Here is a 115343-nt window from a genome sequence, read left to right on the forward strand (position 1 = left end):
ACATCGCCAGGCTTTCTTTATGTTTTCAGTTTTCAAAAACTGAAAGTAAAACTAAAAGCAGCGTACAAGTAAGACTGATTTTAGTGACAATTTGTTGGAGGGATGGCTGAGTGGTCGAAAGCACCGGTCTTGAAAACCGGCAACCGTTAATAGCGGTTCTAGGGTTCAAATCCCTATCCCTCCACCACCATTGAAAAGCCCGCTGAGAAATCAGCGGGCTTTTTTCTTACCTGCTTCAAATCATTATGTATCAGCCAAATATTTACACATTCATTTAATTCACTTGCGGATACTGTCAGAGTTTCCTAAATCATCTCATTAGGCTGTTTGCTAACAAGGTTAATAGAAGCTCTTGGATAAGCAAAGTAGAGCTGATAATAGCCTACATAGCGCTAAATAAGAGGTAATTTGATGTGTGGAGAAGGTTACTTACTAAGTAACTTTATGGTGTTCAGAACCTTCTGTACCAGTTGTTCGCTTAGTCGATTTTTCTTACCTTAAACTCACTCGTTAACACTGAGTCATACTCCTTTCCTATGTACTTGGTATTGAAGATACTTTTGTGATGCTCTGTCTGTTCTGAATATATTCCTACCCATTGCGCAAATGTGTCTGAAAAGTCTCTCAGATTGTATTTGACCGAATGTATTTTCGTTTCTTGTGGGTCATTACTCATTGCTATGAAAGGTACTTCTACTGCCTGCCTTGAAAAATGTGAGCCAGTACCGTGAATTAGATACGGTGGAACATTTACAGACATTAGGCCATGGTCAGAAAAATAAATGATTCTATATGTTTTATCATGCATCGCGAGTAGGTCTCTAAGCTTTTCTATAAAAGCAACGCCATAAGCTACTGATTTTGAATGGCATTCTAGGTATTTGTTATCTGAGGTTTTTAGTTAAATCTCCTCATCAAATCTCTTACAAAAGTCATAGTGCGACCCCATAGTATGAATGAAAATGACTTTCGGCTTCAGCTTTATCATAAGACGTATTTTTATAATATTGGTAATGTGCCCTACTTGCGATTGTGGATACCTGTGTCTCGTATTGCCCGATCTTAGCTTGATTTGATATCCAATAAGTTTTCATCCCAGCATCATTAGCAAGATCTATCACATTTAAGCTTTTATCATGCCTGTTTACATCTAGGCTCTTTGATAATATTCGAGGGACTGAGAAGTATGTAACAACGGATGGGGAAATAACACCATTAAATATGGCTGCTCCTTTTATCTTTCCATTCTCTTCGTTATATGATGGGTAGTAATTTTTAATCACAGATTCACCAATATTTACGATGTAAATATCCTTTAATACCTTATTTGTATGAACATTCTCCCATTTTGAATAGATTACTGATTTTCCCCCTTCGAGAAGAGACAGTTAATAATATAAAGAATAGGTCTAATAACTGTAATTAACCCTAAAAAACTAAACCACACTTCATGATGGATTTTTTTGAGTATTATTCATTGAGGTATGTCGTCTTTTTATTATTATGTAAGCTATAAAACTTGGTGATCAATATACTGGAAAATAATATCAACATAATTAATGAAAATGACTTACCAACCTTTCCTAAGGTAATGTGAAATGATAAAAAAACCAGAATGAAAAATACAATTATCTTTACATATCTTATAGCGACAATGATTTTCATATGTTCAAGTGCTTCACCTCGATTAGACTCTAAAACCGATCCTAAGATACCTAAGTCTAAGCTTAGAGAGTTTAATCTTAAGTAGAAATCAAAAGTCATTATTACCGTGAGAAGAAGAAATAAAAATCTATTACCGACAAATTCTATTATAGTTGCTATAAATAACATGTTTAAACTTAATATTGATAAGGTAAACCACACATTATCATCAGCCCCAGTTCTCAACAGGTAAAATGTCATGATACTTAAAGGAATCAGAGTCTTAATATCAATATTTTGTCTAGTTCTCATATGTTTTTGGGTAGCTTTTGTTATCGGCCCTTCGATGAGTGTAGTCATTGATGTATGGAGAGGCAATGTAAAGGCATACCCAAATGAACATAATAACATCCCTGAAATTATCGTTAATTCTGGTGGTTTGATCGCACATGCCGGTGGGGGGAATTAATGGATTAAAATATACAAACTCGTTAGAAGCGATGGAGCAATCAATTGAACATGGTTTCAAGATGATAGAGTTAGATCTACTTATCTCATCGGATGGAAGGATTGTTGCTGTTCATGATTGGAAGTCTTTTCACGAAATGACAAATTCTAATAATACTGGGTCTATTAGCTATAAAGAATTTGAATCAAAGATAATTTATGATAAATGTAAAACATTAAATATATCGACAGCTATTGATATTATAGATGAAAATGGCGTGGTATTAGTTACGGATAAAATAAAAAATCTTGCTTTTCTTTCAAAGAATATAATAGATAAAGATAAAGATAAATCTATTATCGAAGTATTCAACACAGATAAATATAATGAAGCAATAGAGTTAGGTTTTAATAATGTCGCATTAAATATAGATCTAAATACACCATTTATTCTTGAGTGGATTGATTTAAATCAAATTAAGGCTGTGACGTATCGGGGTGACAATCTTGGCTCGCTTGGGAGCGAGTATCAGAAGGCGATAGAACTAAGCAACATGGGGGTTTCTGCCATGATTTATTCGACAAATGATTTAGACTTGGATGGTATTAAAGCTTCTGGAATCGGAAACTTTGCGTTATATGTCGACTTTGTTCTTCCATTAGATGAACTCTAAGATTGCAGGTTATCTAAAAAGCAGAGCGTAATCGCCCTGCTTTGATGTCGCATTAAATGTTCTTTGGAGATTGATTGCTTGGTTGATGAGCTCTCGAATTGCCTATTTGGCTAGCTTAGCTTCGACTTGCCCAAGTGCTCGTTGGTACATAAACCATGCACAGGTTCCCGCAAGCACATTACCTACCATTGCGCCCCAGAATAGGCCTTCAATACCCGCAAGCTGAGAGCCAACCCACAAGCAAGGTAAGAAGAAGGCGAACAGGCGCAGTGCTGATATCGTCAAGGCAGTATAAGACTTGCCAAGCGCATTCGAGATAGAAACCATCAGCATACAGATCCCCAAAGGCCCTAAGCTAATAGGAACGATAAGCAAGTGGTAGTTCAAGATGGTCGAGACTTCACTTTCACTGGTCATTAGGTTTGCAAGTCCGCCTGAAAACAACCAAGTCACCAGTGCAATCAGTAACTGGAAACCCAATACGAACATCACTGCAATCTTAACGAGCTTGCGTATATTTTCGAGGTTGTTCTCTCCCAACATGCGGCCAATCATTGGAGGCATCGACATCGTTAGTGCTAGCACGGCAACTATTGAGAAGAATTCAAAACGCGAACCCAGCGCCCAAGCTGCGACGGCAGCGGTACCATAGCCAGCAAGCAGCTTAGTGGCGAACATTGATGAAACAGGTGGCAGTAGTTGACTGATCATCGCAGGCCCCATGATGTTTCCAATAGAGCGAACACTTTTGCCGATGTTGAGATCGTGCCAGTCGAATGTCATCCAATGCTTCTTAGTCACCTTAGGAGCAACGATAAAGATACCCGCACCGAACGCCAAGATGGTCGCAATCGCGGCTCCATTGATGCCCATGTCGAGAGTAAAGATGAAAATCGGGTCCAATATCAAGTTGATGATACTGGTCGCGATCATCATTGAACCGGGCAGCATAGTATTACCGTTGGCACGACATACACTGTAGAAGAAGTAGAGAAGCGCCCCTGTCCAAGAGCTGACTAGCCAATAGATCCAGTAAGAATCAATGATTGGCAATACCGTCGGTGGCGCATCCAATAATTGTAAAATTGGCCCACGCAACAGATAGATGATGACGGAGAAAAGCGCGACACTCACACTGCCCATCGCAATCACTAATCCACCAAGCTGCTTAGCGTAGCGCGTTTCATTAGTGCCAATGGCTCTAGCGATTACGGCGGTCGTCGCGATACCTAGCCCGACTTGAATACCAATGATGATCATCTGTATAGGAAGTGTGAAGCCTTGAACCGCGAGCGGTAGCACGCCCAGTTGGCCAATAAAAGCACTGTCTACAAGCTGGAAGCTCATTAGGGAAAGTACCCCAAATAGCATTGGCCATGTCATTGTATAGAGTTGTCGGCCAAGAGAAGGCGAGGGAGTTGCGGTAGTAGAATTCATAACACTCTTATCGGTCTTGAAGTTAGGCTTGTTGTGATGACAAACCTCTCAATGAAGAATTGTGTAAAGGATAACGTAAGGTCAGCGCGATACCAATGTTTGTTATGATAGGCAGGTTATCTTTGTTGGCTTTCGGCGAACAAAAAAGCCAGTCGCAATGACTGGCTTTGTTGACTCTACTTTTCGGTGTTTCTATTTGAGTGGCTAAGCGTTACTTATTCGCAACGTTACCAAGCTTCAACCACGTATCGATAACCGTATCTGGGTTTAGTGAAACAGAGCTGATGCCTTGTTCCATTAACCACTCGGCTAGGTCGTCATGGTCAGATGGGCCTTGGCCACAAATACCTACGTACTTACCCGCTTTCGCCGCTGCATCGATAGCCATTTTCAGCATCGCTTTAACTGCAGGATTGCGCTCGTCGAAGAGGTGTGCCACATCGCCTGAATCTCGATCTAGGCCAAGTGTCAGCTGTGTCATGTCGTTTGAACCGATAGAGAAACCATCGAAGTACTTCAAGAACTCATCAGCCAATATCGCATTCGATGGTAGTTCACACATCATGATGACTTTCAGACCTTGGTCGCCACGACGCAGGTTAAATTTAGCCAGAATGTCGATAACCGATGCCGCTTCACTCGGGGTGCGCACGAATGGGATCATGATTTCGACGTTCTTCAGTCCCATCTCGTTACGAACACGTTTTAGCGCTTGAGTTTCAAGCTCGAAACAGTCTTCAAATACTGGAGAGATGTAACGAGATGCACCACGAAAACCCAGCATTGGGTTCTCTTCATGTGGTTCAAATGTTTTACCGCCAACAAGGTTGCTGTACTCGTTCGACTTAAAGTCAGACATACGCACGATCACACGCTTAGGCCAGAATGCAGAAGCGATAGTTGCGATGCCTTCCGTTAGTTTGCTTACGTAGAAATCGATTGGATCTTTGTAGCCACGAATGCGTTGGTTGATTTCAGCTTTGATCTCATCCGTTTGCTCATCGAAGTTCAACAGAGCTTTAGGGTGAATACCAATCATCTTGTTGATGATGAATTCAAGACGAGCAAGGCCAACACCTTCGTTCGGGATTTGAGCGAAGTCGAAGGCACGATCTGGGTTACCCACGTTCATCATTACTTTGGTTGGCAGCATTGGTAGCTCATCAACCTCAGAGCGTTTGATCTCAAAGTCGAGTTCGCCGTTGTAAACGTAGCCTGTTTCGCCTTCTGAACATGACACTGTTACGGTGTCGCCATCATTCAGGCTGCTTGTCGCGGTACCACAACCAACAATGGCAGGGATACCTAGCTCGCGAGCAATGATTGCTGCGTGACAAGTACGGCCACCACGGTTAGTCACAATCGCAGAGGCTTTCTTCATCACAGGTTCCCAGTCTGGGTCTGTCATGTCAGTTACCAGTACGTCGCCTTCTTGAACCAGTGACATTTGGTCTAGAGAATCAACCAAGCGAACAGGGCCAGAGCCGATACGTTGACCGATAGCGCGGCCTTCAACCAAGACATCAGCCTTGTTGTTTAGCTCGTAACGCTCGATAACGTTTTGGTCGCTTTGAGAACATACGGTTTCTGGGCGAGCCTGAACGATGTAAAGCTTGCCGTCGATGCCGTCTTTTGCCCACTCAATGTCCATCGGACGTTGGTAGTGCTTCTCGATGATCATCGCTTGCTTCGCTAGTTCTTTGATCTCTTCATCGTTCAGTGAGAACTCGTTACGCTCTTGAGTATCGGTATCGATGATATCAACTTGCTTGCCGATCTCTTGGTTAGTTGAGTAGATCATCTTGATCAACTTAGAACCAAATGTCTTTTTAACAACGGGGTAGTGACCCGCTTCTAGCATTGGCTTGTGAACGTAGAACTCGTCTGGGTTTACAGCGCCTTGTACAACCATTTCACCTAGACCCCAAGAAGAGGTGATGAATACCACTTGGTCGAAGCCTGACTCAGTATCAAGCGTGAACATAACACCTGAAGAAGCTTTGTCTGAGCGAACCATACGCTGGATGCCCGCAGACAATGAAATGCCACGGTGATCAAAGCCTTGGTGTACTCGGTAAGAGATAGCACGGTCGTTAAACAGAGAAGCGAACACGTGTTTAGTCGCTTCGATAACCGCATCGATCCCTTTCACGTTAAGGAAGGTTTCTTGTTGGCCTGCAAAAGAAGCATCTGGAAGGTCTTCAGCCGTTGCCGATGAACGAACCGCAACAGACAATTCTTCGTTGCCTTCAATCAGTTCGCGGTAGTTATCACGGATGTCTTGCTCTAGTGATTCTGGGAAGGGTGCGTCTAGAACCCATTGTCGAATCGTTGCACCTGTCTTACGCAGTGCGTCAACGTCTTCAACATCAAGTTCATCAAGGAGTTGGTGAATGCGCTCATCAAGACCTTTGTAGTCAAGAAAGTTGTTAAACGCATAAGATGTGGTAGCAAAACCATTAGGTACTGATACGCCAGCGTTGGCTAGGTTAGAAACCATCTCGCCAAGTGAAGCATTTTTACCGCCGACTTTGTCGACATCTTCCATGGAAAGGCCATTGAACCATAGGGTGTTATTTTGCATTTATTTCTCCAGAAACATAGCAAGCATTGTAGGGATTTAAAGGCAAACGATTACGTATCAGTTTAAAAAAATGTAAATTATTTTCTAAAGCTGTGGGGGACGTAATAGTCAGCAGGGTTTCGTTATATATATTATGGTTCCCATCCTACTCAAAATAATTTTAAACATTAAATAAAAAATGCAAATTGATATCCAAAGTCGTGATGTATTCTATGTTTCTGATGGAACGGCCATAACATGTGAGACTTTAGGGCATGTTGTTCTAGGTCAATTCCCATTCGAAGCTAATGAAAAAACCTTCCCGTTTGTCGAAAGTGAGGACAAACTTTCTGATTTATTAAAAGAGATCGAAATTTCGTATCGTGATACGGGCAACCACCCGTTAGTCTTTTTTTCGATTGTGATTCCAGACATCAAGCAGAAGCTCTTGGAGGCACCAGCGCATTGTTATGACGTGCTAGAGAGTATTGTGCAGAAAGTGCAAGACGATACCCAAATGGCCCCGGTGCCTAAGCTGCAGCGCTCTCGTAGTGTTAATAAAGATTCAGTGAAGTACTTCGACCGTATTGCTGCGATTGAATACACGTTGGCTCATGATGATGGCATCACGCTGAAAGGGCTTGAAGAGGCGGATATCATCCTATTGGGTGTGTCTCGAAGCGGTAAGACACCGACAAGTTTGTATATGGCGATGCAGTTTGGCTTGCGCGTAGCGAACTATCCGTTCATTCATGATGACTTGGCGCGCTTGAAGCTGTTACCCGAATTTGAGATCTACCGACACAAGCTGTTTGGTTTAACCATTGATGCGGAAAGGTTGACTGAAATCCGAGAGAACCGTTTAGCCGGCAGTGAATACGCGAGTGATTCGCAATGCTTGTATGAGTTGCAAACGGTAGAGTCGATGTTTCGCCGAGAAGCGATACCTTACATCAACACGTCTTCGTTATCGGTTGAAGAAATTTCAACGCGAATTTTGGAGCGAACAGGGTTGAGAAGGCGCTTGTTGTAGAAAAGACAATTGAGTCATAAAAATCGAAGCTCGTACGAATAATGGTTCGGGGAGCTTCGATTTTTCGTTTAGGCTCGTTGCTAACGACTTAGCAAATTAGGAAATTAGCGAAGAAGCTTGATGCCTAACGTTTTACTCTGTTTTTCTAACCAACGCTCAAGTGCTGGTGGCCATGTGATGCTTGGTTCAACACAGAAGCCACGAAGCATTGAGAAATAGAGTGCTTGATCAACTAAAGGTAGCGATGACTCACCATTCTCTAGATCCAATAGAAGCTCTGCATCTTTCAGTAATGGGTTAATCAGTTGAACGTATTGTGGGGTCTTTTCTAAGAGCTCTTCAAAGTTAAAACCTTCGGTCTCTTTACTTGCACGCCAAGCTTCTTTGGCTCCAGCAGAGCGATATTCAGCCAAGTCGAGGTTCCACCAACGTGGGCGTCCGATCTGTTGAGTAAGAGGGAAAGCGCGGCTTTGAAAAAGCGCAGCCTGCTCAGATGGCTCGCGTTGCTCGTCACTTGATTTCGAATCCATGAAGTAAACAATGATGTCTAGGCTTTCAGCCATAATCGAACCGTCGTTTTTCTGTAGGACTGGCACCATCTTCTTACCGATCAGATCGATAAGGGTTTGGGCATCATCATAATCCACAGAAACAAGTTCGATGTTCAAGCCTAAAGATTGAGCGATGTAGGCAACTCTTGCACAGAAAGGACAGTGGTCGTAAATGTAAAGCTTCATAGCTTCCCTTAGTTCAGGATATTATAAATATAAGTTAATGCTAATATATCAGAAAGTATTACGAACATTAAGCGTGAATAAACGCTAAGTACTAATAAACGCTAAGTATTGATAAACAGCAAGCATCAACAACACACAATAAGTGCTTGGTATAAATGCTCTTTCATTAATTCTATTGTCTGTTGGATTCGGCTTTACTGCAATGCGTAGACTAATGGGAAGGCTAGTGAGAAATAACGGGCACAAAAAAGGCTCTGGCGGCTCACTCTAATGCAGAAGAGTGAAGTCAGCCAAAGCCTCAATGTTGTTACCTTTAGCAGAGTGACTACTAAAAGAGCAGAGTGGTTAAACTATGCTTTTTTAAGGTCTTGTGCTGGGTAAGTAAGCGTCATTGCGCCTTCTACCGTTGTAACGTGAACGTAGCCACCACCAGCACTTAGGCCAGTCACTACCATTTCACCAAGCTCAACACCTTTTGTTGCTACAACGCGATCGTCAACTGAAAACACTTTACACACCTTCAATAAATTAAATAAATACGATAGATATCGAACGCGGATTTAAACAGATGGCACCCCAATCAACTAATCCGGTTATTTGTCGTAAAGATTAAATTTAGTTATGCATAAAACAGTATGTCTTAAAAATCAGTTTGTTAACTCATTCAGCGATGTTATTTGTCTGCCGGATAAACGACACCAACTTGTTGGCGCATCTCTGTAATTAACTTAGCAACCGTTAAAGCGCGCTGTTGGGCTTGCGCTTGTGTTGTGTTGTCTCCAGCAATGCAACTAGCAAAGGCTTGCGCCTCGTAACACATTGAATTTTCGCTTTGCGCTTGGGTTAGGCTCTCAACACTACCATCGCGGTAGCGGATCTTAACGTCAGTACATTCAGCGATGTGATCGATGATGATCGCTCCTAGTTCACCTTGGATCTCACTTGGCGTATATGAATCACTGACTTTGGAGTGCGCAAGGGTCACATCAAATTCAGGGTATTGGAAGATCGCACAGCCATGTGCGTCCACGCCAGAATCAAGCAGCTTTGCAGAAGCCTGTGCATTTTCAGGTTTGCCAAATAACGCGACTGTCGCGGCAACACAGTAGAAGCCAATATCGACCAATGAGCCGTTAGAAAAAGCTGGGTTGAAGGTGTTTGGGTTCTCGCCATTTAGGTATTTTTGGTAGCGCGATGAATACTGGCAGTAGTTGATGTGTGCCTTATGTACCTTGCCAATCTTTTCTAAACCAAGTTGAATTTGCTTAAAGTTCGGCAGAAACTGAGATTTGTACGCCTCAAACATCACCACACCGTTCTTCTGAGCGACCTCAAACATTCGGGTTGCTTCATCAATATTCGATGCGACAGGCTTTTCACAGATGACATGTTTGCCGTGCTCCATCATGAAGATGGACTGTTCGCAATGGAGTGAATTCGGTGAAGCGATGTATACGGCTTCAACCGTTTTGTCATTGGCCAATGCGTCGAGTGAGTTATACGTCGTTTCAACGTCAAACTCTTGGGCGAACTGTGCCGCACTGTCTAGATTTCGAGAGTAAACCGCTGCAAGTTGCATCGATTGAGATTCGTGAGCAGCTTGAACAAACTTTTGTGTAATCCAATTCGTTCCAATTACAGCAAACTTAATCATATAGGTGTCCAATAGTTAGTGTCTTGATTCTGCAGAGATAGTAGCACTCAACGGCTGGCAATGTGCCTGAGATTTACGGAACAATTTCCCTAAACATAGTGCCTAATATTAATAATCAGCCTTCACAAAACGTCTGGGTTGACCAGTACAACGGTGCACAACGAAGTCATTTTTGCTAAGGTATTAGTGAATTCAAATAAGGTAATGATATGCAAATCCGGACTGCCAAGGTCACTGATATAAGCTCGATCTTAGAGCTCTCAGAGCAGATAAATCGTCAACATCATCTTGGTGCCCCAATGGTATTTGCGCCACCTTCGTTGGGTTTTACTGACAGTGAAGAGTACTGGTTAGGGTTGATGATCGATCCTGTAGGGGCTTTCTTCGTTGCCGTTGATGAGCAACAAGTGCTCGGCTTCTTAGCCGGGAAGGTGACACAGAACAAAGGGGTGAGCTTTATTCAGCCGCATAAGGTGGCAAGAGTGAATACGATTGTGGTTAACGATCAAGTTCAAAGCCAAGGTGTCGGTCGAGCTTTAATGAAGTCATTCAATCAGTGGGCTCAAGCGAGCGGTGCTATCGAGCTTAGGTTAGAAGTGATGGAGTTCAACCAACAAGCTCAGGGTTTTTATGAGTCGTTAGGGATGGAAACTCAATCTCGAACCATGTCCATGCGTTTTGAGGAGATTTAAGGGTGCGTTTGATTTGGCCTTTATCGTTGTGCTTACTCTTTTTTACTTCGCTCGCTTATGCGGAGAAGCTCGTCGTCGAAAAAATTGTGTCTGATGCGACTGCTATCGAAACCATTGTATTCGAGTCAGCACCTTCCCATTCTAATCGCACACCTACGTCATCGGTCACCTCGAATTCGAAGCATGTCATTGTTATGGATGATGCTCTTGAAGGGGACTCTCAACAAAAGGTCGCCCAGCTTTCTCAACGCTCTTCACTAGATCCCTCTCAAAGCTCTTCATTAGGCCAACCTCAAAGTTCCTCTCAAGAGTTTTATACTCTACCTGACGCGCCTTCTGGCATAGACCCGTTATTGCAAGTGGTCACCTTAGTTAAAGTCGACAAATCTAAACGTAGAATGTATCTGCTCAAAGGGGAGGAAGTGGTTCAGGAATTTCGTATTGCGCTAGGTAAACAACCGAAAGGGCATAAGCGTTTTGAAGGGGACAACCGAACGCCAGAAGGGCAATACCAACTTGACTATGTTATGGAAGAATCAGACTTCTACCGCTCGGTGCATATCAACTACCCGCGATCATCAGATATGCAGTGGGCACAAAAAAATGATGTTGATCCTGGGGGCAATATCAAGATTCACGGAATCAAGAATGGTGAGCGTCGTTCACCTAGTTTTATACAAAGCTTCGATTGGACGGATGGTTGTATTGCGTTAACCAATCAAGATATGGATGAGTTCATTCAACTCGTAAAAATGGGTACCCCTATCCATATTGAATGGTAGCTATCGGTACCCAATTTCCCTGAACAATTCTCGAAAACAACTCTCAAAAACAATTGCCGAAATCAGCGCTAGAGCCAGTTACAATAAGACTCGACCTGCACTGAAGATAGCAATCACGATCAGCAGTGCAATCGTGACTGGCTTGAACTTCGCCCCACCAAACCTTTCAAACAATTTTGAACCAACATAGCCGCCAAACATGCTGCTTGGTAAGAGTGCTAGAGTAAGCCAGACCACATCACGATCGACTAACCCTGCGATAGAGGCCGTAACAAAGGCGCTGGAATCAGCTAGTACAAAGAACGCAATCAGGCCTGCTCTTGCAATGTGTGGTGCGACAGGACTTGCCAATGCATGCGTGCCAACCGGAGGGCCTGACATTGAAGCTGCGCCATTCATTACCCCCGCAAGGCTTCCTAGAATATAGGGAGCAAATCTAGGTTCGCTTTTGTATTGGAACCCTTTGTAGATCATGATTGCTGACGCAAGAATGAAGGCACTGATGATCAAGATGATCGTGTCTTGGCTAACGGATTTGAGCAACAGCAAGCCGACGGGCGTGAAGGCCAAACAAGGGATAAATACCTTTGAAACCCATCGCCAATTTACGTGATGTTTAACCTTCGGCAGCAATTGGATATTGCCTAACAGGTCGATCAGCATGAAAACAGGAACCAGTTCGATAACAGGCATGAATAACGCACTTAATGGCAATGCCACTAAGGTGAAACCAAAACCTGAGAAGCCACGAACAATAGCGGCGAAAATGAAGATTGCACCCAAAATTGGGAAGGTTGGACTAAAAATGAGATCCATAAATTAAGTAACCAATGAAGCTGTCTAATAAGGCGAGCTAGTGAAACCAAGTGAGTAGCGGAATGTACTCCTACTCACTTGTGTTTGCTACCTAATTTTCAGGTTTTTCAGGGTTAATTTTAAAGTCTCTCGGGGGGTACTTTTTCGGTATTTACGAGGTCAATTTATAGGGTTAAATTGATTCGGAAAATCAGTAAATACAGCATCTACTTTTGAGAGAAATTTGAAGCGAGACGGATCATTGACGGTGTAGCACCATGCTTGAATGTTCGCTTCGTTGAGAGTGTCAAGATCGCTCTGATCAACGTGTTCATAGTTCATGTGACAGCTGAACGCTTTGACCTCATTGATGAGCATAAGATCATTTTGAGTCAGTTGCTCTGTGATTACGCCCACTCGATATCTCGGTAAATGACGAGCCATTTCAGCAACCACCTTATGACTGAAGCTCGAAAGTAAGACCTTATCGGTGTCTAGATTTGAGCGAATCAACTCGTCGTGCAGCAAATCAACGACATAAGGGGCTTGATGTCGGCTGTCGACTTTGATTTCGAGGTTGACGCTAAGATCATGCTGCTCAACAAGTGTGAGTAACTCTTCCAACGTCAGTATTTTTTCTCCAGCGAACTGCTCAGACTTCCAACGGCCAAAATCGAGCTGACGCAGTTCAGCAAGGGTGTGTTCATCAACTCGACCCTTGCCATCGCTGCAGCGCTCAAGCGTGTGATCGTGACAAACGACCAGTTGGTCATCCTGAGTGGGCTGAATATCAACTTCAATCCATTTCAAGCCGAGTTTAGCCGCTTGTTCAATGCTTGCTTTGGTATTTTCTGGGTGAGTACCTGCGACACCCCGATGACCTACGATGATAGACGACATAATTAATCCTTCTTAAAGACGCACCGTAAAAACGCATTAAATATCAGTGTACTCGATTAAGCTAGAGCCGTCGTTAAGCTTGTCGCATCTTCGTGTGACTCCTGTGATGTGAAGTTATTTGGGTGAATGCGTTTGCCAAGATTGTCAAAAATATGCAGGTTGGATTTATCGATGCTTAGCCCGAGAGGGACGGCTTGGCACAGCGTCGTTTCGGGTGTCACTGCAATAAAGGGTTGTTCGTTCACAAGGCCATGAACCAATTGATTTGGCCCTAAAGGCTCAACCACGCTGATGCGTAATTCAAGCGGCAGCGCGTTCATGACTAAATCGGCACAAACCTCAGAGTGTTCTGGGCGAATACCAAGTGTGATGGCTGTATTTTTTACGTGGGCGTATTCGGGCAAGTACATTTGCTGGTCGCCAATCTCAAGGTAGCCGTCGTCGAGTGTTGCTGGTAAGAAATTCATCGCTGGGCTGCCAATGAAGCTTGCCACAAAGGTACTGGCTGGCTGGTGGTAGACCTCTCTTGGCGTCCCGACTTGCTCTATCTGGCCTTTGTTGAGTACCACGATTCTATCAGCCAGTGTCATGGCTTCGACTTGATCATGAGTGACGTAAACACTGGTCACGCCAAGTTCGCGTTGTAGCTTTTTGATTTCTAATCTCATGTGAGCGCGCAATGAGGCATCTAGGTTAGACAAAGGCTCATCAAACAAGAACAGTTGAGGGTCGCGAACGATCGCTCGCCCCATAGCAACACGCTGGCGCTGACCACCTGAAAGCTTGGCTGGCTTGCGGTCTAGGTATTCTTCGATTTTTAGTGTCTTGGCGACTTTCTCTATTTTATCTTCAATAAGGTGCTGACTGACACCTCGGTTCTTTAAGCCATAAGCGAGGTTCTTATACACCGTCATGTGAGGGTAGAGCGCGTAATTCTGGAAGACCATCGCGATATCACGCAGGGCAGGTTTTTCTGTATCAACCCGACGACCACCTAAGTGTATCTCACCGCCAGAGATGCTTTCTAAACCCGCAATGGAACGCAAAATAGAAGACTTGCCACAACCAGAAGGCCCCACCAAAACAAGGAACTCCCCCTCATTGATATCAAGAGAGACTCCTTTGACGGCTTGATGACCGTTTTCATACGTCTTGACCAAGTTTTTGATACCCAACATGGTGGGAGCTTTACGCGTACGATCGTGAGTGGCTTGGTTGTGCGCTAGCGTCTGCTTTAGGTTTGGCATCGGGGTGTCCTCTGTATTTTTGTGGATAGCTTGGTGAGAAGGCAGGTGAGATGTCTTGTACTCATCGAGTGATTGAATGCGGTTATTGTTCATTTGAGTTGTGTCGTTATTATTTTTCACTTTCTACTAGCCCTTTTACAAACCAACGCTGAAATACAACCACCACTAATACGGGTGGCAACATGGCTAAAATCACCATGGCGAAAGCATAGTCATAGCGCGGTAAACTGGTTTCATTGATATTATTGAGTACTTGTTTTATGCCCATCACGATGGTGTTGTAGCCTTCATCGGTCGTCATCATGATCGGCCACAGATATTGGTTCCAACCCACCACAAACATAATGATGAAAATCGCTGCGATCATGGTTTTAGATAGAGGCAGCAAGATATCGACAAAGAATCGAAATGGACCTGCGTTATCTAACTGTGCGGCTTCTAACAATTCATCGGGGATGGTTTTGAAGAATTGCCTAAAAAAGAACGTCGCGGTGGCTGATGCGATCAAAGGTAGAATCAATCCTGTGTAGCTATTAAGAAGCCCAAGCCCAGCGACAACTTCATAGGAAGGGATAATACGAACCTCTAATGGCAGTAGCAGCGTCACGAATATCAACCAGAACCAAGCTGTAGCATAAGGCAGTCGAAAGTAGACCAAAGCATACGCCGCCATCATCGAAATGATGATCTTACCGATCGCAAAACCTAGCCCCATGATCATTGAGTTGGCGATCATTTTACTGGCGGTGACTTCGCCACTGAAGCCCATACTTTTGTTCCAAGCTTCGCTATAAATAGCAGTAAAGTTATCGCCCGGTAGCCATTGCAGACCTTCGCTGACAATGGTGTTTGGATTGTGGGTTGAACTGGCAAAGATTAGCCAGATAGGGACCAACATAAATAGCATCCCAGCAATTAAAATTAGGTGGTCAGAGACCTTATTACTTTTCATAAATAACTCCTGTCGCGTTAAATCCTAGCGGGGATGGGCTAGTAATGGACACGCTTTTCTACAACGCGAAACTGGATAAATGTAAGAGAGAGGACCAGCAATAACAGCACAACAGATTGTGCGGAGCTGCCGCCTAAATCTGCGCCAACAAAACCATCTCGATACACTTTGTAGACTAACGAAGTTGTACCGCCACCCGGGCCGCCATTGGTCATGGTGTCGATTACGCCAAAGGTTTCAAAGAAGGAGTAGGTGAGGTTGATGACCAACAGAAAGAAGCCAGTAGGGGCGAGTAGTGGGAAAGTGATGGTCCAGAAACGTTTCGAGTCACTGATACAATCCAGCATCGCTGCTTCTTTTACGGCGTAAGAGATCGATTGAAGCCCAGCCAGAAAGTAGATGAAATTCACCGAAACCTGTTTCCACACGGAAACCAAAATCAGCGCAAACGTGGCATCAACAGGATCGGTTTGGAAGCTGAAGTCCCAACCCACAACGGCAAATAACTCGGTAAATACACCAATGTGCGGGTTAAACAAGAAAGCGCCGATAACGCCTGCTATCGCGGGTGCAACCGCATAAACCCAAGTGAGTGTGACTTTGTATACGCCTTGTCCGTGAATGATGTTGTCGGCTTTCACGGCAAGCAGCAGAGCCAAGGCAAGTGATAAGAAAGAGACCACAATCGCGAACATCAAAGTAAAGCCAATCGAGTTCAGGTACTCGCTCGATTCGAATAGCATTTGGTAATTCTCAAACCAGACGAATATAGATGAGGTGCCCCAAGGGTCTTCCAGCATAAATGAAAGGTAAACCGCCTTTGCTGCTGGGTAGATAAAGAAAACGGCAATGATGAGGATCTGAGGCGCCAAAAATAGGTAAGGCAGCGGAGAGTGAAAGAATTGCTGACGTCGTTCCACAGGGTAATCCCTAAAAATAGTTACAGTGGCCACTATTAGATTAGTGACCGTTATCACTAGCGCGATATCAAGGCATGCATCCAGTTGAGTTATCGTTGTTGGAGCAAGAAATGGCGCTAATGAAGAACCTCCTCACGCCTTGCCATTGCGCTCTTCGTTCGAGGCAATGACAAGTGGTGAGGAGCAATGAACGGCTTTTGGTGTGTTAAGCCTTCAGTTCAGTTATCTGCTTTAGCTAAAAAGCAGAATTAGTTCATCGTTCGAGCGAAGCGTTTCAGTAGTTTGCTGCTCTCATCTTCGACCTTGTTTAGGCTGTTCTCGACACTAGAGCGGCCTGCGAAGATGTTATCGAACTCACGGTGCATCACTTCACGGATTTGCGGGTAATAACCTAAGCGGTAGCCCTTAGTCCATTCGCCCGATTTGAGGCTTAGCTGCTTAACACCCACTTCTGCGTCTGGTTGTTCTTTGTAGTAACCAGACTCTTTCGCTAGTTCATAGGCAGCCGTTGTTACAGGTACATAGCCTGTTGTTTTGTGCCAGTACACTTGAGTTTCAGGCTTAGTCAGGTAGTCAAAGAATGCTGCAACCCCTTTGTCCTGTTTCTGGTCATGGCCATTGAGTGCAAACAGAGCGGCACCACCAATGAAGGTTAAACCAGCATCTGGGTTAACTGATTTCCAGTATGGAAGGTAAGTTGTGCCTAACTCGAAAGGTACACGGTTACGTAAACCACCGAATGAACCTGAAGAGCCCATCCACATTGCTACTTCTTGGCGCTCGAAAGGCGTTTGGTTCGCATCCCAATCGCTGCCGTAATACTTGTAGTAACCTAGATCTGACCACTCTTTCATCTTGCTAACGTGCATCATCATGTCTTTGGTGTTGAACATGATTTTAGTGGATAGGCCGTCGTAGCCGTTGTTCTGGTCAGACACTGGCAGGTTATGGCGAGACTTGAAGTTCTCGAACATGATCCATGGCGTTAGAGATTGAGAAAACGCGATGTGTCCGTCTGCTTTCAACTTCTTGGCCACCACTTCTAACTCTTCATAAGTCTTAGGCGCGTCGGCACCTACTTCCGCAAGAAGGTCTTTGTTGTAGTAAAGAACTGGGGTCGAACTGTTGAAAGGCATACCAATCATCTTGCCTTGGCTGTCTGCATAGAAGTTACGAACGCCCGCCAGGTAATCATTCGAATTAAAGTTGTAGCCAGACTCAACCAGAATATCTTGTACGGGTTTGGCGACGCCTTTAGCGTTCATGATGGTTGCAGCACCGGCATCGAATACTTGTAGAATGTTAGGAGCTTCGCCTGCTCGATATGCTGCGATACCCGCTGTTAAGGTCTCTGTGTATGAACCTTTATAGATTGGCGTGATCTTGTAATCATCTTGTGACGCATTAAAGTCAGTCGCAATTTTATTGACGGTTTCTCCAAGTTGGCCGCCCATTGCGTGCCACCAAGTGACTTGAGTCGTTGCGAACGCTGGCATTGCCGCTGTTGCGGAAAGAACACCTGCCAAAATTAGCTTATTCATCTTCTTTTCCTTTTGGATGAAATCGATGTAGAGGTATTGAATTAGAGTATTAACGAGACGGTAGGGGTGTCGTTTGAAGCTATCTTGAACAGGCCATATTTCACTTACGTGGCTAAACCGTTTCAGTGATATGAAAGATTCGTTTCGATTTTATTTAAGAGTAAAGTTATTGATGGTTTTGATGTTGAACATGTTCGGTTTTTAAGACGTTTTATTGAACAACTGTTGTTCAATAAAAAAGCCTCTCGATGGAGAGGCTTAGAAGAAGGTTCGATGTGGATAAAGTCTTAGTGTGCGATGTCCAATTGGTTGTCTTTCACGCCGTTAATTCGGAACCAACCAGCGATACTGAATCGCTCTGTGTTGGTTGGCAGAACCTCGTGTGGGAACTGTTCAGACAAGAATACCAACAGTCGACCACCCTTTGGTGGAATGGTCGCGATGTGATTGTCTTTTAAATCGTAAACCACAAGCTCCCCTGCGTCTTCCTCAGACCATTCGTCATTCATGTAGAACACTGTGGTCAGGCGGCGGTTTTCGTTGCCTTTGAAGCAGTCTAAGTGCTTCTGGTAAAAGTCACCTTTTTCATATTTTGCAAAGTGCGCTTCGTATTCGAACAGACCTAAAAAGAAAGCTTGGTTTGCCTCTAAACGAATTTGTTCCATTTTGTTTAGGAACAGAGATGCTGGTTCGCCCATATCACGGCGTACCCACTGAATTTTGTCACTACGAATCGCTGCTTCTCGTGCTACGTCATCGTTACGGCCGATCCTAGCCTTTTTCCAGTTCTCTGGAATGCAATCCCTCAATGCCACCACTTCTTTGTGAGTTAAGAAGTCATCCCAAACAAAGTAACCTTGGGTAGAAAGAGCATCGATCAATTGGTTCATGTATAGCACTCAGACAATAAATTAGAGGCGCATATATAGTCCGAATAACTGAGGTCACCAAATCACATGTTTTGTCGTTACGATAAATGTCTTTCGTTTACTCGTAGAAATAGGGAAGGGGCTCTTCAGAAAGGAAAGTGAGCCAGTATAAAAGGCTCACTTTCGTTTGATTATCGGCCGGTCGTTCCTGTCGCCAGTGCTTTGATTTTTACGACTTCGAATGGTCTGATGCCAGTATCTTTGCCGTTATTTAAAGCTGCGGTTCGGTTCAGCTGATTGACAGTTACATAAACATAGCCATCAGGACCAAATGACATGCCATCAGGCCAAGTTTGGTTCTCTGACAGCGTCGCAATAATTCGGTACCCTTTTGGTGTGGACACACCAATTGCATTGTTCTCAATATCCGTAACATAAACGTTCTGAGCACTGTCTACAGTAATACCATCTGAATAAGGTTTGTCTGCGTATCTTTTAATATTGTCTGCGACAGTCTTTCCATCGTTATCGAACTCACTCGCTTTCACTCGATAAATAGTGCGTCCGTTGACAGCTCCGAAATAGACCCATTCGTAAGATGGATCGATCGTGATTGGGTTTAACGCAAAACCAGTTTTACTGTCGGCCTTCATAGATGGGTGGTTTTCTGCCACTCGAACCGCTTCTCCCGTCTTTAGGTCAACCGTTACAAAGGCTGGAATGGCTTCACTTTTTAGATCGTTCTGGGTCATATCAGCAATGATAATACGTTGTCTTTTTTGGTCTAGAGCAAAGTCTTGTAGGAAGCTTGTCGGTTTTAGAACAGAGGCGGGTATTTTTATCGTTTTTACTAATGCTTCATTGCGAGTATCCCAGCCCGTTATGGTATGAGTTGCCAGATCGAGAATCCACGCGACTCCGCTATCATCGGTACGAATGGCAATGACAGCCTTAAATTGAGAGTTTTCACCTTGTGCATATTTCATCGTCGGATATGGCGTTTGATTTCCAGCCACGCTTAACTCGATGACTTTAGTCGTTGGATGATCGAGCGGGTGAACGCTTAATAATAAACGCCCATCTGGTGTAACCGAAGGGTTACCTGGGCGTTCAGTCATGGTCGCGACCACGGTAGCTTGTTTTGGAGTGATCTTTGTCTCTGCATGTGCATAAGTAGACAAAATTGCGCTCGCTAGTACGGTGTAGATTATTGTTTTTTTCATTTTCTTTCCCTTGATAATTTACGCAAATGTTACCAATGGGTTAACAATCATCAACAGCCTTGTATTTGTCACACTTTCAAAATAAATTTGATAATTAGCTTTAACCTATTCATATCAGTGCGTATTGATAATCAGTTAAATTGAATTTAGTTCTTAAAAATCATAATGATGAAGGGGTTGTAATATTGTGATTACCTTTTTCGAGTAACAGGTTCATCTTTTTGTTATCAGTGTCAGTAATTTTGAACTCACAAAACCACATTTCGTTGATCTTTGCTATATTCTGGTTAGACCACTTGTTGCTGAACTGTTAATTTGTTCTGAACGGCAGGAATAACGAATAGGAATACGGTTTTGCAACTCCATACCATCAAAGGCTATATCCAAGACATGTATCTCGTAGAGTACCCTGACAGGTTGTTGTTACTTGATGGTGCGTGCCGAGCTGATATTCCCCATCTTAAAGTTTTCATTGAAGATGATCTTGGCCGTGAATTTAGCGACCTACACACAGTGGTTGTGACGCACATGCATCCAGATCACGCAGGGGCAGCGCACAAACTCAGAAAGCTCACGAATTGTAATTTGGTTGCAGCAAATCGAGATAAGGATTGGTACCACGGCATCGATGGCATATTGATGCATTTGACCGATTTGGCATTAGCACGGTGGATGGCGAATCGATTGGGTAGGCCTAAAGCAAATCTATGGTATTCAAGAAAGTTAAAGCCTGATTACAAGCTTTCAGATGGGGATAGCATTCCGGGGTTCGATGATTGGTTGGTTCTAGAAACCCCGGGCCATACCGACCGTGATCTCTCTGTTTATTGCCCATCACACAGCGTTGCTTATGTGGCTGATTTAATGGTCGAGGTTAAGAAGAAACTGATTCCGCCGTTTCCTATCTTTCACCCTAATAAGTATCGAGCATCTGTATCGCGTATTTATGACATGCAGCTCGACACCTTGCTGGTGGCGCATGGGGGACAAGTGAATTTGAGTGAGCAAGCGTTTGAACACCTGTTGATGAGTGCACCAAGAAGGCCAGTGACACATTGGCGAGTAACTAAAATCAAACTCAAAGGTTTGGTTAAATCTGTTTGGTGGTTTGGGTTTAAAGATAAAAAAAATCGCCATAAATAATAAAGGCCAGTCTCAAAGACTGGCCTTTATTCATACGCGTTGTTGACTCACTATTTGAGCTGTGGAGCAGTTCAATTAGTGAGAAATTAGAAATTCGCCCGCCGGGTCAACAATCACTTTGTCACTCATGCCTTGACGACCAAGCAGCATCATATAAGTCATATCTTGACGGTTGCTTAGTGTGATATCGATAGGCCATTCCTGACCACCAATTTTTAGCATAGTTTCAATCACACAACGGTGTTCAACTTCGCCGTTCGATGACTTGATTCTTTTACTTGTTTTCAGCTTCGCCTTGCAGCGCACTGTTTCTTCTAAGTGGTAAACGTCTGGGTGAAGATCGAACTCAACGAAGTTTTCACCATCTGTTTTTACACATAGTAGATTGTCTACGTGTAGAGAAGAGGTTTGAGCCCCTGTATCAACACGCGTATGTAGTCCAGTTATCCCTAACTCTGGTAAGCAAAGTGCTTCTGTATTCCCTATGATCATTTTATTGTTCATGTTTTTTCCAATCATGAGTAAACGGCGTTTAATCAGCCTTTGCCACGAGTACGGTTAGCGTTTGGTTTTGCATTTTTCTCGATAAATCCGAAAATCATGTCTGCTACATCTTTACCTGTCGCTTTCTCTATACCTTCTAGGCCTGGAGAAGAGTTCACTTCCATTACAACAGGGCCATTCTTAGATTGTAGAATATCGACACCACATAGGTTTAACCCCATGATTTTAGCTGCATTGATCGCTGTAGCACGCTCTTCTTTGGTTAGTTTAACCAATTGAGCTGTACCGCCACGGTGCAGGTTAGAGCGGAATTCACCCTCACCAGCTTGGCGTTTCATTGCTGCAATAACCTTGTTACCCACAACAAAACAACGAATGTCTGCGCCATTAGCTTCTTCAATGAACTCTTGAACCAAGATGTTCGCTTTTAGGCCCATGAATGCTTCGATAACGCTTTCAGCTGCTTTGTTTGTTTCTGCTAGAACCACGCCGATACCTTGAGTACCTTCAAGAAGCTTGATAACCAGTGGCGCGCCACCTACGTTTTTGATCAAGTCTTGAATCTTGTCTGGGCGGCTAGCGAAACCAGTCTTTGGTAAGCCAATACCTTTACGAGACAACAGCTGTAGTGAGCGCAGTTTGTCGCGAGAACGACTGATTGCTACTGACTCATTGATACAAAAAGTGCCCATCATTTCGAATTGGCGAACAACCGCAGTGCCGTAAAAGGTAATGGAAGCGCCAATACGTGGAATAACAGCATCGTATTGAGGTAGCTCTTCACCCATGTAGCGAATCTTCGGATTGTTACTCGCGATATCTATATCACAGTGCAGCGTGTCGATAACATCGACCTGGTGACCACGAGCTTCTCCAGCCGCTTTTAAGCGAGAAGTAGAGTATAGGTTTTCGTTGCGAGAAAGAATTGCGATACGCATGGCGTTTCCTTAGTTAATACCTGATTGGTAACTGCAAATAAATGAGTTGTTAGCTGAGCTTTCAGTTTTTCTGAGGCTCTTTGCTTGCTTCGGGGCGAACCTTAAGGCTTTTCGTTTAACTAAGAAAACGAATTAAATTTGTCGAGTCGACAACGGAAATTTATCGAATGTGTGAGCGATTGGTACAACTAGGTTGAGAGGGAGTTTGGAATGGAAAAGCGAGTTGAGACCTAACTCATATTGGGGGTAGGAGCCTATTAGGTTGTACTCAACTCGCGTTAACTCGGTGCTTAAAAGTGTACTAATAACGCCAGTTACATAGCTCTATAAGTGTTCGTAGTGCTTCTCTTTCGAGCTTGCTACAGGTGCTTTTTAGCTTATTAAGATAGTATTTTCTCATGATGATTACTTCTCTTGTATTAGGCTTTGGTGGGAGCTCAAAGTTCCTTGTTGACCCATTAATTATGGTTACTTAATAGGAAGTAATAAACAGATGGGTTTTTACTAAGTTGTTCCTGTTTTTGTCTTTTATCGCTACTTTTTGACTGATGTGTTTTATAATGGGCTTAATCAGGAAGGGTTGTTTCTAAAAAGGTTCATTATTTGTCTGATCTAAACATGATGCGTTACTACACAAGGCTAGATTCGTTTGAGCCTAACCTCTCACATTCGGTTACCTTAACTGAGGTCGCAGATAAGCTGTTCACCAGTTTACGCCATGCACGAACGTTGTTAGGCAAGATGCATCAGGCTGAATGGGTAATTTGGGAGCCAAAAGTCGGTAGGAATCAGCGTTCAAATTTGACTTTGCTCTTTAGTAATCAACAGCTGACTCAACACGTTGCCGGTAAACTGATAGAGCAGGGTAAGTACGAAAAAGCGCTCTCACTTTTAGACAATGACCGCGCTGTATTTGGTTCTCTCCTTCAAGAAACCTCTGGCGCGACGATGCGTGAAGGATTGCTTCACGTTCAATTGACCTATAAGCGTAAGTTTGAAGACCTGTTCCCACATCATATTCACCGCAGTAGCGAACGCTTTTTGATCAGGCAAGTGTTCAGTTGCTTAGTCACTTGTAATGGTAAGGGCGAGTTGAAGCCTGAACTGGCACACCATTGGGAATATGATGCTGAAAAATTGGTTTGGACTTTCTATTTGCGCCCCGGCCTAACCTTTCACGATGAGCAACCCGTCGACGCCAAGCAACTCGTTTCATTGTTCTCAGCCTTACAAACCTTACCTTTCTATCAGACAGAGCTAGCCCATGTTGCTTCGGTTTACAGTGAACAGCCGTTAAGGATCAGCTTCCAATTGACCAAAGCAGACACTGGCTTCGCGGGCTTATTGGCTGGCGTTAAGTATTCGATTCAACCCGCAGCGCGAGTCACCCATGAACCGTCTCCATTAAACTCGGTGTCACATGCAGTTATTGGTACCGGTCCATTTAAAGTGGTTGAGACCAATAATGAACGGATCAAGCTCGCGGCATTTGAGCTCTATTATGGTTGTCGTTCTTTGACTGATGAAGTGACCATCTGGCAGTTTGAGGAGTCAATGACGGGCAGTGCTCGTTTCGATGACAGCCAAATGCAGGTGTCACCTTATGAAGATTCTTCTTGTTTCCATCAGCTAGGGAAAAGCGATACGGAGCTTGTTTCAGCAGACACAGACGGCCTTCGTAGCCGAGTCGAAGATGGGTGCTTGTTTATCCTGTTCAATCAGAATTCAGCGGCAACTCCGCTTAATAATGAGCAGCGAAAATACCTTTCAGAACTGACCAACCCACAAGCTATTTTATCTCAGCTGGAAAAAAACAAGGGTTTGTTCAGTGTCTCTTTAGCTCAAAACATACTGCCAAGTTGGAAGAAATTGTATCGAACGCCTTCGAAAGAAGCACAACTGCCGAAAAAGATGAGTATTGCAGTTTACGACTATTATGCGTTGTACCGATGTGCCATCTGCGTTTCAGACATATTGAAACGATATGGTGTGGAAGTTGAGGTGAACACCTACAGTTTTCGAGAATTGGCGCAGCTCTCTCAGAGTGGTGAGTTAAAGGAGGATCTGGTGTTGTGTAACCTGAATCTCGATGATAATGCCCCGTCTTCGCTGTTTTCGTGGATGATGAATGATCCTGTTTTGCACTCTGCTTTGGGAGAGGTGAACAGTGATTGGCTCAAGCAGCGCTTGGATAGTCATAAAGCATCCGTTGAACTGCCTAATTACTTGGCAGAGTTGGAGCCCGTTGCATCCACGTTGATTTCTGATTATTGGCTAGTGCCTATGTTCCATCACCTACAAACAGTTCGTTTCCAAGGCATTTTGAAAAACGTCGCCATCACAAACTGGGGATGGCCAGACTTCAAGAATGTATGGTCTGCTGATTAACCTTTCTTTCTTACTAACTAAATAACTGAGTTAGCTCGTTTTCAAAGTCGGTTTTTCCAAAATCGACTTTGGCATGCTCATGTCTAGATAAATGAAGAATTACACTGATTGGTTTACTTTTTGATTTTGGTATGTAAACTAACCAGTATAGTTTTTTCGTTGGGATAGACTCAATGATTAAAAAGATACCAATGAAAAAATATCTATTACCGATTTTAGGAGTACTTGCCGTGGTCGCTATCGTAAGCACAGGTTCACAATCAAACGACAATCTAGATAAGCTTCCAAAGAAGTTTGCTAACAGTGAGTTGGAATACAAATCGGGTATGTCTGATATTTTTTCAATCTTGAAAGCATACGTGACTGTGGAAAGAAACGAGCCCGTGCCGCGCGCTGCATTGCCTTTGATTCCAATGACAGCTGAGCAATTGATCGAAGAACAAGACGACGTTGCTTACCGTTTAGGTCACTCAAGCGTGATGATGAAACTGGATGGGAAACTAGTGATGACTGACCCTGTGTTCAGTGATCGTGCATCACCGGTGCAATGGATGGGACCAAAGCGTTTTCATCCGACACCAATCACACTGCAAGACTTACCCGATATTGATGTGGTGGTGATCAGCCACGATCACTACGACCATTTAGATAAAGGCGCCGTTAAGGTGCTCGCCGACAAAGTGGGTACGTTCCTAGTGCCACTAAGAGTGGGCGCACTGTTGGAAAAGTGGGGCGTGGATAAAGAGAAGATCATCGAATTGAACTGGTGGGAATCGGCAACGGCCTCAGACATTGAGTTCACGTTAACGCCGACACAGCATTTCTCTGGGCGTGGCTTACTTGATCGTGACCAAACACTGTGGGGTAGCTGGGTTATTAACGCTTCCGACAAAAAAGTCTTCTTTAGCGGTGACTCCGGTTACTTCAGCGGCTTTAAAGAGATTGGCGACCGCTTCGGGCCGTTTGATTTAACCATGGTTGAAACGGGCGCGTATAACTCTCTTTGGGCGGATATTCATATGTTCCCAGAGCAGAGCGTTCAGGCCCACATTGACCTGCAAGGTAAGGTGATGATGCCAATCCACAACAGTACCTTCGACCTTTCTATGCACGATTGGCAAGATCCAATGGAACAAGCTCTGGCGATTAGCAAAGAGCGAGATGTGCAAATGGTAAGCCCTGTGATGGGTGAACGTTTGGTGATCTCAGAGCCTGGACCTGTTCAAGCCTGGTGGAAACTGGCATTGAATTAGAGCTGTAACTAATTAGAACGGGCATCTAATTAACACTCTCTTCTAAGTGAGAAGTAGTCATGCTGCTAATCTATATAAAGCCAGTTGATACAAAAAACGCCACCGATCATTCGATTCGGTGGCGTTTTTTCGTTTTATTTTGAAGATCAGCTTTCTAAGTTCTGCGCCATTTTCTTCGCAATTTTTCTGAATTGTTCTAACTCGTCTTCGGCCATGCCTTTGGTCATTCTCTTCAGCATGTCTCGATCGATATCCGAGACCTTACTCATGATCTCTTGACCCTTATCAGTCAGAACCAATAACTGGCTGCGCTTGTCTTCCGGGTTCGGAGACTTCTTCACAAGTTCCTGATTGATCAAGGCATTAATGAGCCGAGTGACCTGTGCTTTATCACGATCTAGGAAGTGTGCGATATCGATAGCGGTACATGGAGACTTCTTGGTAATGATCTTCATGACACGAATGTTCATTGGTGCGATCTCTGAGTCCAAGCTCTCAATCTGCTCGCTCATTTGACGTTTCAAAGAGTGCACTAAACGAAAGATAGATTCTAGCGATGTGTTATCAGACATAAACGATCCTTAGAAATGTAGTTGACAATGTCAACTGCTTTATTTATAGTTGACATTATCAACTTAATTGTTCGTAAATTCAAGACAGGAAATAGATATGACGATTCAAGCAGCACTAACGCCAACTCTTCCTGAGCAAAAAGGCACACCGGTTTTATACAAAATTTTGGTCATGATGAGCTTAATGCTGACGATTGGCGGCAGTTTAACGGCCGTGATGACTTACATGAATGTCGGATTCGGTGAGGCATTCATCGGCAACTGGCTCTCTTCGTTAGCCCTAGTTGTCGTAATTATGATGCCAATGGGTGTGGCAATGATGACTTTGGTTACTAAGTTGGTCGCCAAGGTATTACCCAATTACGGCGAGAAAGCTCGCAACCTAATCGTGGGATTGATTATGGCTTTTATCATGGAGTCCATCATGGCATTTGTAACAGCGGTAAATAATATTGGATTTTCGGATACATCGGCGTTTACCAGTGGATGGTTTAATGGATTTATTGCCGCGCTTCCTGTTGGCCTTACGATCATGGTCGTAATGTCGATGACGGTTAAACCTAAGCTAGAACGATTCATGAAGAGCTAGCCAAAACATTTCACAGCATTGTAGGAGATCCACGTGAAAGCATTCACAGGCAAACACAATAACTACCGTATTACTATTGAAGAAGTGAACATCAAAGAAGATCGTGAACTGCAAACCATGCAGTTTGAAATTGAAGACAGAGAAAACATGTTCGCGATTGTTGAGAAGATCAAACAAGACAGCGGCTTAGACGAGCAATCTGCAGCGCGACTCGGGGTGAGCATCCGCTTACTTGGCCCAATGATGATGCAAGATAGAAAGCACCCTCTGTTTGTTGATTTCATGCCTCACTTCAGAAACTTCATGCAGAATCTGAAGAAGACGTTGAAAGGGCAGTAAAGCCTAATCATCAGTAATACATCGAAAAGCCAGCAACCAACTTACTGGCTTTTTTTACATTTAAATCAAAATAGTTTCAGTTGTTTGCGTCTAGAATATGCGAAAATTGAGGACTAAATTTTCGGTGTTGCACCGTTGTTTAATTGTCTATTCAAGCTTCAAGAAATCCGATATTATACTGGTCATAAAACTAAAGGTGGTATTATATGACAAATGTATTTAGGCAAGCAGCTGAAGAACTGCTAAGTCGCCGCGTTGCGGGAACCAAAGCACCAAGATTGGACGAACAGTACCGTCCGAATAACTTGGAAGATGCGCTAAAGATCCAATCATCAATGATCGATCTCAAGAGCGACAAGGTCGGTGGTTGGAAGTGTTTGCTTCCTTTGGCTGAAGACAAGTTCATTGTTGCGCCAATCTTCTCGGGCAGCGTTCAACAAGGCGAGGTTTGCGAACTGTTTGCTGACAACGAAGTAGTACGTGTTGAGCCTGAAATTGCATTTACGCTTGCTAAGAGCTTGCCTGCAAGCCAAGAAGGTTACAGCGAAGAGCAAATCAACGAAGCGATTGGCTCTTGCCATATGGCACTTGAGTTAATGCAATCTCGTTTTGCGGATGACAGCGGCGCTGAGTTCTACGAAAAGCTTGCTGATGGCCTAGTAAACCAAGGTCTGTTCATTGGCCCTGAGATTGACCGCGAAAAAGCGTTCACTTCTGCTGAGATCAACATTGAAGTGACCCAAGGCGAACAAGTTCAAGCATTCGCAGGTAAGCACCCAAATACATTACCGCCAAGCCCAATCTACTGGCTGATTAACTACATGACTCGTCGTGGCGTAGATTTCCAAGCAGGTGAAGCAATCATCACGGGCTCATACTGCGGTATCGTGGAGGTGGGCTTCGATAAGCCAACGACCTTCCACTACGAAGGCATTGGCGAATACCAAGTGACGTTCAAGCAGAAACGCTAACTTCTAGCGGCGCACTATCTGTTATCGAAGGCTGTTTACTGATGAGTAAATAGCCTTTTCTACTTTCTGGAGCAATAAGAGTCTAATACGACTCTTATTTTAGTGCTCGTTACCATTAAAACGAGTGAATGCGAAATTTAACTACTTCTAAAACCTAGTTACTACCAAAACACAGATACTTAATATCCATGTATTCATCGATGCCTTCTTTTGCGCCTTCACGGCCAATACCTGATTGCTTAACACCACCGAAAGGGGCGACTTCGGTAGAGATCAATCCATCATTGATGCCGACCATTCCGTACTCAAGCGCTTCTGCGATTTTCCATACACGGTGGATATTCTGGCTATAGAAGTATGATGCTAAACCGTAAATTGTATCGTTGGCCATCTCGATGAGCTCTTCGTCGGTATCGAATTGCATCACGGGTGCGACTGGGCCAAAAATCTCTTGTTGAACGATGTCCATGCTGTGTTTTACATCTTTAAGAACAACGGACTGAAGGAAGAGTCCATCAAGTTGTTGAAGTGGCGTCACAGGTTTAGCACCTTGTTCAATAGCTCGGTTTATCAATCCTTGGATGTTTTGCTTAGCACCTTCATTGATAACAGGGCCAACCGTTACGCCTTCGTCCAAACCGTTTCCAATTTTAAGCAGCTGTACTGCTTGGTCGAACTTAGCCACAAACTCATCGTGTACTTTACTGTGAACATAGAAACGGTTTGCACAGACACATGTTTGTCCCGCATTACGGAATTTCGATGCCATTGCGCCTTGAACGGCCGCGTCGATATCGGCATCGTCAAACACAATAAAAGGTGCGTTGCCACCGAGCTCCATTGAGGTGCGCTTGATGCCTTGTGCGGCTTGAGCCATCAAGATACTGCCCACTCGAGTCGAGCCTGTGAAAGAGATTTTTTTGATCAGTGGATGAGAAGTGAATAGGGTGCCAACTTGCTCAGGGCTTTCACCGAGTACGACTTGAAGTAGGTCCTTGGGGATGCCGGCTTGATAAGCGAGCTCAACCACGGCAAACGCAGAAAGCGGTGTTTCATCTGACGGCTTCACGACAAAGCTACAACCCGCGGCTAAGGCAGGTGCGGCTTTACGCGTGATCATCGCCGTTGGAAAGTTCCATGGGGTAATGGCACAAGCCACTCCAATAGGTTGCTTGATCGTAACTAAGCGTTTGCCCGCGACTGTACTCGGGATTGAATCGCCATAGGTTCGCTTCGCTTCTTCGGCGAACCACTCTATAAAACTCGCACCATAAACGATCTCGCCCTTTGCTTCGGCTAACGGTTTGCCTTGTTCAATCGTCATTAGCCGAGCAAGATCATCTTTGTTTTCGAGGATCAGCTGATGCCAGCGATGAAGTAATGCGGCGCGAGATTTAGCAGGTACTTGAGCCCACTCTTTTTGTGCTATGTGAGCGCGTTCGATAGCACTTGTTAATTCAGACTCAGATAAAATAGGTGCGTGCCCTACGAGTTCCCCAGTTGCCGGGTTTGTTACCGAAACAGCGTTTGTTGGTTCTGTCACCATAAAAGAGAGTAAGTGCTTGTTGTTAATGTTTAGCATCGTGTTTCCTTTGTCGTGATTACTTAAGTATGTTGCTGTTTATGATAAATGCGGGCGTTAAAATGATTTCGACCAAACATCGTTTGGCCGAATACCGTTTAGCCGAATACAGTGACAACGGGGCAACAGGCTTCAATATGTACTTAAAGCCAGATCCTACAGTTAAGCTGAAATTATCAAAACTAACCCCAATTATCAGATTCTATTTTTGCGAGCGCTTTTGCCGCTTTTTGAAGCGCTGGTAAGAATTTAATCGCTTCATCTGGTCTTAATCGAATGACAGGTGCTTGTATTGCGAGGCCGAGGTTTGATTGACCCGTAGATGACGGAATCAGCACGGCGATACAGACTAATCCCGGCAAAAACTCTTCGTCATCAATTGCAAAACCTTGGATTTTCGCTTCTTCGATGTCTTTCTCTAATGTCGAATAGTCGGTAATGGTATTTAAGGTGTATTGAGTTAATGGCACGTTTTCAATCAGTCTTCGACGCTGTGACTTAGACATGTGCGCTAAAAACAATTTCCCGCTTGCTGAACAATGCACTGGGACGCGAGAGCCTGGGTGTAGGTGAAAACGAAGGGGGGCTTCAGTTTCTGCACGATCAAGATAGATGATCTCGCCACTTGATAGCGCCGTTAGGTTACAGCTTTCGCCGACTTCTGCTCTCAGGTTTTCAAGGATAGTGCGTCGAGCGCTGTGCATGGTGCTATTCAACAGTAGGTTTTCGGCAAGCTTTCTGAGTCGAATACCTGAGCTGTAGTGCTTCTCATCGCCGTCTCTTTGAATGATGCCTGCTGCTTCTAACTGCTGAAGCATTCGGTGCAGCGTAGGTTTTGGCAGTCCAGTTTCTTCGACTAATCCTTGAAGAGAAATAAACTCGTCTTTTTGCGCTATCACCTCTAATAGTGCAAAAAGTCGGAGAGTCGGTGTATCCCCTTGAACTGGTGGTGTTTCTGTTTGCATATAATGATCCATCCTTGCGATATGTCTATGCCTAAGAGTGTACATACCAAATCATTATTCTTCAATTATCTGAATAAAATTTGACCTTTTTTATTATTCCAATAATATAAATATAAATTATGGAACAATTGATCTCAATAAATGGAATTTAAGATGAAGGCGATTGAACGGATTATTGATAAGGCTCACTTAGATCGTAAGCGAGTGGTTTTGAGTGAAGCTGAGGACCCGCGAGTACTAGCAGCCGCAAGAATGGCGATAGACAAACAGCTCGCTCACATCACCCTAGTAGGGGATGAACCAGCGATCATCGCTGCTGCAGAATTACATCACATTGATCTTGTAGGCATTCATATTGTTTCCCCACAGGCGTCATCACTCAAAGAAGTGCTCGCTGAGCGGTTGTATACGCTAAGAAAAGCGAAAGGTATGACTTACGATGACGCGTTAGAGTTGGTTCTAGACCCACTCGTTTTTGCCAATTTGATGGTCAGAGAGGGGCTGGTCGATGGCACAGTTAATGGCGCAGTTTACACAACGTCAGATGTTGTGCGGGCCGCGCTACAAATCATCGGGCCAGCACCAGACAGCGAACTGGTGTCCAGTTTCTTTTTGATGATGCTGTGTGAGCCTTTCCATAATCTAAAGGGTGGGTTGATTTTTAGCGATTGCGGTTTGGTGATTGATCCCAATGAAGCGGAATTAGCATCCATTGCGGTTGCCGCATCGAAAAGTGCCCAAACGTTACTGATGGAGCAACCTAAGGTGGCGATGCTTTCTTTTTCTACCAACGGCAGTGCTAAGCATGAATCGGTCGATAAGGTTCGTAACGCGGCTCAACTCGTGAAACAGCGTTGTCCCGGAATCGCCGTCGATCAGGATGTTCAACTCGATGCCGCGATTGTCACTGAGATTGCCGCGAAGAAGCTGCCAGATTCAGAGGTGAAAGGTCAATCGAACGTGTTGATATTCCCCAATTTAGAAGCCGGTAATATTGGTTATAAGCTTGCGGAAAGATTAGGCGGGGCAGTTGCGATTGGTCCACTGTTACAAGGGTTGAATCAACCTGCGAATGACTTATCAAGAGGGTGTAACGCACAAGACATCTTTAATGTGATCGCGGTGACCGCGGTACAAGCGCAGCAAGGAAAAACAGCAAATTCAAAGACTGACGTGGCGGCTGATTCTGAAAAAAGAGATGAATCGACATTTGATTTTAGATACTAAAATCTAGCTCCTGAAGCTGATACTCACATTTAAATCAACCCCCAAACAACCTAATTAGGATAGCTAATGGAGTTACCTGTTTTACTCGCCATTCTTACCACTATTGCGGTAGGTACCTATTTTCAAACTGTCACTGGATTTGGCCTCGGTATCATCGTGATTGGTTTAACGGTTAGCCTCAATCTGGTTTCCTTACCCGTTATAGCCGCTGTGGTCAGTATTGTGACCTTGTTCAATTGCTTGGTCGCATTGATGGGTAAGCCACTGCTTGGGGAACTCAAGATTCTGGTGGTGTTGGTCATCGGTATTATTCCCGGCGTTTCGATGGGGGTGTACTTGCTGGACGAGTTAAGCGATTCGGCAACGCATATTCTTCGAGGACTATTGGGTGCGATGGTGCTATTCGCAGGTTTGAGTTTTATGTTCAAACCCAAAACCAGAAAGGATCGCTCGACAACCGTATCTTTCCTTGTCTCAGGCTTTAGCTCTGGGTTAGCGGGTGGGTTGTTTGGGATGGCAGGTCCACCGATTGTTTATCATCTTTATCGGCAGCCTTTTACGCTCGATCTGGTGCGAAGCACACTGCTGATGGTTTTCGCTTGTACGTCGATGTCGCGTACTGTCAATGTCTACGCTGCAGGCGACATGGAACAGAGCATACTGTGGTTATCTGCTATTGCTGTTCCCTTGGTAGCGCTTGTCACGATGTTTGCTCGACGTTTCCCACCGCCGTTGTCTAATGATCAACTCAGAAAGTTAGTGTTTATTGTGTTGATGTTGATTGGTGGGTACTTGATGGGGGTCTCTGTATGGTCGTTGTTTTTGGCTTAGAACGTTTTCTTTATCAAAATTATCTTTGAAGGAGGAGGGCTTGATTCTCGTTTAATGCTTGATGACACCCTCCTCACTGACACGTCAGCGCTTTAGCATCTCAAAGATGTTCCTACATAGCCCGAACAAGCAGCTCTCTTGTACGTCCAAGGTAATGTTGTTGCGGTAATATGGGCTCAAATCTACTCCCATCCCCACGCCATGAATCTCAATTCCGTTTTTGATCGACTCACGTTCAATCACTTGTTTGAGGTGGTTATCCAAATAGAACTGATCGTTGGCGGTGCTGGTGGCGGTATCCATTGGACAGCCGTCTGAGAACACGATCAAAACCTTTCGTTGAGCAGTGTGCTGTTGCAACCGCTGGCTAGCGAACTGCACCGCTTCGCCATCAATCCCTTCTTTAAAGACGTCTGCTTTACGAAGACTCGCAATGCCAAGGCGAGATCGTCTCCAATGCGTATCAAAACCCTTAAACACGATGTGCCGAACTTCGTTCAAGCGGCCTGGGTGCTTTGGTTGGCCTTGTTTAAGCCACTGTCGATAGACCTTGCCACCGTTCCAGTTGTTGGTAGTGAAGCCAATGATCTCAAATGGGATATCAGCCAATCCAACGGATTTGAGAATCGTATCCATCAACAAACTTAACTTGTGACTGTGCTTTTGCATAGAACCTGAACAATCCATCAAAAACGTGATGGCACATTGATGAGATGCGCCGATGTCAGGTTGATAAAAGACAGTGCGATCTAATGGCGAAGTGATGAGCTTGGTTATGGTAGTGGCGTTAACAATGCCTTCTTCTAAATGGTCCTGACGTCGGTTCCTTTGTGGCGTGGCGACAAAGCTGGTGAGCATAGCGGCTAAACGGCGAGTGTTTACTTGTCTCGCCATGATGTCATCGGTGAGCTTTTGTCTCAGTTCGAGTAATAGGGCGCGCCTGACGAGTTTGTCTGCGGCGATGACTTGATCAAATTCTGAATTAAAGACCTGATAATTCGCGCCCGACAACTCGAAGACCTTGCTACTGCCCGTGATGTCAGTATCGACGTCTTGATCTTGAATGTCTCCATCAACGATAAGGGCAAGCTGCGCAAGGATTTTTATGTCTTCTTCAACGGTTGGCGTAGCCGAGCTATCGCTCTCTTGCTCTTGGTCGATGAGCTCTTGTGCAAGGGCTGCCAACTCGTTGGCGCAGTGTGCAAACTGTTGTTGGTCGGTTCTATGTTGTTTTAAGCGCTTCAGGCTATGCCCAAAAGTAGGCACGATGCCGGCGCGAGTCGACTCGATGGTTTCAGCAATGGGTTCAGACACCGGAACGCCAGTTAAGCGTGTGTGGATGACTTGCATCAGTGTAAACAGCAACATGCCTATTCGTGATTCGGTAAAGCCATTTTGATGATATTGGCCGCTCCAATACGCAAAGTTGAATTGGATGCTGGTGGTCACGCCTTTTAGATAAGGCGGGACTTGAGATTCAATTCGGACCTGTTCGCAGAAGTCGTAAAGTAGACGTTCTATTTCGTTTTGAGGGCGTAGTGAATAGTGGAGGTCAGCGTCTGAAAGCAATAATCGCAGTGCCGATGAATCGATCTTGCCCTGCATCGATAGCTTGCTGTTTTTTAGCTCGTGGCGAGACACAAAGGTGAGATCGTTAGTATGTGCGGACTGGTAATAACAGGGTCTATTACCTTTATAAAGACGTTCTCCTCGATAGTTCAGATTGAGTTCGCCACTGATTGCTCTGGCGACAGACACACCAATATCGAGGATCTTTTTCTGCTGAGAAGAAACATTGGCCATGGTTTACGACTCCGAGTGCGAATAGTTTTGAGTATGCGTTTCCAAGGCTTCACCAAAGCAACGGAAATAGTATTCGCTAACCAGTTCTTTCTCTTCGTCTTCACAGCGATTCAAGAATGACAACCTAAATGCCGTCGCTACATCGTCGAATATTTGGATGTTTTCAGCCCAAGTGAGCACTGTTCGCGGAGACATCACAGTCGAAAGGTCGCCAGCCCGAAACCCGTTACGCGTTAATCCTGCGGTTGCGATCATTTTCTCGACCAGTTGTCGGCCACTTTCATTATTCAGCTCTGGAAGCTTAGATAACACGATTTTGGTTTCATGTTGTGGGTCTAAATAGTTGAGCGTGGCGATGATGTTCCATCTATCTAACTGACTGTGGTTAAGCACTTGAGTACCCGAATACAAACCTGAAAAGTTACCCAAGCCAAGCGTGTTGCAGGTAGCAAACAGGCGGAAAGAAGGGTGAGGTGTGATCACTCGGTTTTGCTCTAAAGAGGTGTACTTTCCGTCTTGCTCTAATAACTGCTGAATCACAAACATCACGTCAGGGCGACCAGCGTCGTACTCATCTAATACCAGTGCGATGGGTTGTTGAATGCTTTGCGGAAGAATACCTTCTTGAAACTCAGTCACCTGCATTCCGTCTTTAATGACGATGCTGTCTTTACCAATGAAATCCAAGCGACTTAAGTGTCCGTCTAGGTTGATCCTCAAGCATGGCCAGTTCAATCTCGCGGCGATTTGTTCAATGTGAGATGACTTGCCCGTTCCGTGTGTGCCTTGAATCAGCGTGCGACGATTGGAGGTGAACCCTGCCAATATAGCCAGCGTCACTTCAGGATCAAAACAGTAATTTGGGTCGACTTTCGGCACATATTCACCTGGATGTTCAAATGCCATCACCGTTAGGTTGCTGTCTATGCCAAAGCGTTCTTTCACACTTACCGGTTGCGTTGGTACCAATTCCGCCTCTTTCATCATATTTCCCTTTATATAGCTCATCACTTGTCGCTGCTATCGCGATATGTCATCGATTATTAACAGCTCCGGTTAAGTTAACGGCACCTTTTGTACGAAAAACTACCAATAATGTGATCCAGTTTTATTAATTAGAATGAATTGTTCCAATTTAATATAAAAAGTTGACGCGCAAAAATTCTACTACTAAGGTGAAAATGAATTCGAAAAAGAGACAATTCATTCCGAAAAATGAAATTTTGGTTAACTCAAGGAGAATGGAAGAATGAGCGAGCAAGAAAAACGTACGGTTGTTTCCGGCACAGTAACAATGACACCATCAGAAGCGTTCGTTGAAACTATGGTTGCTAATGATGTTACCGATATGTTCGGCATCATGGGGTCGGCATTTATGGACGCAATGGATATCTTTGCTCCTGCTGGCATTCGATTGGTCCCAGTAGTACACGAGCAAGGCGCTGCCCACATGGCAGATGGTTACTCTCGTGTATCGGGTCGCCACGGTGTAGTCATCGGGCAAAATGGCCCGGGTATCAGTAACTGTGTAACAGCAATTGCAGCTGCGTTCTGGGCACATAGCCCGGTCGTAATTGTGACGCCAGAGACAGGCACTAAAACAATGGGCTTAGGTGGTTTCCAAGAATGTAACCAGCTTCCAATGTTCCAAGAGTTCACTAAGTATCAAGGACACGTAACGCACCCAGATCGTATGGCGGAATACACAGGCCGATGCTTCGACCGTGCGATGAGTGAAATGGGTCCAACTCAACTGAATATTCCACGTGACTATTTCTACGGTGAAACACAAACCGAGATCCCTAAACCCGCGCGCTTAGACCGTGGTCCAGGTGGTGAAAAATCTCTAAATGAAGCGGCAGACTTGATAGCTGAAGCGAAGTTCCCAGTCATCATTTCTGGTGGCGGCGTGGTCATGGCAGATGCAGTTCAAGAGTGTGCGGCATTAGCAGAAAGACTGGGTGCTCCTGTTGTGAACAGCTACCTACACAATGACTCTTTCCCTGCTAGTCACCCATTATGGTGTGGTCCTTTAGGCTACCAAGGTTCGAAAGCAGCAATGAAATTGATGGCTCAAGCGGATGTGGTTATCGCTTTGGGTACACGTCTTGGTCCATTTGGTACCTTGCCTCAACATGGCATGGACTACTGGCCGAAGAACGCGAAAATCATTCAGATTGATGCAGACAACAAGATGCTTGGTCTGGTTAAGAAGATTTCGGTTGGTATCTGTGGTGATGCAAAAGCAGCAGCGGTTGCTCTATCTGAAAGATTGGAAGGCCGCGCACTGTTGTGTGATGACAACAAAGGCGCTCGCCAAGATACCGTCGCTACAGAGAAAGCACTTTGGGAAAAAGAGCTTGATGAGTGGACACACGAACGTGACTCGTTCAGCTTAGATATGATTGAGGAAAACTCACACGAGACTCCGTTCTCTGGTGGCGAATATCTACACCCACGTCAAGTATTGCGTGAACTAGAAAAAGCGATGCCTGAAGACGTAATGGTCTCGACGGATATCGGTAACATCAACTCAGTGGCAAACAGCTATTTACGCTTTGAGAAACCACGTAGCTTCTTTGCTGCAATGAGTTTCGGTAACTGTGGTTACGCATTCCCGACCATCATTGGTGCGAAAGCAGCGGCACCTCATCGTCCCGCTATTTCATATGCAGGCGACGGTGCGTGGGGCATGAGCCTGATGGAAACCATGACATGTGTTCGCCATAACATTCCAGTGACAGCCGTGGTATTCCACAACCGTCAATGGGGTGCAGAGAAGAAGAACCAAGTCGACTTCTACAACCGACGCTTTGTTGCCGGTGAACTTGAAAACCAAAGCTTTGCAGAGATTGCACGAGCAATGGGTGCTGAAGGTATCACGGTTGATAAGCTTGAAGATGTAGGTCCAACCTTGCAAAAAGCCATCGACATGCAGATGAACGAAGGCAAAACAACCATCATTGAAATCATGTGTACTCAGGAGTTGGGCGACCCGTTCCGCCGAGATGCACTATCAACACCGGTTCGTTTCCTAGATAAATACAAAGATTACGTATAAGTCATAGGAAGTTTGTCCGGCCACAGAAATCTCGAGAGTGTTAGAGAAAGTGCTATCGAGAATGTGGTCGGGCAATACCAACGGGTATTGGCAAAGGACTTAGGTGAAGAACGTAAACGCTTAGTTCAATAATTTCCAGTTAAACATTAGAACACTAATTAAATGTTCATTAGGAAAATAAGTGGTTATAGCTATATAAACTTTGTTACTCGTTATTATTAATCGACCATTAACTCATAGCTACTTAGTGAATGGTTCTAATGCTGATACTTGTTTATGAATATATATACTTATTATCATTTTAGAAGAAAATAAAATAACGACACTCGTTGACTATTGGTCAATCGTTATTATTGGTTGATTTTTATCATCGATTGATAGGGTTGTTGATATTTGGATTTTACCGGATTTAAATTAAGTGAATCGTAGTATGCATGTTGTGAAAAATAAACATTATATAAGCTCACTCGAAGAGCTGTATAAAATAATCGATTCACTTATTACAGAGTGTAGTGGGCATCGTGGTTTGATTTATAACGTGTGTGACTATGAGAATAATAACCTGATGCCAAGCTTAGGTCGCTCAAATCGAAAGAATATTCGCCGTGTCGAACAAGAGCTTCTTTCGACCGTGAGAGTTTATGGCGGGCATTCGTTGAGTGCACACGAGATAAACGATTGGTTATTGATGTGTTTAGCCAAGAAACAGGGGTTTCCAACCCGTTTACTTGAGTGGACAGATAACCTGGTCAATGCGTTGTGGTCTGTGTGTCATAGCCAAAGCAAAGACTGTATCAATATTATTAAAGCCATTGATTATCATAAGGTTAGTGTTTTTAACTCACCATGTGACCTGAATAGAACTCAGATATTCAATGTGGCTGATTGTGATCAGCAAGAGCAACGAAAGGATAAGTGGTATTCCATTCACCCATTTAAGGAAGGTGGCAATGATGCCATTCAGCCTTTGTACGATGAGAAAGAATATTCAAACGGTCTAGTGTCCGTTCATATTCTTCCATCAGCGAAAGTAAACCTGATAAAGGAATTAACCTCCATGAATGTTTTAAATGAACCGACAGAATATATTGAAGAGAAACTGGCTGATTTGAAAAATGAAGCCCATGTAGATAACAATCAAGCAATTAATAAAGGTGAGGGTAATATCGAATTACAAGTTAATACTCATGATCGCCAGCTTGAGCAGTATGGCCGAAAGTACCATCAAGATTTTGACTTCGACTAAAGTCTAATATTTCTACTGATTTTATTTAGAGCTCATATAAATCTAGTGATTACGAGATAAATAAAATTAGAACACCAATTAATTTATAAAAAGATGAAATCTGTGAGCTTAAAGATTGTTTATAAAGTAACTCGAAGTTAGAGTGGCGAATCTTGTTATCAAATTGTTAAATTTTCACAGATCTAGTTTAAACACTCTAATAAAAAAGTGGCGCAAAGCTACTGAAATTTAAACCAATAACGAAAACATAAAGGATTCTGGAATATGAATATGCAAACCAATGCAACGACATTCGTGCTGGAAAACCAAGTCGACACCGCCTTTTTACAGTCTTTTAGTGATGCATGGAATAACCATGATATTGAAGCGCTAATGTCGTTTATGACCGAAGACTGTGTCTTCCACACCGTGGCAGGAGAAGGCGAACTTGGCAACACTATCGAAGGGTACGAAGCCGTTCGCAATAGCTTTGAATTGGTTTGGCAGAACTTTCCAGATGCAGCCTGGAGCGACCCTGTCCACTTTGTGTGTGGCGACCGCGCGGTAAGCGAATCAACGTTCTCTGCGACTAACCCTGATGGCACTGTCATCGAAGCTCGTATGGTTGATGTGTTTACCCTGAAAGATGGAAAAATCAGCGTAAAAAATGCCTTCCGTAAAACACGACCTCTTTTGACTCCCAGCAATACTCCCAAGAGCTAGACACGAAATCGCAACCCGTTCACGTGTTATGACTAGGAGAGTCGAATTATGAGTTTAGTAATGGAACAACCGGCAGCCGATGTGCCGCCAAAGGTGAAAAGCACCCAAGCAAAAGAAAGCACCCAAGCACAAGATAAATACGATCCAAAATACGATCCACTTAAAGACAAGAGCCCAGGTCACGGTAAGGAATACGCCCCGACTTATTGGGTAGATACCGCAGGTGCACCACCTGAAGATGATGGCCCAATTACATCGGATATGGATGTCGATGTGGCGATAATCGGTTCAGGCTACACAGGCCTAAGTACCGCGATACACCTTGCTGAAATGTACGGTATTAAAGCGATTGTGATTGAAGCTAACCGTATGAGTTGGGGCTGCAGTACCCGAAATGGTGGTCAGGCTCAGTGTGCGTCAGGACGTTTGAAGCGTTCTCAGTGGATTGAACGCTGGGGACTAGAAACCGCGCTAAAAATGCACCGCGAATGCATCGATGGCATGAACACGTTTAAGTCTCTAATCAAAGACATTGATTGTGACCCGCAGCCGGGCGGCCACTTATACGTTGCCCATCGTCCCAAAGTGATGGCAACACTTGAAAAAGAAGCCAAGTTGCTGCGTGACACCTTCGATTACGACGCGCAGATCTTAGATGCGGAAACCGTAAAGCGTGATTACGTTGGTGACCAAGAAGCGGCAGGCGCAATGCATGAGCCAGAAGGTATTGGCATCCATGCAGGGAAACTGGCGTTTGGTTATCTAAGAAAGGCGAGAGCACTCGGCGTAAAAGTTCACCCCGCAAGCCCTGTGATGGGTTGGGAAACACGTAATGGTGTGCATTACCTAAAAACACCAGGTGGTGTGGTTAAGGCTCGCTCTGTTGGTGTTTGTACCGGTGGTTACACAAGCCAAGGTTTGCATTCAGAGCTTAAGAATCGCCTATTACCTGTACTTTCTAACTCGATGGTGACACGTCCGTTAACTCAAGACGAAATTGCCGCGTGTAACTTCAAAACCAATCAGGTGATTACTGACACCAGAATTTTGCGTCATTACTACCGTTTGTTACCCGATAACCGAGTGCAGATCGGTACACGCAGTGCCATCAGTGGCAAGAATGCACCTGAAAAGAAATACGAAGACATGTTGAGAGCGGATTTAACCCGAAAATTCCCTTCTCTCGATCAGATCAAAATCGATTATTCATGGTGGGGGTGGGTAGATGTTAGCCACGACATGATGCCAAGAATCTATCAGCCGAATCCAAAGCAATCCATATTCTACGCACTAGGGTATGGCGGCAATGGTGTGATGTACTCCGCTCAAGCAGGCAAGCGCCTTGCCCAGTGGATCGCAGGTGAAGGTCATAAGCTTGACTTGCCAATATTTGAATCAAAACTTCCGTTCCCCAACGTGAGGGAAGTGGTGGAATCTGAGATGTTTGCACCATTTCGAAGAGTAGGGCAACAGTTCCTTTATCAGTGGTATTCGTTAAAGGATGAAGTGCTTTAACTACTCGAACATTGTTTCCAAAATAGGGAAATAGAACTACGACCAGGAAAGTTGTACCAGGTCACCTTGTGAGCAAAGTACAGGCAGGAAGTCTGTATGATATGAAAGGTTAAGACTATGAAATTTATTAAAAATAAAATTATTGCTGGCGTCACAATTGTAGCAACAGCGATGTTATCTCATACCGCGGCAGCAGCAAATTTTAAAATGGCTATCGGCGATGCTGCTGGTGGTACTCAATGGGAATTAGCGACATCATTTTCTGAATTGATGGAGCAAAAAACAGACGGTAAAGTCAAAATTGACCTGTTCCCGAATGGTCAATTGGGCAATGAGCAAGACACCGTCAACGACGCGGCAATCGGCCTTCTCGACTTCTCTGTATTGGCGATCAACAACGTGACGCCTTTCTCTCCAACGGTTGGTCTATTGACCATGCCTTACGTCATTCAAAGTGCAGAAGAAGCGGTGCTATTAACTCAAGGCCAAGTAGGTCAAGACCTTGTCGATAACACGATTCGTGATGCAGGTGTTCGCATCGTAGGTTGGGCTTATTCTGGTTTTAGGGTTCTGACTAACTCTAAAAAATCAGTCGCTTCGCCAGCAGACCTAAAAGGGTTAGTGATCCGCGTCCCTCGTAACGAAATTATGATTGCTTCGTACCAAGCATGGGGTGTAAACCCAACACCAATGGCATGGTCAGAGACATTTACTGGCCTGCAGCAAGGTGTGGTTGATGGTCAAGACAACCCATACATCACTGTTCATGCGATGAAGTTCAATGAAGTACAAAAGTACGTAACAAACCTGCGTTACATCTTCTCACTTGAGCCGTTAATCGTCAGTGAAACGGTCTTCCAACAACAGACACCTGAGATGCAAAAGATCATTCTTGAAGCGGGTCAGGAAGCAACAGAACACAGCTTTGCTTATCTAGAGAATACTGAAAACAAGATCCGTGAAGAGCTACAAGCAAAAGGCATGGTATTCACAGACCCAGCAGACAATGAGAAAGAGTGGATCAGCAAGGTAACGAAATCAGTTTGGCCTAAGTTCTATTCAAGCATTGGTGGCAAAGACAAGCTAGACGACGTTCTTGAGTTACTAGGTAGAAAGTAACGATTAGATACGCCCTATCTGCTGTTCTCCGCTACTTAATCACCTAGCGATAGAACAGTGAGATAGGGCATTTACATGGCTTTACTCGTTGATCTGTTTAGTACCTGATCTGCTCAGTACCGCGAGCGACTGGTTGTCATGTGGAAATCAACATTGGAGGTTATATGTCAGTCGCTAAAACTATAAAAAAGCATCTTAACAACATCGAGGAATATACCTGTTGTCTGTTGCTAGCAAGCTTTGTCTTATTACTGTTCACACAAATCCTTACTCGTCAGCTTTTTGATTACTCCATACCTTGGGGTGATGAAGTCGCGACTTACATGTTCGTTTGGTTTGCCTATCTAGGCGCCGTTGTGGCGGCCAAAATGTCGGCGCATAACCGAGTCAGTTTTCACTTCAAGTTCTTCCCTCCGATTGTTCAGACCATCTGTGAAACCATCGCTGACTTCTTATGGTTGCTGTTCAACGGTTACTTTGTCTATCTCAGTTACGATTTCGTGTTCAACAAAATGAACCTGTTCTGGAAATCTCAAACGACAGGCATCCCAATGAAGTACTTCTATATGATTTTGCCTATCGCGTTTTCGTTGATGATGATTCGAATTATTTGGAACAACTACGAGCGTTTGTTTAAAGGCGCTAAGAACGAAGATCCAGAAGTCAAAGAACTGCGAAAAATGACGGCACAAAAGTCATCACAGTAGTCGTCACAGAGAATAGCCGTAATAGAGAGATGTAATAATGGAATCCTATTTAACTCTAATTTTATTTGGTGGCTTCTTAACCCTGTTAATTCTGGGTGCACCAATCACAGTATCACTGGCCGGCGCTTCAATGGCGGCCTATATGTTGCTCGACAAAAATCCCATCGCTTTAGTACAAATCGCGTTTACTTCGGTAGGTAATTTCCCGTTAATGGCGCTGCCGGCTTTTGTTCTTGCTGGCGCATTAATGGAGGCGGCGGGTATCTCCAAACGTCTGGTGGATATTGCAGAGAGCTTAGCCGGACCCGTGACGGGTGGCCTTGGCGCTGCAACGGTAATGGCCTGCCTTTTCTTTGGAGCTATATCAGGTTCAGGCCCAGCCACCACCGCTGCGGTTGGTATGTTGATGGTACCAGCAATGGTTAAGCGAGATTACGATAAGAGCTACGCCTCCGCGGTGACTGCCGCTTCAGGGGGATTGGGTATCATTATTCCGCCATCCATCCCGCTAGTTATTTTCGGCATCTCCGCTATGGGATTAATGGCACCGCCAGAGGCCATTGCTCAACACGGACAGTTTGCCTCTTTATCTATTCCAAAACTGTTTGTTGCTGGGGTTGTGCCGGGTTTCATTATGGCGTCGACGCTAGTGGTCACTAACTACTTTATTGCTAAACGTGAAGGTTACAAAGGGCTGACTGAAAACTGGTCATTTGGCGAAGTAAGACACTCTTTACGTCGTGGTATTTGGTCGATACTGGCTCCGTTTTTGATTCTCGGGGGCATCTACAGTGGCATGTTCACACCAACAGAATCAGCGGTTGTGGCTATCTTCTATTCACTGTTTGTCGGGGTGTTTATTCACCGAGAGTTATCGTTCAAAAGCACGATTAAATCATTGTCGACAACGACATGGATCACCGGACGTGTGTTGCTGATTCTATTCGCGGCAACGGTATTTGGTCGCTTGTTAATCGAACAAAAAATTCCAGTAGTGGTGGCGGAGTCACTGTTAGGGTTCACTGACAATATGTACATGGTGTGGGCACTGACTATTGTGTTACTGCTTTTCGTTGGCATGTTTATGGAAACGTTAGCCGCGATCATGATTATCGTACCGGTCTTGCTGCCAATCATGTACATGCTAGGCGCAGATCCAACCCACGTAGGTATTGTGGTGGTGTGTACGTTATCGATAGGTTTTGCTACACCGCCGCTCGGTGAAAATATCTTTGTCGCCTCGGGAATAGGCGGGGCCACGGTTGAACAGATCACCGCGAAGATACATCCCTTTGTGCTTGCATCCGTCATTGGCGTGTTCGTTATCGCTTTCTTCCCACAAATTACGCTTTGGCTACCGTCCTTAGTAGGCTATTAGGAGAAGTCACTATGAATATATCAAGAATTATCCTTATTAGTTGTGCCGTATTTGCAGTGATCAGTGGCATTGGACTACGTGCCGAACATTCAGAAACAGCAAAAGAAAACGAGCCAGTTAATGTGCTCGATATTTCAGAGCCACATGTCGTCAGCGATGCTGAAAGAAGAGCCAAAACCCTGCTTGCTAAAGCGGTTGTCCATGTACAAAAGGATGGCGATGAGAGTGTCAAAGACTTCATGAGTGATGCCGAATATATAGACGGTGAGCTCTATGTGTTTGCTCTTGGTATTGATGGCCAATTCCTTGCCAGTGGCGGCTCTTCAATGGTGTTGGTGGGCGACAGTGTTTTGGATACTCAAGACGTTTACGGTAATCCCTTTTTCCGTGAAATGATCACTAAGGCTGTGCACAACGGGTTTGGCGAAGTTCAGTACCATTGGACTAATCCGACTGACCGCATGGGCGAGCCTAAAACCACTTTCTTTGAACGTGTGGGTGATGTGATTGTTGCCGTGGGGTATTACCCAGAACGCTCTAGTGCAACAGAAGCTAAGCGATTATTGGCGAGAGCGATGGCCGCGATAGTGGAATCAGAGCAGGACAGTCTCGCCGAGTTCAATGATACCGAAGGCAGCTTTGTTGAGGGAGACTTGTATGTGTTCGTGATGGATATGAGCTCTGGAAAGCTGCTCGCGCACGGTGTATCCCCTGAGCTTGTTGGGCGTTCACACAACGAAATCCTAAGCCCTGACGATAAGCCAATTCTCACTGAGATGTTAAACCTAGCGAAAGAAAATGGGCGAGGCGTTTATACCTATCAATGGTTAAACCCGCTGTCGAGCAAAGTGGAAACCAAGCACACTTACTATCGAGTGATCGACAATAAGCTGGTTGGTGTTGGTTATTACACAAATTCAAACAACACGTAAAAGTGTTTCTACTGAGCCCTCAACCCAGTTAGATAAAGGGCTGGGGGCTCAAAATACCGGTTTGTGTAAAAAAGCAATTTAGTAAAATTAACACTGTGAAATTTTTGTTGTGAAATTGTTTCTAAAATACAAGTAGTATGAAATACATGGAAGCAACACAGTAAAGAACAATTTTGAAAAGGGTCAATCAGGATTTTTGACCTACATGAAATTCAAAGCCGTAAGAGGGAAAGACTATGAATATGCTGACACTAGACAGAACAGAACTTCACAGAAACCATTCAACATTTATTGCTGAAGCTGTCTTTGCCGTAGAAATGGTGAAAGCAGACAAGCAGCTCGAAAAACAAAAAATGGCGAAACAGTTGCTTGATACTCTATTTCCTCTTGAGGCTGGTTCACACGAAGACGCAGTGAGCTATGAGATTGACTACCGACATGTTCAGGTTTACTTCAAAAATGGCGAACATACTGGCCTAAAACGAGCGAAGCACTTTGTTGCTTTCACCGGCGATAAGTCTAAACCTTCAGCAATCCTATTTCGTGATGAAAGCGGTACACACGTTGAAGTGACAATCGGTGCTCGTAAAGGCACTGGCTACTTAGAATTGGTTGATATTCAAGATATCCAGTTAGAGACATGCACCACGTTTGGCCAAACTGAGGCGAGCCGTTCTTCTGGCATCCGTCACTGGGTGAGCTTAGTGAAAGGCGATGAAAGCGGTCGACCGAACGCTTCAAGTGAAGATAAAGAGTTCACGGCAAAAAATGGCGAAGACTATAACCTAGGTTTTTGCTTCGCGATCTAATGTGCTGTCTTTGAAATGTACTGTCTTTGAAATGTACAGTGCTGCTCTGCTAGACGTAGCACTGACATTTGAATACTGATTTCTCTTTTACCTTTGGTAATTTCCCCGCCCCTATAGCGGGGCTTTTTTGTTAGAGCTATAAATAAATTAGGCTGTGGTTCATTTTATCTTTAGAAAGTTTGAATGAGATTTTACGGTGCGCTATTTTAATTTAAAGTGCTGTATTTAAAGATTTTTATTTGTTTATTTCATTCTGTTTTTATTGGTTTAACTATCACTATTGACGGTGGTTTGGGTGACTATTGAGCTAAAAATCAGTCAAAATGCTTTGAGCTGTGCTATAATCCGCGCCTTGGGATTGAGCCAATAAGTCCATTTGTCACCAATCATTGTGATTTTTATCGCCTTTTTATTTAGGTGGTTCGGCGAGCCAATCAAGTAGTAATTGGATATGGAGAGCGTCCTTATATTCGTTGATTCGGATATGCGAACATCATAATTTATGAGTTTTAAATCAAAAAAATACAGTATTGATTCTACTGACTATCAAGTTGGTCAAGACAACGTCAGTAAATGGGGCATGGATGTCCATAACACAGTTTTCGTAGCCTCAGTAGGCTTATCTCTTCTCTTCATCATCACTCTTCTTGCTCTTCCTCCTGCAGATGCTAAAGCTGCTATTGATTCTATTAAGGGTGCTGTTTTATCAAAGTTTGACTTCCTCTTTATGTGGGGAGCTAACATCATGCTAGCGTTTGCCGTTGTTCTCGCGTTTTCACCTTTGGGTAAAATTCGTCTAGGTGGTGAAGACGCGACGGCGGATTACTCCATGTCATCTTGGATAGCAATGCTATTCGCAGCGGGTATGGGTATAGGACTTATTTTTTGGGGTGTTGCAGAGCCAACCGCGTTCTTCACGAACTGGTTCGGAACGCCACTCGGTGCAGAACCATTTACAGAAGCAGGCCGTGAACTGGCACTCGGTGCGACACTGTTCCACTGGGGTTTTCATGCATGGGCTATCTATGGCATGACGGCGCTTTGTCTAGCGTACTTTGTTTACAACAAAGGCTTACCGCTATCAATGCGTTCTGTGTTTTACCCAATACTGGGTGAACGAGTTTGGGGTAAAACAGGTGATGTGATCGACGTACTAACGGTACTGGTTACTCTGTTTGGCCTTGCGACTTCATTAGGCCTAGGTGGTACGCAGGCAGCAAGTGGTATTAGCCACGTGTTTGGCTTGGAAAACAACATCTACCTTCAGCAATCTATTATCGTTTTGATTATGGGCTTGGCGATCATCTCTGTTATGCGTGGCATGGACGGTGGTGTTAAGTTCCTAAGTAACCTGAACATGGTTATTGCGTTCGTATTCCTTGGTCTTATCGCTGTTCTGAACTTCACAACCGTGCTTGATTCTGTGGCAACGGCGGTGACGGGTTATGCGAATAACATCGTAGCGTTGAGCCAAAGCTCTGGTCGTGAAGACACAACATGGCTGCATGGCTGGACTGTGTTCTACTGGGCATGGTGGGTTGCGTATGCACCTTTCTTCGGCATGTTTGTAGCGCGTATTTCTAAAGGCCGTACGGTTCGTGAGTTTTTACTTTGCGTACTGATTATCCCAACATTGGTAACGTCGGCTTGGATGGCTATCTTCGGCGGCGTGGCTATCGAGCAGGTGATTAATCATGTAGGGCAACTTGGTCTCGACCAAGGCATCACAGACGTGTCTCTAAGCTTGTTCTACATGCTAGATGCTTACTCGTTCGGTAGTATTCTGTCGGTTCTCGCAGTCGCGCTGATCATCGTGTTCTTCGTTACAACGCTAGACTCAGGCTCTATCGTTATCGATGGCATGACAGCGGGTGGTAAGCTTGAAGTTCCTGTTAAACAGAAAGTTGTTTGGGCGGTTATCTCAGGTGCTATTGCAATGGTGATGCTGTGGATTGGTGGTACTCAATCTATCCAAGCTCTGCAATCGATCACGATCATTGCTGCATTGCCGTTTACGATCATTCTTCTGATTGGTTGTTTCAGCTTGTTGAAAGGTCTACTGACTGAAGTAGATAAAGGACAAGAAAACGTTAGCGAAACCGCTAAATAAAGTAATCAAGTATGGGGAGTAGATAGTTCTCTAGTTACTCCTTATTAAGTATTATTTCAAAGCTCTCTTGTACTGTGTGCAAGGGAGCTTTTTTATGCCCAAGAAGAAATCAAAGACAAGCAGATAAGACAAAAAAGAGCCACAAGTGAATCGTCACTTGTGGCTCTTTTTAGTTTTAGGGAGCAGCTTTAGCTAATAGCTTACGCGTTCAATTCATGTTGAATTACGTAATCCAAAGCACCGACTACCGCAGCAACTTGAGCGTCATTACACTCTTCGTCTGTCACTTTGTCGCTGTCCGGGTAAACCTCAGTGGTTGTGCCGTACTTACAATCAGTCACACCACCACACAAGCCTAGCTTCTTCATAGGGTAGTTGATCACGCCATGTTGTGTAACTTCAGAACCAATGATCTTGCCGTCTGCATCTGCTGGTGCAATGTGGGTCACTTTTTCGACCGAAGCAATAACCGCTGCTTGGAATTCTGGTTGTGGATTTTCAGTATCACCAACTGTGTAGAAACCGTCTGGGATCATACCTTCGATGTACTCAATACCATCACGCGCTGCGAGTGCTGGTCGGAATTCAGTTTCATCAGAATCTGTCGTCTCATGCAGATCAACGTGAACCAATACTTCTGGCAAAGAGGCCACTAAAGCTCGTAGGTTTGCTGATTCTTCTGCTGGCGTACCGTCGTAGAAAGAGCGGTTTGGATCGACAGCATTTGGATTCCAGCGGTTGATCACTTCGTAACCCCAAGGGCTTACACAAGGTGCTACTACAATGTTGAAGTGCGCTGCGTATTGTTCTGCTTGAGTCGCGGCGAACTTGATCGCGCCGTGCACACCACTGGTTTCGTAACCGTGGACACCACCCGTTACAAGGATCGTCGGTTTTGATGCGTCCCAGTTTTTGCTCTTGATTGCAAAAAGCGGGAAGCGAGCTTCGTCGTAGCTCAGTGCACCGTATTGTTCGATGTCGAAGCGGTCTGCGAGTGCTTGGATTTTTGGCACAACTTCTTGTTGATATTCACGCTTAACCGTTCTTTGAGCGAACCATGCTTGACGTTCTGCTTGTTGCCATTTTTTTCCAGGCTCACCGATTGGGTAGGAGTATTCACTTTTCATCTATACTTCTTCTTTTATGTTCGCGAAAGATGAAGACAGACTAGTCCTGTCTAGCAGAGACGGCAATAGAAAACACAACTTGTCACTCTATTTTTTACAGACTCATAACTTTGATGAGTGGATTGATGGTGTTACATTTTATCAATTGTTTAATCCCTTAAAAGAGACCATAAAATGGCTGGAGCAAGTTTATTAACGCTACTGGATGACATTGCAACCGTGTTGGATGATGTCGCACTGATGTCTAAGGTGGCAGCGAAAAAAACCGCTGGTGTGTTGGGGGATGATTTAGCGCTGAACGCTCAGCAGGTATCCGGTGTTTCTGCTGAACGAGAGATTCCTGTGGTATGGGCGGTTGCCAAAGGCTCATTTAAAAACAAGTTGATTTTGGTGCCCGCGGCATTATTGATCAGTGCCTTTATTCCTTGGCTGATCATGCCTTTGCTTTTAATTGGTGGTCTGTTTCTTTGTTTTGAAGGCGCAGAGAAAATCTTAGAGAAGCTATTTCCTCATTCTCATCAAGATGATGAAAAGGGGGAGGACACAAATACTGGTGAATCCATAGAAGAATATGAGAAGAGAAAGGTCGCAGGCGCGATTCGTACTGATTTCATATTATCTGCGGAAATCATCGTGATAGCTCTGGGTACCGTGACGGGTACAAGTATCGTTACTCAGATTCTTGTCGTGAGTTTGATTGCAGTTGTGATGACGATTGGTGTTTATGGCTTAGTTGCTGGGATCGTGAAGTTGGACGATTTAGGTTTCTATCTCCAGCGAACATCGAATGGGAGTACCATTAAAACTCAATTGGGTAATGGGCTAGTCGCGTTTGCGCCCAAGTTAATGAAGACGCTTGCTGTGGTCGGTACTGCGGCGATGTTCTTGGTTGGCGGCGGTATTGTGGTTCACAACGTCCCTGCGATTCATCATTTAATTGAACCGATTATTATGGATTTTCGTGGACACACGATAGCGACAGCGGTTGTTCCAACTCTGTTGAATGGTGTTATTGGTGTCTTAGCTGGACTGAGCGTTGTTGCTGTTTGGACTGTGATTGGAAAAATTCGCGGTAAGTAATCCGCTCATTATTGGTCTTAATAAAACCCTCTCTCCACGAAACGAAAAAGGGGCACCATAATCATTATGGTGCCCCTTTTAGTCTAATAGGTCGTGTTTAATTAACACCACGCTCTTATTTTTCAATATGAGCGCTAATTTACCGACTAAGCGTTTATTTTACAGACCAAGTGTTTATTTCACAGACCAAGCAATCGTCTCGCCGCCACGGATTGGCACAACGATGTCTGAACCGAAAGGCATGGTTTCAGCAACGTTCCACTCTTCTTTAACAAGAGTGATGGTGTCCGTGTTACGTGGAATACCGTAGAAGTCAGGGCCGTTGTGGCTTGCAAACGCTTCTAGGTTCTCAATCTTACCTTCTAAGTCGAACACTTCTGCGTACAGTTCAACAGCAGCGTGCGCTGTGTAAGAACCTGCACAACCACATGCTGACTCTTTTGCGCCTTTTGCGTGTGGTGCAGAGTCTGTACCCAAGAAGAACTTCTTGCTGCCGCTTGTTGCAGCTTCGATAAGCGCTAATTGGTGAGTGTTACGCTTCAGGATAGGAAGGCAGTAGAAGTGTGGCTTAATGCCGCCAACCAACATGTGGTTGCGGTTGTAAAGCAGGTGGTGAGCGGTGATGGTTGCTGCCACGTTCTCGTTAGCGTTCTTAACGAAAGTCGCTGCGTCTGCAGTTGTGATGTGCTCAAGAACAATCTTCAGGTTAGGGAAGTCGTTCACAATCGGTGCTAGAACCGTGTCTAAGAACTCTTTTTCACGGTCAAAGATATCAACATCGTGAGCCGTTACTTCACCGTGTACCAGCAGCAACATACCCACTTCTTGCATCGCTTCTAGTACGTGGTAAATCTTTTGAGCTGACGTTACGCCTGAATCCGAGTTAGTCGTCGCGCCTGCTGGGTAAAGCTTTGCAGCCACTACGGCACCAGACTCTTTCGCTTTGCGAATTTCGTCAGGTGTTGTGTTGTCTGTTAGGTAAAGTGCCATTAGAGGCTGGAATTGCTCGCTTGGCTGCTCTGCCATGATGCGTTCACGGTAAGCTAAAGCCATTTCGGTATCGGTTACCGGTGGGATGGTGTTTGGCATGATTAACGCTCGACCATTGTAGCGGCTGATATCGCGCACTGTATCTTTTAATACTTCGCCATCGCGTAGATGAACGTGCCAGTCGTCAGGACGAGTAATCGTAAGTTGTGTCATTGAAGGCTCCCACCATTTGAAGTGTTATGTAGTTGGAGCCTAAACTCAGCGAAATCTGTGAAAGCAATCGCTTACGTTTAGGCGACAGGATGATAGTGGAAAAGCACTTTCATTTCATCCTATTTTTAACTCTTCAGGGCTAGGAGCTTGTTTTTATGGGTATTTTATTCGGTATTTATTTGTTAAGAAGGGTTAACGAGTCGCCACCCAGAGTCCGTGAATCATTCCTGGCACCCAGAAGAAGAAAGTCAGGATGATGTTAATCAATAGGTCTTTACCTGCACCACGAGCGAAGAACACGCCAACAGGCGGAAGTAGTACACATAAGATGATAATGACGAGTTTGTTCATGATAAATCCTTTTTATTCAATGAAAGTTCAAAGCAGCAATCGTGTTCAAAGTATAGAACGTATGGAGAGTGTTACTGCATTACTGCCTTAATGTATCAAAATAGAAAGCTAAACATCTCAAGATAATAGCTTAGTATCAAGTGTTTAATGCCTGCCAGTTTATCTATTTATAACCATTTGTTAGCATTGGGACAAATAACAAAACATTGGAATCGTTATGTCGCAGCTACCGTCAGATCAAAAGGCTTCACAGCAAGTGCCTTCTCTATCTCAAATCAATGTATTTCCGGTTAAGTCAGTGGGCGGGATTGCACTCTCTTCTGCTTGGGTCGAAAAACAAGGTCTTACTTTCGACAGACGTTTTATGTTGGCGTTGGCTGACGGTTCAATGGTGACGGCGCGTAAGTACCCTAAAATGGTCAAGGTATCTTCTAGCTTGCAACCAGATGGTTTGATCTTCACTTATGAAGGTAAAGAAGCGCTGCGCCTAAAGTATGCGAGCTTCAAGATGCAAGAAGCACCAGCAACGGTGTGGAAAGACAGCTTCACGGCATACACGACATGTGATGAAGCCGATGATTGGTTCAGTGATGTGTTGGGCGTGCGCGTTGAGCTACTGTTTTCTGGTGAGCAATCGAATCGTGTCCGAGAAAAGCTCGGTCATAATGTGAGCTTTGCCGACGGTTACCCAATGTTAGTGATCAGCCAAGCCTCTCTTGATGAACTCAATCGCCGCAGCCCTGAAACCCATTCAATGGATCAGTTCCGCACCAACTTTGTTGTTTCCAACACAGAACCTTTTGCCGAAGATAGCTGGAAGCGTATCCGAATTGGTGAGGTTGAATTTGAATCCGTTAAGCCTTGTGAACGATGTATCCTAACCACGGTTGATGTTGAGAGTGGCGAACTTAGAGCGACAAAAGAGCCGCTTAACACCTTTTCTTCATTCCGAGCCAACGAGCGCGGTGGCGTTTTCTTTGGCCAAAACCTTGTGGCTAAAAATGAAGGCTTAGTCAAAGCCGGTGATGTTGTTGAAGTATTAGAAACTAAAGAAAAAGAGCACTACGAAGATACATGGGTAGAATCGCTACACTTAACTTGCGTTGAACGTGAAGAGATCGCTCGAGACTTTACGACGTTCTGGCTAGAGCCAGCGAAAGAGAACCATTCATTACCAAGCTATCAGCCGGGGCAACATCTACCGATTGAGATGGTGATTAATGGCGAAAAAGTGTCTCGTCGTTACACGTTATCTTCGAGTCCATCACGCGCAGGTCGTTTGGCGATTTCTGTAAAGCGAGTGGACGATGGTCAAATCTCAAACTGGCTCAATGATCATTTCCAAGTCGGTGATACGCTTGTTGCTCAAAACCCAGATGGTGCTTTCTATTTAGAACAAAACCCTAAGCATCCACTACTTCTTTTGTCTGCGGGTAGCGGCATTACGCCAATGTTGTCGATGCTTCGTTATTTAGCCGACCATGGTCAGATTGGTGATGTGGTTTTCTATCACCAATGCAGCAGCGAAGAAGATATCCCTTATCAAGCTGAGATCGATCAAATTGCCAAGGAACATCCAGGCTTACAGGTAATTTATTCACTAAGCCAACCAACGAAAGAGTGGGATGGTTTATCAGGACGTTTGAGCGTGTCTCATGTCGCTAAAATCGAAGAGTTACATAAGCGTCAAGCCTTCGTGTGTGGCCCTGACGGTTTTATGGAGAATGCCAAGAAACTGTTGATTCAAATGGGGCTTAACCCTCAGCATTACCATCAAGAAGCGTTTGGTGTGGCTCAGTCTACCGAAGAGGCGGTGAAGCAACTGCAGTTAAGTGTCAATGGCTACCTGTTTGAAGGTAATAACCAATCAACCCTGCTAGAGCAAGCAGAGTCTGCGGGTGTGTCTATCGCTTCAAGCTGCCGTGCTGGTTTCTGTGGCGCTTGTAAAGTGACCCTTGAGTCTGGGCAAGTTCACCAACCGGATGTGCCTGCATTGCAAGAGCATGAACGTAATATGGGTCAGATACTAGCGTGTTGCAGTGTGCCTCAAACTGATATCGAAGTTGTTGATTAACTAGTTAAGTTATTCCGCACATAGAATAGAAAAGGCCGGAAGTTCGTGAATGAGCTTCCGGCCTTTTTGATTCTGAGACTAATTCAAAAACTAATTAATCGTAGATCGTTGGGATTGGTTGACGCTTGTGCTGTGTTGCTTTGTAGATACTCACTAAGCGATCGGATACGTCTTGAGAAACGGCTTTGCCTTCAAGGAAATCATCGATCTGATCGTAAGAAAGGTTCAATGCTGCTTCATCGGCTTTCTGTGGGTCAAGCTCTTCTAGATCAGCAGTTGGTACTTTCTTAACCAGTAGCTCTGGAGCGCCCAGTGTTGCTGCTAGTTCACGAACTTGACGTTTGTTCAGGCCGAACAGTGGTGCTAAATCACATGCGCCGTCACCGTGCTTAGTGTAGAAGCCAGTAATGTTTTCCGCTGAGTGGTCAGTACCGATGACAAGGCCGCCAACGTAACCTGCGATTTCGTATTGTGCGATCATGCGAGCGCGAGCTTTCACATTCCCTTTCACAAAATCGATTTTTGCTGAATCTGTTGGTAGTAGGCCAGTGCCTTCTAGAGCAACGTGAGATGCGGCGTGAAGCCCATCAACACCCGCTTTAATGTTTACAGAAACGGATTGAGAAGGCTGAATGAAAGACAGAGCAAGTTGTGCTTCGTCTTCATCTTTTTGCTCACCATAAGGCAGGCGAACGGCGATGAATTGGTAGTTGTCGCTACCAGCGCTTTCATTCAGGCTATCAACTGCCATTTGTGCTAAACGGCCACAGGTCGTTGAGTCTACACCGCCACTGATACCAAGGATCAGAGACTTGCAGCCTGACTGCTGAAGTTTAGTTTTGATAAAGTCCACACGGCGAGTCACTTCGAAGTGAGGGTCAATTGAAGGTAGTACGCGCATTTCGTCACGAATTAACTGTTCCATTCGTATTCCTTTCCTGCAAGCAAATTAAAAATCTAGTGTTATCATACCTAAATCATCCGATTTAAAAACCTCTTTGCACAAGCTTAGAAAGAGAAGGCAGTAATAAATAATGGAAAAAATAGCCATTTTCGGTAGTGCGTTTAATCCGCCGAGCTTAGGGCACAAAAGTGTGATTGATTCGTTGGCTCACTTTGACAAAATTCTACTTGTTCCAAGTATTGCCCATGCTTGGGGAAAAGAGATGCTAGACTTTGATACGAGATGTCAGTTAGTTAACGCATTTATTAGCGATCTTTCACTGGATCAAGTGGAGCTTTCTTTGATCGAAAAAAGTTTGTTTACTCCAGGTGAAAGCGTCACGACTTATGCAGTGCTCAGTGAACTCCAAAAGTTACATCGTGACGCTGAACTGACGTTTGTTATTGGCCCAGATAACTTCTTTAAATTCTCATCTTTCTATAAATCAGATGAGATTACCAAGCAGTGGTCTGTGATGGCTTGCCCTGAAAAAGTAAAGATTCGTAGTACCGATATCCGCCTTGCTTTGCAAAATGGGAGCAATGTTGCGAAATTGAGTACAAAGTCAGTTACAAAGATATTGCAAGATGGTGAACTGTATACAATAATGTAGATTCACTAATTTAAGAGGTCTGATGACTATGCTAAAGCGCGCGATACCAGCGACGATGATCATTGCAGCATGCAGTATGCCTGCTCACGCTGATTGTGATTTCTTTAGCTTAGATTCGATCATGCTGACTTCTGACGATGAAAATAACTGTTTAGACTTATCTACGAGCCTTGAATCCTTCGGTCAACGTATGATGGAGCTCAGTGGATTAAGCGAAGATGAACCTGAATCAACGGCAGACTATTGGTCTGATTGGGTTATTCAGAGCAAAGATGCGCCTCTATTAACTCAAAGCCTTGAATCTAACTACGTTGGATTAGGTATGTGGTTCCCAGAAGATCTCGAAGATGATCAGTATGATATGTCGACTGAAGAGTGGTTGATGAATCATGGTCTTCAACTCAGCATCGGTTTTGGCGAGAAAGTAGAAGGGCAGCCGCGTATGCGCTTTGATTACCGTTGGCATGACTCACGAGACGCTGACCTCATGATGCAGATTGAATTGCCGTTCTAGACCGTTAGGTTATTAATCGATGCTAAGAATTAAAAAAGCCGCAAAAACTGAGTTTTTGCGGCTTTTTAGTATCTGGTTTGCTGCTTTCATATTAGCTATAACTTATCGCTAAGCTATAAATCTTCGCCAAAAACAAGCATGCACAGCTGTTCAAATTCTTCTTCTTTGCCTGAGAACAAATCATCAATCACAAGTGCACGTTTCTGACCCGACTGCATACGTTTCTTTGCCTCGCGCATTACCATCACCAAGGTGTGTTCTTGCGGTAGGTTCGAGTCATCGATGTTCCACTGATTGAATCGCTGAGACAGAGCACTTTCGCAAAGCAGTGGCTTAAATGCCAACACTTCTTGCTTGAGAACAGAAAGCATATCTTTAAACGCTTGCTCCGTATTATTGGCATTTGAAGCGCGAGCTTTGGTTAGCTCCAACTTGTCCAGTAACGCAGAAGAGAGGTTGGTTTGCGTGATGTATCCTGCTTGTCTCGGGAATGAGTCGGCCAAACGAACTGAGAAGTCGACACGATTAACCTGGGTGTTTGGAAAATAGGTCAGTGATGTTAGGCAGTCATATGGAATCCATACATTCTGGTCTGGCTCGACGGCATACTCTTGTTTACCCAGCTTTATCAAAACCAAGCCACTTTGAACCGACACAAGGCTATGTTTAAGTACTTTCTTGCGAGGTGTGATCACCAAGTGTGAAAAGTAAGCCGATGTATATTCAATAGCGAAGTTCATAGATAGTACCTTAATTTTGGGGCGTCAAGATTACCGTTAATTTTAAAGAATGCCAACAATAACAGGGCATTTTCAATCTTTCTGGTCTGACCTTGTCAAAAGTATGGACTCTGTAGCTGCGAGAAGTCAAAACAACGCGTAGAATGAGCCAGATTTTTATTATTTGAATTAAAAAATGACCTCTCCGACCGATCCATATGTTGATATTCGTCCTTACGGCGATGATGAAATTCCAGCGGCACTAAACCGTCTTATTAATGATGAAGAATTTATCAGTGCGATTCTGCACTATCGTTTTTCAAACCATGCGTCTTGGTTTAAAGCATTAATGAGCCCGATCTTGCGCGTTTACTTGAAAATGAAATGGAGCAAGCTGACCAGCGTTGAATCCATTCAGATTGAAGTTAAGAAATACTTGCGAGATACATTAGCGAAAACCACGAATGGTGTGACATACACAGGTGTAGAGTCACTGGACGCTAGTCAAGCTTACCTGTTTATTTCAAATCACCGCGATATTGCTATGGATCCGGCGTTAGTTAACTACGCATTGCATCACAACAATCACCAAACTTGCCGAATTGCAATTGGTGACAACTTGTTGAAGAAACCATGTGCGACTGAACTGATGCGCCTTAATAAGAGCTTTATTGTAAAGCGTTCTTTGAAAGGGCCGCGTGAGATGATGAAAGCACTAGGGCAGTTGTCTTCGTACATCAAGCATTCTTTGGAAACGGGTAACTCTATCTGGATCGCTCAAAAGGAAGGCCGTGCAAAAGACGGCAATGATTTTACTGAGCCAGCAATCTTGAAGATGTTCCACGTTGAAGGTCGTAAGCAGAAAATTGCCTTCCCTGAGTACGTGAAGTCGTTGAAGATCGTTCCTGTGTCTATTTCTTACGAAAACGATCCATGTGACATCGCGAAAGCGATCGAGCTTTTTGAAAAAGACGTAAACGGCAGTTACGAAAAGGGTGAATTTGAAGATATCGAAAGTATCATTCAAGGTATCATCGGTAATAAAGGACGTGTTCATGTTGGTTTCGGTCAGGTTATCGACCAAGATTTTGATACGCCTGAAGCGCTTGCTCAAGAGATCGACCGTCAGATCCACGACAACTACAAACTGTTTCCAGTAAACTTACTGGCAGCGGAAAAAGAAGACGAGTCGATTACAGCAGCGGTTAAGCAGGAGTTTGAAGATAAACTATCTGGCTTGCCACAAGGTGCTCGTCAGTACTTGATCGACAGCTATGCGAACCCAGTGAAGAACATTGGTTAACGAGCGTTAGTTAGCTTGTGAGTTGAGTAGTAACTTGCTTGAATTGAAAAAGGAGCCTTGGGCTCCTTTTTTGTTTCTGAATTACTACTTGCTGCTGCATTAGAGTTTTAGATCATTAGATCATTAGATCATTAGATCATTAGAGCATTAGAGCATTAGGCTAAATTAGCGAGCGACAGCGCCACCAAGCTCTAGGCTGGTTGGCCACGTGGTAATCGTGTTACCACCGAGGTAGATATTACCTTTGACTGTCATGGTATCGGGAAATGTTGTAATCCCAGAACCGCCTATATATAAATCGCCATCAATCACTATCCCGTTTGGTAGCTCTGTCAAAGGCGTACGAATCACGCTCAGGTCGCCTTTCACTCTAAAGCCATTGGGCAGGCTCTTGAGGGGAGTATCCGTGAGGTTAATAAATCCGCCCACTCTCACACCTCTTGGCCAACTGGTAATCTGACTGCCAATCAAGTCGGCATAGCCTTTTATCTTCACTCCCGAGGGAACCCGCGAGAGTTGGCTGTTACCGCCTTTAAGACTTCCGTTTACTTCCAATCCTTTGGGTAGGCGGGTAATCGCAGTGTTCTCAATATTGAGGTTGCCATCAACGATTAACCCTGTTGGCAGTGATGTGTATGGCTTATTTCGTAAATATAAGTTTCCGTAATTATCCAGATGGTTCAATATTTGATACTGATCGAGTGGTTCAGCAGTCACATTTGTTATGGTTAAAGAACCAATAATAAGTGCAATTATTCGGAGCATAACAAGCTTCTTATTACGATAGACGTTAACACTATAAAGAAAAAATTATTCTCGCATAGTGTTTTACTCATTTGTTGGTAGGTAGAAAGGAATAAGAGACAATGAAAGGTAAATTTTCGGTTCGAATAAAGCATCAAATTCTAAAATGCTTTGTGATTCTGACCTCTGCGTTTTGTTCAATATCAGTAAGTGCTAATAAAATAATATCAACACCTGCAAAAGCGGCAGTGGTTGTCACTCAGAGTACTTCACAGCAACGAGTTTGTTATTACAATGATAAGGCATATAGTGTTGGTGCTATCGTTGAGGTCTCCGGTGTTGTGATTAAATGTGCGGCTGAAAATGACTTTGAGACCAATGGTGCTCTAGGTTGGGTTGAAATAATAAAAAAAGACGAGTAATAAACTCGTCTTTTAATTATATGAGTATAAGTGCTTATATTAACGCGCTAGAGAGCGAGTCTTAAGTTCGAAAATAATTTTCTCAGCGCTTACTTCAAATTTAAAGCGTGCGTGCAATTCTGTGCTGTCTTCAGTCATCTCTGATGCTTCAAATTCAACATTGCTAGACACTTGCTTTGCTAACTCAACGTACTTAGCTAATTCAGCTTCAATAAGGGCTTTGGAGTTGCCGTAAACCGTTACCTCAGCAACCTCGTCGCCTTCTTTAATGATGAAGCCAATTTCACCTGCGCAACCGCAAGCCTCACATACATCGTTGTTACCAATATCTTGGCTCATAAATAATCCTCTTACAAAGTCTGAGGTTATTCTAACGAGCAATTTGAACTGTATCTACAAAAATTAAAACCTTTGAACTAATTTATACTGGTATGCTATGTTGTTTGTTAAGGTGTTTAATGAATATCTACATTCGCGCCGATAAATATGTATGTGATTTACCTCACGTTTTGTTGAAAAGGAATGTTATTAATTTGTCAGAATATCATTCACTTAGTTGCGTCAGGAATGATTTTATAAGACTATCTATCGCTTGATAGGTATTTATACAATGAATTTTTCGTTGGGTATTTCATATTCGAAGTCGTTATTTAAAATTATCGACTTAGGATTGTAAGGTGATTTTCGAAGAATAATTAGACAAAGTGTCCAAAGAGACATCACTGTAAAATTGTTCGTACATAGTATTTGTGTGCATTTAGTTCTAAATACTTGCGAAAAAACATCTTGCTCACATAATGCTGATAACGATTTTCATTCTGACTTCATTTGATTGAGTTAGATGGATTTACAAAGAGAAGAGCCTGAATATGCCAAAGCGTAGTAAAGAAGATACAGAAATCACGATCCAGAAGATCATGGATGCCGTTGTGGACCAGCTATTGAGATTGGGTTACGACAAGATGTCATACACGACATTGAGTCAACAAACAGGCGTTTCTCGTACAGGTATTAGTCATCACTTTCCTAAGAAAACGGATTTTACTGCTGCTTTAGACGGTCGTATTTTCAAGATGTTTATGGAACACATTGACTTTGAAAATGGCCTTGACGCATTTTCAGCTAGCTGGGTTGCAGCACTTGAAGACGCTGAGTTCCTAGCAATTTTACGTTTACTTTTCCATCATATCGTTACTGCTGAGAGCGCTCATGAGTTCGCTGCAAACGGTATTGACCGTCTATACAAGCTGACTGAAACTCAGTTTGGTGATACTAGCGGTAAAGAACTAGAGTGGTTGATTGGTAAGTCATTGATTCGCATGAGTCAGTAATCAACACACGATAAAAGAAGCTCCTACGGGGGCTTTTTTTGTGTCTGCAATTTCTCTTTCTCTTTCTCTTTCTCTTTCTCTTTCTCTTTCGCTTTTTCTCTCGAACTCATATCGCTTCTGCTATCTTGCTTTGTGCCAAATGAAGTTATTTCTTTTCTTTTTATATGCTTACGCTCGAGTCTTACATTCCACCTCAATTGCGAAAAGCTTAGCAACACTAACTGATTATGTTTATTTCTAGAGCCTCAAACGCTCTGGATGAGCCGTTTTATAGCTTATTGCTATGGTTACTAACAAAATTGAGTTTAAGGCGAGAGAGAGGCTGTGAGCCAATAAAAAAGCCTCGACTAAATCGAGGCTTTGAATGGTGTCGGCGTTAGAAGGAACGAATACTCTAAATGCGCCAGTTTTTGATTGCGTTTATTGTGCGGGATGAACCTGAGGGAAGCTCATGGTTGGGTGTTTTTCGACGATACTTTTGTATCCGTATACGTCTTCAATCATTGACGGCTTTAGCGCCTCCCAAGGACTTCCATCGCAAACTAAGTGTCCATCCTTCAATACCACTAATCGGTCGGAATATTGAGCGGCTAGGTTTAAGTCATGCAAAACTACGATAACCGCGGCATTGTGGTTGTCGGCTAACTCTCTCGCGATCTTTAAGGTGTTGTGCTGGTGGGCAAGATCCAGTGCTGATGTGGGTTCATCAAGCATCAAGATACATTGGTCACCAGAATAGTGAAGCTGGGTTAGCACTCGAGCCAAGTGAACACGCTGTTTTTCACCGCCGGATAGCGAAGGGTAGAGCCTTTCACTTAAGTGAGTCACATCAGCAACATCCATTTTCTGGTTAGCGATGCTGGTGAGGTTCTTGTTGGACTCTTGCAGAGGAATACCACCAAGCTCGACAACTTCATGTGCCAAAAATGGGAAGGTCAACGTACTGTGCTGAGGTAGCATAGCCAGATGCTTTGCCAACTTTTGAGAAGGCCACTTGTCTTTGGTGTGTCCAAAATATTGAATATCACCCTTACTCGAAATCTCTTGGCATAAGGCTTTAAGTAACGTGCTTTTTCCTGCGCCATTTGGCCCAAGCAGTGTGGTTACCTTTCCTGCCTCAATCTCAATAGAAACGCCATCTAATATCACTTTGCTGCCGAACTTCACTTCGATATCGGTCGCTTTTAACGCTGAAGGAAACATTAAAGGATTCTCCCTTTCTGTTGAAATAGTAGATACAAGAAGAATGGAGCGCCGATGATCGCAGTGACAATACCCACAGGCAATTCTGCTGGTGCCAGTACCACTCGAGAGAACATGTCTGCGGCTGTTAGCAATAGTGCGCCTAGCACTGCTGACAATGGCAAAAGAACTCGGTGATCTGGGCCTGCCAACATACGACCTAAATGAGGGATAACGAGCCCGATGAAACCGATCATGCCAGACAGGCTCACTGTGATACCAACGCCTGCGGCTGTCAGTAGAATGAGCTTTCGTTTGAGTTTTTGTACTGGAATGCCAAGGTGTTGCGCTTCTGACTCACCTAAGAGCAGGGCATTCAGTGACATCGCTTGACGGTAAAAAACAATAAACAGTGCTACGAGCGTAACTGCAGCAAGCAAAATGCCTGACCACTTAGCGCCCGCTAGTGAACCCATCGACCATAGCGAAAGATCACGCAGCATTTGGTCATCAGCAATGAAATTCAAGAAGCCAATACCAGCGCCAGAGAGCGCACTGATCGCTACACCCGCCAACAACATGATGGTGACAGAGGTGCCGAATTTACCCGTGCCCAGTTTATAGACCAAGAGTGTGGTTAAAGCGCCACCTAAAAAGGCAAACACAGGAACGGCCGCAAAATTCATGAAGGCCGGGTATTGCAATGAGAGTTCAGAGAAAAGAACAATAGCCAACGCTGCACCTAATGCCGCACCAGCAGACACACCGATGATCCCTGGCTCAGCAAGCGGGTTGCGGAATAGCCCCTGCATAACCGCGCCACATAACGCGAGAATCGCGCCGATTAGCATGCACAAAATAGTTCTAGGTAAGCGAATCTCTTGAATCACTAAATTGATGTGTGGGGCTAAATCATTGTTTGGTTGGAGTAAGCTCGCTGCACTGTCAGCTAAGCTAATGTTCATTGGCCCAACGGTAATTGAGAACAGTGCGACGAAGACTAGGGTAGCCCCTAGGCCTAACATCGATGTTTTCAGTGGGACGGATCGTAGCAACATAAAGGGCCTCAATGTTCATCGCTAGCTTCAATATCCATCACCAACATTGCGGAAAAGCGGGTAGGTAATGGAAACTGAGCTAGCAACAGTAAGAATAGGGTGGTCGAGTTATAGCGGATAGATAAGTTATAACGGATAGATAAGAGCGTTTAATCGCTTGGCTTCTGAAAGGCTTTCGAGGCCAAGTCCGCCGACTAATGCACTGCCTTTTACGGTAATGATTTGTTTGTTCATGCCAGCAGGAGTCGCTGCTAACATAGGCAGCGATTTAAGAATGGCGTCAGTGCCGCCCATTTTCTGGTAGCTGCGGCCACTCACCAAGATGACATCAGGCTGCATTTCAACGAGTGATTCCATCGATAGTGGTTTGTAAGACGTCAGGCTCTTTGCCGCAGGGTTTACACCGCCAGCCAATTCAATGATCGCGTTTGGTGACGTTTCACCGCCAGCAACATTCGCCGGGCGACCTTCATGCAATAATAAGAACAGAACTTTCTTCGCTTCGTTGTTGGGTACTTGGTTTGATTTTAGTGCCGCAATCTTCTTATTTACTTCAGCTTTGACTTGCTGTGAGTGAGCTTCGGTGTGGGTAATTTTTGCGATTTGGTCGATACGCTTTAATAACCCCTCAACGTTTGCTTCGGTATTGACGATCTCGACATCGACACCGGCAGATTTCAATTGAGAAATCGCGTTGTCAGGTCCCATTTCATCTGAGCCAATTAGTGTCGTTGGCTCTAAAGCAATCAAGCCTTCTGCTGAAAGGTTTCGGTGGTAACCAATCTTCGGCAGGTTCTCTGCTTGAGGGAAATGGCTGGTCACATCAATCGCCACTAACTGCTCTTCAGCGCCTAATGCTAAGACCAATTCAGTCACAGCACTGCCTGCACTTATGATTCGAGGTTGTTCTACGTCATTAGCCATTGCCGTTGGCGCAGTCAGTGCCAAGCTCATTGCAGCTACTGAAAGGAGATGTCTCTTGGTCGTTAATTTATTGAGCACGTTTAAGTTGTTCATAATCATTTCTTTATATTATCTACTTGTTTCGCGAAGATTCTCAGTGAGCAGTCCGTTCGCATTGTGAGTTCGTATCGATAGAGAGGTTTAGCTCTGCTTCTTTGGTGTTAGTCATCAACAGCCAAACTTCATGAAAATAGAGAGTTGTTCTAGCCATCTTCAGTGAGCAATTGAGTCGCTGGTATTCCGTTCTCTTGAAGGAAAGACAGCAATTTCACTAGGTTCTCAACGTTGGCGGCTTTATCTGCACCAATGATGATCGGCTTCTTGTCTGATGTGCCAGTTTCTTCTAGCAATGCAATCTTGAAGTTTTCCCAGTCGATGTACTCTTGGCCGTTAATCGCCCAGTAGGGTTCGTGATCTAAGATATTGACGCTAATCGAATCTTTATGAACTTCAGAAACGTTCTTAATATCAGAGCTCGGCAGTTCGACTTCTAATGACTCCAACTTCACCGATGCTGTCAGCAGCAGGAAAACCATCACGATAAAAATGATGTCGAGCAGCGGTGTTAAGTCCGGAGCTAAACTTTGTGTTTGAGATGAGTGGGGCGTTTTAATCATGCTTGTCTCGCATCACCGACAGCGACTTTGTTTAATGATGAATCTTTAGTTTCGTCAGACTGATTAGTTTGAATCGACATGCCTTCTAACCACACATTCACATAATTCAAAGTATGTTCTAGCTGCGCCAAAACCCTATCGGCCCAAAGTCCAAGCAGTTGAGACCCTGAGATCGCAGGCAGTGCAATCATCAAACCTGCAGCTGTGGTTCTCATTGCTAAGCCAAGGCCGTCAGCTAGATCATTTGGTGTGATACTTCCGGTGGTAGCAGCTACACCTTTGAACATCTCGATAAGACCAAGCACCGTACCAAGCAAGCCAATTAGTGGACTGATCACGCCGATTAAACCAAGCAGCCTTAAACCTGCGTGCAGCTGGTGGCGTTTTTCTTGTAGCCAGATGCCTGCTGCATCTTCACGTAGTCCTTTCGAAAAAGAGTGGTGAGCAAGCAACATCGAGACGCCCTTGTACAGCAGTGGTCGTTTACCTGAAATAGCCTGAGCAAGCGCTTCAATCTCTTTGCTGTTGGTTGGTGATATTTGATTGAGCTCGCGACGAATGGCGCGTTTGCCAACACCAATGCTTAACATCACTTGGAAGACACGTTCAGCGATGATCATTGCGGTTAATGCTGAACAGATAAGAAGAGGCCAAGTCATTAAGCCAAGTTGATCTTGTAAGTAACTGATTTGTTGCATGATTATTCCAACCTAAAACGAACAGGTAGTTGTACTCGGTGAGCAATCGCTCGACCATTGACAGTGTGGGGTGAGAACTTCCATTTTTTAATGGCGTCTAAAGCGGCGTTGTCGAGTATTAGTACGCCTGATGAATTTACTAATGCTTGCTTAATTTGTTTGCCTTCCGCGTCTAACCAGACCTCATAAATTGCGACCCCTTCAATACCACGACGTATTGCCTGTCGAGGGTAAGTCGGGGGAGTAGGGGGAGCTGAAAACGAAGGCTTAGTGACTAGCACAGGCTCTTGGTTTGATACACCTTGGTTTACTTCCTGAGGTTGGTTGGCAGACTCGGCCAGGTTTCTATCGACTTTCTTGTCGGCCAGTTTTTCTGGTTGAGGCGTTGGTTTGGACTTTGGTTCTGGGCGTTCTTTCTTAACGACCTTTTTCTGAGTCACTGGTTTCCTTTGAATCGGCTTCTTCTCGACTCTCTTTTCAACAACCTTTTTCTCTACTTTCTTGGGTTGAGGCTTATTGGTGATCGCTTTTTTCTTTGGCGTCGGTTTGGCTTGCTTTGGCTCAACGGCCTTGGGTTCGACAGGTTTAGGTTCAGCTTGTGAGACCGTTTCTTTGATTGGTTCTGGTTCAACCTGCTCTGTGATGGTTTTTTGTTGAGCTGGAGAAGGCGTGTTCTTGGGAGTGAAGTTGATCGATACCGTGTTCGATTGGCTACCTGCAGGCATCGCGAATACTTTGGATTCTTGAGCAACAAATAATAGCGCTGCATGAATCACTAACGATGCACCGCCTGCAATAACATATCTAGGAACGTTCACACTCAATCCTTTACCAAATCCAAAATCTGTATCGGATTATTGCCTAGAATCTAAATAAGATCAATTATCAATTGCATTATCATTTGCGTCTATTTATGATTATTTCAGTTTTAGCGAATAGTCTTCCAGACTTTGCTATGTAAGTGTTTAGAGAGATTATATGAGTCTTAATATCTATAAGTATGACGAATCAGTCTTGGGTATTTCTAGCCCTGATCCGCTTCGTTTTGCGTTTGCTAAAAAGCATTCTGCCCATTCCGGAGGAAGTTCAATTCCGGTCGACCCGAGCAAGAAGTTGGAGCTCTTTGATGAACTGATGTTAAGTGAAGGGCAAAAACAGGATAAACGTTGCTTGTATATCCATATTCCTTTTTGTCGTGTGCGTTGTACGTTCTGCAATTTCTTCCAAAATGCCGCCAGCCGTAAATTAGTGGATGAGTATTTCGATGCACTGATGGTCGAGCTAAAGCAGAAAGCCAAAACACCTTGGGCTCAGTCTGGACTATTTCACGCTGTCTATATTGGTGGTGGAACACCCACCGATTTGTCACCTCAACAAGTTGAGCAGCTTGGTAAAGCCATTCGTCAATATTTCCCACTAGCAAACGATGTGGAAATGACCTTGGAAGGACGCATCAATCGCTTTGGCGACGAGATGTTTGATCGTGCGCTTGAAGGTGGCTTCAATCGTTTCTCATTCGGTATTCAAAGTTTCAATACTCAAGTTCGACGCAGTGCTAAGCGCTTGGATGACCGAGAAGTGGTGTTGGAACGTATCAGTTCACTGAGCCGCACTGAACAAGCTCCGATCGTTCTTGATTTGTTATACGGATTACCGCACCAGTCTATGGAAGTGTTCCAACAAGATTTAGAAGACTACATGTCTACTGGCGCACACGGCATTGACCTCTACCAACTTATTGTTTCGGGCAATGCTCCTATGCTGAATCTCGTTGAGAAAGGAAAAATACCACCACCGGCCAATACGCCAGATAAGGCGAGTATGTATTTGGCGGGTGTTGAGTTCATGGCAAAAAATAAGGTCAAGCAACTGAGCGTGAATCACTGGACTCGTGATAATCGAGAACGCAGCATTTACAACAGCTTAGCGAAAACTTATGCCGAAGTTCTACCCATTGGTTGTGGCGCTGGTGGCAACATCGGTGGTCATGGAGTAATGCAACATCGAACTTTAGACAGCTACATGGAGTCTATAAAGCAAGGTCAATTGCCTATTGCCATGATGACGAAGCAAAGCTCATTAGAGCCAAGCTTCTCTTCATTGAAGGCAGGTTTTGATTCTGGTGTTGTTAGAAGAAGCACATTACCGACCTTTATGGGACAAGACACGTTCGACTACCTTAAGCCTTTGTTCGCGCATTGGGAAAAGAACGGTTTAGTTGAGCTTTCGGAAGATTATCTGAGCCTGACTATTGCTGGCAGCTTTTGGGCGGTAAGCCTAGCGCAGAGTGTGATTCAAGTGCTTAACGCTGAATACCAAGCCATGCACCCAGCACCTAAAACGTCAGGTTTGGGCGTACACCCGCATGCAAGTTTGAAGCACGCTTAATATCGAATTTTTAGTTTACAACTTACGTAAATTACTCGTTTATACGGAACATATTCAATGACAGATACAACATTAGAAATGACAGAAACTCTAGAACAAAGCGTAGCTCGAATTTTAGAAGAAGAGCCAAAACTACTGCCGACAGCAATTGCTGAGAAGCTAGGTGTTTCAGAGGTTGAAGTAGTAGCAGCCTTTCCAAGCGACATGGCGGTGATGCTAGATGGCAGCCGAGCTCAAGAGATTCTAGAAGGTTTAGTGGGCTGGGGCCCGGTGACCACAATTATGCATTCATTTGGCTCAATCTTCGAAGTAAAGGCGCCGTTCCCGAAAGGCAAAGTAGCACGTGGTTACTATAACCTAATGGGCAAAGAGGGCGAGCTTCATGGCCACCTGAAACTTGATAACGTTAAACATATCGGTTTGGTGAGCAAGGCGTTCATGGGGCGTGAAAGTCATTACTTCGGTTTCTTCAGTGAAACGGGCGAGAACATTTTTAAGATCTACCTAGGCCGCAATGAAAAGCGAGAGCTTATTGTCGACCAAGTAGAACGCTTCAAAGCACTAAAAGAACAAGCTTAAGCACGATTAACGGCAAGCTTAACTAAGGTTGCCAACTCGTTTAAACAGTACATCAATGCTCGAGGATCGCTTAGTTCGCTCATGATCGCTCAACCTCGGGCAAAAATAGTAAATCAGAGAAAGTGAAGAAAGGAATTACCCATGGAACAGCAAGTAAAACAAGAACGTCTACAAGGTCGCCTAGGTCCAGAAATTAAAGAGTTTCGCCAAGAGCGCCGCACCCTTCAACTTGCAACGGTTGATGAAGAAGGTCGCCCGAACGTAAGTTACGCGCCATTCGTTCAGAACCAAGAAGGTTACTTTGTTCTCATTTCTGATATTGCTCGTCACGCTCGTAACTTGAAGGCTAATCCTCAAGTGTCTTTGATGATGATTGAAGACGAAGAGAGCTCGAAGCAGCTTTACGCACGCAAGCGTTTAACGTTTGATGCACAAGCAAGTGTTGTTGAGCGTGAAACCGAACTTTGGACTCAAGTGATTGGCCAGATGCAAGAGCGTTTTGGTGAAATCATTGATGGTTTGAGCCAACTTCAAGACTTCTCTCTGTTCAACCTTAAAGCAGAGAATGGCCTGTTCGTTAAAGGCTTTGGTCAAGCATACCAAGTGTCAGGCGACGATCTGGTGGATTTCGTTCACCTACAAGAAGGCCACAAAAAAGTGTCTAACGAGTAATCTCGTTTAACTGATTTCTTCAGGAGCCCTCCAATGTGAGGGCTTTTTTATGTCTAAATCAAAGAGTTTGGTATATTGGCGTTTGATGACTATTTATGTGTAAGGATCGGTACGTGAAACCAGTAAGTCGAGATTGGGACGAGTTTTGTTATCCGTTTATCTATGAAGACAGTCCTATCTGTGATTTTGAGATTTTGTCGGATGAACTTTGTTGCCGAGTTGGATTGGTGTTGTCTTTAGAGCTAGAGCCTCAGGTTCGTGAGATCCTGCAACGCTTGCAGCCAAACATCTATCACTTGAATGGCTCTGTGCGCGGTAAGCTCGCCATCACCGAATCTGAATTGGTCGAGCTCAAGCAAGACTATCATCGTATCCGTGAGCAGCTAGAAGGTGGTTTTAAAGGTTTTGTCTTACCTGGCGGGCATCGAGTATCCAGCGAGCTTCACTTATGTCGCTGTCAGGCTAAAAAAGTCGTGCGAGCGCTGGTGAGTATTGAGCATCATGAAAGTAAAAAATCGCCAGATCCGATTCTTTTTAAATACGCTAACTTAGTCGCGAACACACTCTATGCATTGGCGTCTTTTACCAATCATGTCAATGAAGTTGAGGAAGTGGAATTTGTGAGTAAGAGCTATTCTATGCCAAAGAAATCTTAAGGAAGATCTCTACATTGATTCATATCTAATATCTAATCCTTAAGAAGCTAAGAAGCTAAGAAGCTAAGAAGCTAAGAAGCTAAACCATTAAGCATGATGCTGGGTTTAGCTTCCAAAATAGCGTCTAAGCAGCCGTAGAGGCTTCGTTTAAGACTTTTGCGCCGCGTAGCATGGCTTCGATTAATTCGCCCGCATTGAACTTCTCAAGCGCTTCATGTGCACCCACCTGATTGGCTCGGTCGACACAGATTTCACTGGACAGTGAGGTATGCAAAATACAGTAGGCATGACTCAGTGCGCTGTCATTTTGTACTTCAAACGCAAGCTCATAGCCATCGAGTCCAGGCATCTCAATATCACTCACGAGAAGATCAATTGCATTGCCAGCGCTGGCTTGGCGTCGCATTAGATCGATCGCATCTAAACCATTATTACAAATGCTATAAGGGATGTTGATGCTGTCCAAGGCATCAGATAGCTGTTTCCTCGCGATTAAAGAGTCATCAACCAATAATATATTCAGCGCTTTTAGACGCTCCCTTTCTACATCGGTCAGCATTGGAATATGCGCGTTTTCATAAGCCGGATAGATCTTAGAAAGTAATAACTCCACGTCGAGCATTTGCACGATACGATCTTCAAAACGCGTAATACCTGTCACAAACACATTACGACCGACACTGGCGGGTGGCGATTCAATGCTTTTCCAATCACATTCAATGATTTTATCAATCGAACGAACCAGAAATGCCACTACTGTTCTTAAACAATCGGTGACGATGAGCACACAATCTTGGTATTCAGCAGGTGTTATCGGTCGAAAGCCAATCGCTGCAGACATATCAATGACTGGAACGGTAAGATCGCGGATGGTCACCGTACCAATCACGTGATGATGGGAGTATGGGATTTGAGTCATCGGCTGAAAAGGCACTATTTCTCTTACCTTAAGCGTGCCAATCGCAAAACTTTGAGTAAGGGATAATTTGAACATCAACATTCCCTGTGACTGACTCGCTTTACTGATCGGTTTGGCCATAGTGGCTCCTACTTAATACGCGCTTAATTTATAAGGATTAATTTAAAGGGAAACAGGGGTGTCGGCAAGTCACTATACGGTTTTTAGGGGCTTTAAGGCAGTTGTTTTCGGTTATAGAGTGAAGATTGACAGTTCTTGGGTTAAAATCACGCTAAACGCGCGCTGTCGATGGTTTTATGTCGACAAGTCGTTAGCGATAAACAGAATTACAACAGTCAGTTCATTAACGATGTTCTAAACCGTCGTAAGTAAACTGACCGCAACACACTGAGAATTATCATGGCAAGAACAGCAGCAGCGCTTCATATTTTGGTGAAGCACAAAGAAGTAGCAGAAGACATCATCAAGCAGCTTAAAAAAGGCGCTAAGTTTCAAACGCTAGCGAAGAAGCATTCAACGTGTCCATCTGGTAAAAAGGGCGGCGACCTAGGCGAGTTCAAAAAAGGTCAAATGGTGCCTCAGTTTGATAAGGTTTGTTTCTCTGGCGAGACGCTTGTACCCCACCTTGTGAAAACAAAATTTGGCTGGCACGTCGTGAAGGTTCTTTACAGAACTTAGCTATAAATATGTGTTAGATTGAATAAAAGGAGCGTATATACGCTCCTTTTTTGTATCCATTTTCCGCACTTTAAACGCTTATGTAACTTGGTTGTTCTAAGGCAACCAAAGTTATGTAGCGGCAGTTTAGTGAATCAATGTTGTTTCGAGATGATCTCTTCGAATAAAACTTGGATTAGCTTGCTACCATGGTCAGTGCTCCAGTCTTGCGCCAGTTCTGCAATCAACTGATTGGTTGAAGTTAGGGTAACACCGTGTTTTTCCATTCTTCTTAGTGCTGTTTCATCAGCTAATGTTGTTGGAGACCCAGACCCGTCAACCACGACCTGTACATTGTAACCTTCAGCTATGGCTGTGATCGCTGGGTAAACAACACATACATCCGTGGTGATCCCTGCAATGATGATATTTTTGCGTCCAGTTGCTTTAACCGCAGCCGCAAAGTTTTCATCTTTCATGCTATCGACAACTCCTCCACGAAGAATACGATTCTCGTAAGCTTCTGGTACTGCGTTAATCAGCTCATCAAAAAGAGGGCCTTGTGCTTGATCTTCCATACTCGATGTTAGGATCAGCGGCATCTTGGTCACATGTGCAGCGTGAGCTAATGCGACCGTGTTGTTTCTGATCTCTTCTAGGTTAGCCGAGCCAACCCAACCCATGGTGCCAACCTGATGGTCGATCAGTAGCATGACAGAGTTTTCTGGAGTGAATGTTGTAGTATTCATAATGGACTTCCTTTTTTAGTTATTGGTTTACTTGCTGGGATTGCAGTTGTTTTATTCGTCTAACACCTGCGATTAAGTTGCTAGTGCTGCTGTGTAATGATGCTCCGTTACTAATGAAGTCTTGTTTTAATGGGGTTCCCGAGACGATCACAAACTCAGCATTACTCTCTAATGCAGAGACAGCGATTAGCGATGTATTCTTATCAAACACACCTAATTCACCCGCTGATACGTCTTTACTTCCGACTCTGACAGAGCCATGGCGTACAAAAATAAAGGCTGTTGTCTGTGATGGTTCTCCTGCGTATTGCCATGTGTATTCGGCATCTAAGTTGATGTGTAAATACGTCATATCAACAGGAGTGAGAGCCTTGCTTTGTTTGCCGTTAAATCGTCCCACAAGTACTTTGGTGGTTGAATGAGCCTCTTCAACGACAGGGAGTTGCTCTTGTTGTTGGGTTGAATAAGTGACAGGCCCCAATTCATGTTCGTCTTCGGGTAAGGCAACCCAGAGCTGAAATGCATCCGCAACTTTGTTGTCCGGATGAACGGTCTCTTTGTGCAGCACTCCCGAACCTGCAGACATGATTTGTATGCCTCCGGCTTCTAATAAGCCTGAATGTCCGCCGGTGTTTTTGTGAGCAATAGCACCAATCTGTGGATAGCTTATGGTCGCTACGCCTGAATGTCCGTGAAAGTCAAAACCGGCGGTTCCCTTCACATTCGACATTTTAAAGTGGTCCCACAGCACAAAAGGGTTGAGATCTTTCAGGTTCGATGAGCTTACATAGCTCGTTACGGGGCCGTGATTTCGACCATTTCTGATTTCATGTATTTGTCTAATCATTTTGTTAGTCCTTAAATTTGATTGCTGAAAATAATATTAATAAAAGAATCATTACTTGATTAGATGGTATATTTGGTTTTGTTAATCCCGTTATTAAAGGTAATAAGGATGAATCTGAATGACATCAAGGTGTTCATTGACGTTGTAGAGGCTGGGAGTTTTGCTGGTGCAGGTAAAGTTTTGGATATGCCTTCTACGACGGTAAGTAGGAAGGTGCAGATGCTCGAAGCTGACTTAGGCGTTAAGCTCCTTCATAGAAGTACTCGTAAGCTTTCTATGACAGAAGCAGGGCACCAATACTTCCAATCGTGCCAACAACATCTTGCTGCTCTAGAAGAGGCTAATGAACAGATCAAGCAAACTCAGCTAGAGCCAAAAGGCAAAATTCGTATTACGTCGCCATTAGAATTTGCGATTCAATACGTACAACCTTGGATCGTCGAGTTCTTAAATCAATACCCGGATATCAGTATCGAACTCGATACTTCAGATGACTATATCAACATGGTGGAAGAGCGAATGGATATCGCGTTTCGCTCTGGGACGCTGCAAGACTCTTCGCTCATTGCGAGAAGGATTGGTCCCAAGAAGAATATCTGTTGTGCTAGCCCAGTGTTCCTGACAAAGGCTAAGAAGATCAAAGTGCCAGAGGACCTTCAGAAGGTTAATTGTTTGGTTATGGGCCACTCAATAGCCCATAACCGATGGCATTTTACAAAAGCTGAACAGGCTCATCATGTCGAAGTGACTGGTTTCTACGCGGCGAATGGCGCCAGGTTAATTATCGACTCGGCATTGCAAGGGCTCGGCGTCGCTTATATTCCAATTGCATTAGCGACCCCATACCTTAAAAATGGCCAATTAGTGCCAGTGCTAACTGACTATGACACACCAACCTCAGACATGTTTGTGGTCTATCAATTTCATCGATACATGGCGAAACCGACCCGACTCTTTGTCGATTTTGTGATGGAGAAAGTGACGCCAAATGCGCCTTGGGAAGGTTGATGCGCTTTATTCTGCATTTTGTTTGGATTGTTCGATGTTTGTTTCAGGGCGTTTATCAAGAATATCTCGCCTCAAGGCACTGCCTTTGCAAAAGTATGTAACTGAAGTTCTGTCGTAAAACTGTTGTATCATATGCATCGAATGGAATTTAAATGAGAGCTTATACGCTCCTTTTTTGTCACTTTTTTGCGCATTTAAAAGCACTATGGCTGAGTGTTCATCCCAGACGTTATGCGATAATTGGCACTACGCCCTTGACTATCCGCCGTGACTAATCGGTGGGAGGAGGAGGGTTTTTAATGAGTAACTCATATAATAAATACCATTCTTAAGGAAATTTATGCAGCTTTGCCTTTTAGCCTTTGTATTTATCTAGAAAGCTGTAAACAAGTTTGGTAGGAGAACAACATGGATAGTTCAGCTATGTTAAGCAACCCAGCGACAGATGTGATTTTGCATGCCTTTGACTGGTGCTACGCTGACGTAATGAAGAACGCCCCACTGATCCAAGAATTGGGTTATAAATCTGTTTTAGTATCACCGGCAATGAAGTCGTTACGCGGACCAAAAGGTTGTGACCGTGATTCTGGCACCCAATGGTGGCAGCGCTATCAACCACAAGATTATCGTGTGATTGATAATCAGCTTGGTGACACGCAAGATTTCACTGCGATGGTGAACACGTTAAAGCAACACGGGCTTCGTACCTATGTTGACGTCGTGTTTAACCACATGGCCAATGAGTCGGGTATCCGTGGCGATTTAACGTATCCAAATCAGCAAGACATGGCGTCTTATCAAGAAGATGCTGACTATTACGAATCCATACGTTTGTTTGGCGATCTTTCTAAGCCTTTATTTGATGAAAACGATTTTGTTGAAGCGTTTGGTATCAAAAACTGGAAAGACACTTGGGAAGTACAGAACGGGCGTATTACCGGTGGAGTTAGTGACCCTGGCTTGCCAACGCTGTTAGACAACGACAATGTGGTCGCGCAGCAGAGAGCTTACCTAAAAGCCTTAAAAGAGATTGGCGTGAAAGGGTTTCGCATCGACGCAGCGAAACACATGACACTGTCACACCTACGCAAGGTGTGGACTGATGATATCTGCGAAGAAATGCACATCTTTGGCGAGATCATTACTGATGGTGGTGCGACCAAAGAAGAGTATGAGTTGTTCCTTGAGCCTTACCTCAAACACACTCGCTTAGGCGCTTACGATTTCCCTCTGTTCAATACTATCTTCAAATCCTTTGAAGAGCAGGGCAGCTTTAAATCTCTGATCAACCCTTACTGTTTTGGTCAGGCGTTATCGAATATGCGAGCAATCACTTTTGCCGTCACTCATGATATTCCAAATAATGAAGTATTTTTGGATCACGTAATGGGTGAAGTTGACGAGCGATTAGCTCATGCCTTTATTCTTGGTCGAGACGGCGGTGTGCCGCTTGTTTACAGTGAGCTAAGTACCAGCGGCATTCTGGATCAGAACGGTCAGCCTCGTTGGCTTAACGATTGGCAAGCGCCTTACATGAAAAACATGATTCAGTTTCATAACCATGTTCATGGCGAAGCGATGCGTGTGGTTGAGGCAAATGATGATTTGCTGGTGTTTGTCCGTGGAGACAAAGGCATTGTGGTGATCAACAAGTCGAAGCGAAGTAAAACGGCATCACTGACTTGGACTGGTACAGTAACGGATTTGTTGTCTGGTGCAGTGTTTGATTGTGTCGATAAGACGCTAACCATTCAGGTTGAATCTAATCAGTGCATGATGCTGACAACCAATGAGTCGAACCTGTGATGAGTTACGTCTAATCGGTTAGAAAGATAAGACTGAAAAGAAAGACCCGTTTACTAGCATCTAGTAAACGGGTCTTTTGTTTTTTAGGTTCTTGGCTGAACGTTCGTTAAGCTATGTGTTGGTTAAGCTAAGCGCTGATTAACACAAACTTCTGTTAAACCGTGAACTTGTTCAATAGTTCATCCTGTGCACGAACATTGTCAGTTTGTACCTGCATTGCCGTGTTTGCTTCTTGAGCCGCGTTGGATACTTGTGTTGAAAGGTCTTTGATCTTAACTGTGTTGTTGTTGATCTCTTCCGCTACTAAGCTCTGCTCTTCTGCTGCTGAAGCAATTTGAATATTCATATCAGAGATACGCTGAATCGCGTCACGGATGCGGTCAAGTGAAGAGTTTGCTTGCTGAGCACGTTCAACGGCGTCAGTGGCTGTGTCTTTACTTTGGTTCATCGCGTTCGATACTGAGCTTGCACCCGCTTGGAGTTGCTCGATCATGTTGCGGATTTCAGTGGTCGATTCTTGAGTACGTTGTGCCAGAGTTCGAACTTCGTCGGCTACGACTGCGAAACCACGGCCTGATTCACCAGCACGCGCCGCTTCAATCGCTGCGTTCAATGCGAGTAGGTTAGTTTGGTCTGCAATATCGTTGATTACTTTAAGAATCGTTTCGATGTTGGCTGTTGCTGATTCCAGTACTTGTACTTCTGCAACCGCTTGGTCGATACGAGCTGAAAGGTTATCAATCGCTTGAGTGGTGTCACTGACTACAGATGTACCGTCTAGCGTTGCTTCGTCAGCTTCACGGGCTGCTGCTGCTGCGCCTTGAGCGTTATTCGCTACTTCTGTTGCAGTCACCGCCATTTCGTTCATTGCGGTTGCTAACTGCTCTAGTTCCTGCAGTTGCGTATTCATCGCGTTTGCTGATTCGCCTGCGCCTTTAACCGTGATTTCAGTACCACGCTTAATCTCAACACCAATCGCTTTTGATTGAATGATTTGGTTTTGCAGGTTTTCAGTAAAGGTATTGAAACCTTTTGCTAGGTCAGAGAACTCTTGGTCTGTGTTGGTATCTAGGCGCTTAGTTAAGTCACCTTGACCGCTCGCCACATCTTGAATTGCTTGGTTAAGTACATCAAGTGGACGCATTAATACACGAATCAAAACAGTCAGTGCAATGATGCTGAGAATAACCGCAATCAACGAGTAGATCATTGAGCTGTTTTTCAAATCTTCAACGGTTTGGTAAGCGATCTCTTCATCAAGGATTGCACCTATGTACCAATCTTCACTTGGGATGTGAGTGAAGTTCACTAGGAACATCTTGCCGTCGACTTCAATTTCTTGAGAGCCTTCACGAATGCTTGCTTGTGGCATGTAGCTTGAAAGCATTTCGCCATTGTTTTTCGCATTCGGGTGAGCAATCGTTGTGCCGTCGGCAGTGACTAGGAATAGGTAGCCCGCATCAAACAAGTTCACTTGGTTTACCAATGTCGCAAGGTTAGTCAATTCTAGGTCGTAGAACATACCTGCCGTGAAGCGGCCGTTGTCTTTGACTGGCGTACCTACAGAGATGATGACTTTCTTACTTGATGCATCCACATAAGGAGCGGTAACAACTAAACTGTTTTTGGATTTAGCATCAATGTACCAAGGGCGAATTCGTGGATCGTAATCAGGGCCAGCTTCCCAACCGTCATCATTTTCAATAACGAAACCGTTTGCTTCGTAACCAAAGCCAACCGCTAGGAAGCTGCTTTTAAGCTTTGGCTTTTCTAATATTTCTTTTACGTAAGTACGATCTTCAGGGTTGATCTCGATGACTTCAGTCGTCGATTGAGCCAACGCTTTCTTGGCGTTCATCTCTGATTCGACGGTATTTTTAACGCCAGAGACCATTTCTTTCAGGCTTGCATTGACGTGGTTTTCTACAGCACTTCTTACAGTGTAAAGTTGTTGTATTGAAAGCAATGATACTGTCACTAGCAGCAAGGCTGATGATGCAGCAACCACCTTATGGCTAAATTTCATTGAGTTTTCCCCTTCTCACAGACTTTGCGAAGACTAAAGTTAATCGTATTTTTGTAATTATATATATCGACTAGATTGAAATTTACTTGAGTTTAATTTCACAAAATAGACTACAAAAATACAACAACCTAAACAATACAAAATTCACTAAATCACATATTTGTTACTTTTAGTATTTGGTTCAATGAGTTGAAGAATTGATTTATCTGGAGGAGGAAGAATTTAATAATGTATTAATTTTGTGTTTATGTGCGTAGTTCTCGACTTAAAAGAGGTGGGGGTTAAAACTTATATGAAATCAAGTGATGTACCATCTTTATATATTGCTGGGCTTTGAGGTTGGCGTGTGAATATATTCAGTGCAATAAAAAGCCCCACAAAAGTGAGGCTTTATAAAGTAGTTCTTAATTACGCTATATCAGTAGGGTCTAATTTAGAATATTAGATGTGCTACACCAGCGATAACCGGAAGTGTAATTAACGTACGCAGAATAAAGATAATAAACAGCTCGAGGATGTTCACTGGAATCTTACTGCCTAGAAGCAGAGCACCTACTTCAGACATGTAGATCAGCTGAGTTACCGACATTGCAGCAATAACAAAGCGAGTCATCTCGTTGTCGATAGAAGCTGCAAGGATTGCTGGGATGAACATGTCTGCAAAGCCAACCACGATGGTTTCAGATGCCGCAACCGCTTCAGGAACACCAAGTAGCTCTAGGAACGGAATAAAAGGTTGACCTAGGAATGAGAATACCGATGTGTATTCCGCAATAACCAGTGCCATCGTACCAAGGCCCATAACAACAGGCAGTACGCCAAATACCATATCCACGGCGTTACGGATGCCTTCAGCAAATACTGACTTAGCAGACTTAACTTGTGATGCTTTGTTTACTGCTAGCTCAAGACCCCAAGAAAATGTTGAGTGACCTGCAGGGATCGCGTCAGCGTCTTTGTGAGGCTTGCTGCCATCAATGAAGGTGTCTTTCTTCATGCTTAGTGGCGGAAGACGAGGGATGATTACCGCAGCCACAATACCCGCTAGACAGATTGCTGCGTAGAAAGGTAGGAATAGGTGCTCTAGCTCTACTTGAGCAATAACCACAAGACTGAACGTGATAGATACTGCAGAGAAAGTGGTACCAACTACAGCGGCTTCACGCTGCGTGTAGAATTTCTTCTCGTACTGTTTGCTTGTAAGCAGGATACCGACACTGCCGTCACCTAACCAAGAAGCCATACAATCGATAGCACTACGACCTGGCAGGTTGAAGATTGGGCGCATCACTTTACTTAGTAAGGTGCCAAACAATTCTAGCAAACCAAAGTTAAGTAGTAGTGGCAGTAACAAACCAGCAAAGATAAACACTGAAAATAGAGTCGGCAGCAGCCCTTCAAGAACTAAGCCACCGGTGTTCTCTTCCCAAATAAATTCAGGGCCTACTTGGAAGAAAGCCATGAATGCTGCAGCACCACCGATCAGACGAACCAACAACCACAGTGGAGATGGGTTGAAAAGGCCGTTTAAAAATGAGTTCGATGTAATGAATGCAGGCTTGAAAATGGTGCTTAAAACGGAAGCTACAGACATGAAGGCAACGATTGCAGTGATAATAGCAACTAGAGACTCACCGAAAACCGCTTGAATTGATTTGGCTAGAATAGCGACAGGGATCGTTAGATCACCTTGGTAGCTGATTGGTGCCATGAAAAGGAATAAACCAATCAGAGATGGGATTAAGAAAACCCAGAAACTGCCTTTAGATTTCTCTGGTTGAGCAGTATTCGTGTTGTTAGACATGTTAATTGTTCTCGTATTTCTACATGTAAAAAAGCCACATCCTTGGCGTTTTTATTCTCTAAACATCCGTATTTTCTCACTGGCTGCAAGATTACCCAGTATTGATAGTGCTTGCAATACTATTCATCAAATATCGCTAACTATTCACACTGGTTATTCTGCAACTCGTTAAGAGTTTAGAATAAAGTGTTGCGGATGTTACGTAATTTGAGGATATATTGCCAGATATTTATAAATTGACTGGCGTTTCAGTTCGATAGGTCAGGTAGAGCCAGTAGCTAAATGCGATAATGAAGGCGAAAGAGGCAGGGAAAGCCAGCGCCAAAATTTCAAAGCGCTGGAACAGACAAGCACCGCTTAAACCACCAAACAGAAAGCCAACCACAATGAACATCAGCAGTTTGGCTTTACGACGGTCAAAAGGCATCCCCTTTAAGCGAGCACCAATCATGATCCCAAGATCCGTGATGATCCCGCTCATGTGCGTTGTTCGAATGATCGCACCGCTGTAAGTCGTTATCATCGCGTTCTGCAAACCACAGGCTGCTGAAGCGAAGTATTGACCTGAAGTGTAGCCCTGTAACAGTGCCCAAAGTGCTAAAAATAGCAGCCCACCTTCAATACACAGAGCAACGCCGTAACGACGCCCTAACTTCAGTGCTTGGTTCTCAATAAAGAACCCGCTGAAGGCTGCACCTAACATAAAGCTCATGATAATCAGTAAAAGATGTAAAGAAGCCGAAGTTGGTGTGAGCAGGCTACTGCCTAATAAAGACATGGTGCCTGAAATGTGGGAGATCGCTTGATGCTGAAAGCCGAGTAAGCCAATCGCATTAACACTGCCAGCAAGGCCTGCGAGTAGCAAAGCGCCGTATTCAACCCAGCGAGGTAACTTAGAAATCATGTGGTTCACCCTGGGTTAAAAAGAGGAGCAGATTATAACGCTAGCGAAAAGATACGCTAGCGCTGTGGTGCGTTGATATTTGATCTTAGGCAACAGTATTGCAGTTTGTTCTAATGCAGTTGCTTTATCGAGATAAAGCTCAGTAACAGACTAGTTGTAGTGACTCATTTGATGGTCAAATTTGACCCAGCCGTGTTTGCGTTCTTCGTAGACTGAAAAGCTCGGTAGCGGAAAGTCTTGCTCTTTAAATAATCCGAGCGGGACGATATAAAAATCGGCAGCAGCAACAGATTGTAAGAGCATGGTGGTGCCACACTTAGGGCAAAACTGATAGGTCACTTCACTGCCCGTATCACTGATGCGTGAGAAAGACGTGACTTCTCCGTTTAATGTGACTTGTTCTATTGGGAATAGAGCCTGAACACCAAACACACTTCCGGTGCGTTTCTGACATTCATAGCAATGGCATACAGAGGTTCGTTGAGGCTCGCCTCTGCATACTAGGTTGACTGCTCCACAGCGGCATTCGCAACTTCTGATATTTCTATCTTTAATATGATTGATATCCATCCATGCTCCACTTCTGGTTAACCCTGTATTGATAATTATACTAAAGCCCTTTATGGTCTGCACAACTGGATGAAAACAAAAGAATATAATTGCTCATGAAAAAGAAAATCTTACCTATACCTCTGATTTTACTGATTCCAATTGTCATGCTGGTTGTGGTGATACTGGCGGGTATTTATCGTTTTAGCTTAAGTGACGAAGAGATCTTGGCGAAGTTTCCTTCTTCTCAAGTCAGTTATGATCCTGTTGTTGAAACCGTTTTTGATTTGAAGACGACCAACCCATGGACAATTAAAGTACCCGAAACCAACGCGTACGCTTTTATTAATGAAGTCGATGAACCTAGAACTATAGCCTTTGGGCGCTATGACTCGGGTGTTGAGCGTGGTGTGGTAACGGTAGACACCAACAACCTTTCAGCCGTCACGTTGGGCAAGGCGAGTTTCTTTGTCGCGCCGATGTGGGTATCTAACCAAGGCAGTGGTGTGTTCTATTATCTTGGCTTGTTTAAACATGACCAGCAGCGAAGCCGTGTCGTGCTAGTCGACCAGCTTTTTCTAGGCGATAGAGTGCAAATTCAGACTTTAGAGGTCGCTCAGCAACAAGATTTACAATCCGCTAGCAAACAAACAGGGGAAGGTTTTATCGGCTTTACTCAGCATTCTGCGGAACAATCATTTGCAGAATCCCCTTCTGAAAAGGTGTTAATGAGCTTTTCTTTTGATACGCAATCAATTGGTAAGCAATAACGTTTTCGTTAATGCAAGGATCTGTTGTTTATGTGAGCTAAATTACATATTATCTTAATTAGATGAATGAAATTTAGACACTCCTTATGCTTGGTGTCTGCCTATTTTTACAAATGGAGCTTGCGAATGATTAATAAACGTTTTTTTAAGACGAAAGATGAAGTTGAAGTGACCTTCGAGCTAGAAGCTCAAGAAGCGAACTCTGTATCCATCGTTGCTGACTTTCTTGATTGGAAAGCCACCCCAATGAAAAAACTGGCCAAAGGGAAGGTTTACAAGTTTAAAACTCGCCTACCTAAAGATGGCGAGTTTCAATTTCGCTATCTAGTTGATGACCAACAATGGGTGAACGATGCGAATGCTGATCGTTATATCCCGAATGAGTTTGGTGAAGACAATTGCTTGGTATCGACGGTTAACGCTTAATCGAGATGACGTAGCGTGAATCAATAGAAAGCAGAAACTAGCCGTTTCTGCTTTTTTATTTTTTTATTTGGCGGTTAATATTATTAATCGTGAAGCGGGTTTCCACTTACGGTAACTCAATGACTTAGTCTAAATTGGGCAGATTCACATCATATTATGACAATGCAATGATGATTTATGCGTTTGAAAAGCATATCCTATGCCTTTATATCGTAGAAAGACCTGTTTACCGTGTATTCAAAAATATTTTCCTCTCCGTTTGCTGAGCTTTCACCTGTAAAAAAAGTAGCTATTTTAGGACTGCCACTTATTGCAGCGTTTGGTATTGCTTTGCAATCTTCAGAATCGGATCTGACGAAAACGATCGATCTTGATTTACCTGACTCAACCGTTATTGAGTCAATCCTATCACCTTCTTCTGTCGCTATTATCGAACCGCCGACGTTTGAGTATCAAATTCAAACGGGCGATAACTTGAGTAGCATCTTCACTCAACTTGGATTTTCTTATAAATCGATGATGAGTGTGATGGAAACCGATTTAAACTTCCTTGCCCTAGACACACTTCGTCCTGGTAACACATTACGTTTTTGGCGTGATGAGGTGACGGGCAATCTTTCCAAAATGGAAATTCAATTTAGTGTTGCGGATAAAGCGGTTTACCGACGACTTGAAGATGGCAGCTATGAATTTGAAGACATTTCTATTCCTGGTGAATGGAAGCAAAAGCCTTTAGTGGGTGATATTCACGGCAGTTTCTCTATGTCGGCGAACAAGGTTGGCCTGAATAGTCTTGAGATTGACCATATTGTGACGCTTCTTAAAGATAAGTTGAACTTTAGCCGCGACCTGCGCGCTGGCGATCAGTTTGAAGTGCTTCAGAAAGCGCAATTTGTTGATGGTGTCGCAACCGGAAAGCGTGAAATCGAAGCGATTAAGATCATGAATCGTAATCGTGTTGTTTCTGCGTACTTACACACTGATGGGCAATATTACGATGCCAATGGCGATAGCTTACAACGTGCTTTCCAACGTTACCCTGTGAGCAGTGGATGGCGTCAGAGTTCTCAGTTTAATCCTAAGCGCTTACACCCTGTGACAGGCCGAGTCTCACCTCACAACGGTACAGATTTCGCGACGCCAATTGGTACGCCAGTTCAAGCGACGGGTGATGGTAAAGTGATCATGACCCGTAAGCACCCATACGCCGGTAACTACGTGGTTATTCAGCACGGTAGCACTTACAAAACGCGTTATCTCCATTTGAGTAAGATCTTAGTTCGTAAAGGACAAACGGTATCTCGTGGTCAGCGTATTGGCTTGTCAGGTAAAACTGGCCGAGTGACGGGGGCACACTTGCATTATGAGTTAATCGAACGTGGTCGTCCTGTGAATGCGATGACAGCGAATATTCCGATGGCTGACTCAGTGCCTAAAAAGGAAAAAGCGACGTTCGTCGCGTCAAGAGATGAAGCTGATAAGCTGTTAAAGGTAGCTTTAGAAGCACAATCTAATAACAGTTAATAGATTTCTCTAAATTAGGCCGATTAATCAAGCCGCGAGAGCTTTTCTAAATATTTAAGTATTTAGTCATGCTTCGCGGCTTTTTAGATTTTGGTCTGGCTACTGCTTTATATTTTTAATTTTTATGGGCTTTGAATGAGTGCTTCTGAATGAGTCACTAAACTCACGATAGCTTCAGGTCGCATAGGAGGCGAGTATAGGTATCCTTGGATCTTGTCGCACCCCATATCGTGAAGTTTCTCTAGCTGTTCACGCTTTTCCACACCCTCTGCGACAAGTGATACGTTGAGTCGATGAGCAAGCTGGATGATCAACCAAACAACGCTCTCTGATGTCGAATTGGTGAGTAAATTTTGAATGAAAATGGCATCAATTTTAATGCAATCAATCGGGTAGCTGTGAATGTAATTCAAGCTAGAGTAACCGGTGCCGAAATCGTCTAGCGCAATCGTAAAGCCTTGTTCTCGCAAAAAGTTGAGTGCGTCTTTGGTGTCTTGAGTTGGAGATAGCAATACTGTTTCGGTCAGCTCAATAACAAACTCATCAGCCTTAAAGTGATGCTGTTCAATGGTTCGAGTGAGGTAGGAAATGTAACGCTTAGAGTCGGTAAGCTCATGGGCTGAACAGTTTATTCCGAGCTTAACCTTGTATCCTAAGCCTTGTTCTAATGTCGTTTTGGCTCTGCATACCAAGTCGATAATGCGTTCACCCAGCTCGACAATTAGTCCGGATTCTTCTGCTACCTGTATAAACTCAACTGGGGATATGTCGCCGTGTTTTTCTGTTTTCCAACGAGTGAGTACTTCGAAATACTTCCAACGTTTGTCTTGTTGACCAACAATCGGCTGAGCCACAACATACATTCCGCTGTTCAGCGAGATAGAGTTTTCAAGTTCATTTCTCAAGGCAGCAATTAACTCGGTCTTTCTCTGATATCGAGATCTTAAGTGGGTGTCATAGCACTTGATATGGGTACCCGAGTATTGCTTACATTCTTTCAACGCTAGGCTGGTGTTGAAGATGATTTGCTCTACGTCTTTGCTATCTCCGGCTGATCCTGCGATGCCTATGCTGATATCAAAATCGATCCTAAGATCAATACTGTTATACCCCTGTTTTACTTTGGCGACGATTTGTTCACAAATTGCGGTTGGGTCGGCGTAATAGGTGATGAAGGCGAACTCATTTCCTGCCGTTCTAAAGGTGAGGTTATTTTCTGGGAGTGTTCGTCTCAAAATCTCAGCCAGATGTTGTAGTACCTTGTCTCCAACATAGTTGCCGTGAAGATCGTTAATCGCTTTAAAACTATTAATGTCCAGTATTGCTAACGTAAACGGTGTTGAGTTTTGCTGAGTGATTGATTCTAGCGTATCAGATAAGCAACTGCGGTTAAGTAGACCTGTTAAGCTATCGTGTGAGACTTCATAGCTGAGTTGATTGACCAGTTGCTCAGAACGATCGTTGAACCACATCTCACGTAGGGTGTGGATGATGATATCCGAAAAAAGTTGATGATGTTTAATCGCTTCTTGTTGCTGAGCATTACTCAGTGGGGAAGTAAACGTAGAAAAAAGTACCCCCATGACTTCACCGCTTTGAGTCCGTGTAGGAATCGCAATGGAATTCTGTGAGGTAATCTCTTGCCGAAAGGCAGATGTAGGTAGTGATTTGACAACGTATTGAGCAAATGAGCAATCAGGGTGGTTTTGATTAAAGGCTTGCTGATAGATTTGCCCGTGACGAGGGTTGATTTTGTCATGCAAGACGTGATCAGAATGAGCAATAACTAAAGGAACAATTTGGTCTGGAAAGTACTTTTTCTCAATGATAGTGGTGTACTTAGTATCGAACATTTGGTGCAGAGTAAGCACTGCTGATTCCAAAAGGTCGATACCTTCCAACTTGAGCAAGCGCCCTATACGCTCAGTGTCTATCATATTGTTGTACGTTTGTTGAGTCATAGCTACCATCCCTAGTTAACCAGATCCAGCGTGTAAGCCTGTGTGTTTAGTTTGTACGCACCTATTTTTATATGCGCTTAGTTTATTATTGGCCGCGTTGTATCATTTTTCAAATTAAGTTGAGACTTATTTCACAAAATCGGGTTATTTCTCTCTTTATCTAGCCTATCTTTCAAATGGTCCAAAAATAACTTGGTTCGCGTATGTGAGTAATCAAGCTTAGGGTAGTACGCGTAAACCATCACTTCGTCGGCGGTAATATTTGGCAATACTGGAACTAATGTCCCTTGTTTAAGATCCTCTTTGATCATTGCTTTGATGGTTAACAGCACACCCATTCCTCGTTTCGCCGCGTGAAACAAAGCCTCAGGGTTGGTGGTCGCAAAGTTGCCGTTCAAAGTGATGCGCTGCCCTTTGGTGAGTGTGACTTCACGGGTAGGGCGCTCTCCCCATATTAAGGAGTTGTGTTGTTCTAAGTCTTGCTCGTTGGTGGGATAACCATGTTTGGCAAGATAACTCGGCGCAGCATAGAAACTGGCCTTGTGTTCAAACAGCGGTGTTTTCTTGAAGCTTAATGAGTTGAGCTGTTCCAGTTCACGACTGATCACCAGATCCAAGCCCAGTTCTGGTAATTGCCCTGGCGTGGTCGTGATCAGCTGCACCTTAATATCTGGATACTTTTCTAAGAAGTCGTCCATGTATTGCACTAGAAACTTAGAGCCAACAGCAATCGTCGCGCCAATCTTTAAGAGGCCTGCCGGGGTTTGGTTAACCGAGCGAGTCTCATCAATAATTGATTGCCAATTGTCGAGTTGATCCTTGGCCCGCAAGTAAAAGAGTGCTCCCGCTTCGGTTTGGTTAATCGAGCGAGTGGTGCGTTTTAAAAGTTGTGTGCCGATACGCTCTTCGAGCCAGTTTACTCTTTTGCTGATCGCCGAACTGGTGGTGTTAAGTTTGCGAGCGGCGCCATTGAAACTGCCTTCTTCTACCACTCTAACGTAGCTTTTTACGTTGAGAATCCAATCCATATTATTTCCTGTTAGGACTTAATTAAATTCCAATTTGGTTAATTATCAATTACTGGTTTTGAATATAAACTTATATCATGAACAAATATCAAACGAATAGGGAATTTTTTGAGCCAATCGACCTTTAAAAAAACGCCGTTACTTTTAGCCATGATGATTATTGCTACGGGACAGGTGGGTGTGAGCATCTACTTGCCATCATTGCCGTTAATTGCTTCTGACTTAAGTGTGACTCAGGTAGATGTACAGCTGCTCGTCACGCTGTTTCTTGTGGGTTTTGGCTTGTCTCAGCTATTTTACGGGCCGATGTCTGATGCAGTGGGAAGAAGACCTATCTTCTTGTTAGGTCAGGGTGTTTATTTGATTGGTACTGTCGTTTGTGTTGTATTTTCTGACAACATGACGGCGCTAGAGGTTGGTCGCTTGTTGCAAGGTTTAGGGGCAGGTAGTGCCTCGGTTCTCGGACGAAGTGTGCTTCGCGACAGCTATGATGGTCCTCAACTGACCAAAGCGTTGTCTTATATTTCGATCACCGCTTCGATCATGCCGATCATTGCGCCCGTATTTGGTGGTTGGATTTCATTCCACCTAGGTTGGCAGGCGGTGTTCCTGTTCGTTTTATTGTACCTATTAGCGATATTTACGCTGGGTTACTTTGTTCTGCATGAAACTTTGCCATACGGAAAGAGCCGCTTTGATGCATGCCAAGTAGTAAAGAACTACGGGTGCTTGTTGACCAATCGCCAAGTGTTGACCAGTGCCAGTTACAACTGGATGAGCTATATGGCGAGTTTGGTTTCGTTGTCGTTGTTTCCATTCTTAATGCAAGAGCAATTGGGGCTGACAGCGGCTGAATATGGGTCTTTGATGATAGTCCCTTCGGCTGGCTTATTGATAGGTAGCGTGGCTTTGAACTTGCTCAATCGTAGGTTTAGCACTCCGCAATTGATGAGCATAGCTATCTTGATTATCTTGGCGTCGGGAACTTGGCTTCTTACTCATGAGTTATCCATCTTTAACTTAGTTTGGGCGTTTACTTGGTTGGCGATAGCGCAAGGTATCTCGTTCCCTCTATCGATCAGTATGTTGTTAGAACCACATAAGAAGCAAGCGGGCGCAGTGTCGGCATTGTCAGGCTCAATTCAGATGTGCTTGGCGGGCTTGTTAGGAGGATATTTGGTGGAAAGCTGGGTGACAACTCACCTACAACTCGGCGTGTTTTATCTGATTATTGGTGCTTGCATGGGCACAGTACTTTGGTCTTCAACCAAAATGAATAAGAAAGCCGCAGCTACCGAAGTAGAATACAGTTAAACAGCTGAAGTAGAGTACAGTTAAGCAACTGAAGTAGAGTACAGTTAAACAGCTAACTCGCTATAGTTCTGCGTACAGTCGTTAATACGTTGTATTTGTATGGATGGTTTTCTACAATACCTGCGTCCATTTAATAGGTAATAAACATGCAGCAAAATGAATTTGAAGTACTGGTAAAAGCTATCTGCGCACTAGATGGCCTGCCTCAAGCGCTTGAGCTATTGAAATCCAATGAGGATACAGAAGTCGCTGAGGCTGCTGGATCACTAACAGGTCAATTTGCGTTAGCTGAAGTAGAAGGCGAAAAGCGTATTTACCACGTGACGCTTCAAGAAAATGAACAAGGCGAAGAGCAAGAGTACATCGAACATGTCATGAATGAAGGCGATGACTTAATCAAATTTGCAGCTTGGTTCTTTGAAACTATGTTTGAATTAAAGCAAAAAGACACATACCAAATTGCGGGTAAAACTTACAGACAGCCAAAGCGTAGCTAGTGTTTTAGTTACTAACTATTAGGCATTAGCAAATAGTGTCCTTTTTAAGGTCAGTGTTTCTAAGCTAAGTATTTAAAAAGCAGCTCTCTTGAGCTGCTTTTTTTATGAATGTCTAAACCAATGTCTTGGATTGCAAATGGGTATGGTGAATCAAGGTTAGACGAACTTAACATTAACTAATTGATATAACGATACAATGCTGATTTACGCAGAGACAAGAGTACGGTTTTTGCAATAGGATGAGTTACTTGCATTAAAGTGTGATTTAGATCTTGTTTTTGACCGCTTTAAGTGTAGAATCCGCGCATAAGAAAATCGATTATGTGCGGAGATAAGCATGAATTACGAACTAGGCCACGCATACCTTGGTCAAATGGTAGCAAAAAACATGATGCACGAAGCATTGTATGGCAAGCCAAAGCCAAAAAAAGCATCACTCTTTAAGCGAATGATGAAGAAAATGGCGAAATAAGCATTTTCAAAAACGGAATTTAAAAAGGCCTTAAACTCGATGAAGTTTAAGGCCTTTTTCGTTTTAGCGATTAATGAAGGTCATCGCTCGTTTTGTTGTGGATGGACACAAAAAAACACTGATTAATTCATGATCGGATTTGTAACTCTGTGTGAGTTTAGCCTGCCGATTGGTTGGACAGGTCGACAACGTTATTTGGAATGGTATCTAAACCATTTTCTTTCATCCATGCTTCTAAGTTGTCTGCTCCACCGATGTATTTACCATCGAGCCAGATCTGAGGGACGGTTACTGGTGTTTTCTCACCAATGTGCGCTTTGACCTCAGGAATCATGCGATACAAAGCTGCGCTGTCTTTTACGACATCGTGGTATTGGTATTCAACACCCGCTTCATCAAGCATTTTCTTTGCCTTAACACAGAATGGGCAGGTCGCTTTACCATAAACGATGTTGCCTTTTAGGCTGTCGCGTTTGGTCCACTCTTTGATCACGGATTGAACTAACACACCGCGGTTAAGCGCTTCGCCTTGGCTTACAACCTTGCCTTCAACAACAAGGATTGGAGCATGCCAAGAGCCCAGTTTTAGAGGCTCCCACCAGTGAGACAACCAATCTTTCACTTCCAGTTCGACATCGACATCTGATAACTCATTCTCAAAAGTATCCTTAAGAATGTCTTTGGTAAGGGTACATTCCCCACATGGGATATTAACTTTAAATGGACCCCAGCTGCCTGCCCAACGGTATAGTGTAATCTTGACTGGTTTCTTCATGGTTACGGCCTCGTTTGAATTCTCTTATCCATATAGAACGGACAGTTGAACTATTTATTTCACTAACCCTAAACTTTCTTCAGTTTTGACGGCTTTTTCGTTTCCCAGTGCGTTATAAATGCGACTGACGCAATAATAATAGCAGCCCCGAGCCATAAACGACCCGGTGGAACCCAGCTAAATACAATCCAACCTGCTAGGACATTTAGCGGTAATTTTGCGTGGTCAAAAGGTTGTACGAATGAAGCATCAGCGACTGAGTAGGCTTTTACAATTGCCCATTGAGCAAGTGCCGTCATAACACCGATGACAATTAAGATAGCCCAAATCGTACCGCCGCTTGGAGTCTGCCAATCTGGCGCAGCAAGTAGGATGTTAAATGGCGTAATCAATAGTAAAAGGTAGACCACCATGGTAGAAGGACTGTCTTGTGAAGAGAGCTTTTTCACCATTAGTGAGTAGCATGCCCAAAAGAAAGCGGCGCCAATCGGTAGTAGCGTTGCCCAGTTAAAGTCTTCAGCCCACGGCTCTAGAATCACCATCGCACCCACGAAACCTGCTAAGGTCGCGCCCCAGCGAGCAGCTCCAACTTTCTCCTTGAGGAAAAGCCCTGAACCTATGGTTGCAAACAGTGGCGACGTCATGAGAAGGGCAATGCCTTGCCAAATAGGAACTGGGTAAGCCAGCGCCCATATCCAAAGTTGAATACCAATCACCGATAAAAACACACGGAATACATGCAGCTTGAGGTTGTCGGTTTTTAGCGCGCGGCGAATGCCCAGCGTTTTCAGATAAGGAAGAATAGCGAACAACGCGATGGCGTATTGAATGACGGCAACGGTAGTAGAAGTAAGTCCGAAATGAATGCTAGCGATTTGAGTTAGGCTGTTAATGACGGCAAAGGCTAGGCCTGCGGTTAGCATCCAGCTAGCGCCTTGGATCGGATGGTGTTGTGACATGATGCTTCTAATTATTTGATGTGGTTCACCTATGATACGGATTTAGCACCACTTAACCAGAAAAAGCATTGATGAAGTTAGTCAGAATATTTGAATATGAAAAAGGTTGAGCCATTGCCCAACCTTTTAGTCTGTATCTAAAGCCGATTTAGATTAGAAGTCGTAGCGTAGACCTAGACGAAGAGAATCTTCGCTTTGTGTCTCTAGCCCCGCAATTTTTACATCGTCTAGGTTGTTTAATTGGTACGCAACGTAAGTACGGATAGACTTGTTGAACTTGTATGTACCCGTTAGCTCGAAGAAATCAGCTGTATCTACAGTGATGTTCTGTGTCGCGTCTTTTTCTTGTTTTTGGTACAAAGCAGCCAATTCAAATTGATCGGTTAGTTTGTACTTAGCCGCAACTTCTACACCAGAGAACTCAGTCTTAGCTTTGTCGTCTAGGTCACCCATTGTGTAGGTTGCACCTAGGTATAGAGCATCCATTTTGTAGTTGATACCAGCAATTACAGCGTTTGCAGAGCCATTACCCGCACCATTGTCATTACCTGAGTAACCAAGACCAAAACCTAAGCCCATAGGCAATGTGTAGATACCAGAGATACCGTAACCGTCTGTATCTTTATCTTCGCCAGCGATTAAACTTGCCTTCAACGAAAGAGCATCAGCATCGTAAGCGTACACGAATGTGTTGTTAATCTGCTCGTTGCCCGCGTTAATGAAGGCTTTTTGATCACCTGAGTAGATAGTAACATCCGACATTTCTGAGATTTGAGCAGCGGCTGTATCTTGACGACCTACCGAAACAGCACCAAAGTTACCTTCAAGGCCAGCGTACATATAGCGTTGTTTAAAGTTATCAGTTTCATCGTTATCCGCTGAAGAATTTACGCCTTGTTCTGCTTCGTAGAAACCGAAACCAGATAAATCGCTAGTGATTTCAGTAGTACCGCCAACATTTAAACGCACACGGCTTTTATTTTTCATGGTTCCGTCGATTTCTTTACCGCCTGACCCGATGAAATCACCACGGAATTCCGCACGGCCGCCAATTTTAAGTTCTGTACCATCAGAGCTGTAAACTGTTGCTGCTAGAGATGAACCTGAAACTAGTGCCGCTACCACTGCAGAAGCTAGAACTGCCTTTCTCATAATCACTTACCTTGTATTTTAAAATCCGTGAGCAATGTGCTCTCCGTTTCGATATGAAGCTAATTTAGAGCAGCTAAATTAAGCTTTCATTTCTATAAAATTACATTTTCGTGAATAGGGAACTTTTTAAGTGTTGATTTTATTGCACTTTTATTTCAATAGACTGAGTGGTTTGTGAATGGTTATACAACTTATCTGTTCTTGAGTGCTGACTTTCACAAGCTTTTATTTAGGGGAAGTGATGATGATATGCGTGAGTATTATGGGAAAGTCAGAGCTTGTTCATCTTATTAACTGTTTGTACTGATTAAGATATCCTCTATGATGCAAAAACTTAGAAGAGAATAGATTTTGCTCAACAAGATGGAGACGTTGGATGAAAACAGAGTACTTAGGCGATGTTTTACAAGGTAGGCAGGTTATTGGCTCCTTGAATGTTGAAGACCTACCCGTTGGAGAGCACCAGTTTTGGTTTCAAGTAACCAGTGATGGGCTAGGGCAACCCAAGAACATGCCGGTTTCTGTTTTCAAAGGCAGTCAAGCAGGTCCTAAGTTGATGATCACCGCTGGTATTCACGGTGATGAGCTCAACGGTGTGTTGGCTGCTCAGCAAATTATCAGAGACTTAGTCGGTAAAACTCTCAAAGGCACGGTCACGATAGTGCCTACTGTGAATTTGTCGGGTTTGCTTAACCACAGCCGCGATTTTATCTCTTCGGATCCGGGCTCTTGCCCTGCCAACCTTAATCGACTCTTTCCGGGTGATGCGAATGGCTTAGCGGCAGAGCGCTTTGTTGCGTCTTTGTGGGATCGCTTACTCAAACACAATGCGACATTCGCCGTTGACCTACATACCCAAACTCGTGGCGCGGTCTACCCACTTTATGTTTTTGCTGACTACCGAATTGAACAATGCCTTGAAATGGCAAGGTTGATGACGCCAGATTGTGTTCTCAATGATCCCGGCGACCCAGGTATTCTCGAAACGGTTTGGAATCGAAGTGGAATTCCGAGTATTACGGTGGAAGTGGGGATGGGTAAGTTTACTCAGCCTGACATGATTCAACGAGCCGTGGACGGTGTTTTTAATATGCTGTCTTACTACGAGATGCTTGACGGTGAAAGCCCGTTTGAGGCAAATCAGCTGCCAAGTATGGACTGGATAGAAGGCAACAACGTCGTGTCTATCCGCGCCGACATAGGTGGCTTTGTGCTGCCTCGGGTCGAGCTTTTGCAAAGTGTCGAACAAGATGATCTGCTCGCTATCCAATATGATGCGTTCGGTAATGAATGTCGCCGCTACCACGCACCATCTTCTGGGCGTGTACTCAGCTATAACGTGGATGCATTAAGGGAGCCGGGCGCGCTTGTTTGTCGCTTGCTGAGTTAAGCAAAAAAAAGACCGAGCAAGGCTCGGTCAAAGGACAGTTGTCTTGAGTTAACACGTCTTTGACTCATCGACAGAACTGCTTTTAGCGTAGCGAGGGTTAATTAAGAATCTATTGCGAGATGGTGACACTTCGACTTTTTTTGTTTCAAAACCATGACTTCAAAACCATGACTTCAAAACCATGACTTCAGAACTGTCGTTTCAAAGTGTTCTATTGTTTCGAAGCAATGAAAAAGCCGACTGCGGGTTGCGCGAGTCGGCTTTTATTCACTTCTCTTTCGAGTCTTTATCTCTATCTACGCACGATTAAAAAGCGTCATCCACGATATCTTTAAGTCGGTCGTAAGGCACATACCCTGGTAAAACATTTCCGTTCATCATCATGGTTGGAGTGCCCGTTAAGCCGAGTGCACTGAACGTTTGATGGTTAGTGGTTAGAACCTGGTTTTGTTCTTGAGTTGTTTTTAATTCCGCCTCTGTTCCCGTCTTCTTGGCAACGGCTTCTAGTGAGCTTTTCGAGTGAATACCGCTTTTCGCCATCAGCAATCTATCAACTTCAGGGAATGCTTCTGGGTTATCTTTCCATACTTTCATCGCGTATAGCGCCGCGTTGGTGTCTAGCCCTGCAACTTGTTGTTGTTTAAACGATAAGTACACGTTGATCACTTTAATGTCGCTATTTTCAGAGGCTAATTGAACCAAGCCTTTTTCCAATCGCTTACAGTAAGGGCAGTTATAGTCGGTAAAGTTAATGATGACCGATTTGCCATCCGGATTGCCCGTGATTGGGTGAGCGTCATTGTTGTACAACCAATCATGGCTTCCTGCTTGAGCTTTCTTCGACTGCTCTTGCCCTGCTACGTACTGCTCTAGGCTGGTATGCAAGCCAGAGATCGTAGAAGGGTTCTCTTTCAGAAATTGGTTAATCTCTTCAAGTTGCTGGGTTTGTTCTGTGCTTAACTCAGCGAAGGCACTTGTGCTCATTAGTGAGCCTAAAATCAGTGTACTAATCAGATGCTTTTTCATGCTATTTATTCTCTAATTCTTGATAATCGTGAGCGCTCATTGGGTCGCGCTCACGGAAATTCTGTTCGTTAAACGGGCTAAATCGAGTTATTCACCTTGCTTTGCTCTGTTTTTCTTTGTAAGCGAGTTAAGCAAAGTAGGTTCTCAACCAAAGCCCTATCGGGGAAGTAATGCCTGTTGCGATACTGCTAATCTTTCCATCTTTGATGATGACGATGCTTGGAGTGACATTAACGCCCCAACTTCTGCTGATAGATCCAGAAAGATCATTGATCACAGGGAAGTCATACTCTTTCGCCTCTAAGTAGCGCTGAACACGCTCGTCTGGACCAGACGATAGAGCGACCGAAACCACCTGATGGGAATCACTGAAGCTATTGACGGTTGGGCTTACAAATTTGCAGGCACCACACCAAGTCGCCCAAAAATAGACAATGACTGGCTTACCATTTTTGCTTAGCTCGACAACATCAATATCTTCGCCTTGGAGCGATTGACCCACAATTGGAATCGCGTCGCCCTGAGGCATGCTTCTGCTGTGATAAAAGTCCATCGCAAATGAAACCACGCCAACGATCAATATCATTGAAACCAGTTCCTTTCCCCACTTCTTAAGACGACTTGGCTTTTTGGTTTCAGCCTTTACAGCGCTGTCTTCAGTCGTGCTAGATTTATCTTCATTGTTGGGAGTCTTCATCCATTATCTCGCAGCGTCGATGGCTTGAACGACAGTGTCACTGTCGAGAATGACAGGCACTGGAATACCGCTTTTATAGCTTGGGCCGTAGACGATATTAAATGGCACACCAAATCGACCATTACTTTGTAGGTATTGAGTGACACTTTCACTTGGTGTTGTCCAATCGCCTTTCATCAAAACAATGTCTTCTTGCTGTAGGTGGCTGTAGACAGGGTCTTGGAGAATGACGCCGATCTTGTTGGCCTTACAGGTAATACACCACTCAGCGGTCACATCGACAAATACCGTTTTGCCTTGCTCAACCAATTGAGGGATTTGTTTTGCATCTAGCTTTTGCCAATCGAGATCGTCAACAATCGGTGTCGCCCAGTTATCAGCGGTGACACTACCGACGATCAATGCAGCACCAAACACCAAGGTTGTGGTTGCGACAATAGGAATAAGTACCTTGCGGCCCAACTTACGGCCAATCCAAATCAATACTGTAATCACGATAAACAGTGACAACAGGATCGTCGAGAATTTACCAATGAATGGGCTCATTAGGCTTGTTAACCATAGACTGGTAATGAACATCATTAAGCCAAATACCAGCTTAACTCTGAACATCCATGCCCCAGGTTTTGGAAGCAGTTTTGTAAGACTCGGGAACAGCGCGAAAATCAACCAAGGTGCACTCATACCGATGCCGAGTGCGATAAAGATAGCCCACAACTCTTGGTAGCTTGCCCCAAGTGCATAAGCAACTGCGGTTCCTAAGAACGGAGCACTACACGGCGTTGCCAACAGCGTCGCAAACATGCCTTGAATAAAGTGGCCTGAATGTGAGTCATCGCCTTTGGTTGCCATCCAAGTGTTCAAGCTGGAAGGCAGTCTGAATTCGAATAATCCAAGTAGATTAATCGAGAACAGCAAAGTGATGATCAGCATGAACCCGATGAACCAAACATTTTGGAACTGGATTCCCCAACCAATCGCATTGCCACCCATTTTTAGAACGGTCATGCCAAGGGCTAGGAGTGCAAATGATGTAATGACACCTGACGCAGAAGCTAAGAATGAGAGTCGGATATGACGATTAGATGCGCCTTGGTTTTGGATGATGCTGTTTAGCTTCATTCCTAATACAGGCAGCACACACGGCATAATATTGAGGATTAAACCACCAATCAAAGCAAAGCCGATCATTGCAAGAAAACCGTTGTTACTTGCTTGATAAGCAATAGGTTCTGAGCCGACTTGAGCGGTCATCTCTTCGGCAAAATTAGTGTCTGAAACGGTGACACTAACGGTGCGATCCGTTAAGTCGACTTCGCCTATCCAGTTGCTGACGTCAAATACAGCGGTCATCGTATTGCCGGTGATGTGGACGCTTGGTTGAGCAAAGAAATCATCGATGACTTCTTTGCCATCGATCAACACCATCGGCTTATCCCAGCCTTCGTTACTGGTTAGTTGAGTGACCAGTTGTTGCTTGCTTTTGTCCCAAAATAGACTGTTCACTGAAGTCCGGTTCGCTTCTCTTGGAGATTGGCTCATGCCTTGGTTGAACAAGAACATCGCTTCTTCATCGAACTGCAATTGCTGCGTGTCGATAGGGAGTTCGATGTCATAGTCAGTCAAAACACAAATATTGGTGCACGACGGGAACGAGAGAGAAGCCCTAAATACAGCAGGTTGCGTTTTGTCTTTCAACGTTAGGGTGACAGGAAAGCTTACGTGCTTTTTGTAGCCTAACGTCATCACGTCAAGTTGTTCATAGTATTTAGGGATCGGCCAATGCCAATCTACAGACTCTATATTAGTTGAATCAGACCAATCCCAGCTTGGCGGAATGCCACCTTCACCTGGGCTGCGCCAATAGGTTTTCCAGTCACCGTCGAGTGTAACGTCCAATACAGTTTGAACGGTACCGCCGTTATCCGACTGTTCACCTGTCGACATCATTCGCATCTTAACTGGCGGATGCTCAGGCACGCTTATCCAGCCCGTGGTTTGAGCCAGGGCGGTAAATGACGTCATGACTAAGATTGCAGTGACGAAAGCTTTTGCGCATGTGCGCATGCAGAATGCCAACGAATCGACAAACTTAGTTAGTAGTGTGTTGTACACAAATGTATCTCCAAAAAATAAATAAAAGGGTGGAATAGCCCGGTTATTTACTCTCTAAATATACAGTGCTTTAGGTGTAAGCGGTGTTTTGTAGGTCGAGAAGAGCGGTGATTCTCTCCGGATAATCTCGAGATGTGCGGAGATAAGTTGAATGCAACAGCAATAATCAGAACGAAAGGGATCAGCCAGCCCGTTTTAGGTGCGGCAAAGGTCAGCATTTTTGAACTTAGACTACACGAGCTTGAATTGGGTGACGTTAACATTTTAGACGCTTCTAAACCGAAAATACTCGCGTATAGAGCGGCCATTTTTTCTGAAGAAGCGATGTCGGTTTGAGGATTACTGGTTTTTGTATGAGTTTGCGCGTCAACTAGGATGGATTGACCATTAGCGGATGTAGATAACGATACTTTCTTTACGGCCAGAGTGCTCGCCAGGCAAGTTATGATAACCAGTCCGGTAAGGAGAAGTGCCCAAAGCGATTGCTTTTGTTGGCGATTCTGTGTGGGTAAGAAAAGTAGCGATGTGTTCAGCAAATTAGTCGGTAATCAAATCAGTTAGTTGTTAAAGCGAGCTCATTGAATTGTGGCTAGCTTAGATAAGTTCTCTTCGCGCCACAAGTCATAAAATGGTTAAAGTGAAACTATATATAAACGAGAGAAAATGTATATACACGAGAGACGATGATTAAACATGGACTCACGCGAATACGACATAGGGCTCTGGTTAAAGTTCACAATAACCGGCAGTTATAACTAATTTATTCTGTATCGATTTGTTTATTCACGATGGGGCTATGCAAAAAGCCCAACAGATCTTAGAGGAACTTATTGGGCTTAATCGTTGGTTTTATTGGAAAGGCTTAGTGAGTACGGCGAGGGCCATTACGTACTAAGTCTTTACCATTTTCGAAAACTTCTTTGGTGATCCAGCGAGCGAGCAGAACTTTGTGGCTGCTGTTGAATACAGCAACGAAGTGACGACCATCTGAATTATTGGTTGCCATGCCTACACCTTCAACGCCTTCAAGACCCAAACCGCCAGCTTCTACTGAGATTAGGAACTTTTCTAGTTCTTCTAAGGATTCGATAATATCAAGTTCGTTGTTCATTTCTATGCTCTCTTGCTGTTAGCTAACATCGGATTTAAGGCGTTTTTGTGCATGTGCTTAAGTGACGATATTGGCTGTTGTTCTTTGTTGGTTGCGTACTCTACAGATCATAAGAGGGGATTGGAACTCTCAAATATTAGATACGTACTGATATTTTGCGAATTTTTAACACAACATACGTTTAAATGCTTGTTATCCATATTCTTTTTACTACTATTTAAGGGGTCAATTTAGACATTCATAGGAATTAACATGATAAAGGTTTGGCGTTGTCTATTTTTAATGTTGTCGTTTGTGGCATCAGGGAGTTTTGCACAAAGTGTCGATAAAATAGCAGAAGTACAAGACCAGCTAATGCTGGACCTAACAACATTAGAAACAGCGCATGATGCTGAGAAGCCGTTTCTAGAAGATATATTAAGACGAAAGAACCAAGCACTACGTGAAGAGATTTTTTCACAGCTATCGTCCGATAAAAAGGAAGGGCTTGATGTCACTCTTGCTCAGCAGGTTGAACTCTTACAAAAATTGCTGTCATTGAATGAAGTTAAAATCGTTTCAATGAGCAAAGAAAACCGTTCCGCTGAAGGTGATGCTAAAAAACGCCTTGAATTACGCATTCAAAAACGAATCGGAATGATGGATGTCTATTATCAGCAGCTTGCTAAGACATTAGATTGGTCGAAAGAGCGTGAAGTTGATGTTGCGGTTCCTGAAGGTGAGCTCAAAACGGCACTTGTTTCTCGTTCTCAATATCTTACTAATGCAATTCTATACACGGATACACAACGTCAAGATTTAGAACGTCGGTTATCTTATGTAAGTGAAGAAGAGAAAGCGACGATTAAAACTGAGCTTGAACGCTTCAGTGAGCGAACCAGTGTCATGGTGGCGAGCTTAGAAGAAACCATCACGCTAATGGAACCGTTTGGCGTTGATGTGACTTCTTACAAGCGTGTGTTACTAGCAACGACAGGCGATATTAACGCTGATGTGTTGGATGTTGATGTTGCGTTGGATCTGTTGGATGGTTGGCTTCGTTCATTCAGTTCATGGGCGTTTGAAAACACCCCTTCATTTATCGTTAAACTCGCTCTGTTTCTCGGTATTTTATACGTAACTCGCCTTATTGCTAACGTGGCTCGTAAGACCGTTCGTAAGAGTGTTTCGCACTCTAAAATGGACTTTAGCGTATTGATGCAGGAGTTCTTCGTATCCATCGCATCTAAAGCGGTCGTGTTTATTGGTTTACTTATCGCTCTGTCTCAAATTGGGATTGAGCTAGCGCCACTATTAACCGGTTTCGGTGTGGCGGGTGTCATTATTGGTTTCGCATTGCAAGACACACTATCTAACTTTGCGTCAGGTTTGATGATCTTGATCTATCGTCCTTATGATGTGGGCGACATGGTTAAAGTGGCCGGCGTTCAAGGCACAGTAAAAGACATGAGCTTAGTGTCGACGACCATTCAAACCATCGATAACCAACGCTTGGTGATCCCGAACAACAAGATTTGGGGTGACGTGATCAACAACATCACTGCAGAACGTGTGAGACGTGTTGATATGGTCTTCGGCATTGGTTACTCAGATGATATCGATAAAGCGAAAGCGGTATTGAACGACATCATTCTTGCGCACCCTCTAGTACTGAAAAAACCGGAGCATATGATCAAGCTTCATACCTTGAATACGTCTTCTGTTGATTTTGTCGTCAGACCTTGGGTTAAGACCGATGACTATTGGGATGTGTATTGGGATGTGACGGAAACCGTGAAGAAACGCTTCGATGAAGAAGGTATCACGATCCCATTCCCTCAACGAGATGTGCATATTTACAATCACGAAGAGAGCTAAGCATGGCTTAGAGCCATCATTCTTAATGTGATATCAAATGGACGCTGAATAAGCGTCCATTTTTATTGGCTTCCGTTTATATTGAGCTTCATTCTTTTATGTCACTCAACCGCCTTAGAATTACGTTATGATGGGGTAGGCTTAGTTTGGACAGTTGAAAGCGAATGGATGATTCACAGCAAAAAACGAATAGTAGAAATACAACGGTAAGAAAAGCAACACGAATTGAAAGCGTCATGAACTCTGCGATGTGGCACCTAACCCAGAGAGATATGACGGAAAGTGAGTTGGTTGCGAAGCTCAAAGTGAAAACCGACAATCAAGAATGGATCGATGAAACTCTAGGGACACTGAAAGGCTTTGGGTATCTCAAGTCTGACCAAGTGTTTGCAGAACAATTCGTGGAACAAGCTTTTTCTGGTGAATTCGGTTCTCGATATATTGTCGAAAAATTGAAGAAGAAAGGCCTGACCGATTCAGTGATTTCTGATGCAATCCATAAAGTGTCCTTCGAAAAGTCTATTGATGAGCAAACCATCTTGATAGACCGTATCAACCATTACTATACAAGTTTTACCATGAGCCGTGAAAAGCTTGTCGCGACCCTGCAAAAGCGTGGTTTTAGCTACCAGCAGGTGAAGGTAGCGATTGACCAGCACACGCAGTCGCATGAACTGAAAAGTAATATTCAAATTAAGGCAGAGAAAGCTGATTTGGAAAAAGAGGTGCTTAAGTATGCTCGTAAAGGCAAAGGCTTGACTGCTATTCAGCAAGAGCTCAGACAGCGACAAATCGACACCAGCGAGTTGTCATCGTTGGTCGACCGATTAATTAATGAGGAGCAACTGGATTTCTATTCATCTTGTTTGGAACAGCTGCAGAAGAAATCATATGACCTCAACGATCACAAAGAACGCTCAAAGGCTTACGCAATGTTAAGTCGAAAAGGCTTTTCGTCGGATGAAATCAAATTTGCTCTGAGTGAAGGCAACGAATAACAACCAATATTATGCGTAAAGAGTGCACATAGCCTTGCTTTAACGTGTCGTGTGTAGGTTTTCTGTAAGACCTAGGCCATTGCGTAAGGCGAATTGAATCAGGTCATTGTGGCTGTTTAAATCGAGTAATCCAAGCATTCTGTATTTATGCGATTCTATCGTTCGAGAGCTAAGGTGGAGCTGTTCTGCACACTCTTTTGCACTAAACCCTTGAGCAATGAGAGCCAAAACCTTGGTTTGTTTTTTTGTGAGTAATAATAGCTTATCACTATCATCTGCAAGCCGATTCTCATTTTGTTTTAGTGTCCTCGCTAGCGTTGAGTGCTGCCAATAACAGAGCCAAAGTTCACAGACTAACTTTAAGCGCTGGATGTCTTCGAGGTCGAAGGTGGTTTCGTTGTCGTGAAAGTTAGTAAAAGACAATGCTCCCCAGCGTTGGTTAAACAGCTGCAAAGGAATGATGCAGTGCCATCTTCCCCCTTCTTTATAGATCTTCTTTAACACATAGTTTTTGGTTGAAACGAGCTCGTCACTGGTAAAGGTGAGATATGTTTCATTGGTTTTCAATAGCTTTAGGTAATCAAGGTAGTTACCGCCAACCAAACTTTTCTTATCGACAGGAGGTATGTTTGCTTTGGATACTGAACAAGTTTTCCCGTCTTCAAGTAAGACCATTGAATTCGGGTATAGCGTTAAACGATCAATCCCGAACCAATCGAGAACGTCAAAGCTTGCTTCTGACCACGTTGTTTGAAAGTTTTTAGGATCGCTATTAATAAGAGAGGTTGATTGTTTCATTAATAGCTGTTCAAAACTTAGGCTTAAAGCAGACACGTTTTTCCTTTCTCGATACATTCATTAGGTCAATACTCAGAAGATATTCGTTCGAGTGGCTCAGTGCAAGATAAGATTCTTATATATATCATAGGTTCTATTTTTAAGTTTTTTATAACTCTTAGTTCTAGATTGTCGAATGATAAGCAGTACATTTACTGCATTAATTGAACGGTGTTTTTTAATAAGATCGGGCATTTCTATAACCGAGTAAACACTGTGATAAGTTTAAGGGCGTTACTGTCTATTTCAGTCTCGATGTTGACCTTTTTTCATTCCGTTACACACGCGAATACCTCTCCAATGTTTGTTTACGCGCAATCTCAAATTCATTCAAATGTGCTTTCAACACAACTTCGTTCTGCTCAGCCTAAAAGAGTAGGGACCATTGAGTTCAAGTCCTCCTATACCCAAGCCAGTATATGGGCACACACGAGTGCGTATGCTCTCGACTATTATCAAAATCAATCCAATATTGCGATTGAGTGGCAAGCTTCACCTGTCTGGAAAACGGAGCTGGATTACCGAGTTGTGACTGCAAAAGATAATGGTTAGACAGTTTTGTGATGGGGTTTCATGACCTGTTCCGCATTGGCCAGAATGGTCGCGATCAGGTGGCGGAAGATCAGTTCACCATGGGTTTTCATAATGCAGGTGTGCACGTGTCTGATTTTGAAGGTGATGATTTAACCAACGCGCTGACGTTCTACAATGAACTTCTACTGTATTCTAGAGGGCCAATGTCGCTCTCGGCTGGTGGCTCTTTGTTTTACAACAATGTAAGAAGTGGGCAGTTTGCGAGAACCAGTTTTGAGCAAGGTGTTCAGCTTAACTACAGCTATATCACCCCTAGGCACAGCGTTTTTTCAACCATTGGTCTTGTACATCGAGATAGCGATGTGTATGTCGTTAGTCTTGAAAATTTCAGCGCAAGTTGGGCAATTGGGTATGAGTATCGGTTGAATCAACGCCATAGCTTATTGATTGAATCTCTCAATTTCCAAGGCTGGGCGACCAATGATCCGGATTTTTCTGAACCTTCTAACGAGGTCGTTTTGGGTTATCGCTACCGCTTAAATCAACTCGTAGTCGAAGCGCTGATGATTGAGAACATCCGTAATATGGATAACAGCACCGATATCGGCTTTACACTCGGATTACGTTTTTCAATATAAACGATACATTAATATATTCTTATTTCATGAAATTCACCAAGGCTATAAAATTTTCAGTAAATTTACGGTATATCAATAACGTGTTTTTTTGAACAATAGCGCCACTCCAAAAGGCCGGATTAACAAGGCCGAATCAATATATAGGTAGTGGTTATCATGAAAAAGACATTAGTAGCACTTGCGATTGCGAGCATTTCAAGTTCAGCTTTCGCTGTAAGCACAAGCAGCCAAAACAGCCAAAACGAAGATATGTTTGCATTCGATTCAATGCACAAAGATCAATTCTCAGTATCAGGCTCTTTTGGTGTTGGTGGTTACTACGACACAGGCTCTAAAGCTTTTTACGATGACTGGGCTACAGGTCTAACATTGGCTCTTAACTACCGTAACAACCGCGTAGTGGCTTACGTAGAAACAGACTTAATGCTTCAGTACACGACAGACAACAACGTAGCGGATGCTGACGCTGCAACTTCTGCTTGGGTCAACGGCATCGATACAGGTCCAGCAACTCACGTAGACAAAGCTTGGATTGGTTTTGACACTGGCTACGGTATTGCTTCATTTGGTTGGGAAAACGATACGGCTCTAGATAAAGTCGATGGCGCTGGCGACACTACTTACGAGTTTGGTGCTTCAGCTGGTGATGCTTCTGACGGCTTCAATGTTGTTAAATTCCAAGGCGCAACAGACGGTATTGCTTACGGTATTTCTTACTTTGAAACAGGTGACGATCATAATGATGCGGATAAAGGCATTAACGGTTACATCGGTTTAGAGCAAGAGGTATTCAACCTATACGCAGGTTATGAAGCTCGTGATGACGATGCTGATTACGAAGTTTATACAGTGACAGGTAACGTTAAGGTTGGTGCTCTTAAACTGGGTATGAACTCTTGGATTGAAGAGAGTGATTCTGCTAAGAACACAGGCTACTACGTTTCAGGCGGTTACACAGTTTCTGAAGACCTAACAATCGCAGCGGGTTATGCATCTAGCAACAATGAACTTGATGGCCAAGCAGATGTAGATGCTTCTTACATCAACATCGCGGCAATGTACCGTATCGCTGACAACGCTGACATGGGTATTGATATCAAGCAAGATATTGAAGGCGCTCGCTCAACTGGTAACACACAATACGACGAAGAAACACACGTATTCGCAGCAGCTTACTACTACTTCTAAGAACTTGAACTCTTCAGAGTTTAAGAGCTTCTAAGACATTTGATGGTAATGGTGTAATAGCTTGCCCGGTCGTTACACCATGTTCTCTTCTTTTTGCAGTGTAAGCATCCACAGATTGATATGTGGTTTGTCACTCAAGTGCTACGAGTGGAATTATTATCTGGAGAAATGTAATGATTAAAAGCATTACAGCCCAGGGTGTTATTTATGGAAATGATACCCTGTTTACGTGTAAACCGAATCGTAATGGACTATTTGAATTGGCGCGTAAACATGGAAGAGTCGCAGGTACCCGCCCACAAGATCTCAAGAACAAGGTTTATGCTGAATCTCTTGATGAAGCTTGGAATCTACTCAAAACAGAGAAGTTTTATATTGTTTTGACGGGGCAAGTATTTGGCATTCATCGAAAATCATTGCGAAGTGCTGATTCTGTTGATGTTGAGTTTGATACTGAAACTCGCTCGACATGTGTCACGGCATAGATCCAACGCTGAATATAAAAAGGACGATAAATTATCGTCCTTTTTTCGTTTGAGTTTTTTGGTTCAACCTTGGTTACAGATGCTCAGCACCCGCTATCGGCCGTATTGCCCAACGATAAAGTGTTCAAACTCATCACACATCTGATGGTTTGACTTATCATTATTCGCCAACTCGGTGGCCCCATCAACGATCGATATCTTCGCATTCAAATCAGCGACTGGTGATCGTTCTCTTGTCGACAGCTGTTTGATTTTTTGCTCCTCAATCGCCCAAGCTTCTTCTGGCGATAAGTTGCACTCGTCAGCGAGGTATTTGGCATTAAAACCTTCCCCAGTCAGGCTTTCGATTGTCCCATTATGATTCACGCTATTTCCTTGATGCCAATAGTGCTTAGCTAACAAAGGGCCTATTTCTGGGTTATCCGTTAGGTAGCCAAACTTATCGGTGAAATACGCACGAGTTTGATACACCGCCATATGAGCCAGCAGGTAACCTTGATATGCGCAAGAGGCTTCATCCGACAATAGATGCGGGATCGCCATTAATGGGCGAGGGCTACAAGCCAATCCAAGAATCGTTTTCTCACTGCTACGAGCAAGAGCGGTGATCTTTTCAGGTGTCAGATCTTCATCCGCCAATTCGTAAAGTGCTCGCTCGAAATACGGAACCACTAAAATGCTGCGTTCTTGATAAGCTCTGAAGGGTTGTTTGTTATCGATGATTGCTTTGATTAACTCGTCAGGTACTGCTTGGCCATCTGCATTAAGCGCGTATTGTTTGAGCCAATCGGCGTCATTCAATAAGCTGTCACAGAACATGGATTGCGTTTCGGCATAAGCCATCGAGGTTGGTGCAAATTCCTGAGAGAAACAAGGCGCGTTCATCTTAACGTTGGCGAAATGCGCTGCGTGGCCGCCCTCGTGAAATAGCGTGTTGATACCATCATAACCGCTGCCGATTTGGTCGGGCTTGGCGTTGCTCGTGAAGTTAACTTGAGCCGCTACCCAAGTGTCTTGATCGTAGAAAGATGGGATAGGGCCATGGCAGAAACCATTAGGGTACTTACCTTTACGATCCAGCAGATCCAATTTTAATGTCGCTTGAGAGTATTCGATGTTTAGGCGACCAAAAGATTCAATCCAGCGTCGAAGTGACTTTGAGAACGGAACATAAGGATCAAGATCATTCATAACGTCACCTGCAAAAGAGTAGGTAAAGTTGTGGGCTTGAAGTGCACTCTCGCCTTTCTGTTCTGCCAAATTGGCTAGGCTTTGCTGATGGTTATCGCGCGTACGTGCTTCGAAGTCGTCAAGAATCGTAAACAGCTGCTTTGTCGTCATCTGTTCGGTTTTAACCACCGAGTAATCAAAGAAGGTTTTAAAACCCAGTGATTGAGCAAATTGGTTACGTTTTTTGAGCAGTTCAATGAAGCCGTTAGCCAGCAGCCACTGTTCTAAATCTAATAGTGCTTGATGTGCAGAAAGCCTAACTTGTTCATTACCATTACTTCTAACGGCTGAACCTAAAACGGGCAGCGACCCTTCTGTTTCGTCGCCTGTTTCATTTACGTAAGTCATCACATGGTTTTGTTTTTTCTCAAACAGTTCAGCCTCAAACTTTATGAGTTCGGCTTTAAGCTTCTGTGACTGTTCAGACTCAATAGCGTGAGATCTAAAGGTCGCTAACCAACCATTCAAGCCTGTCAGGGTACTCTCTTTTTCTAGGGGATCTTGAATTTTATCGATAGCAGCTAGTTGAGTTTCGATAGCAGCAATCTGTTCGGCAGAGCTTAGAAATTCAGTCCACTGAGTCTGCGCGAGTGTCGAGCCATCGTGGTCGTCACTGATCCCCATATATGTATCCCAAAAGAAGTCTTCTTTCGCTTTATGAGTCGCAAGATACTTTTGATTCAATTGGTTGAGATAGTTCGTTGCAGTCATGACATTCCTTGAAAATTAACCAGTAATTTCAACATTATGACACATTCATTGAATGTATTTTGTGATGTTGCATATAACGGAATGTAAGTCACAGCCTATTAGTTTACTTTACAGCGTATTAGTGATAATTAATTAACTGTTAATGATTTGTTGTTTGCTAGTATTAACTAAAGAGAGTGTGCTGATTTCTCCGGCTTTTTATTGAGTAAATTGATGTTCTCAGGTCAGCGTTTTTGTAAGGAAGAGGTTTAGGATGGATCCTATTTTATATATCGAAGTTGGTGGTGTTGTGTGGCAAGTATTCCCTGATGGGACTTGGCTTCAATTACCTGCTACGCAGCCAAAAGTTGAAGGCGTGCAAGTCGTCAGCATTGAACCTCAGAATTTACAAGAGGCTCAGCCCTTAACTGAACCACAAATCGCCGCTGTTGAACAACAGTTGGAAAAGGTGGTCACCGAACTCGTTAACAACATTGAAAGCGCACCTCAACAGCCTAACTCAGCGAATGACCAACCTAGTTCCAGTGCCTCTTTTATTGCTTATGTTCGTTCCACCTTAGATGAAACGCTTGCAGAGGCGGGTTTTGATACGCGTCCTACAGAATATGTCGACGAAGATACAACCACGAATGAGGGTAACCTTGATATTCTGTTACCTAGTGCACTATTAACCGTTGATATTTTGGATGGTGGAGACGGTTACGAAAATCAGTTTGAAGTACCAGGTGTCACGATTACGGGCACGGCTGTGGATGTTCGAGACGGGCGTACTGTTGTTCTGACCATCACTGATGTTAACGGAACCACAGTAACCACCACAGCCATCACAAGCGATGAAACGTATGTCGTCAATGGGGTCGACCTCTCTTCATTGGAAGAGGGTGATCTCCAAGTCGATGCGGTTGTTGCCGATGATTTTGGCAATAGCATTACAGCTAACGATTCCACAATCAAAGACACATTAGCCAACATTGAGGTTGATTTCGATGGCTTTGGTGATGAGTTTTATAACAAATTTGAAGTCGAGAATGGTGCATTGGTTGGCACAGTGACCAATGTAGAAGATGGTCAAGTTATCTTAATTACGATTACAGATAGTGAGGGCTTATCTGTAGATTATTCCACGAACGTGTCTGGTAACAGCTGGACACTCGAAAACCAAGACTATTCCAATTTCGCGGAAGGCGAACTCACGGTTGTTGCAAGCACCATCGATATTGCCGGAAACCCTACGTCAGCTACCGATACCATTGTTAAGGATACGCTTGATCGAATCCTCGTTAGATTCGATGGGTTTGGCGATAACTATTATAACGAAAATGAAGTTAGCAAAGGTGCATTGATTGGTGCGATCTTCAATGTCGAGGATGGCCAAGTTATTGATATCACGATCACGGACAGCAATGGTTTATCTGTTGACTACACCACAGTTGTGTCTGGTAATTTTTGGAGTCTGAAAGACCAAGATTACTCTGGTTTTTCAGAAGGTGAGTTGACGGTTGTCGCTAGTACGACGGACGTAGCTGGTAATACGATTTCGTCTACCGATACAATTATGAAAGATACCTTAGTCAACATTGGTGTTGATTTCTCTGCATCTGATGATGAGTTTTATAACCAAGCTGAAGTCTCAAATGGGGCGTTGGTTGGTACTGTGGCAAATGTAGAAGAGGGTCAAACTATTTCAATTACTATTACGGATAGCCAAGGAAAATTCGTTGATTATTCAACGACGGTATCCGATGGTAATTGGACTCTAACCGGACAAGACTACTCTGCTTTTGCTGAAGGTCAGTTAATAGTTGAAGCTAGCGTTATTGATATCGCGGGAAATACTGCAACCTCCACGGATTCGATAGTTAAAGATACGCTAGCTTCTATCAGTGTCAATTTCTCTGCGTCGGATGATGAATATTACAACTCAGCAGAGGTGAGCAACGGCGCATTGGTTGGAACGGTGGTCAATGTTGAAGATGGCCAGACAGTATCAATCACTATCACCGATGTAGATGGTAAGTCAGAAAATTATACCGCGATAGTTTCTGGTGGCGGATGGAGTCTCACTGGTCAAGATTATTCCGCCTTTGTGGAAGGTATTCTGACAGTAGAAGCAAGCGTTACGGACGTTGCAGGCAATACCGCCACTTCTAGCGATACCATCGTCAAAGATACGTTGGCGGACATCAGTGTCAATTTCGATGGTTTTGGTGATGAGTATTACAACTCTGCCGAGGTGAGTAATGGCGCATTAGTTGGCACGGTGACCAATGTTGAAGATGGCCAAGAAGTTTCAATCACTATCACCGATGTTAATGGCAAGTCAGAAAATTATACCGCGACAGTCACCGGTGGTGAATGGACATTAGTCGGCCAAGACTATTCGGGTTTTGCAGAAGGTATCATGACTGTAGAGGCTACAATTACTGACGTTGCAGGCAATACTGCAACTTCTAGCGATACTATCGTCAAAGATACGTTAGCGGACATCAGTGTCGATTTTGATGGCTTTGGTGATGAGTATTACAACTCCGCCGAAGTGAGTAATGGCACTTTGGTCGGAACGGTGATCAATGTTGAAGATGGCCAAACAGTGTCAATCACCATCACCGATGTCGATGGCAAGTCAGAAAATTATACCGCGGTAGTTTCCGGTGGCGAATGGACTCTAATTGGTCAAGATTATTCAGCTTTCGCTGAAGGTACGTTAACAGTTGAAGCTACGGTTTCAGACGTTGCAGGCAACACTGCTACTTCTAGCGATACGATCGTCAAAGATACGCTGGCGGATATTAGTGTCGATTTTGATGGTTTTGGTGATGAGTATTACAACTCTGCTGAGGTCAGTAATGGCGCATTGGTCGGCACGGTGACCAATGTTGAAGATGGCCAGACAGTATCAATCACTATCACCGATGCCGATGGTAAGTCAGAAAATTATACCGCGATAGTTTCTGGTGGCGAATGGAGTCTCATTGGTCAAGATTATTCAGCCTTCGCTGAAGGCACGCTAACAGTAGAAGCTACGGTTACGGACATTGCGGGTAATACGGCAACTTCTAGCGATACGATCGTCAAAGATACGTTAGCGAACATCAGTGTCGATTTTGATGGTTTTGGTGATGAGTATTACAACTTAGCCGAAATTACTAATGGCGCATTGGTCGGCACGGTGACCAATGTTGAGGATGGCCAAACAGTATCAATCACCATTACCGATGTTGATGGTAAGTCAGAAAATTATACCGCGATAGTTTCTAGTGGCGAATGGACGCTAACTGGTCAAGATTATTCAGCCTTTGCTGAAGGCGAGTTAACGGTTGAAGCAAGCGTTACGGACGTTGCGGGCAATACAGCAACTTCTAGCGATACCATCGTCAAAGATACGCTGGCAGACATCGATGTCGATTTTGATGGTTTTGATGATGAGTATTACAACTCAGTTGAGGTAAGCAACGGTGCACTAGTGGGTACGGTTGCTAATGTTGAAGATGGCCAGACAGTATCAATCACTATCACCGATGTAGATGGTAAGTCAGAAAATTATACCGCGATAGTTTCTGGTGGCGGATGGAGTCTCACTGGTCAAGATTATTCCGCCTTTGTGGAAGGTATTCTGACAGTAGAAGCAAGCGTTACGGACATTGCGGGTAACACGGCAACTTCTAGCGACACCATAGTTAAAGATACACTGGCGGACATCAGTGTCAATTTCGATGGTTTTGGTGATGAGTATTACAACTCTGCCGAGGTGAGTAATGGCGCATTAGTTGGCACGGTGACCAATGTTGAAGATGGCCAAGAAGTTTCAATCACTATCACCGATGTTAATGGCAAGTCAGAAAATTATACCGCGACAGTCACCGGTGGTGAATGGACATTAGTCGGCCAAGACTATTCGGGTTTTGCAGAAGGTATCATGACTGTAGAGGCTACAGTTACTGACGTTGCAGGCAATACTGCAACTTCTAGCGATACTATCGTCAAAGATACGTTAGCGAGTATTGGTGTCGATTTTTCTGCATCTGATGATGAGTTTTACAACTCTGCAGAGGTAAGCAACGGCGCGTTGGTCGGAATGGTGGCTGATGTTGAAGACGGACAAGCTATTTTCATCACCATAACAGATAGCGCTGGTACTTCGGCTGATTATTCGACGGTGGTGTCTGGTGGTACGTGGACACTGACAGGTCAAGATTACTCTTCTTTTTCTGAAGGTATTTTAACAGTTCAGGCAACGGTTACGGACGTTGCAGGGAATGTCGCGATCTCCAGCGACACTATAGTCAAAGATACTTTAGCGGACATCAATGTTGATTTTGATGGTTTTGGAGATGAGTATTATAACCAATCTGAAGTGGTTGATGGTGTCTTAGTCGGTACGGTTGCCAATGTGGAAGATGGCCAAACGATTTCAATTACCATCACAGATAGTGCTGGTACGTCAGTAGAATATTCAACCACGGTTTCGGGGAGGAATTGGACTCTAACAGATCAGGACTATTCTGATTTTGCGGAAGGCACTTTGACGGTTGAAGCCACAGTTACGGACGTTGCGGGCAATACTGCAACCTCAAGTGACACCATAGTCAAAGATACGCTTATCAGTATCGATGTCGATTTCTCTGCATCAGATGATGAATACTACAACTTAGCCGAAATTACTAATGGTGCCTTGGTCGGAACGGTCGCAGACGTTGAAGATGGTCAAACGATCACTATTACTATCACCGATAGCCTTAATGTCTCCCAAGTTTATACGACCACAGTAGCTGGCGGAAACTGGACACTGACAGGCCAAGACTATTCGGATTTTGCAGAAGGTATTTTGACCGTTGAAGCTAGTGTTACGGATGTTGCGGGAAATAAGGTCACTTCTAGCGATACGATCGTTAAGGATACGCTGGCTAGCATCACCGCAGAATTTGATGATGCCGATAACATACTCAATACTGAAGAAGTGAAATCTGTTCGTCTTCAGGGTGTGGTTCAAAACGTTGAAGATGGTCAAACCGTAGATGTCACTGTCACTGATAGTAATAATCAATCTATAACGTTACAAACCGTGGTTGTTGCGGGTGCTTGGAGTATCGATGATGTTGACCTGTCTGCATTTGCGGATGGCAACATTACCGTAGAGGCGGTTACCGTTGATATTGCGGGTAATGAAGCTTCGGGGACTGACAGCACTGCGCAAATTAATACCGTACCGCCTGTTATTGATATTGATACCTTGTCTGGTTTCAGCATCTTGGATTTCCGAAGTGGTGACTTAACCGTCATGCAGGGGACAACCGATGTCTCCGAAGGCTTACCTGTTTACATCGAGATCAATGATGGTACTCAAACGCTGACTTTTGTTGGAGTCGTGGATGCGTCAGGTGGCTGGCTAGTCGAGAATATTGATGTTTCTAGTCTAGATCCGTCTTCAGAATGGATCATTGATGCAAGAGTTGCCAATTCAATTGGTAATGAAGCCAGTGATGATATGCCAAGTATTATACTGCCTGGTTCCGTCTCATTTTCTGAAAGCACGGTCGGGATCTTCGGAGATCAAACCCAAGTTGCTGACATCAATATTCAGTTTGCTGACGAATTCGCTTTTAGTGCAAACCAAGTCTCTGCCGAGGGAGTGACATCTCAAGGTCAATCTATCGCTATTGCATTAGAGTCTGATGGACAAGTGCTTAAAGCAACACGAACCGATGGAACACTGGTTTTTGAAGCAAAGATTGTCGGCGATGCCGTTGAAATCACTTTCTACCAAGCGGTTGACCAAAAAGCTGGTGAAGAGTTACTTCAAACAGCGATCATTATCGAAGGTCTCCAAATTGATGATGACGGGACCACTGAGCTGGTTTTAGGTGAACTACCGATCACGATTCTAGATTCCGAGCCTTTGTTGTTCGGCGAGTCTTACTTGATGGTTGAAGGTGAAACATCGTCAGGCAACGTTCTCAGCAATGACATTGACCTTGATACCGCACTAACTATTAGTAGCGTCGAAGTTGGTGGAGTCAGCAAGGACATTTCAGGTGCAACTCCTGCGGTGTTCAATACAGGGGATGGTGTATTAACCGTATTTGCTAACGGCCAGTGGACCTTTGAAGCGAATCGAAACTTAGATCACCAGCAAGATCATATCGTTACTTTTAATTATGTTGCCGCAGATTCTAGTGGTGATTTCGGTTCTGCCACGGCGACTATTGATATCACTGATGGTGCGGCAGGACAGATATTGGATGATTCGAAAACGGTGACGGAAGTCGACGTTACCTCCGGTTCGCAAACCATCAATGCTCAATTTACTATATTAGGTGGTTCGGATAACCCAGACCCAGATTCTATACAATTTAGCCCTGAGACTGTCGCGCAACTAGAAGCATTAGGTATTACTTCGGGAGGCGACTCTACAGCACTTACTTATACTCTCAGCGCAGATGGTCTCATTATTACAGCTAAGCAAGGTGATGATGATGTGTTCTCGTTTTCAATGACGACAACGGTCGACGGGAATAATGTACTTGCCGATATTGTATTAGTGATTGAACGCCCACTCGATCATGTTCTCACCAGTGATTTACTCACGATTCCGTTGAATATTATTGGTACAGATACTGATGGCACTGCTTTAGAAAACGGTCAAATATCATGGGTGATAGAGGACGGTAATGATCCGAGTTTGGTTCTTGACTCAAATGCTTCAGTCAACGAGTCGGATCTAAGCAATGCTTCTGTCGGTGAAGTCAGTAGCACCGGAACCTTCAGTCTCGGGATTGGCAGTGATTACTTAGACAGTGTGTTCTTTGATCTAGCAGACCAACCTCAGCTCTTCAGCGGCGGTGAACAGATTTATTACACTGTTTCTGAGGATGGAACATTATTGACTGGCTACGCCGGACCAGTAGTGGGTGGCGATGTCGCCTTTACTGTGAGTTTTGCCGCGCCCGTATCCGGGGATGTAGACAGCAGTGTGGATTATGTCTTCACTCTTTATAAAGGCTTAGATCAAACCAATGGTACGGATTCTCTTCCTTTTACTGTTACTGCTCGCGATTCAGATAATGATAAAACCAAACTAGACCTTAACATCTCTATTACTGACGGTGGTGAACCGTTTATTGGAAGTGGCACGGTTGAGCTATCTGAAACACCTATCGCCAATACAACACCAGACGGCGTAAGACAAAGCGCAGTGGTCAATTTGGATATCACTGCATCGCATGATCCTATCGTTTATCTTGGTATTGATGTGACAAACGGTCAGGCGGTTTTAGATGGTGATGGGGAAGCCGTTACTCATAATGGTGAAGCGTTAACTTGGAGAGACAATGGTGACGGCAGTTTCGATGCGATATTAAGTAATGGCGATGTCATTATGCAGATTCGTCTACCTTCGGACTATTTCCTAGAAGCCAATGCCTCCGGTACAGTTGCTGTTGAGATTGATCTATATCGCTCTATTGACCATGGCACTGGGTTAAAAGATACCGAATTGAATATACCGACAACGGTTGTCGTTATTGATTCAGACGGTTCGCGATCCACTCAAGAGTCAGATATTAAAATATACGATGGTAAGGATCCTGCATTCTCGATTGTAGGCAGCATATCTGTCGATGAAGATGGGCTCATTGGTGATAACGAACAAACTGGGACTGAAGAGCCAAGCCCATCGATCGCTATTATCCAAGGCTCGGACGATATCGCATCAGTTTCAATCAACATCGATGCTTTTGATGCCCTTGGTTACAGCAGTGGCGGACGAGCGATATCCTTGCAAGACGTGAATGCCGATGGTTGGTATTACGCTCAAGATACGTCGGGTAACGATATCTTCCGAATTCGTTTTAACAACGACGGCACAACAGAGTTCAACCTATATGCACCGCTTGATCATGCCACGGGTGACGGTGAAAATAATCTTGCTGTGAATTTTGAATTGGTTGTCACTGATGCCGATGGTGATAGCTCTGATCCTGCTATCTATTCAGTCAACGTTACGGATGCGGTTCCTACTTCTCGAAGCGGTTCGATTGAAATGGTTGAGGGCGATGATCTCAATGGGCAATTCTTAACCGAAGAGTTTACAGGCGCCGATGGTGCGGAAATCATTAGCTTCACCTATCGAAATGTCACGTATACCTTTGATGATGTCGGTACTCCTATCACGATCAATCTTATCAACGACTATGATAGTGGAACTACTTATGGTCAGTTTACTCTTTCACCAGATGGTAGTTACCAACTAACCACAAATCCAAACGTATCGACAGATCCTACTAACCCTAAAATAATCGATGATATCGACTATTTGGTACGAGATGCAGATGGTGATGAAGTAATAAGTA

The 115343-nt window shown here is 44.0% G+C and carries 100 protein-coding genes, 1 tRNA gene and 1 pseudogene (1 of these 102 running past the window's edge); 50 read left to right on the forward strand and 52 right to left on the reverse strand.

The window, feature by feature from the left end:
- Positions 1-96: 96 nt before the first annotated feature.
- Positions 97-187 (forward strand) — tRNA-Ser (locus NX845_RS11245).
- Positions 188-478: 291 nt separating this feature from the next.
- Here NX845_RS11245 and NX845_RS11250 read toward each other — a convergent pair.
- Entirely contained in the window at positions 479-835 is a 357-nt protein-coding gene (locus tag NX845_RS11250; protein WP_260256850.1) for a sulfatase-like hydrolase/transferase, read from the reverse strand.
- 1258 nt (positions 836-2093) lie between these two features.
- Between NX845_RS11250 and NX845_RS11255 the strand changes: the two genes are divergently transcribed.
- Complete coding sequence (locus NX845_RS11255) at positions 2094-2765, forward strand: glycerophosphodiester phosphodiesterase family protein (RefSeq protein ID WP_260256821.1); 672 nt, start codon at positions 2094-2096, stop codon at positions 2763-2765.
- A 102-nt stretch (positions 2766-2867) separates the two neighbouring features.
- On the opposite strand, the gene NX845_RS11260 is transcribed toward NX845_RS11255, so the two are convergent.
- Positions 2868-4202: an MATE family efflux transporter gene (locus NX845_RS11260; RefSeq protein ID WP_260256822.1), complete on the reverse strand. Its 1335-nt coding sequence runs from the start codon at positions 4200-4202 to the stop codon at positions 2868-2870.
- 211 nt (positions 4203-4413) lie between these two features.
- A complete protein-coding gene (gene ppsA / locus NX845_RS11265) occupies positions 4414-6786 on the reverse strand; it encodes a phosphoenolpyruvate synthase (RefSeq protein WP_017108297.1) in 2373 nt (790 codons plus the stop codon).
- A gap of 178 nt (positions 6787-6964) precedes the next feature.
- On the opposite strand from ppsA, the gene NX845_RS11270 reads away from it, so the two are divergent.
- Entirely contained in the window at positions 6965-7798 is an 834-nt protein-coding gene (locus NX845_RS11270) for a pyruvate, water dikinase regulatory protein (RefSeq protein WP_017069200.1), read from the forward strand.
- 104 nt (positions 7799-7902) lie between these two features.
- On the opposite strand, the gene grxB is transcribed toward NX845_RS11270, so the two are convergent.
- The 3 genes from grxB to NX845_RS11285 all read right to left on the reverse strand — a co-directional run bounded on the left by grxB (position 7903) and on the right by NX845_RS11285 (position 10189).
- Positions 7903-8535, reverse strand: a complete 633-nt coding sequence (gene grxB, locus NX845_RS11275; protein ID WP_076647212.1) for a glutaredoxin 2 — start codon at positions 8533-8535, stop codon at positions 7903-7905.
- Between the two features lie 350 nt (positions 8536-8885).
- Positions 8886-9044 carry a hypothetical protein gene (locus tag NX845_RS11280; RefSeq protein WP_004733064.1) on the reverse strand — a complete coding sequence of 53 codons (159 nt, stop codon included), beginning with the start codon at positions 9042-9044 and terminating at the stop codon, positions 8886-8888.
- A 164-nt stretch (positions 9045-9208) separates the two neighbouring features.
- Positions 9209-10189: a Gfo/Idh/MocA family protein gene (locus tag NX845_RS11285; RefSeq protein ID WP_102491071.1), complete on the reverse strand. Its 981-nt coding sequence runs from the start codon at positions 10187-10189 to the stop codon at positions 9209-9211.
- A gap of 209 nt (positions 10190-10398) precedes the next feature.
- Between NX845_RS11285 and NX845_RS11290 the strand changes: the two genes are divergently transcribed.
- Both NX845_RS11290 and NX845_RS11295 read left to right on the forward strand, forming a co-directional pair.
- Positions 10399-10881: a GNAT family N-acetyltransferase gene (locus NX845_RS11290; protein WP_260256823.1), complete on the forward strand. Its 483-nt coding sequence runs from the start codon at positions 10399-10401 to the stop codon at positions 10879-10881.
- A 2-nt stretch (positions 10882-10883) separates the two neighbouring features.
- Positions 10884-11663 (forward strand): murein L,D-transpeptidase family protein, encoded by a 780-nt coding sequence (locus NX845_RS11295; RefSeq protein WP_260256825.1) that lies wholly within the window; start codon positions 10884-10886, stop codon positions 11661-11663.
- Between the two features lie 78 nt (positions 11664-11741).
- Here NX845_RS11295 and NX845_RS11300 read toward each other — a convergent pair whose 3' ends face one another.
- From NX845_RS11300 to NX845_RS11335, 8 genes are all read right to left on the reverse strand, one after another.
- On the reverse strand, positions 11742-12479 hold the full coding sequence (locus NX845_RS11300) for a sulfite exporter TauE/SafE family protein (RefSeq protein WP_102501444.1): 738 nt from the start codon (positions 12477-12479) through the stop codon (positions 11742-11744).
- Between the two features lie 159 nt (positions 12480-12638).
- Positions 12639-13358, reverse strand: a complete 720-nt coding sequence (locus tag NX845_RS11305) for a glycerophosphodiester phosphodiesterase family protein (protein ID WP_102501443.1) — start codon at positions 13356-13358, stop codon at positions 12639-12641.
- A 56-nt stretch (positions 13359-13414) separates the two neighbouring features.
- Entirely contained in the window at positions 13415-14725 is a 1311-nt protein-coding gene (locus NX845_RS11310) for a sn-glycerol-3-phosphate import ATP-binding protein UgpC (protein WP_260256827.1), read from the reverse strand.
- Positions 14715-15557 (reverse strand): sn-glycerol-3-phosphate ABC transporter permease UgpE, encoded by an 843-nt coding sequence (gene ugpE / locus NX845_RS11315; RefSeq protein ID WP_012601047.1) that lies wholly within the window; start codon positions 15555-15557, stop codon positions 14715-14717. The genes NX845_RS11310 and ugpE overlap by 11 nt, the downstream gene beginning before the upstream one ends.
- 38 nt (positions 15558-15595) lie before the next feature.
- On the reverse strand, positions 15596-16477 hold the full coding sequence (locus NX845_RS11320; RefSeq protein ID WP_004733080.1) for an ABC transporter permease subunit: 882 nt from the start codon (positions 16475-16477) through the stop codon (positions 15596-15598).
- Positions 16478-16725: 248 nt separating this feature from the next.
- Entirely contained in the window at positions 16726-18018 is a 1293-nt protein-coding gene (locus NX845_RS11325; protein ID WP_260256828.1) for an extracellular solute-binding protein, read from the reverse strand.
- A gap of 287 nt (positions 18019-18305) precedes the next feature.
- The gene (locus NX845_RS11330) at positions 18306-18908 is read right to left on the reverse strand and encodes a 2OG-Fe(II) oxygenase (RefSeq protein ID WP_102502702.1); all 603 of its coding nucleotides are present in this window, start codon (positions 18906-18908) and stop codon (positions 18306-18308) included.
- A gap of 170 nt (positions 18909-19078) precedes the next feature.
- Complete coding sequence (locus tag NX845_RS11335) at positions 19079-20110, reverse strand: L-dopachrome tautomerase-related protein (RefSeq protein ID WP_065681622.1); 1032 nt, start codon at positions 20108-20110, stop codon at positions 19079-19081.
- A gap of 354 nt (positions 20111-20464) precedes the next feature.
- On the opposite strand from NX845_RS11335, the gene NX845_RS11340 reads away from it, so the two are divergent.
- Positions 20465-21253 (forward strand): MBL fold metallo-hydrolase, encoded by a 789-nt coding sequence (locus tag NX845_RS11340; protein WP_260256829.1) that lies wholly within the window; start codon positions 20465-20467, stop codon positions 21251-21253.
- A gap of 75 nt (positions 21254-21328) precedes the next feature.
- Here NX845_RS11340 and NX845_RS11345 read toward each other — a convergent pair whose 3' ends face one another.
- Together NX845_RS11345 and rimK are read right to left on the reverse strand one after the other, a co-directional pair.
- Positions 21329-21757 carry a RimK/LysX family protein gene (locus tag NX845_RS11345; RefSeq protein WP_004733090.1) on the reverse strand — a complete coding sequence of 143 codons (429 nt, stop codon included), beginning with the start codon at positions 21755-21757 and terminating at the stop codon, positions 21329-21331.
- A 32-nt stretch (positions 21758-21789) separates the two neighbouring features.
- Positions 21790-22695, reverse strand: a complete 906-nt coding sequence (rimK, locus tag NX845_RS11350) for a 30S ribosomal protein S6--L-glutamate ligase (RefSeq protein ID WP_010428457.1) — start codon at positions 22693-22695, stop codon at positions 21790-21792.
- 603 nt (positions 22696-23298) lie between these two features.
- Between rimK and NX845_RS11355 the strand changes: the two genes are divergently transcribed.
- Both NX845_RS11355 and NX845_RS11360 read left to right on the forward strand, forming a co-directional pair.
- Positions 23299-25083 (forward strand): SgrR family transcriptional regulator, encoded by a 1785-nt coding sequence (locus NX845_RS11355; RefSeq protein ID WP_260256830.1) that lies wholly within the window; start codon positions 23299-23301, stop codon positions 25081-25083.
- 191 nt (positions 25084-25274) lie between these two features.
- Positions 25275-26336 carry an MBL fold metallo-hydrolase gene (locus NX845_RS11360; protein WP_260256832.1) on the forward strand — a complete coding sequence of 354 codons (1062 nt, stop codon included), beginning with the start codon at positions 25275-25277 and terminating at the stop codon, positions 26334-26336.
- 146 nt (positions 26337-26482) lie between these two features.
- On the opposite strand, the gene NX845_RS11365 is transcribed toward NX845_RS11360, so the two are convergent.
- Positions 26483-26908 (reverse strand): MarR family winged helix-turn-helix transcriptional regulator, encoded by a 426-nt coding sequence (locus tag NX845_RS11365; protein ID WP_017060573.1) that lies wholly within the window; start codon positions 26906-26908, stop codon positions 26483-26485.
- Positions 26909-27005: 97 nt separating this feature from the next.
- Between NX845_RS11365 and NX845_RS11370 the strand changes: the two genes are divergently transcribed.
- The 3 genes from NX845_RS11370 to NX845_RS11380 all read left to right on the forward strand — a co-directional run bounded on the left by NX845_RS11370 (position 27006) and on the right by NX845_RS11380 (position 28807).
- Complete coding sequence (locus NX845_RS11370) at positions 27006-27497, forward strand: DUF2798 domain-containing protein (RefSeq protein WP_260256834.1); 492 nt, start codon at positions 27006-27008, stop codon at positions 27495-27497.
- 33 nt (positions 27498-27530) lie between these two features.
- Positions 27531-27836, forward strand: a complete 306-nt coding sequence (locus tag NX845_RS11375) for a DUF3861 domain-containing protein (protein ID WP_102482081.1) — start codon at positions 27531-27533, stop codon at positions 27834-27836.
- A 206-nt stretch (positions 27837-28042) separates the two neighbouring features.
- On the forward strand, positions 28043-28807 hold the full coding sequence (locus NX845_RS11380; RefSeq protein WP_260256835.1) for a hydratase: 765 nt from the start codon (positions 28043-28045) through the stop codon (positions 28805-28807).
- Between the two features lie 154 nt (positions 28808-28961).
- On the opposite strand, the gene NX845_RS11385 is transcribed toward NX845_RS11380, so the two are convergent.
- The gene (locus tag NX845_RS11385) at positions 28962-30389 is read right to left on the reverse strand and encodes an NAD-dependent succinate-semialdehyde dehydrogenase (protein ID WP_260256837.1); all 1428 of its coding nucleotides are present in this window, start codon (positions 30387-30389) and stop codon (positions 28962-28964) included.
- Between the two features lie 182 nt (positions 30390-30571).
- A complete protein-coding gene (locus NX845_RS11390; protein ID WP_054545780.1) occupies positions 30572-31354 on the reverse strand; it encodes an IclR family transcriptional regulator in 783 nt (260 codons plus the stop codon).
- Positions 31355-31507: 153 nt separating this feature from the next.
- Between NX845_RS11390 and pta the strand changes: the two genes are divergently transcribed.
- Both pta and NX845_RS11400 read left to right on the forward strand, forming a co-directional pair.
- On the forward strand, positions 31508-32581 hold the full coding sequence (gene pta / locus NX845_RS11395) for a phosphate acetyltransferase (protein ID WP_065681630.1): 1074 nt from the start codon (positions 31508-31510) through the stop codon (positions 32579-32581).
- 66 nt (positions 32582-32647) lie between these two features.
- A complete protein-coding gene (locus NX845_RS11400; protein ID WP_065681631.1) occupies positions 32648-33412 on the forward strand; it encodes a sulfite exporter TauE/SafE family protein in 765 nt (254 codons plus the stop codon).
- Between the two features lie 84 nt (positions 33413-33496).
- Here NX845_RS11400 and NX845_RS11405 read toward each other — a convergent pair whose 3' ends face one another.
- Both NX845_RS11405 and NX845_RS11410 read right to left on the reverse strand, forming a co-directional pair.
- Positions 33497-35215 carry a cobaltochelatase CobT-related protein gene (locus NX845_RS11405; RefSeq protein ID WP_065681632.1) on the reverse strand — a complete coding sequence of 573 codons (1719 nt, stop codon included), beginning with the start codon at positions 35213-35215 and terminating at the stop codon, positions 33497-33499.
- A 3-nt stretch (positions 35216-35218) separates the two neighbouring features.
- Positions 35219-36202 (reverse strand): AAA family ATPase, encoded by a 984-nt coding sequence (locus NX845_RS11410; RefSeq protein WP_050546460.1) that lies wholly within the window; start codon positions 36200-36202, stop codon positions 35219-35221.
- 262 nt (positions 36203-36464) lie between these two features.
- On the opposite strand from NX845_RS11410, the gene xsc reads away from it, so the two are divergent.
- The 10 genes from xsc to NX845_RS11460 all read left to right on the forward strand — a co-directional run bounded on the left by xsc (position 36465) and on the right by NX845_RS11460 (position 48794).
- Positions 36465-38276, forward strand: a complete 1812-nt coding sequence (gene xsc, locus NX845_RS11415; RefSeq protein WP_004731917.1) for a sulfoacetaldehyde acetyltransferase — start codon at positions 36465-36467, stop codon at positions 38274-38276.
- 430 nt (positions 38277-38706) lie between these two features.
- Positions 38707-39522 (forward strand): FRG domain-containing protein, encoded by an 816-nt coding sequence (locus tag NX845_RS11420; RefSeq protein WP_065681633.1) that lies wholly within the window; start codon positions 38707-38709, stop codon positions 39520-39522.
- Between the two features lie 264 nt (positions 39523-39786).
- The gene (locus NX845_RS11425; protein WP_016795929.1) at positions 39787-40224 is read left to right on the forward strand and encodes a nuclear transport factor 2 family protein; all 438 of its coding nucleotides are present in this window, start codon (positions 39787-39789) and stop codon (positions 40222-40224) included.
- A 48-nt stretch (positions 40225-40272) separates the two neighbouring features.
- Entirely contained in the window at positions 40273-41739 is a 1467-nt protein-coding gene (locus tag NX845_RS11430; RefSeq protein WP_065681634.1) for an FAD-binding oxidoreductase, read from the forward strand.
- A 117-nt stretch (positions 41740-41856) separates the two neighbouring features.
- The gene (locus NX845_RS11435) at positions 41857-42858 is read left to right on the forward strand and encodes a TRAP transporter substrate-binding protein (RefSeq protein ID WP_065681635.1); all 1002 of its coding nucleotides are present in this window, start codon (positions 41857-41859) and stop codon (positions 42856-42858) included.
- A gap of 164 nt (positions 42859-43022) precedes the next feature.
- On the forward strand, positions 43023-43565 hold the full coding sequence (locus NX845_RS11440; RefSeq protein WP_065681636.1) for a TRAP transporter small permease: 543 nt from the start codon (positions 43023-43025) through the stop codon (positions 43563-43565).
- Positions 43566-43602: 37 nt separating this feature from the next.
- Entirely contained in the window at positions 43603-44943 is a 1341-nt protein-coding gene (locus NX845_RS11445; RefSeq protein ID WP_004731904.1) for a TRAP transporter large permease, read from the forward strand.
- 11 nt (positions 44944-44954) lie between these two features.
- Positions 44955-45875, forward strand: coding sequence for a cache domain-containing protein (locus NX845_RS11450; protein ID WP_065681637.1), 921 nt, complete (start codon positions 44955-44957; stop codon positions 45873-45875).
- A 236-nt stretch (positions 45876-46111) separates the two neighbouring features.
- A complete protein-coding gene (locus tag NX845_RS11455; RefSeq protein ID WP_004731899.1) occupies positions 46112-46684 on the forward strand; it encodes a malate synthase in 573 nt (190 codons plus the stop codon).
- Positions 46685-47186: 502 nt separating this feature from the next.
- Complete coding sequence (locus NX845_RS11460; protein ID WP_004731897.1) at positions 47187-48794, forward strand: BCCT family transporter; 1608 nt, start codon at positions 47187-47189, stop codon at positions 48792-48794.
- A gap of 200 nt (positions 48795-48994) precedes the next feature.
- Here NX845_RS11460 and NX845_RS11465 read toward each other — a convergent pair whose 3' ends face one another.
- Positions 48995-49921, reverse strand: a complete 927-nt coding sequence (locus tag NX845_RS11465; RefSeq protein WP_065681638.1) for a M14 family metallocarboxypeptidase — start codon at positions 49919-49921, stop codon at positions 48995-48997.
- Positions 49922-50095: 174 nt separating this feature from the next.
- On the opposite strand from NX845_RS11465, the gene NX845_RS11470 reads away from it, so the two are divergent.
- Complete coding sequence (locus NX845_RS11470) at positions 50096-51001, forward strand: DUF808 domain-containing protein (protein ID WP_065681640.1); 906 nt, start codon at positions 50096-50098, stop codon at positions 50999-51001.
- Between the two features lie 174 nt (positions 51002-51175).
- On the opposite strand, the gene pyrC is transcribed toward NX845_RS11470, so the two are convergent.
- Both pyrC and NX845_RS11480 read right to left on the reverse strand, forming a co-directional pair.
- A complete protein-coding gene (pyrC, locus tag NX845_RS11475; RefSeq protein ID WP_048661087.1) occupies positions 51176-52204 on the reverse strand; it encodes a dihydroorotase in 1029 nt (342 codons plus the stop codon).
- A 192-nt stretch (positions 52205-52396) separates the two neighbouring features.
- Positions 52397-52555: a YqaE/Pmp3 family membrane protein gene (locus NX845_RS11480; RefSeq protein WP_004731890.1), complete on the reverse strand. Its 159-nt coding sequence runs from the start codon at positions 52553-52555 to the stop codon at positions 52397-52399.
- 217 nt (positions 52556-52772) lie between these two features.
- Here NX845_RS11480 and NX845_RS11485 point away from each other — a divergent pair, with 217 nt between their 5' ends.
- Positions 52773-54629, forward strand: coding sequence for a hybrid-cluster NAD(P)-dependent oxidoreductase (locus NX845_RS11485; RefSeq protein ID WP_065681641.1), 1857 nt, complete (start codon positions 52773-52775; stop codon positions 54627-54629).
- 94 nt (positions 54630-54723) lie between these two features.
- On the opposite strand, the gene nadE is transcribed toward NX845_RS11485, so the two are convergent.
- On the reverse strand, positions 54724-55554 hold the full coding sequence (gene nadE, locus NX845_RS11490) for an ammonia-dependent NAD(+) synthetase (protein WP_065681642.1): 831 nt from the start codon (positions 55552-55554) through the stop codon (positions 54724-54726).
- Between the two features lie 109 nt (positions 55555-55663).
- On the opposite strand from nadE, the gene NX845_RS11495 reads away from it, so the two are divergent.
- Both NX845_RS11495 and NX845_RS11500 read left to right on the forward strand, forming a co-directional pair.
- On the forward strand, positions 55664-56185 hold the full coding sequence (locus NX845_RS11495) for a nicotinate-nicotinamide nucleotide adenylyltransferase (protein WP_017081421.1): 522 nt from the start codon (positions 55664-55666) through the stop codon (positions 56183-56185).
- Between the two features lie 22 nt (positions 56186-56207).
- A complete protein-coding gene (locus NX845_RS11500) occupies positions 56208-56699 on the forward strand; it encodes a hypothetical protein (protein ID WP_017077380.1) in 492 nt (163 codons plus the stop codon).
- A 113-nt stretch (positions 56700-56812) separates the two neighbouring features.
- On the opposite strand, the gene NX845_RS11505 is transcribed toward NX845_RS11500, so the two are convergent.
- Positions 56813-57439 carry an AraC family transcriptional regulator gene (locus NX845_RS11505; RefSeq protein WP_260256838.1) on the reverse strand — a complete coding sequence of 209 codons (627 nt, stop codon included), beginning with the start codon at positions 57437-57439 and terminating at the stop codon, positions 56813-56815.
- A gap of 175 nt (positions 57440-57614) precedes the next feature.
- On the opposite strand from NX845_RS11505, the gene NX845_RS11510 reads away from it, so the two are divergent.
- Positions 57615-58721 (forward strand): 1-acyl-sn-glycerol-3-phosphate acyltransferase, encoded by a 1107-nt coding sequence (locus NX845_RS11510; RefSeq protein ID WP_029222283.1) that lies wholly within the window; start codon positions 57615-57617, stop codon positions 58719-58721.
- 165 nt (positions 58722-58886) lie between these two features.
- Here NX845_RS11510 and NX845_RS11515 read toward each other — a convergent pair whose 3' ends face one another.
- Positions 58887-59486 carry a hypothetical protein gene (locus NX845_RS11515; RefSeq protein ID WP_065681644.1) on the reverse strand — a complete coding sequence of 200 codons (600 nt, stop codon included), beginning with the start codon at positions 59484-59486 and terminating at the stop codon, positions 58887-58889.
- Between the two features lie 101 nt (positions 59487-59587).
- On the opposite strand from NX845_RS11515, the gene NX845_RS11520 reads away from it, so the two are divergent.
- Entirely contained in the window at positions 59588-59887 is a 300-nt protein-coding gene (locus NX845_RS11520; protein WP_065681645.1) for a DUF1496 domain-containing protein, read from the forward strand.
- A gap of 39 nt (positions 59888-59926) precedes the next feature.
- Here the strand turns inward: NX845_RS11520 and NX845_RS11525 are convergent, their stop codons facing one another.
- Positions 59927-60226 carry a YfcZ/YiiS family protein gene (locus NX845_RS11525; protein WP_004731876.1) on the reverse strand — a complete coding sequence of 100 codons (300 nt, stop codon included), beginning with the start codon at positions 60224-60226 and terminating at the stop codon, positions 59927-59929.
- Between the two features lie 530 nt (positions 60227-60756).
- On the opposite strand from NX845_RS11525, the gene NX845_RS11530 reads away from it, so the two are divergent.
- Positions 60757-61218: a TetR/AcrR family transcriptional regulator gene (locus NX845_RS11530; protein WP_004731875.1), complete on the forward strand. Its 462-nt coding sequence runs from the start codon at positions 60757-60759 to the stop codon at positions 61216-61218.
- Between the two features lie 420 nt (positions 61219-61638).
- Here the strand turns inward: NX845_RS11530 and NX845_RS11535 are convergent, their stop codons facing one another.
- The 6 genes from NX845_RS11535 to NX845_RS11560 form a co-directional block, all read right to left on the reverse strand.
- Entirely contained in the window at positions 61639-62421 is a 783-nt protein-coding gene (locus tag NX845_RS11535) for a heme ABC transporter ATP-binding protein (RefSeq protein WP_065681647.1), read from the reverse strand.
- A complete protein-coding gene (locus NX845_RS11540; protein WP_029222281.1) occupies positions 62421-63458 on the reverse strand; it encodes an iron ABC transporter permease in 1038 nt (345 codons plus the stop codon). Before NX845_RS11540 ends, NX845_RS11535 begins: the two co-directional genes overlap by 1 nt.
- Positions 63459-63584: 126 nt before the next feature.
- Complete coding sequence (locus NX845_RS11545; protein WP_065681648.1) at positions 63585-64475, reverse strand: hemin ABC transporter substrate-binding protein; 891 nt, start codon at positions 64473-64475, stop codon at positions 63585-63587.
- A 149-nt stretch (positions 64476-64624) separates the two neighbouring features.
- Positions 64625-65038, reverse strand: coding sequence for a biopolymer transporter ExbD (locus NX845_RS11550; RefSeq protein ID WP_017077389.1), 414 nt, complete (start codon positions 65036-65038; stop codon positions 64625-64627).
- Complete coding sequence (locus tag NX845_RS11555; RefSeq protein ID WP_065681649.1) at positions 65035-65736, reverse strand: MotA/TolQ/ExbB proton channel family protein; 702 nt, start codon at positions 65734-65736, stop codon at positions 65035-65037. Before NX845_RS11555 ends, NX845_RS11550 begins: the two co-directional genes overlap by 4 nt.
- 2 nt (positions 65737-65738) lie before the next feature.
- On the reverse strand, positions 65739-66554 hold the full coding sequence (locus tag NX845_RS11560) for an energy transducer TonB (protein ID WP_065681650.1): 816 nt from the start codon (positions 66552-66554) through the stop codon (positions 65739-65741).
- 160 nt (positions 66555-66714) lie between these two features.
- Between NX845_RS11560 and hutW the strand changes: the two genes are divergently transcribed.
- The 4 genes from hutW (at position 66715) to NX845_RS11580 (ending at position 70031) form a co-directional block, all read left to right on the forward strand.
- A complete protein-coding gene (gene hutW, locus NX845_RS11565; RefSeq protein WP_260256839.1) occupies positions 66715-68124 on the forward strand; it encodes a heme anaerobic degradation radical SAM methyltransferase ChuW/HutW in 1410 nt (469 codons plus the stop codon).
- Between the two features lie 57 nt (positions 68125-68181).
- Entirely contained in the window at positions 68182-68703 is a 522-nt protein-coding gene (hutX, locus tag NX845_RS11570) for a heme utilization cystosolic carrier protein HutX (RefSeq protein WP_054545757.1), read from the forward strand.
- A gap of 141 nt (positions 68704-68844) precedes the next feature.
- Positions 68845-69375, forward strand: coding sequence for a heme utilization protein HutZ (gene hutZ / locus NX845_RS11575; protein ID WP_004731858.1), 531 nt, complete (start codon positions 68845-68847; stop codon positions 69373-69375).
- Between the two features lie 113 nt (positions 69376-69488).
- Complete coding sequence (locus tag NX845_RS11580) at positions 69489-70031, forward strand: ATP:cob(I)alamin adenosyltransferase (RefSeq protein WP_004731855.1); 543 nt, start codon at positions 69489-69491, stop codon at positions 70029-70031.
- 124 nt (positions 70032-70155) lie between these two features.
- On the opposite strand, the gene NX845_RS11585 is transcribed toward NX845_RS11580, so the two are convergent.
- Complete coding sequence (locus NX845_RS11585) at positions 70156-71070, reverse strand: chemotaxis protein (protein ID WP_004731853.1); 915 nt, start codon at positions 71068-71070, stop codon at positions 70156-70158.
- 279 nt (positions 71071-71349) lie between these two features.
- On the opposite strand from NX845_RS11585, the gene ppiC reads away from it, so the two are divergent.
- Entirely contained in the window at positions 71350-71628 is a 279-nt protein-coding gene (gene ppiC, locus NX845_RS11590; RefSeq protein ID WP_004731852.1) for a peptidylprolyl isomerase PpiC, read from the forward strand.
- 134 nt (positions 71629-71762) lie between these two features.
- On the opposite strand, the gene NX845_RS11595 is transcribed toward ppiC, so the two are convergent.
- Both NX845_RS11595 and NX845_RS11600 read right to left on the reverse strand, forming a co-directional pair.
- The gene (locus tag NX845_RS11595; RefSeq protein ID WP_065681653.1) at positions 71763-72356 is read right to left on the reverse strand and encodes an isochorismatase family protein; all 594 of its coding nucleotides are present in this window, start codon (positions 72354-72356) and stop codon (positions 71763-71765) included.
- A 19-nt stretch (positions 72357-72375) separates the two neighbouring features.
- Positions 72376-73203, reverse strand: coding sequence for a pirin family protein (locus NX845_RS11600; protein ID WP_065681654.1), 828 nt, complete (start codon positions 73201-73203; stop codon positions 72376-72378).
- A gap of 108 nt (positions 73204-73311) precedes the next feature.
- On the opposite strand from NX845_RS11600, the gene NX845_RS11605 reads away from it, so the two are divergent.
- Positions 73312-74211, forward strand: a complete 900-nt coding sequence (locus NX845_RS11605) for a LysR family transcriptional regulator (RefSeq protein ID WP_017094865.1) — start codon at positions 73312-73314, stop codon at positions 74209-74211.
- 408 nt (positions 74212-74619) lie between these two features.
- Entirely contained in the window at positions 74620-76017 is a 1398-nt protein-coding gene (locus NX845_RS11610; RefSeq protein ID WP_215514696.1) for an alpha-amylase family glycosyl hydrolase, read from the forward strand.
- Positions 76018-76171: 154 nt separating this feature from the next.
- Here the strand turns inward: NX845_RS11610 and NX845_RS11615 are convergent, their stop codons facing one another.
- The 4 genes from NX845_RS11615 to NX845_RS11630 form a co-directional block, all read right to left on the reverse strand.
- Entirely contained in the window at positions 76172-78043 is a 1872-nt protein-coding gene (locus NX845_RS11615; RefSeq protein WP_004731849.1) for a methyl-accepting chemotaxis protein, read from the reverse strand.
- Positions 78044-78476: 433 nt separating this feature from the next.
- A complete protein-coding gene (locus NX845_RS11620) occupies positions 78477-79847 on the reverse strand; it encodes a YjiH family protein (RefSeq protein ID WP_004731847.1) in 1371 nt (456 codons plus the stop codon).
- A 229-nt stretch (positions 79848-80076) separates the two neighbouring features.
- Positions 80077-80751, reverse strand: coding sequence for a YoaK family protein (locus tag NX845_RS11625; protein ID WP_004731845.1), 675 nt, complete (start codon positions 80749-80751; stop codon positions 80077-80079).
- 150 nt (positions 80752-80901) lie between these two features.
- On the reverse strand, positions 80902-81384 hold the full coding sequence (locus NX845_RS11630) for a GFA family protein (RefSeq protein ID WP_175400134.1): 483 nt from the start codon (positions 81382-81384) through the stop codon (positions 80902-80904).
- A 32-nt stretch (positions 81385-81416) separates the two neighbouring features.
- Between NX845_RS11630 and NX845_RS11635 the strand changes: the two genes are divergently transcribed.
- From NX845_RS11635 to NX845_RS11645, 3 genes are all read left to right on the forward strand, one after another.
- Positions 81417-82070 (forward strand): hypothetical protein, encoded by a 654-nt coding sequence (locus NX845_RS11635; RefSeq protein WP_065681656.1) that lies wholly within the window; start codon positions 81417-81419, stop codon positions 82068-82070.
- 126 nt (positions 82071-82196) lie between these two features.
- On the forward strand, positions 82197-82496 hold the full coding sequence (locus NX845_RS11640) for an isoamylase early set domain-containing protein (RefSeq protein WP_009845720.1): 300 nt from the start codon (positions 82197-82199) through the stop codon (positions 82494-82496).
- A gap of 231 nt (positions 82497-82727) precedes the next feature.
- Positions 82728-84020 carry a peptidoglycan DD-metalloendopeptidase family protein gene (locus NX845_RS11645; RefSeq protein ID WP_065681657.1) on the forward strand — a complete coding sequence of 431 codons (1293 nt, stop codon included), beginning with the start codon at positions 82728-82730 and terminating at the stop codon, positions 84018-84020.
- 122 nt (positions 84021-84142) lie between these two features.
- On the opposite strand, the gene NX845_RS11650 is transcribed toward NX845_RS11645, so the two are convergent.
- Both NX845_RS11650 and NX845_RS11655 read right to left on the reverse strand, forming a co-directional pair.
- The gene (locus tag NX845_RS11650; RefSeq protein WP_065681658.1) at positions 84143-85981 is read right to left on the reverse strand and encodes a bifunctional diguanylate cyclase/phosphodiesterase; all 1839 of its coding nucleotides are present in this window, start codon (positions 85979-85981) and stop codon (positions 84143-84145) included.
- Positions 85982-86112: 131 nt separating this feature from the next.
- On the reverse strand, positions 86113-87009 hold the full coding sequence (locus NX845_RS11655) for a LysR family transcriptional regulator (protein WP_017077405.1): 897 nt from the start codon (positions 87007-87009) through the stop codon (positions 86113-86115).
- Positions 87010-87117: 108 nt separating this feature from the next.
- Between NX845_RS11655 and NX845_RS11660 the strand changes: the two genes are divergently transcribed.
- The 3 genes from NX845_RS11660 to NX845_RS11670 all read left to right on the forward strand — a co-directional run bounded on the left by NX845_RS11660 (position 87118) and on the right by NX845_RS11670 (position 89292).
- Entirely contained in the window at positions 87118-88323 is a 1206-nt protein-coding gene (locus NX845_RS11660) for a multidrug effflux MFS transporter (protein ID WP_260256840.1), read from the forward strand.
- A gap of 146 nt (positions 88324-88469) precedes the next feature.
- A complete protein-coding gene (locus NX845_RS11665) occupies positions 88470-88820 on the forward strand; it encodes a hypothetical protein (RefSeq protein WP_004731829.1) in 351 nt (116 codons plus the stop codon).
- Between the two features lie 337 nt (positions 88821-89157).
- Positions 89158-89292 (forward strand): hypothetical protein, encoded by a 135-nt coding sequence (locus NX845_RS11670; RefSeq protein ID WP_260256841.1) that lies wholly within the window; start codon positions 89158-89160, stop codon positions 89290-89292.
- A 157-nt stretch (positions 89293-89449) separates the two neighbouring features.
- Here the strand turns inward: NX845_RS11670 and NX845_RS11675 are convergent, their stop codons facing one another.
- The 3 genes from NX845_RS11675 to NX845_RS11685 form a co-directional block, all read right to left on the reverse strand.
- Positions 89450-90067: a glutaredoxin domain-containing protein gene (locus NX845_RS11675; protein WP_004731823.1), complete on the reverse strand. Its 618-nt coding sequence runs from the start codon at positions 90065-90067 to the stop codon at positions 89450-89452.
- Between the two features lie 68 nt (positions 90068-90135).
- Positions 90136-91026, reverse strand: coding sequence for a DMT family transporter (locus NX845_RS11680; RefSeq protein WP_017089881.1), 891 nt, complete (start codon positions 91024-91026; stop codon positions 90136-90138).
- 153 nt (positions 91027-91179) lie between these two features.
- On the reverse strand, positions 91180-92178 hold the full coding sequence (locus NX845_RS11685) for a porin (RefSeq protein ID WP_260256842.1): 999 nt from the start codon (positions 92176-92178) through the stop codon (positions 91180-91182).
- Between the two features lie 376 nt (positions 92179-92554).
- On the opposite strand from NX845_RS11685, the gene NX845_RS11690 reads away from it, so the two are divergent.
- Positions 92555-93568 carry a succinylglutamate desuccinylase/aspartoacylase family protein gene (locus NX845_RS11690; RefSeq protein ID WP_108110739.1) on the forward strand — a complete coding sequence of 338 codons (1014 nt, stop codon included), beginning with the start codon at positions 92555-92557 and terminating at the stop codon, positions 93566-93568.
- 306 nt (positions 93569-93874) lie between these two features.
- Here the strand turns inward: NX845_RS11690 and NX845_RS11695 are convergent, their stop codons facing one another.
- The 4 genes from NX845_RS11695 to NX845_RS11710 form a co-directional block, all read right to left on the reverse strand.
- Positions 93875-94594 (reverse strand): DsbA family protein, encoded by a 720-nt coding sequence (locus NX845_RS11695; protein WP_102492423.1) that lies wholly within the window; start codon positions 94592-94594, stop codon positions 93875-93877.
- A gap of 127 nt (positions 94595-94721) precedes the next feature.
- Complete coding sequence (locus tag NX845_RS11700) at positions 94722-95291, reverse strand: protein disulfide oxidoreductase (protein WP_102575135.1); 570 nt, start codon at positions 95289-95291, stop codon at positions 94722-94724.
- 3 nt (positions 95292-95294) lie between these two features.
- Positions 95295-97358 (reverse strand): protein-disulfide reductase DsbD, encoded by a 2064-nt coding sequence (locus NX845_RS11705; RefSeq protein WP_102575136.1) that lies wholly within the window; start codon positions 97356-97358, stop codon positions 95295-95297.
- Positions 97359-98268: 910 nt separating this feature from the next.
- Positions 98269-98517, reverse strand: coding sequence for a hypothetical protein (locus NX845_RS11710; RefSeq protein ID WP_004731805.1), 249 nt, complete (start codon positions 98515-98517; stop codon positions 98269-98271).
- Positions 98518-98769: 252 nt separating this feature from the next.
- Between NX845_RS11710 and NX845_RS11715 the strand changes: the two genes are divergently transcribed.
- A complete protein-coding gene (locus NX845_RS11715) occupies positions 98770-100374 on the forward strand; it encodes a mechanosensitive ion channel family protein (RefSeq protein ID WP_260256843.1) in 1605 nt (534 codons plus the stop codon).
- Between the two features lie 164 nt (positions 100375-100538).
- Positions 100539-101372, forward strand: coding sequence for a regulatory protein RecX (locus NX845_RS11720; RefSeq protein ID WP_004731801.1), 834 nt, complete (start codon positions 100539-100541; stop codon positions 101370-101372).
- A gap of 39 nt (positions 101373-101411) precedes the next feature.
- On the opposite strand, the gene NX845_RS11725 is transcribed toward NX845_RS11720, so the two are convergent.
- On the reverse strand, positions 101412-102206 hold the full coding sequence (locus NX845_RS11725) for a response regulator transcription factor (protein WP_121602311.1): 795 nt from the start codon (positions 102204-102206) through the stop codon (positions 101412-101414).
- A 258-nt stretch (positions 102207-102464) separates the two neighbouring features.
- Here NX845_RS11725 and NX845_RS11730 point away from each other — a divergent pair.
- The 3 genes and pseudogenes from NX845_RS11730 to NX845_RS11740 all read left to right on the forward strand — a co-directional run bounded on the left by NX845_RS11730 (position 102465) and on the right by NX845_RS11740 (position 105054).
- Positions 102465-103381, forward strand: a pseudogene (locus NX845_RS11730) (DUF3187 family protein).
- 156 nt (positions 103382-103537) lie between these two features.
- Positions 103538-104569, forward strand: a complete 1032-nt coding sequence (locus NX845_RS11735; RefSeq protein WP_029222278.1) for a porin — start codon at positions 103538-103540, stop codon at positions 104567-104569.
- A 173-nt stretch (positions 104570-104742) separates the two neighbouring features.
- Positions 104743-105054, forward strand: coding sequence for a hypothetical protein (locus NX845_RS11740; RefSeq protein WP_004731791.1), 312 nt, complete (start codon positions 104743-104745; stop codon positions 105052-105054).
- Positions 105055-105147: 93 nt separating this feature from the next.
- On the opposite strand, the gene NX845_RS11745 is transcribed toward NX845_RS11740, so the two are convergent.
- Complete coding sequence (locus NX845_RS11745) at positions 105148-106995, reverse strand: M3 family metallopeptidase (RefSeq protein ID WP_017094879.1); 1848 nt, start codon at positions 106993-106995, stop codon at positions 105148-105150.
- Positions 106996-107248: 253 nt separating this feature from the next.
- Between NX845_RS11745 and NX845_RS11755 the strand changes: the two genes are divergently transcribed.
- Positions 107249-115343, forward strand: the 5' portion of a protein-coding gene (locus NX845_RS11755; protein ID WP_311319411.1) for an Ig-like domain-containing protein. The gene runs 4724 nt beyond the window's last position; only the first 8095 of its 12819 coding nucleotides appear in the window; it begins with the start codon at positions 107249-107251; its stop codon lies off the right edge, out of view.

This window comes from Vibrio sp. NC2 (genome assembly GCF_025195005.1).
Lineage (GTDB): Bacteria > Pseudomonadota > Gammaproteobacteria > Enterobacterales > Vibrionaceae > Vibrio > Vibrio splendidus.

Coding starts and splice junctions, on each gene's coding strand:
- NX845_RS11605 (WP_017094865.1), top strand. CDS start 73,312: ATGAATCTGAATGACATCAAGGTGTTCATTGACGTTGTAGAGGCTGGG.
- NX845_RS11255 (WP_260256821.1), top strand. CDS start 2,094: ATGCCGGTGGGGGGAATTAATGGATTAAAATATACAAACTCGTTAGAA.
- NX845_RS11260 (WP_260256822.1), bottom strand. CDS start 4,202: ATGAATTCTACTACCGCAACTCCCTCGCCTTCTCTTGGCCGACAACTC.
- NX845_RS11585 (WP_004731853.1), bottom strand. CDS start 71,070: ATGGCCAAACCGATCAGTAAAGCGAGTCAGTCACAGGGAATGTTGATG.
- NX845_RS11705 (WP_102575136.1), bottom strand. CDS start 97,358: ATGCGCACATGCGCAAAAGCTTTCGTCACTGCAATCTTAGTCATGACG.
- NX845_RS11455 (WP_004731899.1), top strand. CDS start 46,112: ATGAATATGCTGACACTAGACAGAACAGAACTTCACAGAAACCATTCA.
- NX845_RS11635 (WP_065681656.1), top strand. CDS start 81,417: ATGAAAAAGAAAATCTTACCTATACCTCTGATTTTACTGATTCCAATT.
- NX845_RS11675 (WP_004731823.1), bottom strand. CDS start 90,067: ATGAAGAAACCAGTCAAGATTACACTATACCGTTGGGCAGGCAGCTGG.
- NX845_RS11480 (WP_004731890.1), bottom strand. CDS start 52,555: ATGAACAAACTCGTCATTATCATCTTATGTGTACTACTTCCGCCTGTT.
- NX845_RS11450 (WP_065681637.1), top strand. CDS start 44,955: ATGAATATATCAAGAATTATCCTTATTAGTTGTGCCGTATTTGCAGTG.
- NX845_RS11360 (WP_260256832.1), top strand. CDS start 25,275: ATGAAAAAATATCTATTACCGATTTTAGGAGTACTTGCCGTGGTCGCT.
- NX845_RS11735 (WP_029222278.1), top strand. CDS start 103,538: ATGAAAAAGACATTAGTAGCACTTGCGATTGCGAGCATTTCAAGTTCA.
- NX845_RS11370 (WP_260256834.1), top strand. CDS start 27,006: ATGACGATTCAAGCAGCACTAACGCCAACTCTTCCTGAGCAAAAAGGC.
- NX845_RS11430 (WP_065681634.1), top strand. CDS start 40,273: ATGAGTTTAGTAATGGAACAACCGGCAGCCGATGTGCCGCCAAAGGTG.
- NX845_RS11345 (WP_004733090.1), bottom strand. CDS start 21,757: ATGAACAATAAAATGATCATAGGGAATACAGAAGCACTTTGCTTACCA.
- NX845_RS11545 (WP_065681648.1), bottom strand. CDS start 64,475: ATGAACAACTTAAACGTGCTCAATAAATTAACGACCAAGAGACATCTC.
- NX845_RS11745 (WP_017094879.1), bottom strand. CDS start 106,995: ATGACTGCAACGAACTATCTCAACCAATTGAATCAAAAGTATCTTGCG.
- NX845_RS11740 (WP_004731791.1), top strand. CDS start 104,743: ATGATTAAAAGCATTACAGCCCAGGGTGTTATTTATGGAAATGATACC.
- NX845_RS11290 (WP_260256823.1), top strand. CDS start 10,399: ATGCAAATCCGGACTGCCAAGGTCACTGATATAAGCTCGATCTTAGAG.
- NX845_RS11390 (WP_054545780.1), bottom strand. CDS start 31,354: ATGCAAACAGAAACACCACCAGTTCAAGGGGATACACCGACTCTCCGA.
- NX845_RS11710 (WP_004731805.1), bottom strand. CDS start 98,517: ATGAACAACGAACTTGATATTATCGAATCCTTAGAAGAACTAGAAAAG.
- NX845_RS11300 (WP_102501444.1), bottom strand. CDS start 12,479: ATGGATCTCATTTTTAGTCCAACCTTCCCAATTTTGGGTGCAATCTTC.
- grxB (WP_076647212.1), bottom strand. CDS start 8,535: ATGAAGCTTTACATTTACGACCACTGTCCTTTCTGTGCAAGAGTTGCC.
- NX845_RS11500 (WP_017077380.1), top strand. CDS start 56,208: ATGACTATGCTAAAGCGCGCGATACCAGCGACGATGATCATTGCAGCA.
- NX845_RS11720 (WP_004731801.1), top strand. CDS start 100,539: ATGGATGATTCACAGCAAAAAACGAATAGTAGAAATACAACGGTAAGA.
- NX845_RS11680 (WP_017089881.1), bottom strand. CDS start 91,026: ATGTCACAACACCATCCGATCCAAGGCGCTAGCTGGATGCTAACCGCA.
- rimK (WP_010428457.1), bottom strand. CDS start 22,695: ATGCGTATCGCAATTCTTTCTCGCAACGAAAACCTATACTCTACTTCT.
- NX845_RS11495 (WP_017081421.1), top strand. CDS start 55,664: ATGGAAAAAATAGCCATTTTCGGTAGTGCGTTTAATCCGCCGAGCTTA.
- ugpE (WP_012601047.1), bottom strand. CDS start 15,557: ATGAAAAGTAATAAGGTCTCTGACCACCTAATTTTAATTGCTGGGATG.
- NX845_RS11335 (WP_065681622.1), bottom strand. CDS start 20,110: ATGAAAAAAACAATAATCTACACCGTACTAGCGAGCGCAATTTTGTCT.
- xsc (WP_004731917.1), top strand. CDS start 36,465: ATGAGCGAGCAAGAAAAACGTACGGTTGTTTCCGGCACAGTAACAATG.
- hutX (WP_054545757.1), top strand. CDS start 68,182: ATGACAGATACAACATTAGAAATGACAGAAACTCTAGAACAAAGCGTA.
- NX845_RS11665 (WP_004731829.1), top strand. CDS start 88,470: ATGCAGCAAAATGAATTTGAAGTACTGGTAAAAGCTATCTGCGCACTA.
- NX845_RS11485 (WP_065681641.1), top strand. CDS start 52,773: ATGTCGCAGCTACCGTCAGATCAAAAGGCTTCACAGCAAGTGCCTTCT.
- NX845_RS11700 (WP_102575135.1), bottom strand. CDS start 95,291: ATGAAGACTCCCAACAATGAAGATAAATCTAGCACGACTGAAGACAGC.
- ppsA (WP_017108297.1), bottom strand. CDS start 6,786: ATGCAAAATAACACCCTATGGTTCAATGGCCTTTCCATGGAAGATGTC.
- NX845_RS11460 (WP_004731897.1), top strand. CDS start 47,187: ATGAGTTTTAAATCAAAAAAATACAGTATTGATTCTACTGACTATCAA.
- hutW (WP_260256839.1), top strand. CDS start 66,715: ATGAGTCTTAATATCTATAAGTATGACGAATCAGTCTTGGGTATTTCT.
- pyrC (WP_048661087.1), bottom strand. CDS start 52,204: ATGACACAACTTACGATTACTCGTCCTGACGACTGGCACGTTCATCTA.
- NX845_RS11525 (WP_004731876.1), bottom strand. CDS start 60,226: ATGAGCCAAGATATTGGTAACAACGATGTATGTGAGGCTTGCGGTTGC.
- NX845_RS11435 (WP_065681635.1), top strand. CDS start 41,857: ATGAAATTTATTAAAAATAAAATTATTGCTGGCGTCACAATTGTAGCA.
- pta (WP_065681630.1), top strand. CDS start 31,508: ATGAAGGCGATTGAACGGATTATTGATAAGGCTCACTTAGATCGTAAG.
- NX845_RS11520 (WP_065681645.1), top strand. CDS start 59,588: ATGAAAGGTAAATTTTCGGTTCGAATAAAGCATCAAATTCTAAAATGC.
- NX845_RS11555 (WP_065681649.1), bottom strand. CDS start 65,736: ATGCAACAAATCAGTTACTTACAAGATCAACTTGGCTTAATGACTTGG.
- NX845_RS11540 (WP_029222281.1), bottom strand. CDS start 63,458: ATGTTGCTACGATCCGTCCCACTGAAAACATCGATGTTAGGCCTAGGG.
- ppiC (WP_004731852.1), top strand. CDS start 71,350: ATGGCAAGAACAGCAGCAGCGCTTCATATTTTGGTGAAGCACAAAGAA.
- NX845_RS11410 (WP_050546460.1), bottom strand. CDS start 36,202: ATGATGAAAGAGGCGGAATTGGTACCAACGCAACCGGTAAGTGTGAAA.
- NX845_RS11610 (WP_215514696.1), top strand. CDS start 74,620: ATGGATAGTTCAGCTATGTTAAGCAACCCAGCGACAGATGTGATTTTG.
- NX845_RS11285 (WP_102491071.1), bottom strand. CDS start 10,189: ATGATTAAGTTTGCTGTAATTGGAACGAATTGGATTACACAAAAGTTT.
- NX845_RS11305 (WP_102501443.1), bottom strand. CDS start 13,358: ATGTCGTCTATCATCGTAGGTCATCGGGGTGTCGCAGGTACTCACCCA.
- NX845_RS11425 (WP_016795929.1), top strand. CDS start 39,787: ATGAATATGCAAACCAATGCAACGACATTCGTGCTGGAAAACCAAGTC.
- NX845_RS11465 (WP_065681638.1), bottom strand. CDS start 49,921: ATGAAAAGTGAATACTCCTACCCAATCGGTGAGCCTGGAAAAAAATGG.
- NX845_RS11685 (WP_260256842.1), bottom strand. CDS start 92,178: ATGAGAAAGGCAGTTCTAGCTTCTGCAGTGGTAGCGGCACTAGTTTCA.
- NX845_RS11270 (WP_017069200.1), top strand. CDS start 6,965: ATGCAAATTGATATCCAAAGTCGTGATGTATTCTATGTTTCTGATGGA.
- NX845_RS11640 (WP_009845720.1), top strand. CDS start 82,197: ATGATTAATAAACGTTTTTTTAAGACGAAAGATGAAGTTGAAGTGACC.
- NX845_RS11655 (WP_017077405.1), bottom strand. CDS start 87,009: ATGGATTGGATTCTCAACGTAAAAAGCTACGTTAGAGTGGTAGAAGAA.
- NX845_RS11625 (WP_004731845.1), bottom strand. CDS start 80,751: ATGATTTCTAAGTTACCTCGCTGGGTTGAATACGGCGCTTTGCTACTC.
- NX845_RS11420 (WP_065681633.1), top strand. CDS start 38,707: ATGCATGTTGTGAAAAATAAACATTATATAAGCTCACTCGAAGAGCTG.
- NX845_RS11325 (WP_260256828.1), bottom strand. CDS start 18,018: ATGAATAAGCTAATTTTGGCAGGTGTTCTTTCCGCAACAGCGGCAATG.
- NX845_RS11400 (WP_065681631.1), top strand. CDS start 32,648: ATGGAGTTACCTGTTTTACTCGCCATTCTTACCACTATTGCGGTAGGT.
- NX845_RS11650 (WP_065681658.1), bottom strand. CDS start 85,981: ATGACTCAACAAACGTACAACAATATGATAGACACTGAGCGTATAGGG.
- NX845_RS11440 (WP_065681636.1), top strand. CDS start 43,023: ATGTCAGTCGCTAAAACTATAAAAAAGCATCTTAACAACATCGAGGAA.
- NX845_RS11510 (WP_029222283.1), top strand. CDS start 57,615: ATGACCTCTCCGACCGATCCATATGTTGATATTCGTCCTTACGGCGAT.
- NX845_RS11470 (WP_065681640.1), top strand. CDS start 50,096: ATGGCTGGAGCAAGTTTATTAACGCTACTGGATGACATTGCAACCGTG.
- hutZ (WP_004731858.1), top strand. CDS start 68,845: ATGGAACAGCAAGTAAAACAAGAACGTCTACAAGGTCGCCTAGGTCCA.
- NX845_RS11385 (WP_260256837.1), bottom strand. CDS start 30,389: ATGCTAAACATTAACAACAAGCACTTACTCTCTTTTATGGTGACAGAA.
- NX845_RS11600 (WP_065681654.1), bottom strand. CDS start 73,203: ATGATTAGACAAATACATGAAATCAGAAATGGTCGAAATCACGGCCCC.
- NX845_RS11715 (WP_260256843.1), top strand. CDS start 98,770: ATGATAAAGGTTTGGCGTTGTCTATTTTTAATGTTGTCGTTTGTGGCA.
- NX845_RS11405 (WP_065681632.1), bottom strand. CDS start 35,215: ATGGCCAATGTTTCTTCTCAGCAGAAAAAGATCCTCGATATTGGTGTG.
- NX845_RS11515 (WP_065681644.1), bottom strand. CDS start 59,486: ATGCTCCGAATAATTGCACTTATTATTGGTTCTTTAACCATAACAAAT.
- NX845_RS11380 (WP_260256835.1), top strand. CDS start 28,043: ATGACAAATGTATTTAGGCAAGCAGCTGAAGAACTGCTAAGTCGCCGC.
- NX845_RS11690 (WP_108110739.1), top strand. CDS start 92,555: ATGAAAACAGAGTACTTAGGCGATGTTTTACAAGGTAGGCAGGTTATT.
- NX845_RS11445 (WP_004731904.1), top strand. CDS start 43,603: ATGGAATCCTATTTAACTCTAATTTTATTTGGTGGCTTCTTAACCCTG.
- nadE (WP_065681642.1), bottom strand. CDS start 55,554: ATGGAACAGTTAATTCGTGACGAAATGCGCGTACTACCTTCAATTGAC.
- NX845_RS11505 (WP_260256838.1), bottom strand. CDS start 57,439: ATGAACTTCGCTATTGAATATACATCGGCTTACTTTTCACACTTGGTG.
- NX845_RS11615 (WP_004731849.1), bottom strand. CDS start 78,043: ATGAAATTTAGCCATAAGGTGGTTGCTGCATCATCAGCCTTGCTGCTA.
- NX845_RS11595 (WP_065681653.1), bottom strand. CDS start 72,356: ATGAATACTACAACATTCACTCCAGAAAACTCTGTCATGCTACTGATC.
- NX845_RS11670 (WP_260256841.1), top strand. CDS start 89,158: ATGAATTACGAACTAGGCCACGCATACCTTGGTCAAATGGTAGCAAAA.
- NX845_RS11330 (WP_102502702.1), bottom strand. CDS start 18,908: ATGAACCAATTGATCGATGCTCTTTCTACCCAAGGTTACTTTGTTTGG.
- NX845_RS11365 (WP_017060573.1), bottom strand. CDS start 26,908: ATGTCTGATAACACATCGCTAGAATCTATCTTTCGTTTAGTGCACTCT.
- NX845_RS11695 (WP_102492423.1), bottom strand. CDS start 94,594: ATGAAAAAGCATCTGATTAGTACACTGATTTTAGGCTCACTAATGAGC.
- NX845_RS11550 (WP_017077389.1), bottom strand. CDS start 65,038: ATGATTAAAACGCCCCACTCATCTCAAACACAAAGTTTAGCTCCGGAC.
- NX845_RS11620 (WP_004731847.1), bottom strand. CDS start 79,847: ATGTCTAACAACACGAATACTGCTCAACCAGAGAAATCTAAAGGCAGT.
- NX845_RS11535 (WP_065681647.1), bottom strand. CDS start 62,421: ATGTTTCCTTCAGCGTTAAAAGCGACCGATATCGAAGTGAAGTTCGGC.
- NX845_RS11530 (WP_004731875.1), top strand. CDS start 60,757: ATGCCAAAGCGTAGTAAAGAAGATACAGAAATCACGATCCAGAAGATC.